The organism is Mumia quercus (assembly GCF_025506335.1).
GTDB classification, from domain to species: Bacteria; Actinomycetota; Actinomycetes; order Propionibacteriales; family Nocardioidaceae; genus Mumia; species Mumia quercus.
Genome location: NZ_JANZYO010000006.1, coordinates 40349 through 152617, shown reverse-complemented (window position 1 = coordinate 152617; position 112269 = coordinate 40349). Strand labels below are relative to the sequence as shown.

The window sequence follows — 112269 nt, the reverse complement described above, 5'->3', positions numbered from 1 at the left end:
CTCTCGGGATCGCGCTCGAGCGGATCCCCCCATCCACCGCCGCCGGTGGTCCGGATGCGGATCGTCTCTCCCGCGCGGACGGGCTCCGCGTCGGCGAGCGCGTCCACCACTCGCTCGTGGGGGCCGCCGGCGTCGATGACGACCTCGAACGGCCGACCGGCGAGTCCGCCGTTGACCCCCCAGCACGCGAGGATCGACCGGTCGGCGATCGACATGAAGTGCGCGTCGGCGAGCATCCGGAGCCGCTTCTCGTAGCCAAGCCCGCCACGGAACTTGCCCGGACCGCCCGAGTCCGTCGCCAGCGACAGCGACTCGACCACGAACGGGAAGCGTGACTCGGTGAACTCGGTCGGCAGGTTGCGCGAGTCCGGGACGACGTGGATCGTGTCCTCGCCGTCGGCGTAGTAGCGGCCGCCGGACCCGCCGCCGAGCACCTCTCGCATGAGGTACGGGCGCCCGGCGAGGTCCGTGCCGTACACGCCGGTGTAACGGATCGTCTCCTGGTCGGCCGGCATCTTGCCGTCGACCGCCTTGGCCAGGACGCCGGCGAGGACGCCGAGCAGCCTCAGGATCACGAACGTACGGGCGTTGGTCGGCGCCGGGAACTCCGGCGTGAGCAGCGTGCCCTTCGGCGGGAAGCGCATCTCGATCAGCGGCACCACCCCTTCGTTGACGTCCAGCTCGGCCATCCGCTCCGGGGTGTCGGCGAGGTTGCGCAGGATCGGCGCGAGCCACTTCTTGAGGAAGACGCCGTCGGAGTAGTCGCCGCAGTGGTTGATCGGCCCCTTCGCCTGCGGGGAGGTCCCGGCGAAGTCGAGGATCACGCGCTCGCCCTCCGGGTCGTCCGCGGGGGTACGGGTCAGGGTGATGCGCTGCGTGTGCAGCCGCGGCTCGTCGACGCCGTCGTGCTCGGCGTAGTCCTCCCAGACCCACGTGCCCACCGGGATCTTGGCGAGGATCTCGCGCTTGTACGTCTGCGTGGTGCGGTCGATGATCGCGTCGAAGCAGGCCTCGACGACGTCCACGCCGTACCGGTCGAAGAGCTCGCCGAGCCGGCGCGCTCCCATCAGGCAGGCGGAGCACTCGGCGTCGAGGTCGGCGGCGAGCGACTCCGGCATGCGCGAGTTGCGGGTCATGATCGTGAGCGCCGCACGGTTGGGGACGCCGGCGTCCCACAGCTTGATCGGCGGGACGGCCAACCCTTCCTCGTACACGCTCGTCGCGTGGCTCGGCATCGACCCCGGAACCGCGCCGCCGATGTCGTCGTGGTGACCGAAGGCCTGGATGAACGCGACCACGCGCGGCTCGCCGTCGCCGTCGGGGCCAGCCCCGGCGAACACGGGGACGGTGACGCAGAGGTCGGGAAGGTGGCCGATCCCGCCCTCCGACTCGTAGACGTCGTTGTGGAAGAAGACGTCGCCGGGCCTCATCTCGTCGAGCGGGAAGTCCCGCGCCACGGGATGAACGAGCGCGGAGTACGAGCGGCCGGTCAGCTTGCGCAGCAGGCGGTCGTGGATGCCCGCGCGGAAGTCGTGCGCGTCGCGGATCATGGGCGAGCGCGAGGTCCGGGCGATCGCGGTCTCGACCTCGTGCTCGATCGAGGCCAGGCTGCCCTGGACGATCTCGACGACGACGGGGTCGGCGCTCGCTCCCGCGTCGTCGGTGAGCGTGCCGAACGGGAACTGGGTCGGCGCCTTGCGGGACTCGGTCACTGCGGGTTCCCCTTCGTGGAGGCGTCGTGCGCGGGGGCGTGGCCCTCGCGGGTGACGACGACGTTGTCGTAGGCGTCGATGCGGGCGACGAACCCGGGGTGGATCGGGATGGTCGAGCCGAACTCCTCGACGATGGCGGGGCCGGCGATCTCCTGCCCCGGCGCCAGGTCGGGCCGGTCGAAGACGGCCGTCTCCACGAAGCCCTCGCGCGGCGCGAAGCACACGGGCCGTGTCGTACGGGGCCGCGGCGGCGCGCCTGTCGGCTCCAGCGCGCGCTCGCGGATCATCGGCCGCTGGATCGGACCGATGCCGGACACCCGCAGGTTCACCCACTCGACCTGCTGGCTCGTGTCGCCGGCGAAGTCGTAGCCGTAGAGCGCACGGTGCTCGGCGTGGAACGTGTCGGCGACCCCCGCGAGGACGGCGTCGTCGAGCGGGCCGTCGGGCACCGGCACCCGTACCTCGAAGGCCTGGCCGAAGTAGCGCAGGTCGGCGGTACGGACGAAGCGCTGCTCGTCGGGTCCGAAGCCCTCGGCGTCGAGGGCCGAGGCGGCCTGCGCGGCGAGGCCGTTGTACAGGCCCTCGACCTCGGCTGCCTCGAGCTCGCTCGCCAGCCGGACGGCGGTCTGCACGTAGTCGTTCTTGACGTCGACCGTCAGCAGTCCGAACGCCGAGACGTTGCCGGGGTTCGGGGGGACCAGGACGGTCGGGATCGACAAGATGTCCATCAGGCGGCACAGCAGCAGCGAGCCCGACCCGCCGAACGTCGTCAGGGTGAAGTCGCGGACGTCGAGCCCGCGCTTGACGGTGATCTGGCGCAGCGCGTTGGCCTGGTTCCAGGCGGAGATCTCGAGGACGCCGTCGGCAGCCTCCTCGATGCTCAGGCCTAGCTTGCCGGCGAGGTCCTCCAAGCCCCTGCGGGAGGCGTCGACGTCGAGCGGGATCTCGCCGCCGAGCAGGTGCGGAGGGATCCGGCCGAGCACGACGTGGGCGTCGGTGATCGTCACCTCGGTGCCGCCCTTGGCGTAGCAGAGCGGCCCCGGGTCGGCTCCGGCGGACTGCGGGCCCACCTTGAGCGTGCCCTCGGGCGACAGCCAGGCGATCGAGCCGCCCCCGGCGCCGACGGTGACGACGTCGATCATCGGGATCTTGCTCGGGTAGACGCCGACGGTCCCCTCCGTCGTGAGCGTCGGCTCGCCGTCGACGACCACCGAGACGTCGGTCGAGGTGCCGCCACCGTCACACGTAAGGACCCGGTCGAACCCGGCCACGGACGCGACCAGCGCCGCGCCGAGTGCGCCCGCCGCGGGACCGGACAGCACCGTCGTGATCGGCTGGTGCACCACCTCGGCAGCTGAGAGCACCCCGCCGTTCGACTTCATGACGTAGAACGGCACACGCGTGGTCGCCCCCTCGTCCGCCCCGGTGAACGTCGCCAGCCGCTCGGCGATGCGGCGGACGTACGCCGACACCTTCGGCTTCACGGCGGCATCGACGAGGGTGGTCATGGAGCGCTCGTACTCGCGGTACTCGCGCAGCACCTCCGACGAGATCGAGACGACCGCGTCGGGGTGCTCCTCGGAGAGGATCCGCCTCATCTCCTCCTCGTGGGCCGGGTTGGCGTAGCTGTGGAGCAGGCAGACGCCCAGTGTGTCGATCCCCTGGGCCCGGAACCACCGGGCCACCTCGCGGGCCCCCTCCACGTCGAAGGGCGCGATCTCCTCGCCAGTCCAGGTCATGCGGCCCTCGACACCCTTGACCAGGTCGCGCGCGACGATGCGGTCGGGCTTCACCCAGAAGTACGAGTTGCCGTAGCCGTCCGGGACCGACTGGCGCGCGATCTCCAGCACCGCCTCGTACCCGGCGTTGGTGATGAAACCCAGACGGTCGACCTTGCCCTCGAGGAGCTGGTTGGTCGCGACGGTCGTGCCGTGCGAAACCGCCGAGATCGCCTCGCCGCTACCTGACGGGTAGCCGGCCAGCGAGAGCACCTTGTCGATCCCCGCGAGGAAACCCTCGGCGGGGTCCGCCGGCGTGGACGGCGTCTTCGTGGTCAGCATCTCGCCGGTCGCCTCGTCGAAGGCGACGACGTCGGTGAACGTGCCTCCGGTGTCGATCCCGATGCGGAAGTGCCCTGCTCGAGTCGGGCGTGGCGTCATGGTGCTCCTCGGCGGTGTGGGGGGCTGCCTCTCGATTCCAACGCACGGCGCCGACACTCCCCACGGCGAACGTCGCCGGACCGGTTCGACGAACCTTGGCACTACCTGACAGCCACCGCGACCGGCCCGCCATCATGGTCCGGTGCTCCGTACGATCCTCCCCGCCGTCGCCGCGCTCGCGGTGCTCCTCAGCGGCTGCGGCCTCGCCCCGCAGAACGCCCTTCCCGCCGCCGGCGCCGTCGCCGCTGACGCGTCGCAGAGCGACGACGCAGAGGCCCCCGTGTCGATGCCGCCGCTGCCGCCGGTGCGGCACGAACGCACCCTCCCGATGCTCATGCGCACCCCCGACAACGGCAGCGACCTGCGACGCGAGCGGGTCGTGGAGGTCACCGACGCCTACACGACGTACCAGGTGAGCTATCGCTCCGAGGAGTTCCGTGTCTCCGGCGTGCTCCAGGTGCCGCACGGGGCACGACGCTCACCCGCCGTGGTGGTCGCCCGGGGCTACCGGCACCCGGACGCGTACCGGACCGGCGGCTCGCTGGCGAGTGCGCGCGACTACCTCGCCCGTGCGGGGTACGTGGTGCTCGCTCCGGACTACCGCGGCCACGGACGCTCCGACACCGATCCGCACAACGACGCGGAGCTGCGGCTCGGCTACACCGTCGACGTCATCAACGCCGTGGTCGCGCTGCGCCGCGCGGGCCTGCGCGCGGTGGACCGGGACCGCATCGGTCTCGTCGGGCGCTCGCTGGGTGGCGGCGTCGCGTACAACGTGCTGGCCACGCGTCCCGGCCTCGTCTCCGCTGCCGTCCTGCTCTCGCCGATGAGCGCGGACGCCGTGGACAACGTGGAGATCCTCACCCGGCCGGACGAAGGGCGCGGTCCCCGCTTGGCCGCGGTCGCCCAGACGTACGGCACGCCCGCCCCGGACGCCCCGACCTGGCAGGACCTGTCGGCCTCGTCCTTCTTCGACCGGGTGACGGAGCCGGTCCTGATCCACCACGGCACCGCTGACACCACGTGTCCGCCGGAGTGGACGCTCCGCGCCGCGGCGGGGATGCGGGAGGCCGGGGTCGACGTGACTGTGCGCTGGTACGAGGGCGCGGGTCATGGCGTGGACGGCGAGCAGGGCGACGCGATGATGCGCGAGACGGTGAGGTTCCTGGGCGCGCGGCTGTGAGCACCGACCTTGTACTTGAATCTGGATTCATGTAGCGTCGCGTGACGCCGGTCACATCCTGTGAGGAGTCACCGTGAGCAACCTCGCCGACGCCGTGTTCGCCCACGCATTCTCCGAGCCCGACCGCGTCGCCGTCCGCGCGTCCGGGTACGACCTCACGTTCGGCGCGCTGCGTGACGCCGCGGCCGCCCTCGCCGCGCGGGCGCGGCGGGCGGGCCTCGCACCGGGCGCCCGGGTCCTCCTCGTCGCTCCGAACGTCCCCGAGCTCGTCGCGGCTTCCTACGGTCTCGCCGCGGCGGGCGCCACGCTGCTCACCGTGCACCCCCGAGCGACGGCGTCCGAGACACGGCACGCCGTCGACGACGCCGACGTCCGCCTCGTCGTCGCCTGGCACGAGTGCGCCGACGTCGCCGAGAGGATCGCCCTCACCAGCGACCTGCCGTTCTGGCGCCTCGGCCCGCTCGAGACCTGGGACGTCCGGGAGCGCGTCTTCGCCCCCGTCGACCTACCTGACGAGGCGACGGCGTTGATCGTGCCACCGTCCGGCACCGACGGCCGTCCGACCTCCGCCAGGCTCTCCCTCGCCTCCGTCGCCGCGACCGCCGACGCGGCCGCACATGCTTGGGGGTTCGACGAGGACGACCGCGCGGGCACCGCGCTGCCACTGTCGGACGTGTTCGGCCAGCTGGTCATGCACGTGGCGATCTCAGCCGGCACCGCGTTCTCCCTCCTCCACCCCTTCGACCCGCAGGGACTCGTCGCGAGGGTCCGCGACGACCAGCTGAGCATCGTCTCCGCCCTCCCGAGCACGTGGTGCGCGGTGCTGCGCGGCGACACGCCTGCCACCCGGAACGACTTCGCCGACGTCCGCCTCGCCAGCACCGGAGGGGCCGCGGTCCCCGTCGAGGTGGCCTGGGCGTTCGAGAAGCGGTTCAGCGTACGCCTCCACGCGGACCACGGGTCGCCCCAGACGTTCGGCCCGGCGGCGGTCTCCGCATGACCGTGCCCACGACGGCGCGCGGCGCGCGCACCCGTACTGCCCTCGTCGCGGCTGCCCGCACGGTCTTCGAGCGCGACGGCTTCACCGACTCCCGCATCGTCGACATCACCCGAGAGGCGGGCTGCGCGACCGGCTCGTTCTACACGTGGTTCGCGAGCAAGGCCGAGATCCTGTCGGCGGTCCTGTACGAGGCTCAGCGCGAGGTGATCGTCCCGCGCCTGGACCCCGACGCCGCCGACCCGTTCAAGGAGCTGGCCGAGGGACACCGCCAGTACTTCGAAAACTACCGGCGCAACGCCTCGCTCATGCTCGTCCTCGAGGAGGTCGCTGCCGTCGACCCGGCCTTCCGCAAGGTCAGGCGACGCCGCGGCGAGGCCCTCGCGCGCAAGACGGCGGCCGTAATCGCGCAGATGCAGGCGCGGGGCCTCGCGGACCCGTCCCTCGACCCGTACCCGACCGCACGCGCGCTGGACGGGATGGTCTCGCACCTCGCCTACTACGCCTTCGTGCTCGGCGACGACCTCGACCTGGACACGCTCACCGCGACGACCGACCAGATCTGGCGCAACGCCTTGGGCAGCGGCGCGCCGGCCTCACCCTGACTGCCGTGCGGCGCGATCCCCCCGACCGCGCCGCACGGCTCTCCCCGTCCGCGCGAGGGTCGGGGACCGGCGCCGAAGGCGTCGGCGGCGAGCTGAGCGAAGTGCCGAACGCCCGGGAGCGACAGCCCCCAGCCGGTCATCGCCCAGCCAAGGTGAAGGTGCTCGAGGGCGCGGGCGAACGCGAAGACCCCTTGCGCGCGCACGCCGTCCGCCTCGTAGGTGATCCTCCAGAGCACGTCGGGATGCTCGGAGGCAGGGCGCAGGGTGAGGGCAACAGGGCTGCGCTCCCGCAGCCACCGAGCGAGCCCGGTGCACATCGCGCAGTCAGCGGCAACGTACAGCGTCGCCTCGCGGCCGGCGTACGGGCGCAAGCGGGGCACCCAGGCCGGGACACTCGCCTGGTACGCGCGCCACCGGACACCGAACGCCGCCTCCAGCTGCCTGCCCTCGTGCCAGGCAGCCAACCCGGCGGAATACGCGACCGTCGCCAGCGCGCCGACAAGCAGCACCGGCTCTGCGCACACGGCGGCGAGGACGACGAAGAGCAGGGTCATCGACACCTGCATCGGGTTGCGCACGTAGGCGTACGGCCCTGAGGTGACCAGCCGCGTCGGCGGGTCGTACGGGAGGGGCGTCCCCTTCCCGACCTGGGCGAGCTCGCGCATCGCGGCGACGGCGGGGAGCACCACAACGAGCGCCACCTGCAGCCCGGCGCCGACGACGAAGCCCGGTCCCTGAGGGCTCGCCTCCAGCACGAGCAACGGGCCCCCGACGAACACCGCCCCCGCACACCACGCCTGGGCCCAGGCCCGCGCCACGACGTGGCGTCGGCCGAGCGACCAGGACGCGAGCGCGAGTGCCGGGACGAGCGCGACGAGCACGGCGACCGCCTCCCCGACGAGCCATCCCTCACCGAGCTGCACGACAGGGCGGCCCCACGGCATGAAGGCCAGGTCGCCCCACACCAGCGTCGCGCCGACCACCCACGGCGACAGTGCGGGAACGACCAGCGCAGGCACCGCTCCCCACAGCAGCGCCCACGCCAGCCACAGATCGACCGGCATCCCGCGCCAGACGGCGCCTTCGGCGTCGAACGTCCACCAGCCGACGTCGAGGGCGAGGAGATTGACCGGGATGAGCGCGACCGCTGCCCACGCGGTGGCGACGAGAACCGCCGCGAGGCGCCGGGCGTCGGGCTGCCGCCAGACTGCGAGCGCGACCGTGGCGAGGACAGGGACGCCGAGGCCGACGGCCCGGACGACCGACGGATCACCCATCCGCCTCCGCCTCCTCCGCGGCGTCAGCGAACGTCTCAGCCAGGTAGGCGGCGGCGAGCCCGACGGCCCGGTGCTGGACCGGCCCGAAGTACCACGACGGGTCGTACGTCCGGGCGTAGTCCAGACGCCAGGTCATCTGCGTTCCGGAGGGCACCGCTGACCAGGTGACGACCGCGCGGCGCAGGTCGAGCCAACGGGCAAGCGTCGAGTCGGCGGTCACCTCGAAGACGATGCGGCCGCCCTCCGGCGAGCGCGTCGACTCCGCGACGCGCAGCTCCATCGTCCGAGGGGTCGGTCTCGCCCTGAGGCCGAGACTGCGGCGAGGGGTGAAGGTGATCAGTCGCGTGTCTCCGGCGTCCACGCCGCGCCCGCGCGCGGACACCGGCTCCGGGAACGGCAGCGCACGCAGGAAGACCGCTTCGTACGGACCGAAGCGCGGCGGCGCGGCCAGCGCGGCTTCGACGCGAGAGGGGGCCGCAGCGACCACGACGCTCGCCCCCACCACGTCGTCGCGAGGCAGCAGCGTGAGGCCGCCGATCCCTTCGAGGGCGACGAGCGCGAGCAACGGGGCGACGACCAAGGCGCGGTGTGCGCTCCCGCGGGCCGACTGGACGACGAGCCCGATGAGGGTCGCGACGCCGTAGAACAGTGGCGCGGCCACGACCAGGCAGACGACGCCTTCGTCGAGGAGAGGGCCCGCGAGCGCGAGTCCGACGGTGGTGGTCGCGAGGGCGACGCCGACGGCGCTCTTCGGCCTCGCCGTCAAGATGACGCTCAGCGCGATCACGGCGGGGATCCCCACGTAGAACAACGACGTCTGCGCAAGTCCCGCGCTGCCGAGCGCCTCGGCGAGGAGCATCGCGACGAAGAGCGCCAGGACGATGCCGGCCAGGAGGAGTCGCGCGCGACCGCCGCGCGAGGGCGGACCGTCGCCCTCGTCCGGAGGATGCGGGTCTGGGAAGGGGTCCATCGGTGACCGCCTCTCGAGGAGCTCAACTTTAATCGAGTGGTTAAAGCATATGATGAAAGCCAGCATTGACGGAAGGGGTCGCATGGCGGGCAAGCGTCAGGACAGCGAGGACACGCGTCGACGGCTGCTCGACGCCGCTGACGTCGTCCTCCGCGAGAAGGGGTACGCCGGCACGTCCGCGCGCGTCCTCGCCGCGGAGGCCGGGGTCAACTCGGCGCTGGTCTTCTACCACTTCGGCGGCGTCGACCCGTTGCTCCTCGCCGCCCTCGACCGGGCGTCCGACGAGCGGATGGCGCGTCACCGCCAGACCGTGGAAGGGGCGCGCACGGTGGAGGAGCTCGTGGCGGCCGCGCAGGAGATCTACCGCTCGGACCTCGAGCGTGGCTCCCTTGCCCTGTTCAGCGAGCTCGTGGCCGCCGCCGTCACCAAACCGGAGCTGCGGACGGCGATCACCGAGCGCGCGGAGCCCTGGGTCGGCTTCGTCGAAGAGAGCTGGGAGCGGGTCGCCGGCGGCACCCCGCTCGGCCGACTGCTGCCCGCGCGGGAGGTCGCCAACGCGGCGATCACGTTCTACCTCGGCGTCAACCTCTTCTCGGTCATCGACGCCGACCAGTCCCGCACCGAGGGCGTGTTCGCGCTGGCCCGGCGGATCGCGCCCCGCGCGAAGCTGTTGACGATGCGCATGCCGACCCGCTCGCGCACGTCACGGAAGGCCTGAGCCGCTCGTCACCCGCGCGCCCGTACGGTCACAGCGCGGGTCGCGGACCTCCGACGCCGATCCCGGCCCCGGCCAGCTCCTCGTACGCGCGTGCGAGCGCGAGCAGCCGGTGCTCCGACCCCGCAGGGCCCACGAGCTGCAGGCCGACCGGGAGGCCGTCCTCGGTGAACCCGGCAGGGACGCTGACCGCGGGACAACCCGTGACGGTGATGAGGAACGCCGCGCGCATCCAGTCGAGGTACGTCTCCTGGGCGCGGCCGTTGATCGTCTGCGGGAACTCCTGGTCGGCCGGGAACGGCGGGACCTGGCTCACCGGCAGCGCGAGCACGTCGTAGCGCGTGAAGAACTCCCGCGCCTTCTCGGCAAGCACCGTCCGCTGGGCGTACGCGGCGGCCACGTCGTGCCCGCTCAACGGAGCACCCGCTCGGATGTTGTCCGCGAGCGACTCCTTGAAGTCGTCGGGACGGCTGCCGAGGAGGTCACCGAGCGTGTACTCCATCAGCCAGGCACGCAGCGTACGGAACGTCGCCTCCGCTTCCGGCAGCTCCGGCCACGCCTCCTCCACGCGCGCGCCGGCCGCTTCGAGCACGCCCGCCTGCGCCCGTACGACGTCGGCGACAGCGGCCTCGACCTCGAACGCGCCCCCGAGGTCGACCGACAACGCCACCCGCACCCCGGCGAGGGATGCCGGACGCACGTCACGGAACACCTCTCCGGCCGTGGAGTCCGCCGTCGGGACGCGCGGGTCGGGACCGGCGAGCACGCTGAGCAGCAGCGCGAGGTCGCCGACGTCGCGCGCGAGCGGTCCCTGCACCGAGACGGTCTCCCACAGGTTCCAGGTGGGCCACGTCGGGACCCTCCCCCACGTCGGCCGCAGCCCGACCACGTTGCAGAACGACGCCGGGTTGCGCAGCGATCCGCCCATGTCGGAGCCGTCGGCGAGCGGCACCATCCCGGCCGCCAGCGCAGCCGCCGAACCCCCGCTCGACCCGCCCGCGGAACGGGCCGTGTCGTACGGGTTCACCGTGGTCCCGAACACCGGGTTGAAGGTGTGCGACCCCGACGCGAACTCGGGCGTGTTCGACTTCGCGACGACCACCGCGCCCGCCGCGCGGACGCGCTCCACGACAAGCTCGTCGTAGGTCGCGACGTGGTCGGCGAGCACCGGCGAGCCGAACGTCGTCCGCCACCCCGCGACGTGATGGGTGTCCTTCACCGCGTACGGGAGGCCGTGGAGCGGGCCGAGCGGCTCGCCGGACGTCGTACGCTCGTCGGCCGCGGCCGCCTGCGCGTACGCCCGCTCCTCGTCGAGCGAGACGAGCGCGTTGACCGTGCCGTTCACCTCCCCGATGCGGGCCAGGTGCAGGGCGAGCAGCTCGCGTGCGGAGATCTCGCGCGCGGCGACGGCCTGCGCCATCGCCCGCGCGCTGCTGTAGACGTCGATCATCGCGACCGGCGGCCGAACAGCCCTCCGACGATCACGCCGGCCAGCACCAGGACACCGCCGACGACCGCACCCTTGAGGAAGTCGTCGGTTGATCCGGCCCGCCCGCCGGCCGGCCCGGGCGCTGCGGCCGTGAAGCGCTGGCCGACCGCCGGAGCGGACGCGGCCGTCGCGGGCTCCTCGGCGACGGCCGTCGACGGCGCGCCGTCCACGGCACCACGCGAGGCGATCGCCTCGTCGACCGCGCCGAAGAACTCGCCGGCCATCCGCTTGCTCACCGCCGTCAACATCCGCTGCCCGACGCCGCCGATCATGCCGCCCACCACCGCGTCCGCGTCGTAGGCGACCCCGGTCGTGCCGTCGCCGTTGTCGGAGAACCGGACGGCGACGTCGGCCGCGACCGTCCCGGGAGCACCCGCCCCCTCGGCACGCATCACGAGCGACTGGTGCGGGACAAGGTCGCTCAACGTGCACGTCCCCGCGTACGTCCCGCGGATCGACGCCACGCCGGCGCTCACGGTCATGGCGTACGCGTTGTCGCCGGTCGCCTCGAGCACCTCGCAGCCCGGGATCGTACGGACGAGCACCGACGGGTCGAGCAGCGCGGACCAGACCGCGTCCACTGGGGCGTTGAGCACTGCCTGTCCGGCAACCTTCATGAGTCTCCCTCCACAGCGGCGACTGCCGCCTCGTCAGAGCCTGCGCGCGTGCGCCGCAGGTCGTACAGCTCGCTCGGCGAGATCGGCATCCGCGTGATCGTGAGCCCCTCGGCGTCCTCGATCGCCGACGCGAACACCGCCGCGCTCGGGATCACGCCAGCCTCGCCCGCGCCCTTGATGCCGAGCGGGTTCAGCGGGGACGGCGTCTCGAGGTGGTCGACGTCGATCGTCTGCGGCACCTCGGTCACGTACGGCATGAGGAAGTCCATGAACGAGGCGTTCTGGAGCTGCCCGTGCTCGTCGTAGGCCATCCGCTCGTACAGCGCGCCACCCACGCCCTGCGCGACACCGCCGTGGATCTGACCCTCGACGATCATCGGGTTGATCAGGCGCCCGCAGTCATGGACGACGGCGTACTTGAGGATCGTGATCTCGGCGGTCTCGGGATCGGTCTCGACGATCACCGCGTGCATGCCGGAGGCGAACGTCGAGCGCGGCGGTGAGTAGAAGTCGCGACTCTCCAGCCCCGGCGAGGTGCCCTCGGGCACAGGGACCTTGTCGGGGTCGCCGACAGAGAACTGCGTGGCCGCCTTGCTCGCCTCGTCGAACGCGTACCGCAGCGGGTTGCTCAGCACCGCGAGCGTGCCGAGGGCGACCTGCGCCCCCGGGGCACCCTTCACCGAGATGACACCGTCGGCGATCTCCAGGTCGTCAACGTTCGCCTCGAGCGCCTCGGCAGCCAGCTCGAACGCCTTGCGCCGCACCGACCGAGCCGTCAGCGCCAGAGCCGAGCCGCTCATGACCGCCGCGCGCGAGGCGTACGTGCCGACGGCGTACGGCATGCGGCGCGTGTCACCGGTGACGACCTCGACGTCCTCGAAGCGCACCCCCAGCTCGTCGGCAACGATCTGCGCGAACGCCGTCTGGTGGCCCTGCCCCTGGGTCGTCAGCCCGGTGGACACTTTGACCTTGCCGGTGGTCTCGACTTGGATGTGGCCGCCCTCGTACGGGCCGACCCCCGTGCCCTCGACATAGCAGCCGATGCCGATGCCGACCCGTCGACCCTCAGCGCGCATCTGGTCGCGGAACGACGCGAACTCGTCCCACCCGACCAGCGCCTTGAGCTTGTCGAGCATCTGGGGGAAGTCGCCGGAGTCGTAGACCAGCGGCTTGCCGTCCTGGAAGATCAGCCCCTGGTCGTACGGGAACTCGTCGGGCTGGATGAAGTTGACCGCCCGCACCTCGGTGCGGTCCTTGCCGAGGTACGCGGCGATCGCGTCCATCGTGCGCTCCATCGCGAACACGCCCTGCGGGCGCCCGGCTCCGCGGTACGGCGTGACGATGACCGTGTTGGTGTAGAGGCTGTGGAACGTCGCCGAGTAGACCGGCGGCTTGTACGGGCCGAGCAGCTGCGTCGTGGTGATGATGGGGACGATCAGGCCGTACGGGATGTAGGCGCCGTGGTCGTGCCAGATCTCGACGTCGAGACCGAGGATGCGGCCCTCGTCGTCGAAGCCGACCTCGACGTGCTGCTGCTGGGCCCGCTCGTGGGCGGCGGAGACGAAGTGCTCGCGGCGGTCCTCGGTGAACTTCACGGGGCGGCCGAGTGCCATCGCCGCCATCGGGACGAGGACCTCCTCGGGCCAGGGGTGCACGACCTTGACGCCGAACCCTCCCCCGACGTCGGGGGTAATGACGTCGACGACGGAGAGGTCGAGGCCGAGCTTCGCGGCGATCGCCGCACGGACGCCGGTCGACGTCTGGGTGGACGACCACACCTCGAGGCGGCCGTTGTCGGTGTCCCACTTCGCGACCGTGCCGCGGCCCTCCATCGGCGTGCAGGCGCTCCGCTCGACGTCGAGGTCGAGTGCGAGGCGGTGCGGAGCGCGCCCGATCGCCGCCCTCGCGTCACCGGTGGCCTGCGTCGACGTCGCGGCGAGGTTGCCGGGGACGTCGTCGTGGACGAGGTGCTCGGCGGCGCGCGCCGCGTCGAGCCCGACGACCGGGGTCAGCACCTCGTACGCGACCCCGATCCGCCCGACCGCGTCCTCGGCGACGTAGCGGTCGGCGGCGACGACCATCGCGATCGCCTCACCGACGTAGTTCACCTCGTCCTTCGCCAGCGCGTACTGCGTGCGCCCGTGGGTGAGGTCCGGGTGCGGGATGAGCAGCGGCAGCGGCTCGGCCATCGCGCCGGTCAGGTCGTCGTAGGTGTAGACCGCGACGACGCCGTCCAGGTCGAGCACCGGGTCGACGTCGATGTCGAGGATCCGGGCGTGGGCGTGCGGCGAGCGCAGGACGGCGACGTGCAGCGCGTCCGGCGCGAGGTCGTCGAGGTAGCGGCCCCTGCCGCGCAGGAACCGCTCGTCCTCGACCCGGGCGACGCGTTCACCGAAGGACTTCGTCGTCATGCCTCACCGCCGCCGGCCTCAGCGGTCCCGCCCTCGCGCCCGATCTCGGCGGCGCGCAGCACGGACTTCACGATGTTCTGGTAGCCGGTGCACCGGCAGAGGTTGCCGGCCACCATCTCGCGCGCCTCCTCCTCCGTCGGGTCGGGGTTGTCGCGGAGGCCGGCCGTGATCGTAGTGAGGAACCCGGGCGTGCAGAAGCCGCACTGCAGCCCGTGGCACTCCTTGAACGCCTGCTGCACCGGCCCCAGCCGGTCACCGGACTCGGTGAGCCCCTCGACCGTGGTCAACGAGGCGCCCTGGACGGACACGGCGAGCAGCAGGCACGCGCGCATCGGACGTCCGTCGACGAGGACCGTGCACGCCCCGCACACGCCGTGCTCGCACCCCACGTGGGTGCCGGTCAGGCCGATGTCGTGCCGCAGCGCGTCGGAGAGCAGCCGCCGGGCCGGCACGTCGATCTCGTACGCCGCGCCGTTGACGGTGAAGCTCACGTGGTGCAGGGCGTCGGGCGCGAGGACCTCGGGCTGGCGGGTCATCGGGCTCCCTCCGGGTCGGGGGCGACGGCGCGGGCGTACGCATCGCGCACGACGCGGCGGGTCAGCACGCCCGCGAGGTGGCGCCGGTAGTCGGCTGTCGCGTGGATGTCGGTCTCGGGGTCAACGCCTGCGGTCGCGATCTCGACCGCCGCGTCGAGGTTGGCCTCGCTGGCCGTGCCGTCGGCGAACGCCTCGGAGAGGTCGAGGACCAGCGGCGTCAGCGAGACGGAGAGGTACGAGGCACGCACCGTCTCGATCGCGCCCTTCTCGCTCACGGAGACGAGGGCCGCGACGCCGCACAGCGCGTAGTCGCCGTGGCGGCGCGTCACCTCGTCGATCGCCGAGCCCGTACGCGCGCCGAGCGCCGGCACCTGGAGCTCGAGCGCGACCTCCTTCGTCGCGAGCGTCGACTCCAGCGGGCCGGCGAACAGGTCCGCCGCGTCGATGGTGCGGCGTCCGTCGACCGAGGCGACGAGCACCGTGCCGCCAAGGAGGGACACCACCGCGGGCATCTCGGCCGCCGCGTCGGCGTGGACGACGGAACCGAGGGTCGTCCCGCGGTTGCGGATCGTCGGGTGCGCCACCAGGCGCAGCGCCTGGCGCAGCAGGGGCTGCGCCCGCCACGCGTCGACGTCGGCCTCGACGTCGGCGTGGCGGGCCAGCGCCCCGATGCGGACACCGTCCTTGTCGGTCCGGACGTAGGCCAACTCGGGGAGCCCGTTGATGTCGACGAGCGTGCTCGGCTGCGCGAGACGCATCGACAGCAGGGGGACCAGGCTCTGGCCGCCGGCCAGCACCTTCGCGTGCGGGTCGGCCGCGAGCACGGCCAACGCCTCGTCGAGGGTGGACGGTCGGACGTAGGAGAACGGTGCCGGCTTCACAGCTGCCTCGTCACCTCCTCGGCACCCTCGTCGGAGGTGTGCTGACGGGGACGTTTCCAGGCGACCATGTGGTAGTAGACGATCGCGAGGATCGTGCCGAGCGCGATGCCGCCGAGCTGGAAGTCGTCGGTGAAGACGAGGGTCACGTTGCCGACACCGATGATGATCCCGGCCGCGAGCCCGACGATGTTGACCGGATCGCCGAAGTCGACGTGGTTCTCGACCCAGATCTTGGCGCCGACCAGGCCGATCATGCCGTACAGGACGACCGTGATGCCGCCGAGCACGCCACCGGGGATCGCGTTGACGATCGCGCCGAACTTCGGGCAGAGGCCCAGGATGATCGCGACCAGCGCGGCGAAGTAGTACGCCGCGGTCGAGTAGATGCGCGTCGCCGACATCACACCGATGTTCTCGGCGTATGTCGTGGTGGGCGACCCGCCGAACGCGCTCGCGAACGCGGTGGCGAGACCGTCCGCGCCGATCGCGCGGCCCATGTACGGGTCGAGGTCGTCGCCCGTCATCTCCGCGACGGCCTTCACGTGGCCGGTGTTCTCGGCGATGAGCGCGATCACACCCGGGAGCACGAGGAGGATGAACGTGAGGCTGAAGCTCGGCGCGTGGACGGCCGAGACTCCGTCGGCCAGCGTGCTGTTGGGGAAGCCGATCCAGTCGGCGTCACCGACCGCGTCCCAGTTGACGCGCCAGTGCGCGACCTCCTCGCCGGCAGCGGGCTGGAAGGAGGTGATCTGACCGAAGAGCCGGTCGGCGAGCCACGAGACCAGGTAGCCGAAGATCAGCGCGAGGAAGACGGCGATGCGTCCCCAGAAGCCGGGGAGGAGGACGGCCGCGCCGATCATGAACGTCGCCGTGAGGAGAGCGATCCACTGGTCCTGCGGCCAGTAGGTGCCGGCGACGACCGGCGCCAGGTTGAAGCCGATCAGCATGACGACGGCACCGGTCACGGCGGGCGGGAGCAGCTTGTGCAGGAACTTGGTCCCGGCGAAGTGCACCGCCACGCCCACCGCCGCGAGCACGAGGCCGGCGACGAGGATCGCCCCGGTGACGTCGGAGGAGTCACCGCCCTGCGAACGGATCGCGGCCACGGCGGCGACGAACGAGGCGCTCGTCCCCAGATAGCTCGGCACCATGTTGTTGGTGATGAGCAGGAACATGATGGTGCAGATGCCCGAGAACATGATGGCGAGGTTGGGATCGAGTCCCATCACCACGGGGAACACGAAGGTCGCGCCGAACATCGCCACCACGTGCTGCGCGCCGAGCCCGGCCGTACGGCCCCAGCTCAGCCGCTGACGCGGTCCGACCGCTTGACCGGGAGGTGGTGTCTTGCCTCCGTACACCACGTCCCACTTGAACAACGACATGCCGTCTCCTCAGAGTGTGCGAGCGGGCCGCCGGGGGATCTCGGTCAGCGCACCCAGTCCAATGGGCTGACCCTAGTAGTGACGTGAGACACGCGGCATGGTGCGAAAGTGCCAACTGAACCGGCAGGCTGCTGTCACCCCTTGCTCTGCGTGTTCATGTGCCGGAAACAGCACGGCTAGCCTTCGACGATGCCTGCCTTCAGCATCACCCCGGTCGGGACGGTCCACAACGACCGGACCGACGTCCAGGACACCGACAACTGGGGCGCGGTCCGCAGCACGATCACGCTCGACGAACGGTTCGGCGAGACGAGTCTGGTCGGCCTGGAGTGGTTCTCCCACGTGGAGGTCCTGTTCCTCTTCGACCAGCTCCCCGAGGCCGAGGACTACCGCGAGCCGCGGCCGTACCGTGGTCTCTCCGCGCTTCCACCCGTCGGCATCTTCGCGGGCCGCGGCCCGCGCCGGCCGAACCGCATCGGCGTGACCTGCTGCGCGATCGAGTCGGTCGGTGCCCGCGAGCTGACCGTGGTCGGACTCGACGCCGTGTCCGGCACGCCAGTGGTCGACCTCAAGCCGGTCCTGCGCGAGTTCCTCCCGACCGGCGTGGAGCAGCCCGCGTGGGTCGGCCCGATGATGGCGGACTACTTCAAGCCGTGAGCCTCACTCGCGCATGTGCAGGATCTGCAGCGCGACGGCCACGTCCAGACGCACCTGCGGATCGGTGCTGAACGGGCCGAGCAGGCTCTCGAGCTTGGTCACGCGGTAGCGCATCGTGTTGTAGTGGAAGTGCTGCGTGCGCGCGGCCTCCGCCACGTTGAGGTTGACGTCGAGCAGCACCTGCAGCGTCGCCCGGAGGTCGGCCGCCGTCGCCGTGTCCTCGGCGAGCGTGCCGAGGACCTCCGACGCGAACGCGTCCAGCTCGGCCGGGTCCTCGACCTGCGAGAGGAGCCGGCGGACGCCGAGACGGTCGAAGTACGTCGTCGACCCCGTCCCCTTCATCCGCCGCCCGACCTCGACGGCCTTGCGCGCACGGGTGTACGCGTCCGGCAGCGCCTCCACGCCGGCGACGACCCGGCTGATCCCCGCCGAGAAGGGGCGTCGCCCACCGCCGGAGTCCCCTCGTACGGCGGCCAGCGCCTCCTCGACGACCTCGGAGACGTCCGACCCGTCCGGTGACACCGGGAGCAGCGCGACCACCTGCGACGAGAAGTCGGCGACCGCGATGCTGCGCCCCCGCCGCTCGACCACCTGCCGCCACGCCGCCGCGAACCGGTCCTGGTAGCCGCGGCGCGTCCGGCTCGAGACGGGCGCCTCCCCCGGCTCGGGCGGGTCGAGCTGCGCGACGACGACCACGAGCGGACGGTCGAGGTCCCAGCCCAGCCCCTCGGCGTGCTCGAGGACGTACTGCGGGCTCTCCGCACGGTCGGTCAGCACGTCGCGGAGGAAGTCGCCGCGGTACTTCCCCTCGACGGCGACGACCGCCTGCATGCGCGTGATGAGGAGCGCCGCGACCGTCGCCGCCCGCTCCAGGGCGTAGACGTCGGTGGGCAGCAGCGCCCGCTTCTCGCTCACGACGACCAGACGTGCGAGGTCGGTGCCGGAGGCGGCCACGCTGAGCACCCGGATCTCGCCGGCCTCGAACGGCCGGACCCCGCGCAGCCGCTCCACGCGAACGCGCCCGGAGACGTCGAGGAACTCGCTGATCTCGAGGGTCGCGCGTGTCTCGTCGCTCAGCGCACCGGCCCACTCGCGGCCGTCGGTGGAGGTCACGAGCACGCCGAGGTCGAGGACCTTGGAGACCTCCGCGGCGATCTGCTCGAGGTCGCCTCCCTCGAGGACGATCATGGTCAGGGCGGAGTGCAGCGCGTCGATCTGCGCGAGCACGTTCGACTGGAACGCGTTCAGCGCGGCGTACGCGTCCTTGAGGACGTCGTCGAACGCGACCTTCTCCGGGATCTGCACGATGGGGAAGCCCAGGCTGTCGGCGAGCCCCAGCACGTCCTCCGGCACCTCGTCGACGTAGCGGCCGAGCTTGATCGCGAAGCCCGCCAGGGACCGGTCGTACAGGCCCTGGACGAGCGCCACCATCCGCGGCACGTCGAGCCGGCGGGCGGTGTCGAGCAGCGGGAAGCCGGTCGTCACGAGCAGCTCGTGCGGCTTGACCCACCCTAGGACGTCGGGGACCTCCATGACATTCAGGCCGGTCACCGGGCGCTGCATCCCTTGGGCTCCGGCGAGGGTCTGCGCACCGGCGAGAGCGTCGATCTGCACGACGTCGGCGAGCGGAAGGCCGTACGTCGTGTCTGTCAGGTTGTGAGAGCGATTCGGCTGATCGTTGGCAAGTCTCGCCATCGGCTCACCGTAGCGAACGCTCCTACGCTGACGCCATGGTTGCGCCGATCCGTCCCCGGTCCGCGACCGCGGGACACCGTTCGTCGAGCGGTTCCGCGGCGCACCCGGCGGCTGCGACCCCCCGCGTCGCGGCCGCTCTGCGCGGCCCGAGACGCCCGGCGACGATCGTCGCCCGCAGCCCGTACGCGGTCTACGTGCGCGACGGGGAGGACGTCCTCGCGGTCCTCGCCCGCGACGCCGTCGTCGTCCCCTGCGGTCTCACAACCACGTGGGAGCACGTCGGCGACGTCCGCGAGGTCGTGCTCGGCGGTGGACGCTGCTCGGTGGACGGGCGCGAGGTGCGGGTGGGCAGGCTGGTCGACGCGACCGTACGCGAGGTCGGCGCCGCGCGCACCGCGCCCGAGGTCGACACCCTCCTCGACGAGGTCGGGCGCGACCTCCCCGGGCTTCCCGACGGGACCTACCCGGCCCTGCGCGAGGACGACCCCGCCGCTGCCACCGCCCTCCTCGGACGAGGCCCCGGCCTGACGCCGCTCGGCGACGACGTCCTCGCCGGCTGGCTCGTCGGCCGGTACGCCCGCGGCCACCGCGGCGGGCGCGTCGCCTCCGCGGCGGTGGCCCACGCACCTGCCCGTACGACCGCGGTGTCCGCCGCGCTGCTCGCGCACGCCGTACGGGGTGAAGCGATCGCGGAACTGCGCGACTTCGTCGCCGACCCTGCCGACTCCGCTGCCCTCGCCGCCCTGCGCGCCGTCGGGCACACCTCCGGTACCGGCCTCGCACTCGGCGTCGCCCTCTCCCTCCCCCACCCGTCCCCGTTGTGCAAGCAACCTGACGCAATCCACCTGCCGAAAAGGTCGTCTTCGTTTCACAGCGCGGACGCCCGACGACGAGGAGACCGATGACCGACCACGTACGAATCCGGTCCGGCGCGTACGCCGACTCCGTGACGCTGCTCCAGGTGAGCAAGCGGGTCGCCGGGACCCCCGGCGTCGCGGAGGCCCAGGTCGCGATGGCCACCGCGCTGAACCTGGAGACGCTCGCCGCGATGGGGTTCGACGTGCCCGCCGAGACCGGTCCGAACGACATGGTCGTGGCTCTCCGTCTGGCCGACGCCACGCTCGAGGACGCGCTCGCCGCTGTCGAGGAGGCGCTCGCCGAGGCAGGACGCCCGCCTGTACGGGACGGCGCCGCGACCACGGCTCCCCCACGGACGACGGCCGCGGCGCTGCGCGAGGCCCCCGGCGACGCGGTGGTCCTCGTCTCGGTCCCCGGCGCGTCCGCGTTCCCCGAGGCGATGGACGCGGTCGAGGCAGGCCACGACGTGATGATCTTCAGCGACAACGTCCCGCTTGAGGCCGAGCTGGCCCTGAAGCGCGCGGCCGCCGGACGCGACGTCCTGGTCATGGGACCCGACTGCGGCACGGCACTCGTCGGCGGTGTCGGTCTCGGCTTCGCGAACACCGTCCGTCCGGGACCCGTCGGCGTCGTCGCCGCGTCCGGGACCGGGACGCAGCAGGTCGTCTGCCTCCTCGACCAGGCAGGTGTGGGCGTCAGCGCCGCGCTCGGTGTCGGCGGCCGGGACCTCTCTGAGGCCGTCGGCGGTCTGGCGACCCGAACCGCCCTCGCGCGGCTCGACGCCGACCCTGCGACCAGCCGCGTCGTCCTCGTCTCGAAGCCCCCGGCACCGGAGGTCGCCGAGGCGATCGCCTCGTACGCGCAGTCCCTCGACGTGCCCGTCGAGCTCGCGCTGCTGGCGCCAGGCACCGATCTCACAAGCCGTACGGAGGCCGTCCTCGAGACGCTCGGCGTCGAGGTGCCGCGCTGGCGGCGCTGGGGCGAGCCCGAGAACGCGAGCGGGCCGGGGTTCCTCCGCGGCCTGTTCGTCGGCGGCACCCTCTGCGACGAGGCCATGCTCCTCGCCGCCGACGTCCTCGGGCCGGTGCACAGCAACATCCCGCTCGCGCCGGACCTCGCCCTCGACACCGGCGTCATCACGTCCGGCACCCCGGTCGCCCACCACATGATGATCGACTTCGGGGACGACGCGCTCACGGTGGGACGCGCCCACCCGATGATCGACCCCACACTGCGACGTGCCGCGCTCAGCCGCGCCGCGCAGGACCCCACGACCGCGGTCGTCCTGCTCGACGTCGTCCTCGGGAACGGCGCCGAGCCGGACCCTGCCGCGACGCTCGCACCGGCTGTTGCCGAGGCGCGCGCGCAGGCCGCCGAGTCCGGCCGTGCCCTCCCCGTCGTCGTCAGCCTGATCGGGACGGACGCCGATCCCCAGGGGCTCGACGCCCAGGCCGAGGCGCTCGCCGCCGCCGGGGCGTACGTCTTCACGTCCAACGCCGAGGCGACCCGTCACGCGCTCGACGTCGTGACCGCCGCCGGCAGCCCGCTCGTGTCGGCCGCCGCCGACGCCTCTGTCACCGCCTCAGGAGAACGCCGATGACCGCACCGACCATCGTGACCACCGGGACGGACCTGCTGGCCGACGCCGTCGCCGACCAGGCGGTGGACGTGCAGCGCGTCGACTGGCAGCCCCCGATGCCGGGCACGATCGACGACCTCGCCACCGTGATCGCCGACCCGTTGCGCGCCGAGGCCAACGCGAAGGCGGTCGAGGCCTACCTCGGCGTCACTGCCCAGCTCGTCGACGTCCTCCCGGCCGGGGAGGCGCTCGGCCTGGGCACCGGCGACTTCCTCCACGCGGGCCCTCCGATCTCCTGGGAGCGCGCCTCGGGTCCGATGCGCGGCGCGCTCATGGGCGCCGCCGCGTTCGAGGGGATCGTCGCCGACGCGGAGGACGCGCCGGCGTTCTTCGAGTCGGGAACCGGCTTCACGCTGAGTCCCGCGCACCACCACCATGCCGTCGGCCCGATGGCCGGCGTGGTCTCGCCGTCGATGTGGGTGTTCGTGATCGAGGACGCCGCCACGGGAGCGCGGACGTACTGCTCGCTCAACGAGGGCCTGGGCAAGGTGCTGCGCTACGGCGCGTACTCGCCGGAGGTCCTCGACCGGCTTCGTTGGATGTCGGAGGTGCTCGGCCCCGTGCTGCAGCGCGCGGTGCGGGCGGCCGGACCGGTCGACGTCACGGCGATGCTCGCGCAGATGCTCCAGATGGGCGACGAGGCCCACAACCGCAACCGCGCGGGCACCCTCATGCTGCTGCGCGACCTCGTCCCGGCGATGATCCGCTCGGAGTCGCGTGCCGGCGACGTCGCCGACGCCGCCGCGTTCGTCGGCGGCAACGACCACTTCTTCCTGAACCTCGCCATGCCGGCCTGCAAGCTCGCCCTCGACGCCGCGCGCGACATCGAGGGGTCGACGATGGTCGTCGCGATGGCGCGCAACGGCACCGACTTCGGTATCCAGGTCTCCGGCACAGGCGACCAGTGGTTCACCGGGCCCGCGCAGGTCGCCGACGGTCTGTACCTCGGGTCGTACGGTCCGGAGGATGCCAACCCTGACATCGGCGACTCCGCGATCACCGAGACCGCCGGCATCGGCGGGTTCGCGATGGCGACCGCTCCCGCGATCGTCCGGCTCGTCGGAGGGACGGTGCCAGACGCCCTCGCGACGACGCGTCGCATGGGCGAGATCACGCTGACGCAGAACCCCCGCTGGACGCTCCCGGTGATGGAGTTCGCCGGCACGCCGACCGGCATCGACGTCACGCGGGTCTGCCGTACGGGGATCCTGCCGCAGATCAACACGGGCATGGCGGGACGGGTCGCGGGCACCGGCCAGGTCGGCGCCGGTCTGGTGACGCCCCCGGCCGAGATCTTCCCCGCGGCCCTCGCCGCCCTCGCCGAACGCGCCCGCCCGAGGGTCACCGGCTGAGCGCCGCGGGTCGGGTGTTCCCCCGCGGCGGTGACCTAAACTCTCGACCTTCGGGCGAGGCGTCCTTAGCATCGCGACATGGGGAGCTTTCGTACGCCGCGACCCGACGCGCTGCTCATCGGCGCGCCGAAGGCGGGGACGAGTGCGCTGCACGCTGCGCTCGCACACCACCCGCGGGTCTTCTCGAGTCAGCCCAAGGAGCCGAAGTACTACATGTGCTCCGACGCCCCGCCCCCTGCCTACCGGGGCCCGGGGGACGCCCACAGCCAGCAGGAGTGGATCTGGCGCCGCGAGGACTACGAGGCGCTGTTCGCCGGCGCGCCCGGTGACCAGGTCCGCATCGAGAGCACGCCGTTCTACCTCTACCTGCGCAACGCCCGCCGCCGGATCGCCGAGGAGCTGCCGGAGGCACGGGTGATCGCGGTGCTGCGCGACCCCGTCGACCGCGCGTACTCCAACTGGATGCACCTGCGCTCCGACGGACTCGAGCCCGTCGAGGACTTCGTCGAGGCGTTCGGCAGGGAGAGCGAGCGGATCGCCGCGGGGTGGGCGCCGTTCTGGCACTACCGGCGGCTCGGCCTGTACGGCGCCCAGCTCGACGACCTCTACCGGCACGTCGACGGCGACCGCGTCCTCGTCCTGCGCTACCGCGAGCTGGTCTCCGACCCCGCCCAGACGCTCGACCGCGTCTGCGAGTTCCTCGGGCTGGAGCCGGGAATCGTGACCTCGATCCCGCGCGACAACTCACGCCCGTACGTCGCGCCCGGCGCGCTCACCCGGGTCGCGTCGAAGGCCGTCCGGCTCGGGGCCCGCGCCGGCTCCCACCTCCCTCCGCAGGTCTGGCGCCGCCTCAGCAAGCCGCTGATCGCGTCGATGCACGGGCGCGGCGAGCCCACCCGCCCGAAGCTGGACCGGGCGGCGCGCTCCACACTCGTCCAGACCTACGTCGACGACATCGAGCTCCTGGAGAAGGTCACCGGACAGTCCTTCGCGGACTGGCGTACGGACGAGGGTCTCGGCGCCTTCAGCGAGCGCGCGGCCGACACAACGGGCCGGTCCGCCGGCTAGGACGTCAGCCGCTGCGCCGTACGGCTGCGGTCCGGCTCGCTGATCTCGGCCCACACCACGTCGAGCGACAACCCGAGCACCTCCGCGATCGCCGCAACGGTCGAGAACGCCGGCGTGGCGACGCGGCCGGACTCGATCTTGCGGAGCGTCTCGGGCGACACCCGCGCATCGAGCGCCGTCTCCAGCAACGCGCGCGACCCCCGTGCCCGGCGCAGGAGGGCGCCGAGACGCTTCCCGCGCTCGACCTCGGCGGGAGTGAGCGGCAACCGGACCATGAGGTGATCCTAGTACCGGGTTAGCATGCCCGGGATAGTTATTGGCCACGGAGAGGCACCCCATGATCGAGATCCTGCAGCCCACCGACCTGCCACGCGCACGGGCGGCAGGGGCGTTGGTCGCCGACATCCTGCAGGCCATGAGGAGTCGGAGCGGGGTGGGCGTCAACCTCCTCGACATCGACCGCTGGACCAAGGAGATGATCACGGCGGCGGGCGGCACGTCCTGCTACGTGGACTACGCGCCGTCCTTCGGCCGCGGCCCGTTCGGCCACTACATCTGCACCTCGGTCAACGACGCCGTCCTCCACGGCCGCCCCCACGACTACGTCCTCGCGGACGGCGACCTGCTCAGCCTCGACCTGGCCGTCTCGCTCGACGGCCTCGTGGCCGACTCCGCGATCAGCTTCGTGGTCGGCGAGAAGACGCCGCCGGGCAGCGCCGAGATGATCGCGGCGACCGAGCGGGCCCTGAGCGCCGGCATCGCCGCCGTACGTCCGGGGGCGCGGATCGGCGACCTCTCCCACGCCATCGGGTCGGTCCTCACCGAGGCCGGATACCCCATCAACACCGACTTCGGCGGGCACGGCGTCGGGTCGACGATGCACCAGGACCCGCATGTCCCGAACACGGGACGACCCGGTCGCGGCTACCGCCTTCGGCCCGGGCTGCTGCTCGCGCTGGAGCCGTGGGTGATGGCCGACACCGCCGATCTCGTGACCGCCGACGACGGCTGGACCCTGCGCAGCGCGACAGGATGCCTCACCGCGCACAGCGAGCACACGGTCGCCGTCACCGAGGACGGCGTCGAGATCCTCACCCTGCCGCGCGAGGCGAGGGGCTGAGCGCAGGCCCGGTCAGTCGACCGGCGCCAACGACGTCATGAGGTCGTGGGCGCCATCGGGGCGTGCCGCCTCGAAGTAGAACCGGACCGTGCCGTCGGGCAACGGCACCACGGACACGTACCGCAGTGCCCCGTCCGAGGCGGTCGAGTGGGCGACCGGCGCGTCGCCCACTGGGGCGAGCTCGCCGTCCGCGCCGTACGCGCGCGCGAGGCCGGTCTGCTCGAACCAGTTCGACGCCGCGTCGGCCCGGCCGTCGTACAGCACCGTCAGCGGCTCGCGGTCGAGCACGGCTGTCACGCGAGCCCCGCGCGCGTCCCACGAGCCGGTGGTGGGGGCGAGCACGACGCCGCGGTCCTCCCACGAGAGTCCGTCGGCGCTCGTCATGTAGCGGGTGGTCATCCGGTCCTCGGCGCCGCCGACGTCGAGCGGGTGGCAGCACACCCACATGTGCCAGCCGTCACCGTCGCGCAGCACGACGGGGTCCTTGACCCCCACCGTGTCGTCTCCCGGGAGCACGACCGTACGCCGGCCGCGCGGGAGGTCACGTACGGAGGGGGCGTCCACCGCCTCGATCCACCAGTGCTTCGAGCCGGGAGTCGCGCAGCTCAGGTAGATCCGCCAGCCCGCCTCACCCAGGTGGACGAGCGCGGGCCGCTCGAAGGACTCGGCCCCGAACTCCTCGCGGTGGATCTCCGCGACCTCTTCGAACCGCAGGCCGTCCTCCGAGCGCGCCACGACGACACTGACGCCGCGGCCCGCGTCGAGCGGCCGGCGGACCCGGTAGGCGAGCCAGAACGCGCCGTCGGCGTAGAGGGCGGAGGGCGCTCCGGCCCAGTTGCCCGGGCCAGGGGCAGGCGCGGGCACCACGACGTCGGCGCCGTCGAAGCGGGGCAGGGTGGGTTCGGCAGTGATGCTCACCCTAAAAGTCTACTGACCCACTCCAGATCGGTCGCGGGTTTCGCTCACGCGCGCGGCGGCGCCGACAGGGCGAACCTCGGGTCAGCGGAGGAGGTCGACGCGGTCGCGGAGCAGCCGGGCCGCCTGGTCGGGCGCTGTCGTGTTAACCCCGAGGTCGTACCCGACCTTGCCTGTCCCGTGGTAGTCGCTGGAGCCGGTGATGACAAGGTCCAGGTCGCTCGCGATCGCGCGCAGGGCCGCGCGCGTGTCGGCATCGTGGTCATTGTGGTCGACCTCCAACCCGACGAGACCGACCTCGGCCAGCTCGCCGATCACCTCCGCGGTGAGCACCTTGCGGCTCTGCCGCGTCCAGGGGTGCGCGAGGACGGCGCGCCCGCCGGCGGCGACCACGAGCCGGATCATGTGCTCGAGGTCGGCGGCGTACCGGTCGACGTACGCGGGGCGGCCCGGCATCAGGAACCGCTCGAAGGCCTCGTCGCGGCTGGCGACGACACCGGCGACCACGAGAGCGTCTGCGACGTGCGGGCGACCGGTCGCGGCTGCCTCACCCGAGACGGCCAGCACGTCGGCCTCCGTGATCGCGATGCCGAGGTCGTTGAGCCTGGCCAGCGTCTTGGGGAGGCGGTCCTGACGCCCGCGCAGCACTCGCTCGAGCTCGGAGAGGAGCGCCGCGTCGGTCGGGTCGGGCTCGTACCCGAGGAGATGGACGCCCCGGTGGCCGTAGCGGCAGGAGATCTCCAGGCCCTTGACCAGCGTGATGCCGACCCGGTCGGCGGCGACCTGCGCCTCGTCCCACCCCGTCATCGCGTCGTGGTCGGTCAGCGCCACGACGTCGAGGCCTGCGCGCGCGGCGTTCTCGACCAGCTCGGTCGGACTGTCGGTGCCGTCGGACCGGCGCGAGTGGGTATGGAGGTCGATGAGCACGCCGCCAGGCTACCGGCGGCGGCGACTGCCAGCAGACACGCCGACGGTGGTGGTTCCGTGGTCACCGACCCCCGTCCGGTGACACAGACCCACCACCGTGGCGTGCGGATCTTGCCGAGGTCAGTGCATGACCACCGGCGCCTGCGTCGCGTCCTCGCCCTCACGCTCGATCCGCTTGCGCGGCAGGAAGAACGCGGGGATCAGCGTCAGGGCGATCAGGACCGTCGCCAGGACGAACGCGACACCGAAGGCGTCCGCGGCCTCGACGAAGCCTTGCCGGATCAGGTTCGCGGGGACCAGGTCGAGGATCGACGCATCGTTCCAGGACTCGATCGCCAGACCTGCGAGGGGGATGTCGGTCTCGTCGGTGACCGGGGCACCGGTCGCGTCGGCGAGCGTCGTCCCGCCCTTGAGCTGGTTCGTCAGAACCACCGAGAACACCGCGGTGCCGATGGACGCGGCCACCTGCTGGATGATGTTCATCAACGTCGAGCCGCGGGCGATCGTGTGGTCGGTCAGCGTCCCGAGCGCGGCCGTCATCGTCGGCATCATCGTCAAGCCCATGCCGAGGCCCATGACGAACAGCGCCGTCAGCAGGAACGGGTACGACGTGTCCGCCCCGACCTGCGTGAAGCCCGCCATCCCGAGAGCCGTCAGGGTGAGACCGCCGAGGACGACCTTGCCGGGCCCGATCCGGTCGGTCAGCGCACCGCCGATCGGCATCGTGAGCATCGCGCCGATGCCCTGCGGAGCCAGCAGCACGCCGGCCATGAGAGTCGTCTCTCCGCGCACCTGGAGGAAGTAGGCCGCGAAGAGGATGCTTGCACCGAAGAACGCGATCGCGAAGAACGCCATCGTGATCACGGCGACCGTGAGGGTGCGGTGCTTGAACAGGCGCAGGTCGACCAGCGGGTGCTCGGGCCGGAAGGCGTGGAACACGAAGGCCACGATGAGGACCGTGCCGACCGCTGCGGTCACGAGCACCTTCGTCGCCCAGATCGTCCCCTCCTCCGGGATCGACGAGACGCCGTAGAGGAACAGCGCGAGACCAGGCGACAGCAGGATCATGCCGGTCCAGTCGAAGGACTCCGAAGGCTCCGGGGAGTCCTTGGGAAGCACGCGCCACGCGTAGACGAGCGCGGCGATGCCGATCGGCAGGTTGATGAGGAAGATCCAGTGCCACGTGAAGCTCTCGATGAGCCAGCCACCGAGGATCGGGCCGGCGATCGGGCCTAGCAGCATCGGGATGCCGAGGACGGCCATGACGCGGCCAATCCGGTGCGGACCGGCGGCGCGGGTCATGATCGTCATGCCCAGCGGCATCAGCATGCCGCCGCCGAGGCCCTGGATCACACGGAAGACGACGAGCTCAGTGATGCCGCCGGCGACGCTGCACAGCACCGAGCCGGCAGTGAACAGCGCGAGAGCGGTCATGTAGAGACGCTTGGTGCCGAAGCGGTCGGCAGCCCACCCTGTCAGTGGGATGACGGTCGCCAGGGCGAGCGTGTAGGCGGTCATCGTCCACGCGACCTCGGCGTACGAGGCGTTGAACTCGTTTTGGAATGTCGGGAGCGCGACGCTCACGACCGTGATGTCGAGGATCGACATGATGGCGCCGAGCACGACGACGCCGGCGACCTTCAGGACAGCGGCGTCCAGCTTGTCGTTGTCGCCTGTCGGCGTGCTCTGGGGACCAGAAGCGCCGGACGGCGTCTGGGTGTCTTGACTCATGAAGAAGTGTCCTTACCCGGGGGTGTGGGTTGGCGTTCGGCGAGGGCGGCTCGTAGCGCGCGATCAAGAAGGTTACGTGTCGGTTGCGACATATCGCGAACGATTTCTTGGAGGGCCGCCCGCTTGGTCTTCAGCTGGCGTCCGACGAGGTCTCGACCCTCGTCGGTGAGCGTGACGACGCGGGCGCGACGGTCCTTGACGCACTCCTGCCGACGGATCAGACCGAGCCCGACCAGCTGGTCGACGGCCCGTCCGGCGGCGGCCACCGAGATCTCGAGCGCCCGGGCGACGTCGGTGATCTGGGTGTCCTCCGGCCTGCCGGCCACGGCGAGCAGCGTGCGCGCCTGCGTGGCGGACAGGTCGGCCGCGCGGAACGCGTCGATCCCCTCCTCCTCGCAGCACGCGGCCACCTGGAGGAAGAACTCCTCCAGGTGGCCGGCGAGAGCTTCGGGTGTCGTCACCCGAAAATGCTAACCCAAACGCAAATGTTTCAGGAAAGCGATTATTGCGTGACGTACATCACTCGGCGTCGGGCCCCGGCCAGTTCTTGTCGGGCTGCGGGACGGGACGGCCGGGCTGCTCGCCACCGCGGTCCTCGAGGTAGTTGTTCTTCGGGACCATGACCTTGCGACGGAAGATGCAGACGACCTTGCCGTCCTGGTTGTAGCCGATCGTCTCGACGTAGACGACGCCTCGGTCGTCCTTGCTCTTGCTCTCCCACTTGTCGAGCACGGTCGTCTCGCCGTAGATGGTGTCGCCGTGGAACGTGGGGGCGACGTGGCGCAGCGACTCGATCTCGAGGTTGGCGATCGCCTTGCCGGAGATGTCCGGGACGCTCATCCCGAGAAGCAGCGAGTAGATGTAGTTGCCGACGACGACGTTCTTGCCGAACTGGGTGGTCTTCTCGGCGTAATTGACGTCCATGTGGAGCGGGTGGTGGTTCATCGTGAGCAGGCTGAACAGGTGGTCGTCGTACTCGGTGACCGTCTTCCCGGGCCAGTGCTTGTAGGTCGCGCCGACCTCGAACTCCTCGTAGCTGCGGCCGAACTGCATGGGGACTCCTCACGTCGATGAAACCGGCGGTGCGCCTGTCATCATGGCCGATCCGGCACGCGAACCTACTGGCGGGTCACTTCCGGCCGGGCCAGCAGCGTCGCCGCCATCGGCAGCAGCAGCACGGTGAACGCACCCCCGGCCACCAGGACGGAGGCGGTCTCCGCGGACATCTCCCCGGCGTCGACGGCGACCGAGGTGACGGCCACGATCAACGGCAGACCGGTCGAGGCCCAGAGCGCGACACGCAACGAGTCGCGCCCGTCGAAGCTGCGCGTCCCGTCCGGTTCGCGCTGGCGCAGCGTCGCGACCAGGACCGGACCGCCTCGTACGACCAGGATCGCGAGCACGAAGACCACCAACGTCACCGGTGCGTCGGCGATCGCCCTGGGGTTGATCGCCGTCCCGGAGGTCACGAAGAACACGGGGATCAGGAAGCCGAACGCGAGTCCGTCCAGCTTGGTCTCAAGGCGCTCGTCACCGCCGGGGAGCACGCGCCTCAGGATGAACCCCGCCGCGAACGCGCCCAGGATGGTGTCGAGGGAGAACACGATCGCGATCGCGCTCAGCGCGACGAGCAGGAGCACGGTGAACCGGACGGTCGTCTGGGCCGTCGTCTCGGCCCCGGCACGGACCAGGCCGGGCACGATCCGCGTGTGCGGCATCAGCCTCACCGGCACCGCGGCGACGGCGATCGCGGCACCGGCGAAGAGCGCCAGCGCGCCGAGCGAGCGCTCGGGGCTGTTGACCCCGAGCAGGATCGCCATCGCCAGGACCGGTCCCAGCTCGCCGAAGGTCCCGTGGTTGACCACGGTCCGACCGAACGGCGTCCCCATCAGGTGGAGGTCCTTGAGGATGGGCAACAGCGTCCCGAGGGCGGTCGACGTGAGCGCGATCGCGACCGCGATCTCGGCGTGACGGTCATCGGTGGTGGCGAGCGCCCCCACCGTGACGAAGGCCAGGCCGAGGCAGACCAGCCACGTGACCAGCGCGCGACGGCCGCCCCTCCCCCGAAGCTCCGCGACCTCGATCTCGTACCCGGCCAGGAGGAAGAGCATGCCGAGCCCGAGGTCGTGCAGCAGGTCGATCGGCGCGTCGACCCGCGCGAGCTCCAGCCCGTACGGACCCACCAGCATGCCGCCGGCCAGCAGCAGGACCACCTCCGGCACGAGCCTGCGTGGCACCGTGGCCGCGACCACCGGGGCACACGCCGCCACCAGCATGATCCAGAACAACGACTCCACGCGTCCCCCTCGCGCTCATGCGTTCCACCGCTCGATCACCGGGTCGACCCCGTGCTCGTAACCGAGCACCGACAGCGTCGCGGTGTCGAGCGCGAGCCGCGACCCGAACGCGACCGGCTCACCGAGGAACCGTGCGGCCAGCGCACGCAGCGCGTGCCCGTGACCGAACACCAGCACACGCCCGTCCGTCTCCCGCACGCGGGCGACGACGCGGTCGAGCCGCGCCGCGACCTCCTCCGCCGACTCACCGTCCGCCGCGACCGCGCCGTGCGTCCAGACCGACCAGCCCGGGACGAGCTCACGGATCTCGGGGGTCGTCAGGCCCTCGTACGTCCCGTAGTCCCACTCCTGCAGATCGGGGACCACCTCGGCGTCGGCGAAGCCCGCCAGCTCGGCCGTACGCCGCGCGCGCAGGCGAGGGCTCGTGAGGACCAGCGCGAACGCGGTGCCGGCCAACCGGTCCGCGAGGGCGCGAGCGCGCTCCTCCCCGTCAGGCAGCAGCGGCAGGTCGGTTCGGCTGGTGTGTCGGCCGTTGCGCGCCCACTCGGTGGGGCCGTGGCGCACCATCCAGAGCTGCGCGGTCATCGCCCTACCCTCACGCGGTCCACGTCACAGGGAGGCCGTGGGCCGGGGCCGTCCCGATCACCGTCGCCTCGCCGAAGGGCCAGGTCGTCAGCGTCACCGGGTAGCCGCCGTCGTACGCGTCGGCGGGTTCGAGGCGGACGTGCGCGAGCACCCGGTCGACCCCGGCGGTCGCGCCGAGCGCGTCGAGCCTCTCGAGCACACGTCGCTGCTCGTCGTCGTCGAGGTACGGCCACATGACCGAGTGCCAGACGACCGTGGCCGTGCCGTCGACCAGCGTGAGGTCGTCGAGAGCGTCCCCGGCGCTGCGTCGCTCGAGCCGCGCCGGGACCTCCCGCGCGATCGCGCTCGCCGCGCGCAGGCGCGCGAGACGCTCCGGCTGGTCCGGCCAGCAGTACGCCTCGAGGAGCCGCCGGTCCTCGTCCCGCGTGACGTCCAAGGGCGCGAGGTCGTAACCGAGGCGCTCGACGACCTCGAGCGGGGCGTCCACCGGCGGCGAGAGCCCCTCCCAGGCACCGGGCAGCGAGACTCCCGAGTCCGCCGGCCCCCACCACCCTGACGGCGACCCGAAGCGGAAGTGGTCGAAGCGCAGGTTCAGGCCGGCGCTCGCGCCGATCTCCACCAGCCGGACGGGCAGCGCGAACCGGTCGGCGACCCGCAGCACCCCGCCCGCGAGCGCGGCCGAGCGGCCGATCTCGTTGGTCTGCGGCGCCTGCGCGAGGGCCGCGCGCAGCGCGTCACGGTGCACGGCGAGCGCCTCCAGGACGTGCGGCCATGCGGCTTCGCGGTCCCAGGCGCCGCCGACGCTCGGGTACGACGCGGCCAGCGCGGGCGTCTTCCCGTCCAGCACGAGCCGGTGCAGGCCGCCCACCAGCCGCAGCACGAACAGCGTGGGCCGGTCGGCATCGTCCTCGGCGAGCCCTCCGAGCAGATCTCGCGTCGGCCCACCTCCCTCGAGGTCGTCGGCCAGCGCCCTGATCAGCTCGGCGTACATCGGTGAGCCGAGCTTCTCGCACGACCTTGCCTGGACCCGGAGCTCCTCGACCGCCTGCGCGGTAGAGCCGCTCACGCCTCGGGCGGCTGCGTGGCCGGCGGCTGCTGCGCCGGCGGCTGCTGCGGTGCCTGCGACTGCGGCGGCGCGGACTGCTGCTGGTGGGCACCCGCGAGCAGGCGCTGCCCGTCCGCGAGGAGCTTGTGCTCCACGAGCAGCTCGTAGCGCGAGGCCACCACCTGCGTCACCGAGGTGAAGTCGCGACGCCCGCCCGTGAAGGCGTACCCGATCAGCCCCCACACCACGCCGAAGACGAGGCCGAAGAGGATCGCCGACAGCACGATCGGGAACCACTGGCCGGGCTCGGCAAAGATCCCCACGATGAGTCCGAGGAGGAGACCGAACCACGCACCCGTGGCAGCGCCGTACCCCGCCGCCTTGCCCCACGTCATCCGTCCCGTCACGCGCTCGACCTGCTTCAGGTCGGTGCCGACGATCATGATGTTCTCGACCGGGAACTTCTGGTCGGACAGGTAGTCCACGGCCCGCTGCGCCTCGGAGTACTGGTCGAAGTACGCGAGGTGCTGCGGATACTCCAGCGTGAACCCCTGCCTGCCCTGCTGCTGCGCCATGCCCATCCTCCTGGTCGACTGCAGATCACCCTAGTGACTCGCGGCGCTCCTCGCCGTGCACGACGCGCACCCCTGGGGCGCCGAACGGAGCGTCACCCTCAGGGTGCGATGCTCCCCGCACGCAGACAGACTGGCAGCGGGTGCGCCACCGGGCGCGCCGCAGTGCTGGTCGGGCAAGGAGGATTCGATGCCGGACGAGACGGTGCTCGTCATCAACGCAGGCTCGTCGTCGCTGAAGTACGAGCTGCGTGACGCGACGTCGGGCGTACGTCTCGGGCGGGGCATCGTCTCCCGCATCGGGCACGACGGCACCTCGCTGCGCTACCAGGTCACCGGCCAGGAGCCGGCGGAGCGGCCACTGCCCGGCGCCACGTACGCCGAGGCGATCGCCGCGATGTTCCGCCGCTTCGACGAAGCCGGCGCTCGGCTCGACGGGCTCGTCGGGGCGGGGCACCGCGTGGTCCACGGCGGGACGGAGTTCAGTGCTCCGGTCGTCGTCGACGACGAGGTCCTGGAGCGCATCGACGCCCTCTCGTCCCTGGCCCCGCTGCACAACCCCATCGCCGTCGAGTGCATCCGGCTGATGAAGGAACGTGACCCCGACCTCCCGCAGGTGGCCGTCTTCGACACCGCCTTCCACGCCACGCTGCCCTGGGAGGCCTACACGTTCGCGATCCCGCAGGACGTCGCCGAGGAGCACCGACTGCGCCGCTACGGCTTCCACGGCACCTCCGTCGAGTACGTGACCGAGCGGACCGCCGCGCTGCTCGGCATCCCCGAGGCCGACGTCAACCTCGTCGTCTGCCACCTCGGCAACGGCGCCTCGATCACCGCCGTGGAGGGCGGCCGCAGCGTCGACACGTCGATGGGCTTCACTCCCCTCTCCGGGCTCGTCATGGGCACGCGCGCCGGTGACTTCGATGCGTCCGCGGTGCTGTACCTCCAGGACGACGCCGGCATGTCCACCACGGAGGTCGCTCAGCTGCTCGAGCGCCGCAGCGGGCTGCTCGGGCTGACCGGCGAGTCCGACATGGCCGCCATCAGGGCACGAGCCGCCGACGGTGACGAGGACGCTTCCGCCGCGATCCGCCTCGCCACGTACCGCATCCGCCAGTACATCGGCGCGTACCTCGCGACCGTCCCTGGTGTCCACGCCCTCGTCTTCACCGCCGGGATCGGCGAGAACGACCCCGAGCTGCGCGCCCAGGTGTGCGACCCGCTCGGCCACCTCGGGATCGAGCTCGACCCGACCCGCAACACCTCCTCCGTCCCCGCCGAGGGCCTCGTCATCGGAGGGGGGCCGATCCGCGTCGCGGTCGTCCCCACCGACGAGGAGGCCGAGATCGCCCAGCACACCGTCGCTCTTGTCCGTACGGGCTCACCCGCCCGTACGGCACCGCCCACGGACCACCCCGAAGCAAGGGAGCACGCATGACCGAGTCGACCATCGACGTGACCGCGCTCGCGAACCCGTCCGACCAGGAGGTCGCGACTCTCGACGCGTGGTGGCGGGCGAACAACTACCTCACGGTGGCGCAGATCTACCTCAAGAGCAACGTGCTCCTGGAGCGCCGGCTGACCGCCGACGACATCAAGCCGCGCCTCCTCGGGCACTGGGGCACGAGCCCCGGCCAGTCCTTCGTCTACGCCCACATGAACCGGCTGATCCGCGCGACCGGGCAGTCCGCGATCTACCTCTCCGGGCCCGGTCACGGCGGACCGGCGGTGGTCGCGGCCACCTATCTGGAGGGCACCTACTCCGAGGTGTATCCGCAGGTCTCCCTCGACACCGAAGGGCTCACGCGCCTCTGCCGGCAGTTCTCGACGCCCGGCGGCATCCCGAGCCACGTCTCCGTGACGACGCCCGGCTCGATCCACGAGGGCGGCGAGCTCGGCTACGTCCTCATCCACGCCTTCGGCGCGGTCTTCGACAACCCCGACCTCCTGGCCGTGGCAGTCGTCGGCGACGGCGAGGCCGAGACCGGCCCGCTCGAAGGGTCCTGGAAGGGGATCTCCTTCCTCAACCCCGAGCGCGACGGCGCCGTCCTGCCGATCCTGCACCTCAACGACGGCAAGATCGCCAGCCCGACGGTGCTGGGACGCAAGCCGCCCGAGGAGGTGCGCGAGCTCTTCACCGGCCACGGCTACGACGTCCTTGAGATCGAGGGCGACGACCTCCCCGGCATGCACCACCGCTTCGCCGCGGTGCTCGCCGAGGCGTACGGCAAGATCCGGGCGATCCAGGACGCCGCCCGCGGCGGGACCTGGGACGGGGAGATGCCGCGCTGGCCGATGATCGTCATGCGAACCCCGAAGGGGTGGACCGGGCCTCACGAGATCGACGGCGTCACCGTCGAGGGCACCTGGCGTGCGCACCAGGTCCCGCTGTCCGGTGTGCGGACCAACCCCGAGCACCTGGCGATCCTCGAGTCCTGGATGAAGTCGTACCGGCCCGACGAGCTCTTCCCGGACGGCCGACCGAGCGCCGAGGTGCAGGCGAACAACCCCGACGGCGACCTGCGGATGAGCGCCAACCCGGCCGCGAACGGTGGGGTGCTCACCCAGGACCTCGCCCTGCGACCGTTCACCGACTACGCGATCGAGGTTCTGAACCCGGCGGCGGAACGCTTCGAGAACACCCGCGTGCTCGGCGCGATGATGGCCGACATCTATCGCGACAACCCGCACAACTTCCGGTTGTACTGCCCCGACGAGACCAACTCGAACCGGCTCGGCGCCGTCTTCGAGGTGAGCGACCGTGCGTTCATGGAGCGGGTCACGCCCGACGACGTCAAGCTCTCGCGGGACGGCCGCGTGATGGAGGTCCTCAGCGAGCACAACTGCCAGGGCTGGCTCGAGGGCTACAACCTGACGGGGCGGCACGGCCTCTTCGCGACGTACGAGTCGTTCGGCATGGTCAGCGCGTCGATGACCGTCCAGCACGCGAAGTGGCTGGAGGAGGCGGCCCACCTGCCGTGGCGCGCCAAGATCCCGAGCCTCAACATCCTGCTCACCTCCACGACGTGGCGCAACGACCACAACGGGTTCTCCCACCAGGGCCCCGGGCTCATCAACGTCGTGCTCAACATGCGCGGCATCGTGTCGCGGGTCTATCTGCCGCCGGACGCGAACTGCCTGCTCTCGGTCGCCGACCACTGCTTCCGCTCACGTTCGTACGTGAACCTGATCGCGATCGACAAGCAGCCGCACCTGCAGTACCTCTCGATCGACGACGCGGCCGCGCACTGCGAGAAGGGCGCGGGCATCTGGGAGTGGGCGGGCAACGACGACGGCTCGAAGAAGCCCGACATCGTGATGGCGTGCGCGGGTGACGTGCCGACCGCGGAGACGGTCGCCGCCGCGCAGCTGCTGAAGCAGTGGGTCCCGGACCTGACCGTACGGGTCGTCAACGTCGTCGACCTGATGACGCTGCCGCGGCAGAAGGACCACCCGCACGGGATGTCCGAGTCGGAGTTCGCCGGGCTGTTCACCGAGGACGTCGACGTGCTGTTCGCCTTCCACGGCTACCACGGCGCGATCCACAAGCTGGTGCACGGGCGCCCGGACGCCGACCGCTTCCACGTTCGCGGGTTCATCGAGCAGGGCACGACGACGACGCCGTTCGACATGACGGTGCTCAACGGCATGTCGCGCTACCAGCTCGTGGAGGACGTGCTCAACAACTCCAAGCACACGCCCGAGAACGCCCAAGAGCTGCGCGAGCACTGCACGCAGATGCTCGAGAAGCACCACGCGTACGTCCGCGAGCATCTGGAGGACATGCCCGAGGTGAGGGACTGGGTGCTCAACCCGGCGACCTGAGCGGCCGGCGGTTGTTGACGCGGCTGTAACACAGCGCAACTAGCCTCCCGGCATGGACAGCCAGGCACGGGAGAACGTCCAGGCTTTCGTCGCCGCCTGCGAGCACCGGAAGATCCCGCTCGAGGACGTGTACACGCGGGTGCAGACGACGCAGGGGCGGCTGCTGACCTACACGACCTCGCGCAAACCGGTGACCGCAGGCTGGATCCTGCCGGTCGCGGTCCCCGTCGAGGACGCGACGCACGCGGTCGTCCTCCCCGTCGGGCTCGTGTACGGCGCGACCACCGCGCGGCGCAAGCTCGGCCGCGCCGAGCGGGGCAGCGGCGTCTCGGCCGAGGCGTGGGTGATGCTCGACGTGTGGTGGCGGCCCGCGTCGACGCACGACCACGGGCTGACGGAGGCGATGTACGCGTTCGTCACGGGGTGGGACCGCTCCCACCTGCGTTGAGCGGTGCTCACACCCGCCGGTGGATGAGGAGGGGCAGGACGGCCGTGGCCCCCGCACCGCGCAGCGCGCCGCCGACAACGGTGATCGGCCACTGCGACGCCGTGGCGTCGACGACGAGCAGCACCGTACGGCCCGCCACCGCCGCTGCGGTCTCCGGCGGCACCGGCACCGCGTCACGCCACAGCGTCGCCTCGTCGGCCGAGGTCAGGTCACGCAGGTCGCCGCGGAGCGCGGAGGGGGCGACCGGGACCGTCGACCGGCCGAGCCGCCCGACCTGGGCGAGGTGGTCCGCGACGCTCGCCGTGAGGACGGGGAAGCCGGCGGCCGCCAGGTCGACCGCCACCTCGGGCCGCGCCCGCCAGTCTTCCTTCCACCGCGCCAGCACGCCGACGCACGCGTCACGCAGCTCCTCCGGCGCCGGCGCGTCGGACGAGAACACCGAGTGGACGACCTCGCGCCACTCAGGCGCGTCCGCGTGGATCACGGCGCGCCCCGGCTCGACGAGACGGTCGGGGCCGATCCGACCGCGGGAGCCGAAGGCACCGCCCGGCCACATCTTGCGCGGCTCGAGGACGTTGTCACGCCGGCGCAGCACCGCCGCCACCGCGCGTACGGTGTCGGGCTGCGGCGCCGCGGCGAGCCCGTCCGGAAGCGTGCCCCGACAGACCGAGCACCGCCCGCAGGGCGCGGCCTCGGGGTCGTCGAGCGACTCCTGCAAAAGCTGCATCAGGCACCGCTCGCCTCGCGTGTAGGCGCGCATGATGTCGGCCTCGCGACGGCGAACTGCGACCACGCCCTCGTAGTGCTCGGCGTCGTACGACCACTCCCGCCCGGTGCGAACCCACCCCCGCTCGACGCGCTCGGTGACCTCGTCGACCGCCAGCTGCTTGAGCATGAGCTCCACGCGCCCCCGTCGCAGGCCCGTCTCGGCCTCGAGACCGACGACCGTGGCCGGAGCGTCCGGCGTCGCGTCGGCCATCGCCGAGAGAAGGCGCTCGACCTGGTCGGCGACGGGGATCGTCGCGGTGGCGAAGTAGTCCCAGACCCCGTCGTCCGCGCTCGACGGAAGCAGCACAGCGTGGGCGTGGTCGAGGGCACGGCCGGCACGTCCGACCTGCTGGTAGTACGAGACCGGCGACGGTGGCGCGCCGACGTGGACGACGAAGCCGAGGTCGGGCTTGTCGTACCCCATGCCGAGCGCGGACGTCGCCACCAGCGCCTTGACCTCGTTGCGGCGGAGCGCGTCCTCGAGGCGCTCGCGCTCGGCCGCCTCGAGCTGCCCCGTGTAGGCGGCGACCGGCGCTGCGGACCCGTGCACGGCGCGGATCGCGGAGGCGAGCCGGTCGGCGTCGGCGACGGTGAGGACGTAGACGATGCCGGAGCCCGGGAGCGTCGGCAGGTGGTCCACCACCCACGCGTACCGCTGGAGCGGTGACAGCCGGTCGACGACGGACAGCTCCAGGCTGGAGCGTGCGAGCGGCCCTCGGAGCACGAGCGTCTCGTCACCGAGCTGCGCCGCGACGTCGGCCGTGACGCGGGCGTTGGCGGTCGCCGTGGTCGCGAGGACGGGGGTGTCGGGGTTGAGCCGCTGGAGGACGTCGGAGACGCGGCGGTAGTCGGGGCGGAAGTCGTGACCCCAGTCCGACACCGCGTGCGCCTCGTCGACGACGAGCAGGCCGATGCGCCCCGCGAGGGCGTCGAGCACCCGTCGGCCGAACCCCGGGTTGGCCAGGCGCTCGGGCGAGACGAGGAGGACGTCCACCTCGCCGGCGCGCAGGGCCTCCTCGATGCGGGACCACTCCTCGATGTTGGAGGAGTTGAGCGTCTCCGCCCGGAGCCCGGCGCGGGCGGCGGCCGCGACCTGGTCGCGCATCAGGGAGAGCAGCGGCGAGACCACCAGCGTCGTCCCTGCGCCCTCGGCACGCCGGATCGCCGTGGCGACCCAGTAGACCGCGGACTTGCCCCAGCCCGTCGCCTGCACCACCAGCACCCGCGCACGCGGCTCCGACAGGGCAGCGACGGCGCTGAGCTGGTCGTCACGCAGCTGGGCGCCGGGGCCCGCGAGGGCACCGATCACCCGCTCGGCGACAGCGGCGCGCGACGGGCTCAGGCTGGACGGTGCGGTGGTGGAGGGCATGACGTCCACCGTACGCAGCCGCGCCGACGCCCGTCGTACGCCCTCCGCAGCCCCCGCCGCTCGCCGAGGTTTGCCACGCCAGCGCGGCAAACCTCGGTTGGCGCGGCAAGCACGCCCCGCCAACCACGACTTCCCACGCTGGCGTGGCAAACCGCGGAGGCGGGGCGGCAGGTCAGCGCAGCTTGTAGTCCTTGAGCAGGCTGCGGCCGATGATCATCTTCTGGATGTCGGACGTGCCCTCGCCGATCAGCATGAACGCCGCCTCGCGGTAGAGGCGCTCGATCTCGTACTCCTTGGAGTAGCCGTAGCCGCCGTGGATGCGGAACGACGCCTCGACGACCTCGTTGCAGTACTCCGAGGCGACCATCTTGGCCATGCCGGCCTCGACGTCGTTGCGCTCGCCGGCGTCCTTCTTGCGCGCGGCACGGACGACCATCGCGTGGGCGGTCTCGACCTTCGTGCCCATCTCGGCGAGGCGGAACAAGATCGCCTGGTGCTGCGCGATCGGCTTGCCGAACGTCTCGCGCTGCTGCGCGTACGCGATGGCGAGCTCGAAGGCACGGTTGGCGATGCCGACGGCACGGGCTCCGACGTTGACGCGGCCGACCTCGACCCCGTCCATCATCTGGTAGAAGCCCTTGCCGGGGACGCCGCCGAGGATCTGGTCGGCCGAGATCTGGTGCTTGTCCAGGATCATCTCGGTCGTGTCGATGCCCTTGTAGCCCATCTTGTCGATCTTGCCCGGGATGGTGACGCCCGGAGCCGTCTCGCCGAAGCCTGGCTCCTTCTCGACCAGGAACGTCGTCATGTTCCGGTAGACGGAGTCCGCGCCCTCGTCGGTCTTGGTCAGCACCGCGACGAGGTTCGACGAGCCGCCGTTGGTCAGCCACATCTTCTGGCCGGTGATCGAGTACGACCCGTCGTCCTGCTTGGTCGCCTTCGTCGAGACGGCCGAGACGTCCGAGCCCAGCGACGGCTCCGACATCGAGAACGCGCCGCGGACCTCGCCGGTGGCCATCCGCGGGAGGTACTTCTGCTTCTGCTCCTCCGTGCCGTGCTGCATCAGCATGTACGCCACGATGAAGTGCGTGTTGATGACGCCCGACACGCTCATCCAGCCGCGGGCGATCTCCTCGACCACCAGCGCGTACGTGAGCAGCGACTCGCCCAGGCCCCCGTACTCCTCGGGGATCGTGAGCCCGAACAGGCCGAGCTCCTTGAGGCCGTCGACGATGGCCTGCGGGTACTCGTCCTTGTGCTCCAGCTCGGTGGCGACCGGGATGATCTCCTTGTCCACGAACTCGCGGACGGTCTTGAGGATCTCCTCCTGGACGTCGGTCAGTCCGTCAGTGGTGACCAGGCGGCCCATGATCTTCTCTCTATCTCTCGTACGACGGGGTGGGTGCGGGCCGACCTCACTCGGTCGGCGGCTCCCACCGCGTGGTGCGCTGCATGCCGGCAGCGCGTCCCTTGGCCGAGATCACGAGCGCCATCTTGCGCGACGCCTCGTCGATCATCTCGTCACCGAGCATCGCCGAGCCCTTCTTGCCACCGGCCTCGGAGGTGAACCAGTCGTACGCGTCGAGGATGTTCTCGGCGTGGTCGTAGTCCTCCTGGCGGGGGCTGAAGACCTCGTTGGCGACGTCGACCTGGCCGGGGTGCAGGACCCACTTGCCGTCGAACCCGAGCGCGGCCGACCGCGACGCCACGCGGCGGTAGCCCTCGGTGTCGCGGATCTGGAGGTACGGGCCGTCGATCGCCTGCTTGTCGTACGCACGCGCGGCCATGAGGATGCTCATCAGGATGTGGTGGTACGCGTCGCCGACGTCGTACCCCTGCGGCTGCTCGCCCACGACGAGCGACTTCATGTTGATGCTGGCCATGAAGTCGGCGGGGCCGAAGATGATCGTCTCGACGCGCGGCGACGCGGCGGCGATCGCGTTGACGTTCGTCAGGCCGAGCGCGTTCTCGATCTGCGCCTCGATGCCGATGCGGCCGACCTCGTACCCCATCGTCTTCTCGATCTGGGTGAGGAGGACGTCGAGCGCGACGACCTGCTCGGGGGTCTGGACCTTCGGCAGCATGATGCAGTCGAGGTTGGCGCCGGCGCCCTCGACGACCTCGATGACGTCGCGGTAGGTCCACTGCGTCGTCCAGTCGTTCACGCGGACCACGCGCACCTTGTCGCCCCAGCCGCCTTCGTTGAGCGCGGAGACGATGTTCTTGCGGGCGTCGGGCTTGGCCAGCGGGGCCACCGCGTCCTCGATGTCGAGGAAGACCTGGTCGGCGGGGAGACCCTTCGCCTTCTCCAGGAAGCGCGGGTTCGAGCCGGGGACGGCGAGGCAGGAACGGCGCGAGCGGAGCGCCTTGTTCTCTGGGGACACAGCGGCAGACACGGGTCACCTCGATACAGCGGGGACGGGATCAGGGCTGACTGTACCTACGGAGCTTGTTAACGCCTAGTAACAAGAGGAGCAGTGTGACCTGCTTCTCACGGCTCCCCCGCCCCGGTCAGTCGGAGTCGACGACCTCCGTACGACGCGGTGGCCGACGGAGGACCACGACGGCCAGTCCGGCGAGGATCAGCGCCAGCCCTGCGTACACCCCGACCCCCGGCGCCTGCCCGAGGAGCGCCGCCGCGAGCACCGCGGCGCCCGGCACCTCGAGCAGGAGCAGCAGCGAGACCAGCATCGGGCTCATCACCGCGAGCAGGTGGTTGATCACCGAGTGGCCGAGCAGCTGCGCGGTCACGGTGACCGCGACGATCCCCGCCCACGCCGTGGCGCCGAAGCCGAGCAGCGGCACTCCCCCGGCGACGCAGGCGACGAGCAGGAGGAGGGCGCAGACGCCGTAGCAGAGCACGGTGTACGAGGTGGTCGTCAGCGTCTCCCGAGCCCGCGCCCCGGCCACGGTGTAGACCGCCGCGCTGAGCCCGCCCACGACCGCGAGGAGGTCGCCCACCAGCGCCTCGCGCGAGAGCGTGAGGTCGATCCCCGTGATCACGAGCACGCCGCAGAAGGCCAGCAGCAGTCCGAGGCCGACACCGAGCGGGATGCGCGCTCCGCGCAACCGTCCGATCAGCGCGACCCACACCCCACCTGCATCGACACCAGCGCGGTCGCCGCCGCCACCGAGGTGAGCTTCAGCGCGCTGACCCAGGTGGCGAAGTGGACGGCGAGCGCGGCTCCCGCGACCAGGCAGGTATGGACGTCGGCGCGGGTCAGCGTCCGCAGCTCGCGCCGGTGCCGGGTCGCGGCCACCGGCAGCAGCACCACCTCCGCGAGGGCGTTGCGCCAGAACGCGATCGCGAGCGCCGGCGCCTGGGTTCCTGCCATCAGCGGGCCGGACAGCGAGACACCGAGCACGGCCACGGCGGCGAGGAGCACGTTCACGTCGGCAGTATGCGCCCCTATGCTGGCGGCTATGGACCCCGCCGAGCCGGTCGACGCAGAGTTCGAAGCCCTGTTCCGCAGGGCCTTCGTCGCGGAGGTCGCCAAGAAGTCGGGCCTGATGTGGGTCGTCTACGACGGCGCCTGGCACCCGGTCTGGCACGTCTGGCTCGACGACGCCGTCTGCGTGGTGGCCGGCGGCGACGAGCAGCCGCTCCCCGGGATCAGGGACCAGCGGGAGGTCCTCCTCGACCTGCGGGCGAAGTCGACCCGCGCGCAGGTCGCGCAGGTCCGCGCGACGGTCGAGGTCATCGAGCCGACCCATCCCGACTGGGGCGACGTCACCGCGCTGCTGGCCGCCGAGCGCCTCAACCTCTTCGAGCCCGACGAAGCGGTGGCGCGGTGGGCCCGCGAGTGCGTCGTCGTCCACCTCCGCCCCACCGACCTGCTCGCGTCGCCCGGTCACCTCGGCGACGACGACCAGCGCGAGCAGCCTCTGGAGTCGCCCGCCCGTACGGTCGAGGGCCGGCCGTTCTCCCTCCACCGGCAGCGGCGCGCACCCCGTCTGTCGCCACGCCGCGAGGCCTGAGCACGTGTCCGGCGACGCCCGAGATAGTTGAAGGCATTACCACAACAAGGGCGCGGAGGACCTGGACCTTTCATCGGATACGTTGCTGTCGCATCGTTCGTCCTGCTCAGGAAGGCACCTCCTCGTGAAGACCCTCATCAAGCGCGCCTCGGCCGCCGTGGCCGGTGGCGCGCTCGCGTTCTCGGGGCTCGCAGTCGTCTCGGCTGCACCCGCGGCTGCCGCCTCGTCCCCGATCGACGTCACGTCGCTGCGTGTCGGCTCCTCCAGCGGCGTGGCCATGAACTACGGCACCAAGTACATGCAGGTCGGCACCTACATGCGCCAGGTGGGTGACCTCGGGGAGTACGGCAGGGTCACCGTCTACGCCGACGTCTACCGTGGCGGGACGCGCCTGCTCGCCAACCAGCAGATCGGCTACGTCAGCAGCGGCTACCAGTCGACCAGCGGTGGCTTCACCTTCTACAACCAGTGGGGCCGGGGCACCTTCCGCGTCGCCAACGTCCGGATCAAGTGGTACGACGGCAGCACCGACCGCTGGTTCACCGACACCACCGTCGGCGGCGGCAACTTCACGATCAAGTCCGACCTGAGGGCCTCGGGCAGCATCCGCTACTGGTCCAACTCGACCCGCAAGGTCGCCAAGATCAACCTCAAGCGCTTCAAGACCAACGGCAAGTGGGGCCCCTACAAGACCAAGGTCGTCCTGCAGCGCAAGGCCGGCGGCAAGTGGAAGAAGGTCAAGACCCTCAAGCTGAACCGCAAGGGCAAGGTGTCCTACTCGTTCCGCTCGTCGAAGCGCTACAAGTACCGCTTCGTCGTCAAGGGCACGAGCACGACGGTCGCCGGGAAGTTCACCACCCGCGGCAAGAGCTGATCACGCTCACCCACGCACCGTCCGACGCCCCGTTACCGCACCGCGGTGACGGGGCGTCGCACGTCCCCGGCTTCGCGCTCGCACAGGGCTAGGCTGACCCCGTGACCTCGACGAGCCGCATCTTCCTCGCCAGGCTGGCGGGGCACGCCGTCTTCGACCCCGCCGGCGACCAGGTCGGCAAGATGCGCGACGTCGTCGTCACGCAGCGCAGCGCCGGCCGCCTCCCCCGGGTGCTGGGTCTGGTGATCGAGGTGCTCGGCCGACGACGCGTGTTCCTGCCGATGACCCGCGTGACGTCCCTCGAGGGCGGCCAGATCATCACCACGGGCCTGTTGAACCTGCGGCGGTTCGAGCAGCGCCAGACCGAGACGCTCGTCTTCGGCGAGCTCTTCGACCGCACCGTGCGGGTGCCGTCGCAGGACCTCGAGGGCGGCGTCGTCTACGACGTGGCGATGGAGCAGGACCGCAGCCGCGACTGGTACCTCACCGACGTCGCCGTCCGCGAGCGCTCCAAGAGGTTCGGTCGTCGCGGCCACGGCGTCGTGGTGGCGTGGAACGACGTCGCCGACCTCGCCGCCGAGCAGCCCTCCCAGGGTGCGACCCACCTGCTCGCCACGATGGACACGATGCGGCCGGCCGACCTCGCCAACGCGCTGCGCGAGCTGCCGGTCCTGCGTCGCACGCAGATCGCCGCCGAGCTGGACGACGAGCGGCTCGCCGACGTCCTTGAGGAGATGCCCGAGGTCGCCCAGGTCGAGATCCTCGGGCGCCTCGACCCCGAGCGTGCCGCCGACGTCCTTGAGGAGATGTCGCCCGACGACGCCGCCGACGTGATCGCCGAGCTCCCCCTCGCGACCGCCGAGGAGCTGCTGGCGCTCATGGAGCCGCAGGAGGCCGACGACGTCCGGCGACTGATGGTGTACGAGGAGGGCACGGCGGGCGGTCTGATGACCTCCGACGCCGTCATCCTTCCCCCCGACGCGACCCTCGCCGAGTGCCTGGCCCGCATCCGTGAGCCGGAGCTGTCTCCTTCCCTGGCCGCTCTCGTCTACGTCGCGCGCCCGCCGCTCGAGACGCCGACCGGCAGGTTCCTCGGCGTGGTCCACTTCCAGCACCTGCTGCGCGAGCCGCCGTCTTCGCTGGTGGGGTCGATCGCCGTCAACGACATCGACTGGCCCCGTCCGGACACGTCCCTTCACGAGGTCGCGCGCCTCCTCGCCACGTACAACCTCGTCGCGTGCCCCGTCGTCGACGAGTCCCAGCACCTGGTCGGCGCGATCACCGTCGACGACGTGCTGGACGAGCTGCTGCCCGAGGGCTGGCGCGACTACGAGCCCGAGGTGGCACGATGAGCGAACGCGACGACCGGCGCGTCCGGCTCGACCAGCCGCGCGACACCGGGCGGACCTGGCGCCGCGAGGGCCGCCGACGGATGGACCCCGAGTCGTTCGGCAAGTTCGCCGAGGGCTTCGCCCGCTTCATGGGCACGGCGACCTTCATCGCGTGGATGACCGTCTTCGTCGCGGCGTGGATCTTGTGGAACACCCTCGCGCCGGTCTCGCTGCGCTTCGACGAGTTCCCCTTCATCTTCCTGACGCTGATGCTGTCGCTCCAGGCCTCGTACGCGGCGCCGCTCATCCTCCTCGCGCAGAACCGCCAGGAGGCCCGCGACAGGGTCACCCAGGAGCAGGACCGCGAGCAGAACGCGCGCGCCCACGCAGACATGCAGTTCCTCGCCCGCGAGGTCGCGAGCCTGCGCCTGGCGCTCGGCGAGGTCGCGACGCGGGACTTCCTGCGCTCCGAGCTCCGTGGGGTCGTCAGCGACATCGAGGAGCGCGTCACGGCGACCGGCACAGAGCCCACCGAGGGCCAGGCCGACCCGACACCGAGGTGACTTCCCCCACGCACGTAGCATCGATGTCATGGCCGTAGACACCGAGGTGCTCCCGGACAGCGTCACGCAGGCACTGTCCACCGTCAACGATCCTGAGATCCGCCGGCCGATCACCGAGATCGGCATGGTCGACGGGGTCGACATCGACGGCGGCAAGGTCACCGTGCACCTGCTGCTCACCGTCGCGGGCTGTCCGCTCAAGGACACGCTCACGCGCGACGTCACCAACGCCGTGATGAAGGTCGCCGGCGTGACCGACGTCGTCGTCGACATGGGCGTGATGAACGACGACCAGCGCAAGAACCTCCAGGAGGTGCTGCGCGGCGGGCAGACCCAGCGTGAGATCCCGTTCGCCAAGCCGGGCACGCTCACCAAGGTGTACGCGATCGCCTCGGGCAAGGGCGGCGTCGGCAAGTCCTCGGTGACCGTCAACCTCGCGGCCGCGATGACCGCCCAGGGCCTCAAGGTCGGCATCGTGGACGCCGACATCTACGGTCACTCGATCCCGGACATGCTCGGAGTGGGCGACGCCCGCCCGACGCAGGTCGAGGACATGATCATGCCGGTCCCCGTCCGTGGCATGCAGGTGATGAGCATCGGCATGCTCAAGCCGCGCAAGGACCAGGTCGTGGCCTGGCGCGGACCGATGCTGGACCGCGCTCTCGTCCAGATGCTCTCCGACGTCTACTGGGGCGACCTCGACGCGCTGCTGCTCGATCTCCCGCCGGGCACCGGCGACATGGCGATCAGCCTCGGCCAGCACCTCCCCAACGCAGAGGTGGTCGTGGTGACGACGCCGCAGGACGCGGCCGCCCAGGTCGCCGAGCGCGCCGGCACGATGGCCTCGATGATGCACCAGCGCGTCGTCGGCGTCGTCGAGAACATGTCCTGGCTGGAGCTCCCGAACGGCGAGCGCATGGAGGTCTTCGGGTCGGGCGGCGGGCAGACCGTCGCGACGACGCTGAGCCAGCGGCTCGGGTACGACGTGCCGCTCCTCGGGCAGGTCCCGCTCGACGAGCAGATGCGGGTCGGAGGCGACACGGGTGTGCCGATCGTCGACGAGGCGCCGCAGAGCCCGGCCGGCAGGGCGCTGACGCAGATCGCCTCGACGCTGTCGGGCCGCAGCCGCGGCCTGGCGGGCATGCAGCTCGGGCTCTCCCCGACCGGTCGCTGACCCGCTCCCCTCTCGACGGCTAGGCTGCGCGCATGTTCAGCGACATCGGCGTGGCGGAGCTCCTCGTGATCGCCATCGTCGCGATCGTGGTGTTCGGCCCGGAGCGCCTCCCGGAGTTCGCCCGGCAGCTCGGGCGCCTCGTCCGCACCGTCCGGCAGATGGCCGACAACGCAAAGGCCGATCTGCAGCGCGAGATGGGCGACGACTTCACGACGCTGCGCGACGAGCTCAAGGGGCTCGACCCGCGCGAGATGGTCAAGGGTGCCGTCGACGACGAGCCGATCGCTGCTCCGGAGCCCAAGCCCGCTCAGAAGCGCCTCGAGCCCGGCGAGCCTCCGCCGTTCGACGTCGACGCGACCTGATCAGCGGCTCGGGTCCGGGCCCGGGGTGACCCACGACGTCAGCCTCGCGAGCCCGGTCCGGACCCGGTCGAGCACGCCGTCCCGACGGGGCTGCTGCGGAAGGTCGTCGAGGGCGTCGCGGAGTCGGTCGGTCGACCCGTCGGTGACGACCGTGAAGACGATCCCGTGGGAGTCCCAGGTGGCGACCGACGGGTTCCCCGAGCGGACCCACACCGGGGTGCCGCCCACGTCGGTGCGCTCGAAGCCCGTGACCGCCTCGTCGTCGAGCGCGCCGTTCTGCTCGTAGACGGTGAGGGTCGAGACCCCGTCGGTGTAGGTGAGGGCGATCGCCTTGTCGCCGGCGAGGTCCACCCATCGGGCCGAGACCCGCTCGAGACCCGCGCCGAGCTGGTCGTGGCAGGGCCAGCCCACCGAGGCGAGCTCGTGCATGGTGGCGGCGTCGATCCTGTCGGCCAGGAAGGCACCGAGCGAAGTCCCGGCGACGTCGGTCTCGGCGGAGTCCGAACGGCCCGACGCCGAGGAGTCTGCGGACGCCGACGGGTCGTCGGCGGCGAGGGCTGCCGGCACGACCGACGCGGCTGCGTCGCGCGAGACCGGCCGGATGACGCGGAGCATCTCGTCGTGCGCCGACTGCGCGTACCGCACGACGCGCTGCACGCGACCGGCGACGTCGTCGAGGACGTACGAAGCCACCCGACGCCCGCCTGCGGCGACGACCACCTCCGAGCGCCCAGGGACCTGCGAGGGCACGAGGGAGAGGTCGTAGTGGTGCGCGAGGAGGCGCACGCTGACGGCCGAGCCGACGGCACGCTCGAGGCGGGCCACGGCCTCGGCGGAGTCCGTCCGAGCGGGGGCGATGGCCCTTCCGGGAGCGACGGCCAGCGACACCTCCGTGGCGGGGTCCGTCGCGGAGCGGACGGTCTGCTGGACGGGGTCGGCCTCGCCGCGGAACTGGGCGACGAACTGGTCGAGCGGCGGCCGGACGGTGTCGACGGGCGCATGGGGAGCGCCGACGACGTACGCGAGACCGACGAGGACCGCGGACGCCCCGGAGGCGGCGATCGAGGCCCGGAGGACGGCGTGGTCGAGGAGGAGGTGGAAGCGGGAGGGAGGAGCGGCGGCCGCCAGCCGCGCCGGGTCGGAGAGGGCGGACAGCAGGCTGGTCGACGGCGTCGGCGCCGCGGCCCCGAGGCCGGTCATCCGGCGCTTGAGCAGGCGCTGGGCGAGCACCGCCTCGCGGCAGGTCGCGCACACCGCCAGGTGGTCCTGGGCACGACGCGCCTCCTCGGCGGGCAGCTGCCCGTCGACGTAGGCCGCGACGCGATCACCCAGGTGTGCCATCAGCGCGGCGCCACCACGGGGTCGAGGGGGCCGGCGAAACGCGTACGGGAGCCGGAGGGGGCACGGTGCTCGAGCGCACCGCGCAGCTGCTTGCGGCCGCGGTGGATGCGGGAGCGGACGGTCCCCAGCTTGACGCCGAGGACGTCGGCGATCTCCTCGTACGACAGGCCCTCGATGTCGCAGAGCACCACGGCGACCCGGAACTCGTCGGGCAGCGCCGCCAGCGCGGCCTCGACGTCGGCGTCGAGCATGGCGTCGTTCCACGCACGCTCCGGCGACGGGTCTGCGGCGGTCAGGCGCTCCTCGGCACCCTCGCTGAACCGGTCGAAGCGGAACTTCGACTTCCGGCGGACGCGGTCGAGGAAGAGGTTGGTCGTGATGCGGTGGATCCACCCCTCGAACGACCCGGGCTTGAACGAGTCGAGCGAACGGAAGACGCGGATGAAGACCTCCTGCGTCAGGTCCTCCGCGTCGTGCTGGTTGCCCGTGAGGCGGTAGGCGAGCCGGAAGACACGCGCTGAGTGCTGCTCCACGATCTCTTCCCAGGTGCCGACGCCGCCGTCGGCGGGGGCCTGGACCTCGTCGAGCTGCGTGGTCGTGCTCATGGTGTGACGACCTCCTGTGTTGGTCGGACTCTGATCGTCTCCCAACAATCTGAGACAACGATGAGACGGCGCTGGTGGTTCCCTATGACGGGGTAGGGGCGCCAGGGCTTCCGAGGTGACGCATCTCACCCTCAGGGCCGTCCCGACGCCACGCCCGCCCGCACGGCGACGGTGCCCGGTCTGGCCGCTCCCATGCCCTAGGCTGTGGCGCAGTGCCGGGTGTCCCGGCCGTCCGAGAGGAGTCCGTCATCGCCACCGCGATCACCACGCAGAGCTGGCTGTACGCCGAGGAGTTCGTCATCGAGGACGAGCACCTGCTCAATGCGCGCGCGCGTGCGGACGAGGTCGGCGTCGCCCCGATCGGCCCGGGTGGGGGCGCCGCGCTGCGTCTGCTTGCCGCCGTCTCCGGCGCCAGCGCCGTCGTCGAGGTCGGGACCGGGACGGGCGTGTCCGGGCTGTGGCTGCTGCGCGGGATGCGGCCCGACGGCGTCCTGACCTCGGTCGACCGCGAGGCCGAGCACCAGCGTCTCGCCCGTGCGACGCTGACCGAGGCCGGCATCGCCCCCAACCGTTTCCGTCTCATCTCCGGATCTGCCGTCGAGGTGCTCCCTCGCCTCGCCGACGGCGGGTACGACCTCGTCTTCATCGACGCCGACAAGCGCGACTACCCGCTGTTCGTCGAGGAGGCCGTCCGCCTGCTGCGTCCAGGCGGTGTGCTGGCCTTCGACAACGCGCTCTGGCACGACCGCGTCGCCGACCCCGCCCGGCGCGACGAGGACACGGTCGCCGTGCGCGAGCTCGGCAAGGCCCTGCTCGACGACGAGCGGTTCCTCCCGGCGCTGCTCCCGGTCGGCGACGGCCTGCTGGTCGCCCAGCTGCGCGCCGCCTGATCGGCGTCACTGCCGCAGCTCGGCGTCCTCGCTGAGCCGCTCGGCCAGCTCGGCACGCGACCCGATCCCGAGCTTGATGTAGACGTGCCGCAGGTGGTACTCGACCGTCTTCGGGCTCAGGAAGAGTGCGGCAGCCGCCTCCCTGGTCGTACGACCGTCGCCGAGCAGGCGCGCGACCTGCAGCTCTTGGGGGGTCAGCGGCTGCTCGGCCCCCACCGCCCGGCGTTGGGCGCGCTCCCCCGTGGCGGCGAGCTCGGTCGACGCCTGCTCGGCCCAGGGCACGGCGGTGAGACGGTCGAACGTGTCCAGCGCCTCCCGGAGGACGCTGCGTGCCTCGGTCCGACGCCGCGCGCGCCGCAGGTAGGCCCCGTACGCCAGCTGGGTCCGCGCCCGCTCGTACGCGTCGGGGCTCAGCGCGTGCTGCGCCAGCGCCGCCTCGTACCGCTCCTCCGGGTCGATCCCCACCAGGGCGACGGCCCGGTGGGCGCGGGCCTTCGACCAGGGCTGGCCCTTGGCGGCGGCGCGCTGCTCGAAGATCGTCGCCTCGGTGTGGGCGGCGCCGACGTCGCCGACCCGCAGGAGGCACTCCACGAGCTCCGGCGCCGGTGAGAGGTCGGGGTCGTCGATGCCGAGGTGCCGGACCAGCGCCTGCTGGGCGCGGTAGTGGCCGACGGCGTCCTCGTACCGGCCGAGGCCCGCAGCGAGGTCTCCCCACGCGAACGTCAACCACGTGCGCCCGAAGTTCAGCCGGCTGCGCACGCACTGGCGCTCGGCCTCCTCGGCCACCCGCCGCATGTCCTCCTCGCGGCCGCGGCGTGCGAGGAGCCAGGCCAGGCCCGCCTGGGAGATCGCCTCGTCCGTCCGCTGTCCGGACTCCCGCGCGAGCGCGATGGCCTCGCGGTACGCGGCCTCCGCCGACGTCCACCGATCGGTCGCGGCGTCGTCGCGCGCCGCGTGGAAGAGGAGGAACGGCAGCGTCCCCGCGGCCGCCTGCTCGCGGGCGTCGGAGACGACCCTCTCCATCAGCACGCGGGTCTCGCCGGACTCGCGCAACCACATCGGACCGAGGAGCACCCACGCCCGCCACCGCGGGTCGTCGACGAGGTCGCCGGCGCCCGAGGCCGACACGGCGCGCCTGATCCGCTCCGCACCGGCGTCGCCCTCGCCGATGATGACCCGGCCGATCCCCGCGGCCAGCTCGCCGAGGATGCGGCTGCGCGTGTGCTCGGTGCGGTTTTGGTACGCGTCGAGCCGCTCCAGCACCGTACGGACGGCGGCGGCGTCGCCGAGGTAGACGCAGGCGTACACGGCCTCGGCGAGCAGCAGCACCGCCAGGTCCGGGTCGTCGGCCGAGATCGGCTGCGACGCCTCGAGCAGGAGGTCGCGTGCCTCGACGAGCGAGCCGCAGCGTGCGCTCACGACGCCGCGCAGGGCGAGGGCGCGGCGTCGTGCCTGCTCCTCCGGGGCTGCGGCGACCGCGTCGCCGAGCATCTCCAAGGCCCGGTCGGCGAGTCCGCCGAGCCACGCGTGCTCGCCTGCGAGGGTCAGCCGCCGGGCACGCTGCGCCGGGTCGGCGCTGGCGTGCGCGGCGCGCTCACCCCAGCCCGAGGCGACCGCGTACGCGCGTCGGCGCGCGGCCGAGGTGGTGGCGTCGTCGAGGATCGCGGCGGCCTCGGGATCGGGGCCGATCGTGGCCGCAGACACGTGCAGCGCCCTGCGGTCGAGGTCGCGCGCCGGGAGGGCGTCGGCCAGCAGGCGGTGGAGCCGGCGACGCAGGCCGGGCGCGGTGGCCTGGACCAGCGACGCCCGCATCAGCGGGTGGAGGAAGCGGACGCGGTCGGCCTCGACCTCCACGAGCTCGGCCTCCTCCGCCTCGACCAGCCGCGCGAGATCGGTGCCGGCGGCGGTGCAGGCGGCCGCGACGGTCGCCAGGTCGAGGTCGCCGGCGAGCGCGGCGACCGTGAGCGCGGTGCGCGCAGGCGGGCTCAGCATCTCCAGGCGCCCGGTGAACGCCTGCTCGATCAGCCGAGGCACGGGCACCGTGCCGAGGTCGCGCGTCAGGAGGTCGGGGCGGCGGGCCATCTCGAGCGCGGCGAGCGGATTGCCTCCGCTCATCGCGTGCAGCCTGTCGACCTGGGGCGTGGAGAGCCCGCGGGACGCGACCAGCTCGCGGCACTCGTCGTGCGACAGCCCTGCGAGGTCGAGCCGGTCGAGGTCGGCGACGAGCTCGTCCACCCCCTCGCTCGGGCGCGCGGCGAGGACGACCGCGACCGAGTCGGTGAGCAGGCGCCGCGCGGCGAAGAGGATGGCGTCGATCGACGGCCGGTCGAGGTGGTGGAGATCGTCCACGAGCAGCAGGAGCGGCTCCTCCTCGGCCGCACGGCTCACCAGACCGAGGGTGGCCGCCGAGACCGCGAACCGCTCCCCCGGCCCGGCGGTCGCCTCGCCGGCGGGCCTCGCCCCCAGCGCGAGCGCCTGCGACAGCGCCTCGGCCTGCACCTCGGGGAGCGCGTCGAGGTGGCCGAGCACCGGCCGGAGCAGCTGAGCGAGGCCGGCGAAGGGCAGGTCGCGCTCCGGCTCCGCACCGGCGGCCGACAGCACACGCAGCCCCTGGGCGGTCGTACGCGCCTGGTCGAGGAGCGTGGACTTGCCGATCCCCGCCTCGCCGACGACGACGAGGACGCCGCTGGACCCGCGCCGCGCGCCCTCCAGCAGCTCCGCGACCACGGCAGACTCCTGCGCTCGTCCCACGAGCATCCTCCGAGGCTAGTCATCGGCAGGGCTGCGTCGGGGTGGTTTGGAGACCAGGGGGGTCACCTGATGCGACGGCCTGCCGCCCGTTCCTAGCGTGAAGCGCACCGAACAGCTCACCGAGGAGGGTGACATGACTGCACAGATCGACACCGAGCCGATCGACGAAGGCGTCTTGATGTCGTTCGTCTTCCGGGCCGTCGACGAGGTCGGGGCGACGCTCAACGCCGCCCTGGTCGTACTCGGCGACAAGCTCGGCTACTACCGCGCGCTGGCCGACGGCGGCGCGCTCACGCCGTCAGAGCTCGCCACGCGTACGGGCACCGCCGAGCCGTACGCCCGGGAGTGGCTCAACGCGCAGGCCGCCGGACAGTTCGTCCGGTACGAGCCCGACACAGGCCGTTACGTGCTCCCAGCCGAGCACGCCGTCGCGCTGACCGACGAGGAGAGCCCGGCGTTCCTGCCGGGCCTGTTCCAGATCGCGCTCGGCACGGTCGCCGACTCGTCGCACGTCGTGGAGGCCGCGCGTGACGCGGCCGGCATCGGCTGGCACGAGCACAGCACCGACGTCCACCTCGGGTGCGAGCGGTTCTTCCGCCCGAGCTACCTCGCGCACCTGGTCGACGACTGGCTGCCGGCCGCCGGTGCCGCGGACAAGCTGCGCGAGGGTGCGGCGGTCGCCGACATCGGCTGCGGCCACGGCGCCTCGACCATTCTCATGGCCGAGGCCTTCCCGCGCTCCCTGTTCGTCGGGTCGGACTACCACGCGGCGTCGATCGACGTCGCGCGCGAGCGTGCCAAGGAGGCCGGCGTGGCCGACCGGGTCCGGTTCGAGGTGGCGTCCGCCCAGACGCTCGACACGGGCAGGTACGACGTGGTGACGACCTTCGACGCGCTGCACGACATGGGCGACCCGGTCGGCGCCGCGCGGCACGTGCACCAGGTGCTGGCCGACGACGGCGTCTGGATGATCGTCGAGCCGATGGCAGGTGACCGCGTCGAGGACAACCTCAACCCGGTGGGACGGGCGTACTACGGGTTCTCGACCCTGCTGTGCACGCCCGCCTCGCTCTCGCAGGAGGTCGGCCTGGCCCTGGGGACCCAGGCGGGTCCGGCCAAGATCCGCGAGATCACCACGGCGGCAGGGTTCTCCCAGTTCGCCTCGGTGGCCGAGACGCCCTTCCACAGGGTGCTCGCCGTACGGAAGTGATCCACGGCCGGCACGGGTGCCGGCAGACAACGGGGGGCCGTCGCACCCGTCTGCAGAGGCAGACTGGGTGCGACGGCTGCGAAGGAGAGGCGAGGATGCGTGCCAGACAGCCCGACGACCGCGGCACGGTCGTACGCGAAGGGGTCGCGATCGCGTACGAGGTGTTCGGGGACGCGCCGCGCACGATCCTCTTGATGCCGACCTGGTCGATCATCCCCTCGCTGACCTGGAAGGCACTGGTCCCCTCGTTGGCGCGGCACTTCCGCGTCGTCACCTTCGACGGCCGCGGCAGCGGCGGCTCGGACCGCCCCGTCGGTTCGGCGGCCTACGACGACGAGGAGTACGTCGCCGACGCGCGCGCCGTCCTGGCGCGGGTGCGCCGCGGCCGCGAGCCCGACCCCGTGCTCGTGGTCGGCCTCTCGTGCGGCGTGGCCTGGTCGCTCGCGCTCGCGCTCGAGGCGCCCGAAGAGGTGGCCGGCGTGGTGGCGATCAGTCCCGCGCTGGGGCTCGTGCCGGGGATCGCCGCGCGCGAGAGGCATGCCTTCCTGGACGAGCCGACGGACGCAGTCGAGGAGCCCACAGGGTGGCGCACCTTCAACCGGCACCACTGGCTGCACGGCGACTACGACGCGTTCCTCCGGTTCTTCTTCGCACAGATGGTGAGCGAGCCGCACTCGACCAAGCAGATCGAGGACTGCGTCGCGTGGGGCCACGAGATCGGGCCGGAGCGGCTCGTCGACACCGAGCTCGCCCGCACGGTCTGCCGCAGCCCCGGGTTCGCCCGGCGCGTGGTGCAGACCGACGTCCCGGTGCTCGTGATCCACGGCGACGACGACCGCGTGCGACCGTACGCCGAGGGTGTCGCGCTCGCCGAGGCCACGGGCGGGTCGCTGCTCACGATCGCCGGCGGCGGTCACGCGCCGCACGCCCGGGAGCCCGTGGTGGTGGGCCGCGCGATCCGCGAGTTCGCGGGGCGGCTGTGGCCCGAGACCGCCGAGCGCCGTACGTGGACGCGAGGGCGTCGGCGCCCCCGCCGAGCCTTGTACCTGACCTCGCCGATCGGCCTCGGCCACGTCCGTCGCGACCTCGCGATCGCCGACGCGCTGCGCAAGCACCACCCCGACCTGCAGATCGACTGGCTGACGCAGGAGCCCGCGACCGCGGTGCTCGCCCGCGCCGGCGAGCACGTGCACCCGGCCTCGGCGTTCCTCGCGAGCGAGTGCGCGCACGTCGAGGACGAGGCCGCCGAGCACGACCTCCACGCGTTCCAGGCGATCCGGCGCATGGACGAGATCCTCGTCGCCAACTTCGGCGTGTTCGACGACCTCGTCCGCGAGGAGCCGTACGACCTCGTCATCGGTGACGAGGCGTGGGACGTCGACCACTACCTGCACGAGAACCCCGAGCTGAAGAGGTTCGCGTTCGCGTGGCTCACCGACTTCGTCGGCTGGATCCCGATGGCCGACGGCGGGCCGGAGGAGGCGGCGCTCACCGCCGACTACAACGCCGAGATGCTCGAGCAGCGGGCGCGCTTCGGGCGGGTGCGCGACCGGTCGGTGTTCGTCGGCAACCCGGCCGACGTGGTGGACGAGCCGTTCGGGCCCGGCCTGCCGAGGATCCGGGAGTGGACCGAGGAGAACTTCGCATTCTCGGGCTACGTCACCGGGTTCGACCCGCTCGGGGAGGCCGACCGGGTCGCCGTACGAAGGTCGCTCGGGCTCGGGCCCGACGACCTCCTGTGCGTCGTCACCGTCGGCGGGTCCGGCGTCGGTGAGGCGCTCCTGCACCGGCTGCTCGACGCGGTGCCGCTGATCCGGCGCGCAGAGCCCCGGATGACGTTCCTCGTCGTCACCGGCCCACGGATCGACCCGCGCACGCTGCCGCGGCGTCGGGGCGTGCGTCTGCGGGGGTTCGTGCCCGACCTGCACCGGACGCTCGGTGCGGCCGACGTCGCCCTCGTCCAGGGCGGGCTGACGACGTGCATGGAGCTGACGGCCCAGCGCGTCCCGTTCGTCTACGTCCCGCTGCGCCACCACTTCGAGCAGAACGTCCACGTGCCGCACCGGCTCGCGCAGTACGGAGCCGGGCACCGGCTCACGTACGAGGAGGCTCGTGACCCTGACGCGCTCGCGAGCGCCCTGCTCGCCGTGACCGGCCGGACGCCCGACACGAGACCCGTCGAGACCGACGGCGCCGACCGCGCAGCGGCGCTGCTCGCCGACCTGCTCTGACCTGGCTGTGACCGGTACGGGTCCTCGCCGCAGCTCGCGCGGCGAGGACCCGTACGGTCAGCAGCAGACGATCATCCGAAGGAGGCGCTGGGCGCGAAGCCCGCGGCACCTTCCGCGATCGCCACGATCTCGCACTCCTCGATGAGCTCCGGGCCGCGGCCGATGATCTGCGAACCGGGAGCCGTCTCCGCGGTGGCGGTGAACGACTCCTGGAACGCGGCCCGCTCGGCATCGTCGGCAAAGACGTACACGCCCTCGAACCAGGCGCCTTCACGTGCGCGCCAGGTCTTGAACGCGAGGCCGTCCTTGCCCGCGAATCGCTCGTACGAGGTGTCCCGGACGTACTCCTTCAACCGGTCGAGCGTGCCGACGGGGGCGTCACGCAGCGACCAGCGGACGGTCAGGCCGGGGTGCGAGGCCACTCAGACAGCCTTCAGGGCGTCACCGAGGTCGGAGGCCTCATCGTTGGTGAGCTCGACGACGAGGCGCCCACCACCCTCGAGCGGGACCCGCATCACGATGCAGCGTCCCTCCTTGGTGACCTCCAGCGGGCCGTCCCCGGTCCGAGGCTTCATGGCCGCCATGCGTTCCCCTCTCCTTCGTGCGCAGCGCCGACGCGTGCACCTTGAGTGGCCCTATTATCGCGCACGCCCGCGTCATCAGTGAATGCGGCAGACTGACGCCATGACTGAACCCGGCACTTCCGTCACGTACGACCTCTCCGACGCGGTCGCGACGATCACCCTCTCGCGCCCCGAATCGCTCAACAGCTTCGACACCGTCACCAAGGTCGCCTTCCGCGACGCCCTGCAGGAGGCGGCCGCCGACGACGCCGTCCGGTGCGTCGTGGTGACCGGATCGGGCCGCGCGTTCAGTGCGGGCCAGGACCTCAAGGAGCACATCGAGGCGTTGCGAAGCGAGGAGTCGTCGCTGGGCAGCACCGTCGAGGAGCACTTCAACCCGATGGTGCTGGCGATCACGCAGATGCCGAAGCCGGTGATCGCCGCGGTCAACGGCATCGCCGCCGGCGCAGGGGCGTCGCTCGCGTTCGCGGCCGACTTCCGCATCCTCGCCTCCTCGGCAGGGTTCAACCTCGCGTTCGCCGGGATCGCCCTCTCCGCCGACACGGGTGCCTCCTGGACGCTCCAGCGGCTCGTCGGTCTGCCCAAGGCGACCGAGCTGCTGATGCTCCCGCGCACCGTCGGCGCCGAGGAGGCCGCCCAGCTCGGCCTGGCCACGAAGGTCGTCCCCGACGACGAGCTGGCCGCGACGGTGCGTGAGCTCGCGACCCGGCTGGCGTCGGGTCCGACCATCGCGTACGCCTCGCTGAAGCGCGCCCTCGCGTTCTCCGCCACCCACTCGCTGCCGGAGTCGCTCACCAACGAGGGGCGGCTGATGTCGCTGACCGGGGCGACCGCCGACCACCGGGCGGCCGTGGAGGCGTTCGTCGCCAAGGAGAAGCCGACCTTCGTCGGCAAGTGACTCCTCGCGCCGGGGACCTCAGACGCGTCGGCCGCCGAGGGCCTTGAGGAGGCCGTGCGGTGCGGTCCGCGTCAGATAGGCCCGCGACGGGCGGCGGCCGAGCTCGACCGTGACCAGCTGTCCGTCGAGACGGTGGTTGAACCACTGCGAGAGGGTGCCGTGGCATCCGGAGCCGCACGAGAAGGAGCGCTTCGGCAGCTTCAAGTGCCTGGCCAGGCGGCGGGCGAGCGGGCGGTTGCCGGTGCCGCTCGTGTCGATCCCGTACAGCGGCTGGTGGAACGAGACGACCTGGTCGGGGGCGACGCGACGCAGAAAGCGCATCATCGCCTTCGTCTCCGGCTCGGAGGCGGCGCGCGGCCCGGACCAGGTCGTCCCCCGCTTCGAGCGTTTCCACTTGCGCGGGAAGTTCCGGTTGAGGTCGACGCCGCGGGCGTTGCGGCGGGCCTTGCGAGCGACCCCGTCCGGGTTGGCGTTCGGCACGATCCAGAGGTCGAGCCCCTCGATCGGCCGGCCGTCGCGCAGCGTCCGCAGGATGACCTGGGGCTTGCGCTCATCCCCGTGCATCGCCGCGATGACCACCGCCGAGCGGCGCGCGCCGGGGTCGCCGAGGCGGTAGGCCACCAGGTCACGGCCCCGGCGCGACTGCCCGAAGACCACGCGCTCGACCACCGCCGGCCGTGCATCGGCACGCGCCGACGTCTCGGCCGCCCCGGAGGGAGCCGCGACCGCCGGGCCGACGAGGACGGCGGCAGGGAGCGTGGCGAAGGCGACACCGAGCCGGAGGACGCGCGAAGGGACTGACATGCGCCCGATCTTCGCTCAGGCAGCGCCTGTCTGCACGTGGCAGCCGGCCAGGTGGTCGTCGACCATGCCGGTCGCCTGCATCAAGGCGTACGCCGTGGTCGGCCCGACGAACACGAACCCGTGGCGCTTGAGAGCGGCGGCCAGCGCCTTCGACTCCGGGGTGACGGCAGGCACCTCGGCGGACGTCGCCGGACGGGGACGCGCCGGGGGCGCGAACGACCACACGAGCTCGGCGAACCGCCCGTCGAGGGCGCGCACGGCGGCGGCGTTCGCGATCGTCGCCTCGACCTTCGTGCGGTTGCGGATGATGCCGGCGTCGCTGAGCAGCTCGGCGACCCGCGCCCCGTCGTACGCGGCGACGACCTCGGGGTCGAACCCCGCGAAGACCTCGCGGAAGCGCGGCCGCTTGCGCAAGACGATCGCCCACGACAGCCCCGACTGGAACGCCTCGAGGGTCAGCCGCTCGAACAGCCCGCGCTCGTCGCGGACAGGCCGCCCCCACTCCGCGTCGTGGTAGGTCCGCATCTCGTCCGACGACTCGGCCCAGGGGCAGCGCGCGAGACCGTCGGCGCCGACCACCGCCTCACTCACCGGCGCTCTCCTCGTCCGAGACCTCGGCGGCCTTCTCGCGGGCCTCGGCGTCGGCCTCCAGGCGTGCGAGCAGGGCGTCGACCTCGTCGCGGGCGTACCCCCGCCACGCCACGGTGAACCGGACGGCACGCAGGTCCTGGGCCGTCAGCTCACCATCGGCCGGCACCAGCACGTCGCGCCGCGTCGACACCGGTGGCGCGAGCGCCCCGACCCGCCCGGCCACCACGGTGACGGCGGCACCGACGACGAGCGCACCCACGACGACTCCGATCCAGATCACGCCTACGATCGTGCCATGGAGCTCCGACTGCGCGACCGCGTGTTCGCGCCCGGGGCGCACGCGGTCATGGCGATCGTGAACCGTACCCCCGACTCCTTCTACGACCGAGGCCGCACCTACGCGTTCGACGACGCGCTCGCCTACCTCGACGCCGTCGTCGCCGACGGGGCCGACATCGTCGACGTGGGCGGGGTGAAGGCCGGGTACGGCGAGGCGGTCGATGCCGCCGAGGAGCTGCGCCGCACGGCGGACTTCGTCGAGGCCGCCCGCGCCCGCTACCCCGAGCTCGTGCTCAGCGTGGACACCTGGCGCAGCGAGGTCGCCGACGTGCTGTGCGCGCGGGGCGCCGACCTGGTGAACGACACGTGGGCCGGCCACGACCCCGAGCTGGTCGACGTCGCGGCGCAGCACGGAGCCGGCATCGTCTGCAGCCACACCGGCGGCCTCAGCCCGCGGACGGACCCCTTCCGGCCCGCCTACGACGACGTGGTCGCGGACGTGGTCGCGCGCACCACCGCCCTGGCAGAGCGCGCGGTGGAGGCAGGCGTCGCGCCGGAGGGCGTCCTGCTCGACCCCACGCACGACTTCGGCAAGAACACCCGCCACTCGCTGCTCCTCACCCGCCGGATCGGGGAGCTCGTCGCGACGGGCTGGCCGGTGATGGTGGCGCTGTCGCGCAAGGACTTCGTCGGCGAGACGCTCGACGTCGACCGCGACGACCGGTTGCCCGGCACCCTCGCCGCCACCGCCTGGTCAGCGGCCGCGGGCGTGCGGGTGTTCCGGACGCACGACGTGACGGCGACGCGCCAGTGCCTCGACATGGTCGCGTCGATCACCGGGACGCGTCAGCCGGCCGTGTCCCGGAGAGGCCTGGCGTAGGCCGACACCTCGCCGATGAACACCTCGTAGACCTCGCGCGCCTTGACGCTGTCGCGGTCGACGAGCCACGTCAGCACCACGCCGTCGTTGATGACCACCAGCATGCGGGCGAGCACGTCGAGCGGCACCGTCCACTCGATCTCGCACACCTCGGCGACCCGCTCGAGGACGCGCTGCGCCGTCTCCTGGTAGGTCGCGTACTGCCACCGGGCCAGGTCGTTGAAGCCCGCGTGACGCAGCGCGTGCGCCGCGACCTCGAACGTGAGCAGGTGGCCGTCGGGGTCGCCCTCGACCGAGCTCCACAGCTGGGTGAAGCTCTTCTCGAGCAACGAGCTGACGTCGTGGTCGCCGGAGACCGCCACGTCGGTCACCGTGTCGATGTACTGGTCGGCCATCCGCGAGATCATCGCCCGCAGCAGTTCCTCCATCGAGGAGAACACGTAGTGGACGATCCCGGGCGTCGCTCCGGCCTCGGCGGCGACCGTACGGGTGCTCACGGCGCCGACCCCGTCGCGCTTGGCGACCACGAGCGCAGCCTCGATGAGCTGTTCACGTCGCTGTTGCGAGGAGACGCGCACGTGTTCTCCGTCCGTTCGGCTGTCCCGGCAATTCTGCCGTACGGCAGGCTCGCCGGGGGCACGGCGCGCCCGGCGTGCCCGTCGGCGCAGGCGCCGTCAGGCCCCGTGGAACTGCGCGACAACCTCGTCGACGTCGTCGGTGACGATCAACCGGTCGACGTCCTGGGCGACGATCGCCTGCTCCTCGAGCACGGAGTCGTGGAGCCAGTCGAGCAGCCCGTTCCAGTACGACGACCCGAAGAGGACCACGGGGAACTCCGTGACCTTGCGGGTCTGAGCCAGCGTCAACGCCTCGAACAGCTCGTCGAGGGTCCCGTAGCCGCCGGGGAAGACCACGAACCCCTGGGCGTACTTCACGAACATCGTCTTGCGGGCGAAGAAGTAGCGGAAGTTGACCCCGAGGTCGACCCACCGGTTCATCCTCTCCTCGAACGGCAGCTCGATGCCGAGGCCGACGGAGACGCCGCCGCCCTCGCAAGCCCCGCGGTTCGCCGCCTCCATGATCCCCGGCCCGCCACCGGTGATCACGCCGATCCCGGCCTCGGCGAAGCGGTGCCCGACCTCACGAGCCGCCTCGTACCAGCGCGTCCCTGGTCCCATGCGCGCCGACCCGAACACGCTCACCGCGGGACCGAGCTCCGAAAGCGCGCCGAAGCCCTCGACGAACTCGGCCTGGATCCGCATCACCCGCCACGGGTCCGTGTGGACCCAGTCGCCGGGGCCGCGGGAGTCGAGAAGTCGTTGGTCGGTGGTGGTCGGCGGGATCTGTCCTCGCCGCAGGACCACCGGACCCCGGATCCGCTCGTCCTCCTCGGCCTCGCCCACCGGCGGAGCCCCACCCGGCCAGTCGTTGCTCATCCCTGTCCTCCTTCGCCGCCCAACCATGCCTGGAGACGCTGCTCGACGTCGCGCAGCTGCGCCACCGGGACCCGCTCGTCCTGCTTGTGGGCCAGCAAGGGGTCGCCGGGCCCGAAGTTCACCGCCGGGACGCCCAGCGACGTGAACTGGGCGACGTCGGTCCAGCCGAACTTGGGGTTGACCTTGCCGCCCATCGCCTCCACGAAGGCGGCTGCCGCGGGCCGGTCGAGCCCGGGCATCGCGCCTGGGGCGCTGTCGGTCACCACCACCTCGTACCCCTCGAAGAGGCCGCGGAGGTACGCCAACGCCTCCTCCTCCGTACGGTCCGGCGCGAAGCGGTAGTTCACGCTCAGGCGGGCCTCGTCGGGCACCACGTTCGAGGCGACACCGCCGCTGACGCCGACCGCGTTGACGCCCTCGCGGTAGGTGAGACCGTCGATGACCGGCGTACGGGCCTGGTGCTCGGCGAGCCGCTGCAGGAGGGGCGCGAGGCGGTGGACGGCGTTGTCGCCCATCCACGAGCGTGCGGCGTGAGCGCGCTCGCCGCGCGTGACGACGTCGACGCGCAAGGACCCCTGGCACCCCGCCTCGATCACCGCGTTCGAGGGCTCCATGAGGATCGCGAAGTCGCCGGCGAGCAGCTCGGGACGCTCTCTGGCCAGTCGCCCGAGCCCGTTGGCCGAGGCCTCGATCTCCTCGGCCTCGTAGAACACGTACGTCACGTCGCGCACGGGAGCCGGGACGTGTGCGGCGGCACGGAGGGCGACGGCGACGCCGCCCTTCATGTCGCACGAGCCCAGTCCCCACAGGTCGTCCCCGTCGAGCCGCGAGGGGAGGTTGTCGTTCGCCGGCACGGTGTCGAGGTGCCCCGCGATCACCACCCGGCTGTCGCGGCCGAGTTGCGTACGGGCGACGAGCGTGTGACCGTCACGGACGACCTCGAGGTGCGGCAGCGCGCGCAGCGTCGCCTCGACGGCGTCGGCGACCGCCTTCTCCTGCCGGCTCTCGGACGGGATGTCGACGAGGGCGGCGGTGAGGGCGACGACGTCCGCGTCGAGGTCGAGCGAGCTCATGACGCCCATCCCATCACGCCTGCGGACGCGCGAGAGCGTCGGCCACCACCGTGAGGTCGGCGACGAGGGCGTCGAAGTCGGTCTCCCGCTCGCGCGAGCGGAGCACCGCTGACGGGTGGACCGTCGCCAGCGCCCACCGCGGGACGGGAGAGCGGCTGCTGACGACGCCCGGCCAGTCCTGCGGCCAGTCCTCCAGCCGTCCACGCCGCTCGGTCAGGCGGAAGTCCATGCCGAGCACGGCGTGCGCCGCCGTCGCCCCGAGCAGCACGACCCCCTCAGGGCGGGTGACCTTCAGCTCCGCGACGAGCCACGGCCGGCACGCGACGACGTGGCCCGCCGAGGGCGTCTTGTGGATGCGGCGCTTGCCACGGGCGTCGCGCTCGAACCGGAAGTGCTTGACCGCGTTGGTGAGGTATGCCGTCTCCGTGGAGACACCGGCGGCGTCGAGCGCCTGGTGGAGGAGCCGTCCCGCCGGGCCCACGAACGGCTCGCCCTCCCGGTCCTCGACGTCGCCGGGCTGCTCCCCCACGAGCACCAGACGGGCTCGCGCCGGGCCGTCGCCCATCACGACCTGGGTCGCGTCGCGGTAGAGGTCGCACCCCTCGCATCCTCGTGCCGCCGCGTGCAGGCTGCGCCGCGACGGGCGGGACGGCACGTACGCGCCCGCCCCGGGATACGAAGGGCGCGGCGTCACGTCTGCTCCGCGAACACGCAGAACTCGTTGCCCTCCGGATCGGCCATCACGGTCCACGCCACCACGTCGTCGGGCTCACGGAGCACCCGCGCTCCTCGCCGTACGAGGTCCTCGACCGCACCCGGTCCGCCGGTGACGTCCCAGTGGATGCGGTTCTTGACCGTCTTGGGCTCCGGCACGTCGGCGAACACCAGTGCCTCGAAGGGCGCGCCAGGCGGGACGACCCAGCTGAACCCGCGACCCTCGTCGTGGACCTCGACGCCGAGGACGTCCGCCCACCACTGGGTGATCGTCTCGTGGTCGGCCGCGTCCACGGCGACCTCGTACAGCCGGTACGGCTCGGGGTGGGCCGCCCACCAGTCGTCGTCGCGCTCGAAGATGCACAGCTCGCCGCCGCCCTCCGCGTCGCCCATCACCGTCCACGGGGTGTCCCACCCCGGCAGCCGGACGGCCCCCATCGCCTCGTACTCGGCGACCGAGCGGCCGTGCACGTCGAAGTGGACGCGCTGCTTGACCGTCCTCGGCTCGGGGACGGCGTTGATCCACACCCGGTGCTCGGGGGTCGGACCGCGCAGCACCGCGTCACCGTCAGGCAGCTCCTCGGCACGGAGCCCGAGCGCCGCTGCCCAGAAGGCGGTCGCCACCGGCACGTCGTTCACGTCGATGCACAGGTCTTTGAACCGGACGTCAGCCATCTCCGCACCCTAGGCCACGGGAGGCCCTGGGACCGCTCGATAACCTGGGCCGCATGACCTCCTCCCCGCAGCCCGCCTGGGCGTACGGCATCGCCACGCTCACCGAGGACGGCACGGTCCTCGACGTCTGGTACCCCAACCCCGCGCTCGGCGCCTTCGACGGCACCGCCGAGCCGAGCGGCCTGACCGCCCTCGAGGGTGAGGACGAGGTCCGCCGGGTCCGTCGTACGGTCGTCCGCACCGAGATCGGCGACCTCGCGACGCCGCCCGTCGACGCGTACGACGTCTACCTGCGGCTGCACCTGCTGTCGCACCGCCTCGTCCGCCCTCACGGCGCGAACCTCGACGGCCAGTTCGGCCTGCTCGCCAACGTCGTGTGGACGTCGATCGGTCCGTGCGCCGTCGAGGGCTTCGAGGAGACGCGGCTGCGGGCGCGCGCGGCGGGTCTCAACGTGGCCGTCACGAGCGTCGACAAGTTCCCTCGGATGACCGACTACGTGCTGCCGTCGGGCGTGCGCATCGGGGACGCCGACCGCGTCCGCCTCGGAGCGCACCTCGCCGAGGGCACGACTGTGATGCACGAGGGTTTCGTCAACTTCAACGCGGGCACGCTCGGGCACGCGATGATCGAGGGCCGCATCAGCGCCGGGGTCGTCGTGGGTGACGGCACCGACGTCGGCGGGGGCGCCTCGATCATGGGCACGCTCTCCGGTGGGGGCAAGCAGGTGATCAGCCTCGGCGAGAACTGCCTGCTCGGCGCCAACGCCGGCATCGGCATCTCGCTCGGCGACGACTGCGTCGTGGCGGCCGGCTGCTACGTCACCGCGGGGTCCAAGGTGACGCTGCCCGACGGCTCGGTGGTGAAGGCAGCCGAGCTCTCCGGGCACGACAACCTCCTCTTCCTCACCAACTCCGAGACGGGCCGACTCGAGGCGCGCCCGCGCCACGGCAGCGGCATCACGCTCAACGCCGCGCTCCACGCGAACTGAGCGCCGTGGACGCCACCTCACAGCGCTCCGGGCGCGGCGGGGTCGTCCTCCTGGTGCTCGTGCTCCTGGTCGGGCTCGTGGCGGCGGGGATCGTCGTGCTCGCACGCAGCGGTTTCGTCCCGCAGCTGCGTGGTGAGGAGTGCACGGTCGAGGTCGACGGCACGTACGCCACGCTCGACCTCGAGCAGGCCGAGCACGCGTCGCTGATGGCCGCGATCGCAAAGCGTCGCGGACTGCCCGCCAGGGCGGTGACGATCGCGGTCGCGACCGCCTACCAAGAGTCGAAGATGCGCAACATCGACTACGGCGACCGCGACTCCCTCGGGCTCTTCCAGCAGCGACCCTCGCAGGGCTGGGGCACGCCGGAGCAGATCATGGAGCCGCGCTACGCGATCAACCGCTTCTACGACGGCCTCGAGAAGATCGACGGCTACCGCACGATGTCGATCACCGAGGCGGCCCAGGCGGTGCAGCGCTCCGGCTTCCCGGAGGCGTACGCCGACCACGAGGCGTACGGGCGCGCGATCGCGTCGGCGCTCACCGGCAACTCCCCCGGCGCGTTCAGCTGCGTCGTCGACCCCGCGGACGAGACTCCGGCGGCGCTGGGCGAGAACGGGCTGACCGCCGCGGCCGAGGCCGTACGCGTCGACGTCCGGCGCGCGTTCGGACGGCTGCCCACCGGCGGGTACGCCCCGGAGGGCGTGAGCACGGGGCACTCGGCAGGCTCGAAGCACTACGAGGGACGGGCGGTCGACATCTTCTTCCGCCCGGTGAACGCCGAGTCGAAGAAGCAGGGCTGGGCGCTCGCGCAGTACCTGGTCGCCAACGCCAAGCGGCTCGGTGTGGCGACCGTCATCTACGACGCGAAGATCTGGACGGCGCGGCGCGCACCGCAGGGCTGGCGGGACTACTCCCCGCCGGCGCGCGGCGGCGACCGGGCGGTCCTCGAGCACCGCGACCACGTCCACGTCGACGTGTCGTGAGCCGGACGTCATACGAATCGTGGGCGCAGACCCTCGATTCGTATGACGTCCGGGCTGAGGCGTCAGGCGACCGGCTGCTGGGTGAGGACCTTGAAGCTGTACGCGGTCGCGATCAGCGTGATCGGGACCGTGACGAGCAGGCCGATGCCGCACAGGCAGGCGCCCACGATGTTGATGCCGATGAGCGCGAGCGCGAGCAGGAACACCGGGCCGAGGTTGTTGCCGACCAGGCGGAAGCTGGCCTGCAGGGCCTCGAACGGGCTCATCCCCCGGTCGAGCACGAACCACAGGGTGTACCAGGCGAAGAACGTGAAGATGATGCCCGGCAGGACGCACAGCAAAATGCCGACGAACGTGAGCACACCGAGAAGCAGCAGCGTCAGGATGACGGTGCCAGCCCGGTCGCCCCACTTGAAGAAGTCGCCGAACGACGGCTTGTTGCCCGTCGTCTCCTGCAGACCGCCACGGGTCTGCGCGGCCTGCATGAGCCACGACAGGATCGTGCTCGCGATGCCGACGATCACGCCGAGGATGCTCAGGCCGGTCGCCAGGGTGTACCCGTTGTCGTCCCAGGCGTCCGAGCTCGAGTAGTCGAACCCGTTGCCGATGCCGCTCAGCACGGCCTGGATCAGGACGAAGACGAGGGTGACCAGCACCCACACGCCCCAGTTCGCGCGGAACTTGTCCCAGCCGTACGAGATCGCCTGGCCGACGTTCAGCTGCTGGGGCGTCGCGCCGTAGCCGCCTCCACCGGGAGGCGGACCATAACCACCCCCACCGGGAGGTGGACCATAACCACCCCCACCGGGAGGCGGACCATAACCACCCCCACCGGGAGGTGGACCGTACCCGCCCCCACCGGGAGGCGGGCCGTAGCCACCCCCACCGGGAGGCGGGCCGTAGCCACCCTCCCCAGGCGGGCCCTGCGAAGGCGGGGTGGGCGGGTCGTACGGGGGCGGACCGCTCGGCGGCTCGTTGCCAGGTGTCTGATCACCTGGAGGCTGCTGCTGGTCGCTCATGGGGCCGTCTCCTCTGTATCTGTCTGGGAGCGCGTGAAGGCGCTCGACACTTCGGAGGCTAGCCACTCAGAGGTCCCCCCGCTCGCTTTGTGCCAGCGGTCGTCGTTGGCGAGTCGCGCGGGTCGCGGTCAGGGGGTCGTCAGCGCCACGCCGCCAGGCGGTCGACGGCAGCAGCGACCCGCTCGTCGGTGGCAGTGAAGCCGATGCGGACGTGCTCCGATCCCGCTGCCCCGTAGAAGTCGCCGGGGGCCACCAGCACGCCGATCTCGGCCAGCGCGGACACCGTCTGGCGAGCCGGCTCGCCCCGCGTCGCCCAGAGGTAGAGCGACGCCTCGGAGTGGTCGATGCGGAACCCGGCACGCTCGAGCGCGTCACGCAGCTGCGCGCGGCGCCTGGCGTACACCGCGTGCTGCGCGTCGGCGTGCGCGTCGTCGTCGAGCGCGGCACGCATGGCGTCCTGGACGGGCTGGGGGACGATGAGCCCGAGGTTCTTGCGGACCTCGAGCAGCTCCTGCACGATCGCGGGGTCGCCGGCGACGAACGCCGCGCGGTAGCCGGCGAGGTTGGAGCGCTTCGACAGCGAGTGGACGGCGAGGATGCCCTCGTGGGAGCCGTCGCTGACGTCAGGGTGGAGGACGGAGAGCGGCTCGCTCTCCCAGGCGCACTCGAGATAGCACTCGTCGGAGACCAGCAGCACCCCGCGCTCGCGGGCCCACTGGACGGTCTTGCGCAGGTGGTCCACGCCGAGCACGCGCCCCGAGGGGTTGGACGGCGAGTTGATCCACATCAGCGCCGGCGACTGCGGGCCGAGCGCCACCGTCGAGTCGGAGACCACCACGTCGCAGCCGGCGAGGCGGGCACCGACCTCGTACGTCGGGTACGCCAGCTCAGGGAAGACGACGGTGTCTCCAGGGCCCAGACCGAGGTGCAGGGCCATCGAGCCGATGAGCTCCTTCGACCCGATCGCCGGGAGGACTCCGTCGAGCCCGAGCCCGTCGACCCCGTGACGACGGGCGAGCCAGTCCACGGCGGCCTGGCGCAGTGCCGGGGTGCCGACGGTCTGCGGGTAGCCAGGCGCGTTCGAGGCCGAGGCGAGGGCCTCTCGGGCGACGGCCGGCGTGTCGTCGACGGGCGTGCCGATGGACAGGTCGACGATGCCGTCCGGGTGCGAGGCCGCACGTGCCTTCGCCTCCGCCAGCGAGTCCCAGGGGAAGTCCGGGAGCCGCCGCGACACCGAGCGCGCCGCCAACCGCTCGGCAGCGCTCACCGGAGCCAGCGGGCTCGGGTCCGGCATCAGTCCTGGTTCTGCGGGGGCAGAGCAGCGATCATCGGGTGGTCCTTGTCGATCGGACCCATCTTCGCTGCACCGCCGGGCGAGCCCAGGTCGTCGAAGAAGTCGACGTTGGCGGTGTAGTAGTCCTTCCACTCCTCCGGGGTGTCGTCCTCGTAGAAGATGGCTTCGACGGGGCACACCGGCTCACAGGCGCCGCAGTCGACGCACTCGTCGGGGTGGATGTAGAGCATTCGCTTGCCTTCGTAGATGCAATCCACCGGGCACTCGTCGACGCAGGCACGGTCCTTCAAGTCCACGCACGGCTGAGCGATGACATACGTCACGAGGGGTCCACTCCTTCGATCGACCTTTTCAGAACTAGTATCACCCTCTCGCTGGAGGGCTTCGTCGTGAGGTCCACCTAACAGACGAAACACCGTTCCAATTTCAGGCAGGAGCCCTCTCTTGAGCCGTTTCGACGACCTCGTCGGCAAGCGCGTCGTCATCCGGTCGACCGTTCCCGGAGAGCGCGGGCCGAGCGGCGGGCCCGCGCTCACCGACGTCATCGGCCGGCTGCTCGCGCACGACGGCACGACGTTGCGGCTCGAACGACGCGACGGCTCCGAGGTCGAGGTCGCGGTGTCCACCGTCGTCGCCGCCAAGGCGGTCCCCGAAGGCCGCGCACGCGTCCGTACGCGCCCGGCGCTCGACTACTCCCCTGAGGAGCTCGCGCGGATCTGCACCCGTGGCTGGCCGCCTCGGACCCTCGAGATGCTCGGCGAGTGGACCTTGCGCGCCTCCGGCGGCTTCACCGGGCGTGCGAACTCGGCAGGGGTGCACGGCGACCCAGGGACGGACTTCCCCGAAGCGCTGGCGCGCATCGAGGCCTTCTACGCCGCTCACGGGCTTGCACCGAAGGCGCAGGTCATCGACGACACCGTCTGGGCAGGACGGTTCGCCGAGGCGGGCTGGCGCGGGATCGGCGGCACCCACGACCACGCCGTCGTGCAGGTGGCCGACCTCGACGTGGTCCTCACGGCTCCGCGCGCGCCGGAGTCGCCGGCCGAGGTGCGCCTCGCCCCCACGCTGAGCGACACCTGGCTCACGGCCGCCGAGCGCGACGCGAGCGGGTACGACGCCGACGACGTCCGCCACGTGCTCGCGTCGCCGCGGCTCGTGGTCTTCGCGTCGGTCGAGGGCGACCAGGGCATCGAGGCCGTGGCGCGGATGGTCGTCACCGGCGAGTGGGCGGGGCTCTCCAGCGTCCACACCAGCACGTACGCACGCCGGCGCGGCCACGCCGGTCGCCTGCTGGAAGCGTGCGCGACGTGGGCCCGCGACGAGGGCGCCGACAAGGTCTACCTGCAGACGATGCGGCACAACGCCCCCGCGCTCGCGCTCTACGCGAGGTACGGATTCGTCACGCACCACTCGTACCGGTACGTGACGCCGACGGGCTGACTCAGTCGCCCTTGCCGTCCTTCGGCGCCGGCTGGCACTTGACGTTGTCGGCGGCGTTGTAGCGGGCCGTGATCGTCTCGCGCTTGACCACCTTGCCGTCCTTCTTGAAGGTCCGGTAGACGTCGACGTCGAACCCGGCGACACCGGCCTGCGGCACGCACTTGTCGGAGGCGTCGTAGCGCGTCGCGGGCGAGCGGGCGTTGCGCCGCGAGGACAACCCGGCGCTGATGTCCCACTTCTTCGTGCCCCACATCACGACGTTCATCGAGCCCTGACGACCCGGCGTGCTGCGGTTGACCCACGCCTGGATCAAGATGCCGTGGTCGGTGGTGTTCTTGAACTTCAGGTCGACGCTCGGCCACGCGACGGTCGCCTCGCGCCCCACCGGGTAGCGGCTGATGTAGAAGCTGTGCGGCTTGTGGGTCACGTCCTCCAGACCGGCGAAGAACCCCGCGTTGTAGAGCGTGGTCGCGACCTGGGAGACACCGCCGCCGAGATCCTCCCGGAACACGCCGTTGCTGATCATCGTGCCCGTCGTGAACCCGTTGGCCACCGTCCGCTCGCCGACCGTCTCGTTGAAGCTGAAGGTCTCTCCCGGCTCCAGGATCGTGCCGTTGACCAGCTGCGCGGCGCGACCCTGGTTGACGTTGCGGTACTCGGCGTACGGGAAGTTGGTCGTGAAGGAGCTGACCTTCTCGACGATCCCGAGCTTCTGGACGTCCTTCGTGGTGACGTCCGGCTCCTTCTTCTTCGGCTCGACCTCGAGCGTGCGCTCGTCCCCGGACTTCGTCAGGACCGGGACGATCTTGGTGGCCACCTCGGAGGGCACCACCCCGACGCCCGACTTCCCCGGGACGACCACGGGCTTGCCGCTGCGGATCACGACCGTCGCGTCCTTGGCCGGCGTGCCGATCTCCTTGGTCGCCTCGGACAGGGGCTCCGCGAGCTTCTTGGGATCCACCACCGGCGCGAGCTCCCCGTCCTCGACCTGCACCGACAGCGCGGGTGCGAAGTCCTCGGGCTCCAGATCGGCGGTCTTGTCACCGGCGACGATCGTCACGGGAGCCGAGATCGCCGGCTCGGCGATCTCGGAGACCGCGGCCGCGATCTCGTCGCTGCTGACCGAGGGCTCGACCGGGTCGACCGGGAGCTTCAGGTCCGTGTGCTTCAGCGGGTAGGAGTCGCGTACGAGGGCCGCGGTGGCCTCCTGGTCGACGGCGCGGCCGGCCTTCGGCTCCGACACCTCGGGCTTGGCGTCCGGGAAGTCGATGCGCCCCTCGGCGACCTCGCGGTCGGTGTCGTCGGCGATCGACGCGACGGCCGACGACAGCGTGCTCTCGTCGACGTCCAGCGCGACCGGGTAGGCCTCCTCCCCGAGGAGGATGTCGAGCATCGTGAACGGGTTCCAGACGGACGTGTCGGCCCCGGTCTGCGCGATGGAGGCGTCGACGTCGACCGCCACCCCCGCCTCCTCGGGCGTCAGCTCGAAGGTCTTCTTGCCCCGGACGATGCGCACCGGCTCCTTCGCGGGCGCGGCGAGCTCCTTGGTGAGCGTGTCGCGCGCATCGTCGATCGAGGACATGCCGACGTCGATGCCGCCGATGGTCGTCCCCGCCGGAAGCTTGTCCGAGGTCGCGAAGTGGAGAGCGAGGTAGACGCCGGAGACGAGCAGGACGACGACGCCGAGCACGAGGAGCGCGATGCGGTTGCCTCGCGCGTTGCGCTGCTCGGCGAACATCGGGCCCTGCTCGGAGAGCGTGGGGGTCGGAGCCATGGGTTCCTCAGAAGGTCAGGGGTTTTGCGTGGCCTGCTCAGTGCTGCTGCTGGACCGGGGACGGGCCTGAGTTCTTCTCGCTCTCAGGAGAGCGCACGAGCGCACCGTAGTGCGAACGGTAGTAGAGCAGCGGCTCCCCGAGGCGGGACTCTTCAAAACCCGTGCCGCCCGACGGTGAGGTGTTCGCGTCGGCGCGCACGGACGCGTCGACCACCTCCCCGACGACGATCGTGTGGTCACCGCCGTCGTAGGTCTGCCAGGTGCGGCACTCCAGCCAGGCGATCGCCCGCTCGAGCAGCGCCGCTCCCGTCCTCGCGCCACGTCGGTGAGGCACGCGGTCGAGCTGGTCCTCCAGCGGCCGTCCGCGTCGGGCGAGCCACGACGCGTCGTCCTGACCGTCCTCTGAGAGCACCGAGACGCCCCAGGTGCCGGAGGCGAGGACCGCGTCGTGGAAGCGGTTGCGCCGGTCGACGACGACCAGCACGAGCGGCGGGTCGAGCGAGACCGAGCAGAAGGCGCTCGCCGTCATCGCGTGGTCGACCCCGTCGACGACGGTCGTCGCCACGGTCACGCCGCTGGCGAACCGTCCGAGCACGTCTCGGAAGGCGCGCGACGTGGCGGGGTCGAGCGGCTGCGCAGAACTCACGAGCCCAGGGTACGGGGACGACCCGCGGGATCGGGGACGGTGTGACGCGCGCCGCTCACCGAGACGACCACACCGATGCCGAGCACCACGATGGCCCCCAGAAGGTACGCGTAACCGAGCGCGTCGGCCGCCACGAGGTAGTCGCCCTCGGCACGCCGCGACATGGTGAGCACGAGCACCGCGCCATACCCGGCAGCGAGGGCGACCGCAGCAGCCCGCCCGCCGAGGATGCCGGCGGCGCGGGTCGCTGCGTACGTCGCCGCGAGGGCGAGGAGCAGACCCCACGGCACGCGGAGGTCGACGTGCCGGTAGACGGCGAGACCGGCGACGGCCAGGACGGCGCCGAGCAGGGCCGCACCGACGTAGCCGAGCGGCCTCGCGCGCTCACGTCCCCGCGAAGAGGTCACGCTCGAGCCCGTCCTCATCAGGAACCGGGGTGCCCTTGGCGATCCGGTAGAACTCCGTGCCCCACACGTACGAGCCGAGGTTGTTCGACAGCGCGAAGAAGGGGCTGTCGACCTGGATCTGGGTCGGGTACGCCCGCATCGCCTCGAGCTTGGCCTCGGCGAACTCGTCGGCCTTCACGACCGCGGCGATCATCGAGTCCGGGACAGCCATGAAGGAGAGGTCGCCGTCGGGGTCCATGCCCTCGAACGTGGTGTGGTCGCCGGCCGCCCTCAGGCGCCGCAGCCCTTCGCGCAGCCACGACTCCGACTGCGCCGTCCAGTACACCTTCGCGACGTCCCAGGCCTCGCCCAGGTCGGTGCGGTACGACGGCACGGCGGCGAGCGCCACCGCGTACGTCGCGACCCGGTGCGCCTGCACGTGGTCGGGATGCCCGTAGTTACCGAAGTCGTCGTAGGTGAGGAGCACCTGCGGGCGCACCTCGCGGATGACGGCGACGAGGTGGTCGGCGGCCTCGCGGAGGTCGGCGAGCCAGAACGCGTTCGGCGGCACGTCCGGTGCGACGGTGGCGGCGCCCGTCTCCGACCAGACCATGCCGGAGTCGCGGTAGGTGCCCTGCCCGCCGAGCCAGCGGGCGTCGGTGATCCCGAGCGCCTTCATCGCGTCGTCGCGCTCGGTGATGCGGTGCTCGCCGAGCCGGTCCTCGCGGTCGGAGGCCAGGTGGGCCAGCTCCGGGACCAGGACCTCACCCTCCTCGCCGAGCGTGCAGGTCACGAGGGTGACGTGGGCGCCCTCGGCGGCGTACTTCGCCATCGTCGCGCCGGTCGCGATCGTCTCGTCGTCGGGGTGCGCGTGCACGAGGAGCAGGCGGCGGTCCGCCAGGTTGTCAGGCATGCCGACCAGCCTACCGAGGCGCCCGCAGGGTCTCGCCTTGTTTCTCGTCGCCTAGAGTCAGCCCACCTGCACGTGTCCCGCGTCACAATCGAGGGGCGGCACGTCACGAGAGCGTTGAAGGAGACCACCATGGCCGACCACCGCGTCGACGTCCTCATCGTCGGGGCCGGGCTGTCCGGGATCGGGACGGCCTACCGGATCCAGGAGCGCCTCCCGCACCTGTCGTACGCGGTCGTGGAGGCGCGCGAGGCGATCGGCGGCACGTGGGACCTGTTCCGCTACCCCGGCGTCCGCTCGGACTCCGACATCTTCACGCTGGCGTTCCCGTTCCGGCCGTGGCGCGGCCCCGACTCGATCGTCGAGGGCGGCGACATCCGCGACTACCTCGAGGACACCGCCCGCGAGACGGGGATCCTCGATCGCACCCGCTTCTCCACGAAGGTCGTCTCCGCGGACTGGTCGTCGCAGGACGCCCGATGGACCGTCCGCGTCGTGACGGGCCCCGACGCGCGAGAGGAGACGTACGAGGCGCGGTGGGTGTCCTTCTGCAGCGGCTACTACGACTACGAGCGCCCGTACGACCCCGCGTTCGCCGGCGTCGAGGACTTCCAGGGCGCCCTCGTCCACCCGCAGTTCTGGCCGGGCGACCTCGACTGCACGGGCAAGAGGGTCGTCGTCATCGGCAGCGGCGCGACCGCCATCACGCTGGTGCCGGCCCTGGCACGCGACGCCGCGCACGTCACGATGCTCCAGCGCACCCCGTCGTACGTCCTCGCCCAGCCCAAGACCGACGTGGTCGGCAACGCGATCCGCAAGGCCCTCCCGCCGCGTGCGGGCCACCTCACCGTCCGCGCGAAGAACACCGCACTGCAGTGGGGGCTCTACCAGGCGTGCCGTCGCCTCCCGACCCAGATGGCGTCGTTGCTGCGCAAGGGTGCGGTCGCCGCCGTCGGCTCGGAGGCGGTCGTCGACGAGCACTTCGCGCCCCCGTACGCGCCGTGGGACCAGCGCCTGTGCATCTCGCCGGGCGGCGACCTCTTCCAGGCGGTGCGCGACGGCTCGGCGTCGGTGGTGACCGCGCACATCGACCGGTTCGTGGAGAACGGTGTCCGGCTGACCGACGGCCGCATCCTCGAGGCTGACGTCGTCGTCACCGCCACCGGCCTGTCGCTCCAGCTGCTCGGCGGCGCGACCGTCAGCGTGGACGGCGCCGCGGTGGACCCGGCGCAGACCTACGCGTACCGCGCGACGATGCTCAGCGGCGTCCCGAACCTCTCCTTCTGCATCGGCTACGTCAACCTCTCGTGGACGATGCGCTCGGACATGACCGCCCGCCTCCTGTGCCGGATCCTCGACCGACTCGACCGTTCGGGCGCCGACACCGTGACCCCGGTGATGGACGGCAGCCCCGAGTCGCGCCCGCTCTTCGACATGGACTCGGGATACATCCGGCGCGGCGAGCACCTGCAGCCGCGCGCGGTCGCCTCGTACCCGTGGGCGATGAAGCAGAACGTCGTGGTCGACGCGTGGAGCACGAACCGCGCGAACCTCGACGACGGCCTGCGGTGGACCTCGTCGCGCGCCCGCCGGGCGAGCGGCGCGCAGACGGGAGCGACGGCATGAAGGCGGTCACCTGCCACGAGGGCCGGCTCGCGCTCGAGGACGTGCCCGACCCGGTCCCCGGGCGTGGACAGGTCCTCATCGAGGTCACCCGCTGCGGGATCTGCGGCTCCGACCTGCACGCCCGTACGCACAGCGACCTGACGGCCGACGGCGCCGCCGAGATCGGCTACGACGCGTTCATGCGGTCGTCGCAGTCGGTGGTGATGGGTCACGAGTTCGTCGGACGCGTCCTGGCGTACGGGCCGGGGTGCCGCAAGGCGTGGCCGGTGGGCACGCGCGTGGTCTCGCTCCCGGTGCTGGAGCAGGAGGACGGGGTGCACCTGACCGGGCTCTCCGTCCGCGCGCCCGGCGGGTACGCCGAGCGGATGCTCGTCACCGAGGCGATGACCCTGCGTGTCCCCGACGGCGTCAGCGACGACCACGCAGCGACCACGGAGCCGCTGGCCGTGGCCCACCATGCGGTGCGGCGCGCGCAGATCGGCAAGAAGGAGGTCGCGCTCGTCATCGGGTGCGGCCCGATCGGGCTCGCCGTCATCCTCATGCTCAAGGCGGCCGGCGTCCGTACCGTCGTCGCCAGCGACCTCGCCCCCGGCCGGCGCGCCCTCGCCCGCGCCTGCGGCGCCGACATCGTCGTCGACCCCCGTACGCAGTCTCCGTGGACGGCGTACGGCGAGCGGCGGGGGCACCTGCGGACGGCACCGAGCCTGATGGAGCTCGGCCTCTCGACGCTCAAGACGTTGCGGCGCGTCCCGGGGCTGCCGTGGTGGCGGGTGATGCGCGCCGCAGAGAAGGTCGGGGCGACACCTCGCGGCCCGGTCGTCTTCGAGTGCGTCGGGACGCCCGGGATGATCGAGGACGTCGTCTCGCACGCACCGCTTCTGTCGCGGGTCGTGGTCGTCGGCGTGTGCATGGAGGCCGACACCTTCCGGCCGTCGATGGCGATCAACAAGGAGATCGACCTGCGGTTCGTGTTCGCCTACGGGCCGGACGAGTTCTACGAGACGCTGCAGATGATCGCCGACGGCACCGTCGACCCCTCGCCGCTGCTGACCGGCACCGTCGGGCTCGCCGGCGTCCCGTCCGCCTTCGACGCGCTGGGTGACCCCGACCGTCACGCGAAGATCCTGATCGACCCGACGAGCGACGCCTCCGCCCCCTGAGGAGGCTCCGCCTCGATACGCTCGGGGGCATGACCTCCCCCGCATCGGAGTCCGTGTCCTTCCCGCGCCTGTCAGCACGGTCGCTGCGCTTCACGCTCGGCGTCCCCCGCAACCTGACGGTGAGCCCGGACGGGTCCCGCGTCTTCTTCGTGCGGACCCCGGACGGGCAGACGCGGACCGGGTCGCTCTGGGCGTACGACGCCGAGAGCGGCGAGGAGTCGTGCCTCGTCGACGCCGCAGCGCTGCTCGGTGGCGGTGACGAGCAGCTCTCTCCCGAGGAGCGGGCCCGGCGCGAGCGCAGCCGCGAGTCTGCCGCCGGCATCGTCGCGTACGCGATGGACGACGCCTGCGAGATCGCGACGTTCGCGCTGTCGGGCAAGGTCTGGGTCTGCCGCACCCGGTCGGCCGGCGCCACCGCGCTGCCGACCGCGGGCTCGGCGGTCGACCCGCGCGTGGACCCGACGGGGCGCCGCGTCGCGTACGCCACCGACGGCGCCCTGCGCGTGATCGGTGTCGACGGGACGCTCGACTACCCGATCGCCGAGCCCGACGGCGACCACGTCGTGTGGGGTCTCGCCGAGTTCGTGGCGGCCGAGGAGATGGACCGCCACCGCGGCTACTGGTGGGCGCCCGACGGCCAGTCGCTGCTCGTGGAGCGCTACGACGAGTCGCCGGTCGCGACCTGGTACGTCGCCGACCCGGCGGATCCGGCGAAGGCGCCGGTCGAGCACCGCTACCCCGCTGCCGGCACCGCGGACGCGCTCGTCTCGCTGTGGCACGTGCGCCTCGACGGCACCCGCACGGAGGTCGTGTGGGACCGCGAGCGCTTCCCGTACCTCACCCGCGTCTCGTGGACCGTCCACGGCGACCCGCTGATCCAGGTCATGTCGCGCGACCAGAAGGACGCGGCCGTCCTCGTCGTCGAGCTGGAGAGCGGTGAGACGACGCTGGTGCGCGGCCAGAGCGACGACGTGTGGTTCGACGTCATGCCCGGGGTCCCCGCGTACGCGCCGGGCGGGCGCCTCGTCACCCTCGAGGACCACCACGACACCAAGACGTTGTTCGTCGACGGCGAGCCGGTCTCGCCCGCCGGCGTCCAGATCCGCTCGGTCGTCTCGCTCGGCGCGGAGGGAGCGATCGTGACCGCGTCGGAGGACCCGACGCAGATCCATCTCTACGCCGTCGGGTACGACGGCGACACGGTCGCGCTCTCGGAGGGCCCGGGCGTGTGGAGCGGCATCGAGCGCGGCGGCACCGCCGTGCGCGTCCGCGCCGGCATGGAGTCGCCCTTCCCGACGATCACCGTGATGCGCCGTGGGCAGACGGTCGGCAACGTCGCCACGCACGGGCTGCACCCCGGGCTCCACCCGGAGGTGCGGTTCCTGGAGGCCGGCGAGGAGGGCATCCGTACGGCGGTCGTGTTCCCCCGTGGCCACGAGCACGGCAACGTGGCGGGACTCCCGATCCTCATGAACCCGTACGGCGGCCCGCACGCGCAGCGCGTCCTCCACTCCGCCAAGGCGTACCTCGAGGCGCAGTGGATCGCCGACCAGGGCTTCTGCGTCGTCATCGCCGACGGGCGTGGCACGCCCGGACGCGGTCGCGCGTGGGACCGCGCGATCCGCGACGACTTCGGCGTCACGCTCGAGGACCAGGTGACCGCGCTCGAGGCGGTCGCGGACAAGTACGGGAAGGACGTCGACCCGTCACGCGTCGGGATCATGGGCTGGTCGTACGGCGGCTACCTGTCGGCGATGGCGGTCATGCGCCGACCCGACGTGTTCCACGCCGCGGTCGCGGGCGCGCCGGTCACCGAGATGCGCCTCTACGACACCTTCTACACCGAGCGCTACCTCGGGCACCCCGACGAGCAGCCCGAGGTCTACGACGCGAACTCCCTGCTGGTCGGCATCGACCCCGACGTCGAGCTGCCGCCGCTGATGATCGTCCACGGCATGGTGGACGACAACGTCGTCGTCGCGCACTCGCTGCAGCTGTCGTCGGCGCTGCTGGCCGCCGGCAAGCCGCACAGCGTGCTGCCGCTGACCGGGGTCACGCACATGACGCCGCAGGAGGTCGTCGCCGAGAACCTCGCCAAGCTGCAGGTGGACTTCCTGCGCCGCGCCCTGCGCGCCTGACGCCGGGTCACCGGGGGCGCTTGAGGCGCTTCGGTCCCGTCGGCAGCGGCGCGGGCGGTACAGGAGGGGCTGCCTCGGCCTCGACCATCCAGGCGAGCTCGACCTCCGCGACGAGCTCGGCCAGCCGCTGCGCCGCCGCCGCGCCCTCCACCCGTACGAGCCAGGCGCGGTCCTCGCTGTCGTCCTCCCCCGCGAACCCCTCGCGCCGGACGACCGCCGCGTAGCCGTCGGCAGCCAGCGCCGCGACGACGTCGTCGGCGTCGTCCCCCTCGTCGAAGTGCGCCTCGGCGCCCTCGCCGTCGCTCTCGCGCAGGACGGCGGCGACCTCGGGCAGGAACGGCCGGTCTGCGTCCAGCCACGCGACGTCGTCGAGCTCGTCCGGAGCCAGCCACCGCACCCGGTCGTGCTCGGTCGGCGCGGGCTCGCCTGCGACGAGCGCGGCGGTGTGCACCCGCAGGACCATCGTGGGGCTCAGCTCGACCTCGCCGTCGAGACGGCGACCGACGACGACCTCGCAGCCGAGCTCCTCGGCGATCTCTCTGCGGACTGCGTCGGGTTCGCTCTCGCCTGCCTCGACCTTGCCGCCGGGGAGCTCCCAGCCTCCGGCGAGCGCGGGCGGCGCCGTCCTCCTCGCCGCGAGCACCCTGCCGTCACGGACGATCGCCACGCCGACGACGACGGTCGGCGCGGGCACGGGGGCATCACCTCGGGGATCCACAACCGGCGAGGTTAGCGCGTACCGTGCAGAGATGGACGCATCCGAGCTCTCCGACAGCCCGCTGAGCGAGGCCGAGATCACTGACGCGCTGGAGGCCCTTCCCGCGTGGCTGCGGGACGGGGACACGATCGTCAGGTCGGTCCGCGCACCGTCCTACCTCGACGGCATCGGGCTGGTGGACGCGGTCGCCGCGCTCGCCGAGGAGTCGGACCACCACCCCGACATCACCATCCGGTGGCGCGACGTCACCTTCAGCCTCACGACGCACTCCGCAGGCGGTCTCACGGCGCGCGACTTCGCCCTCGCAGCCGCGATCGACGCGCTCGCCGACGCCGCCGGCGACCGCTGACCGGCAGCCGCTCGCCCCCGGCCGACATGGCAGGCTTGGCCCGTGACCCACGACCTCCACAGCCATCTGGGGATCGGCGAGGACCGAGGCCGGCGGGGACTCGCGACCGTGCTCGCCGGCGTCGTCGGCGCCCTCGCCCTCGTCCTCGGTGTCGCGGCGTGGGTCCTGTGGCCGGACGCGGACGACGTCGCGAAGGCACCGAACCCGTACGGGACGCAAGGCGTCTCCCTCGTCTCCGGCACCGTCACCGACGTCCGTGCCGTCGACTGCGGCGGAGGGTCGGTCGGACCTGACGGGCTGCCCGCCGTCCAGGGCGACTGCGGCGAGCTCCTCGTCCGTACCGCCGACGACGAGTCCGCGACGGTGATCGTGCAGCCGGCCGTCTTCCGTACCGGTGTCGAGGTCGGCGACAGCGTCGAGCTGGTCCGGGTCGAGCCGGAGGGGGCGGCTGAGCCCACCTTCGAGTTCCTCGACTTCGACCGCGGCGTGCCGCTGGTCTGGCTCGGGCTGGCCTGCGCGGTCGTCATCGTGGCGGTCGCCCGGTGGCGCGGGCTCCTCGCGATCGGCGGCGTGGTGGCGACGATCGGCGCGATCGTGGTGTTCGTCCTGCCGGCCCTGCTCGCCGGCGAGAATCCGCTCGCCGTCGCGGTCGTCGGGTCGAGCACGATCATGCTGTTCGTCCTCTACCTCGTCCACGGGGTGTCGATCCGGACGACCGCGGCACTGTTCGGGACGCTGATCGGCATCGCGCTGACGGCCGTCCTCGGGTGGTTCACGACCGGCTGGACGCACCTCACCGGCATCTCGTCGGAGGACGACCAGATCCTCATGGCGGTCGCCGGGCAGATCAGCCTGTCCGGCGTCGTGACCGCGTCGATGGTGATCGCGGGTCTCGGCGTCCTCAACGACGTGACGGTCACGCAGGCGAGCGCCGTGTGGGAGCTGCGCGCGGCGCAACCGGAGGCGAGCCGTCGGAGCACGTTCCTGTCGGCGATGCGGATCGGGCGTGACCACATCGCCTCCAGCGTCTACACGCTCGTGTTCGCCTACGCCGGCACGGCGATGACGGTGCTGCTGCTCGTGGCCGCGTACGACCGCTCGCTGCTCGAGATCGCGGGGACGGAGCAGGTCGGCGCCGAGATCGCGCGCACGCTGGTCGGCCTGATCGGGTTGGTGCTCGCGGTGCCGGCGACGACCGCGATCGCCGCGGCGCTCGCGCCGGCGCCGTCCGATCCCGCCCACGACCCCGCGGACGTCATACGAGACGAGGGTCCCGACCCCCGTTCCGTATGACGTCAGGGGGTCGGCGCGGCGGAGAGGGCGACCACCTCGTACGACGCGTCGAGCGCGACCAGGTGCGCCGGCCCACCGACCTCGAGGGCGCCACCCGGCAGCCCCACCGCGGCGGCCGGCGCGGTCGACGCCGCCCGCGCGACCGCCGCGACGTCCATGCGCAGCTCGCCGAGGGCCCGCCTGACGGCCGCGTCCATCGTCAGCGTGCTGCCGGCGATCGCTCCGGTGTCGGCCAGACGTGCGGTGCCGTCCGCGACGTCGACGGTGAGCCCGCCGAGCTCGTACGTGCCGTCGCTCGCGTCCGCGGCGGCCATCGCGTCGGTGATGAGGACACCCCGAGAGCCCGCGTCGGTGAGCAGGCGGCGCGCCCACGCGTCGTGGAGGTGGACCCCGTCGAGGATCACCTCGAGGCGGACGCCGGGAGCCTCCAGCGCCGCCACGATCGGGCCGGGGGCGCGGTGGTGGATCGGGAGCATGGCGTTCGAGGCGTGCGTGAGCACCGTCGCCCCCCTCGCGAAGGCCTCCGCGGCGAGCGCGTAGTCGGCGTCGGTGTGCCCGACAGCGGCGACGACGCCGGCCGCGACGAGCTGCTCCACCGCCTTCAGCCCTCCGCGCAGCTCGGGGGCGATCGTCACCATGCGGACCAGGCCTCCGCCGGCCTCGACGAGTGTCGCCACCGCCTCCTCGGTCGGGAGCGTGAGCGCGTCGGGATCATGGGCGCCGCGGTGGTCGGGCGAGAGGAACGGCCCCTCGAGGTGGATCCCTCGGACGGGCCCGAGCTCGCCGGACCAGATCGCCGCGGCCAGCCCGCGTACCTGCTCGGCGAGGACGTCGACGGGTGCCGACACCAGGCTCGCGAGCATCGCGGTCGTCCCCCGGCGCGCGTGCGTGCGTGCGGCAGTCCGCGCCGCGTCGAGGCCGCCGTCGAAGGAGGCGCCGCCGCCCCCGTGGCAGTGGATGTCGACGAACCCTGGCATCACCAGCGGGTACGCGCCTTCGACGGGGCCGTCGTGGTGGCCGACGGCGGTCACCACACCGTCGCGGTGCTCGACCCACGCGTGCGCGACGACTCCGTCGGGCAGCACCAGGAGGTCGGCGTCGACGTGCTCGGGCAGCGGTCTCGGGTGTCCCACGGGGTCAGCCTAGAGGCGACGGCGCCGTCGCTCGCCACACGTGCGAGGCTCGGGACATGGCCAAGCAGCGCGCGCACGACACCAGCACACACCCCGTACCCGGCGCCGAGCCTCGCTCCGCCCGTCTTACCGGCCGCATCGTCGGACCGCTCGTCGTGTCCGCCGTCGTGCTGCTGTTCGCCCTCCCGGTGGCGTGGCTCCTCGCGTACTTCATGAACGACGAGGTCCACACCGCCGACCACGCCGTGTTCCTCTCCGTCCCGACGGTCGAGCTGCTCGTGGCCGGTCTCGTCAGCGGGCTCGTCATCGGCCGCTCCTCCGGCCTCGGGTACGCCCGTACGGTCCCGGGCGCGCTCGCGCTCGTCTTCGTCCCCGCGCTCGTGCTGGCCGTCGTGTACGCGGTGCTGAGCCTGACGCCGGTCTTCGACGACGCGATCGGCCACACGGTGAGCGGAGGTGTCTGGGCCGTGGTCGCGGGTGTGGCGGCCCTCGGGGCGTTCCTGCTCACCGTGCTGGGCATCCGGCTCCTGCAGCCCGAACGCTGAGCGGGCCTAGTATCGAGAGCATGAGCGTCATCAAGATCAACGCGATCACGGTCCCCGCCGACTCCGGCGACGAGCTCGCCCACCGCTTCGCCGCCCGCGCGGGCGCGGTGGACGGCGTGGACGGCTTCGAGGGGTTCGAGCTGCTGAAGCCGGTCGACGACCGGACGACCTGGCTCGTCATCACGCGCTGGCGCGACGAGGCTGCCTTCGAGGCGTGGCAGAGCTCGCCCGAGTTCGCCCACGGCCATCGCGGCACCGGAACGGGCGAGGGCGGCGGGCACGGCGGGCACGGCGGCGGGCAGCGGCCGGTCGCGATGTCGGCCGAGCTGTGGTCGTACGAGGTCGCCGGCGGCACCACGTCCTGACGGAAGACCGATCAGGCCCAGGCGGCCATCTGCTGGAGGATCTCCGGCCCGCGGCGGTCGACGACCGCGCCGCCCATCCGCACGCCGATCACCAGCACCACCACTCCGGACGCGATGCCGAGCACGAGCGTGAGCGCGCTCGCCCACAGCGCACCCGTCAGGAGCGACACGGTGAACGCGACGAGCGTCGGGGCTGCGAGCAGGCCGACGGCCAGGACACCGATGGTCTGCCCGACGAGGATCGCCGTCGTCGAGCCCTGCGGCTGCGCGAACAGGCCCTCCCCCGGTTTCTGGACCGGGTAGAGGTAGCGCGCCGACAGCAGCGACGAGGCGCCGAGCGACACCATCAGCACGCCGAGCGACGCGCCGACCACCGCGACCAGCTGCTCCCAGTCGCCCGACGCCCACACCCCACCGACCCCGAGCAGGAGGATCGTCGGGACCGCGAGGATCGACACCGCCAGGACGCGACCCCACCGGTCGGCAGCGCCCTGGACGCCGGACGACACGTGCAGCCAGAAGGCCGTGTTGTCGTACGCCAGGTCGGCCGAGATCGCGAAGCCCAGCACGTACGCGACGATGGGGCCCATCAGCAGGAGGCTGGTGTTGCCCTCGAGCCCGCCGAACACGATGAACGGGACAGGGATGAACGGCAGGAACGCCACCGAGCCGGCATAGCGGGGGTCACGCTGCCAGTACGTGAGGCAGCGCGCCGCGACGGCGCCCGCGCGGGTCGCAGGCAGGCGCTCGAACCACCCGTAGCCCTGGCCGCGCGCGACGGGGCCGCGTGAGGGGGGCCGGACGAGCGAGCGGGTCAGCGCGGCGTCCCACACGACGAGCAGGAGCCCGACCGTCGCGACGCTCACGAGCAGGTGCGCGCCCGCGAGCGCCCACGCCCCCTCGGCGACGTCACCGCTCAGCGACCATGGAGCACCGAGCGGCGTCCAGGCCAGGACGTCCGCAGTCCGCGGCAGCCACGACGACGGGTCGTCGAGCCGGTCGACCACCTGGCTGGCCATCGGCGCCAGCATGATCACCGGCACGATCACGACGACGGCCGCCACCTCACGGAAGCGCCGCCACTCCATCAGCGGCGCGATGAGCGCGGCCAGCGCCCGCGACCCGACCGCGCACACCGCGACGCCCAGCACGGCGCCCACGAGAGCGGCGACGAGCGCGAGCGGGGTGTCCCACCAGGCGAGCGCGGTGGAGAGCGCGGACAGCAGGGTCGCCGCTCCCGCCACCCCGACCATGCCCGCGAGCGCGAGGCCCACGACCAGCGCACGACGCGGGATCGGGAAGAGCTGGAAGCGACGTGGGTCGAGCGTGGAGTCGAGACCGAAGCTGAGCAGCGGCAGAAGCCACCACCCGAGGACGACGACCGACCCGCCGACGACGAGGACGTCGCGTGCCTCGTCCGCGTCGAGGAACGAGAGCGCGATCATGCAGACGGCGACGAGACCGACGACGAACAACGCGTACAGCGCGGCGAGGGCGAAGCCGACGGTCTGCCAGACGGAACGGCGGAAGCCGTTGACGACGAGCGTCAGCTTCATCCTCAGGAGGACTGCAACCACGACAACCCTCCCGTGGCCTGCGGTCCGCCCACGAGCTGGACGAAGCGATCCTCCAGCGACTCGCCTTCGCGCACCTCGTCGACCGTCCCCGAGGCGAGGAGGAGACCCCGCGCGATGACGGCGACGTGCGAGCACATCCGCTGCACGAGGTCCATGACGTGCGAGGACACGACGACCGTGCCGCCGGTCTGCACGAAGCCGGTGAGCAGCTCACGGATGCCCGCGGCCGAGATCGGGTCGACGGACTCGAAGGGCTCGTCGAGGACGATGACGCGCGGCGCGTGCACCAGCGCGGAGGCGAGCGCGACCTTCTTGGTCATGCCGGCCGAGTAGTCGACGACCAGGGTGTCGGCGGCCTCGGTGAGCCCGAGGGCGGCGAGCAGGTCGGCCGTACGGGCGCGCACGGTGTCGCGGTCGAGCCCGCGCAGCTCGCCGGCGTACGCGATCAGCTGGGCGCCGGTCAGCCGGTCGAACAGCCGGAGGCCGTCCGGCAGCACCCCGAGCAGCTGCTTCGCCTCGTACGGGCGGCGCCACACGTCGACCCCGTGGATCGACACCTCTCCCCGGTCGGGTCGCAGCAGACCGGTCGCCATCGACAGCGTGGTGGTCTTGCCGGCACCGTTGGGCCCGACGATCCCGTAGAACGAGCCGACGGGGATGTCGAGGCTCAGGCCGCCGACGGCGAGCTTCTCGCCGAAGGACTTGCACAAGTTGCGGATCGAGACCGCGGCGGCGGGGTCGGGGTGGGCGCGGGGGACGTCCGGGGTGGGCAAGCGATCACTCCTCGTGCGAGTCGGAGTGCCTACGTTAGGTGGCTTCAGTGTCAGGTCGGCACACAGGTCCGCGCAGTAGCCTCGACCCGTGACGCCCGTCGTGCTGGACCTCCCGTTCACCGGCCGGTGGCTGGTGCAGAACAGTCCGGCGCGGCGCGTCCCGAGCCACGGAACGACGCTGATGGGCACCGCGTACGCGATCGACTTCGTCGGGGTCGACGACCACGGTCGTACGGCGCCGGTGCGCGACTGGCGGACGTTCCTCGCGACGGAGCCGCCCGGGCGCTTCTTCGCGTACGGCCGCCCGGTCCACGCGCCGTGCGACGGGACGGTCGTGGCCGTCCACGACGGTGAGCCCGACCACGAGGCGCGGCGCTCGCAGCTCGCCCTCGTTCCGTACGCGCTCGGGCAGGCGTCGCGGGTTCGCCTCGGGCCGGCGGCCATCGCCGGGAACCACGTGACGCTCGCGTACGAGGGGTTCTTCGTGACGCTCGTCCACCTGCGGCGCGGGTCGCTGCGTGTCGCGGTCGGCGACCGCATACGCACCGGTGAGCAGCTCGGTGAGTGCGGCAACTCCGGCAACTCGACGCAGCCGCACGTGCACGTGCAGGTCACCGACGGCGCCGACGTCGCGACGGCGCAGGGCGTGCCTCTCGCGTTCCGCGACTACCGCGAGTGGCCGCGCGGGGGTGCCGGGTCGACCGACCACGCCGAAGGCGTGCCGGCCGAGGGCGCGGTCGTCAGTCCGCTGCCACGCTGACGCGGCTCAGCAGGAAGGGCGTGCCGGCGCGCCGCAGCCCCGGGGCGTCCACGAACGTCATCCCGACGATCGTGCCGTGGGGGGCCTCGCGCAGCTCGTCGCGGACCCACCGCCACGGACGAGGGGCGTCGACGGCGTAGCGCACCACCAGCGCGGGGAGGCCGTCAGCGAGCGACGCGTCGACGTCGGCCGTCATCGGCAGCACCTCGCGCAGCCCGGCGTCGCCGTCCCTGACGAGGTTGACGCCGTGAGCCGTGCCGTCCTGCGTGACGAACCGCTTGCCGTACCAGCGCGGCAGGCCGACCAGACCCAGTCCTCGTGGGGCGATCGTGCGCAGCGGCGCGACGAACGAGGCCTCGAGGTCGCCGACCACCTCCGCGGGCGCGAGCGGACGGTAGCCGGACCAGGAGCGTCGGAGGCTACGGACGGTCGGGCTCATGCGGTCTCCTGAGGGACGGGCGGCTGCGCCGGCACGGCGTCGATCGCCGTACGGGCGCGGGCGGGGTCGGGCGGGTCAGGGAACAGGCTCGCGAAGCGCTCGGCCATGGCCGTGATCGTCAGCGACGGGTTCACGCCGAGGTTCGCCGGGATGACGCTCGCGTCGGCGACGTACAGGCCGGGGTGCCCGTGGACCTCGTGGCGCGCGTCGACCACCCCGGAGCTCGGGTCGGACCCCATCACCGCTCCGCCGAGGATGTGCGCGGTGATCGACAGCCCGCCGACCGACTCGCCGAGCAGGTTGAGAGGGCGGCCTCCGGACGCCTCGGCGTACGCGCGGGTCGCCGCGTTCGCGACCGGCAGGTAGCTCGGCGGGCGTACGCCGTCGGCGACCCGCGAGCGCAGCACCCGGCGCCACGGGCGGACCGGCGAGCGCCGCCACTCCAGTGCGAGCGCGTTGTCGCTGTGCTGCATCGTGGTCAGCACGGTGAGGCGCTGCAGGAAGCCCTTAGCGGTCACGAGGCGGGCGTGTGCGACCGGTCGCCGAGCGATGCCGCCCAGCACCCGCAGCGCACGGCGTCCCGGCCGGTCGTCGTCGACCATCGGCCCGAGCTGGAAGCGCATGTGCCAGCCGCCGACGTACCGGTTCTGCGTGATGTGGGTGTGCGCGTCGGGGTGGAAGTCGGAGCTGATCGTCGGACCGCGAGAGAGGTCCTCGCCGGGCTCCGCCACGACGGCGGTGAGCGCCTCGCTGTTGGTGCGGACGTGGCGGCCCAGGGTCGGCGAGAGGCGGGGCAACGTGCCGAGGTCGCGGCAGCGGAACAGCAGGTCGAGGGTGCCGAGCACACCGGCGGCGAGCACCACACGGCGCGCCCGGAGCACCTGTGTCTCGCCCCTGCGCCAGGGGTGGCGGGTGCGCACCTCGTACCCACCGCCGGGCAACGGCGTCAGCAGGTCCACCTGCTGCTCGGCGCGGACCTCGGCACCGTAGCGCTCGGCGAGGTGGAGGTAGTTGCGGGTGAGCTGGTTCTTCGCACCGTACGGGCAGCCCAGGAGGCACTCGCCGCACAGCCGGCACCCCGTACGTTCGGGCCCCTCGCCGCCGAAGAACGGATCGGGCTCGGTGACGCCCTCGCGACCGAAGTGGATGGCCAGCGGCACCGGCCCGTACGAAGCCTCCGCACCGAGCGCCCGCGCCGCGGACCGCAGGTGGTCGTCCATGGCTCCGCGGTGCGTCGTCACGACGCGACCGAGCATGCGGGACGCACGCTCCAGGTGGGGCGCCAGCTCTGCTCGCCAGTCGACGCCCAGCGCGCGCAGCGAGGGGGCGCGGTAGAACTCCTCCCCCGGCTCGAGGAGCACTCCCGCCCACACGATCGAGCCACCGCCGACACCGCTGCCGCCGATGATGCCGACGTGCCTGAAGATGCGCTGCCAGAAGAAGCCGCGCATGCCGGCGCCCGGCTGCCAGAGGTAGGCCCGGGGGTCGCGGCGGGCGCGCGCGAGGTCCTCGTCGCTGAGCCGCCGGCCCTTCTCCAGCACGACGACGCGGTGCCCGGCTTCGGTCAGGCGCAGCGCACTGACGGCCCCGCCGAACCCGCTCCCTACGACGACGACGTCGGCGTCCCACTGCTCAGCCACCCACGCATGCTAGTGGCCGGTTCAGGACTCGGTGGCCGACTTCGCCCGAAGCACCACACTTGCCATCGCCATCGCCGCCGGCCAGGCGACCATGGTCAGGCAGAAGGCGATCGGCCACGCGATCAGGAACTGCACAGGCCAGTCCTTCAGCCACTCCAGCGTCGGGCCCGCGTGGAGCAGGCTCATGAGGCCGGACATCGAGGCTGCCATCATCAGGGTCATGAAGACCTGCGAGAGCAGGATGAAGCGCTTGTTCACGAAGATTCCTCGTCCGCGACGACGACCACTGGTCCCCAGCGTCGCCACCGCTCGTTGGGGTGGGACGCCACGGGTTCGCATCGCGACTTCATCTCGGCGCGTCGCGCCGAGGGCTGGAATAACCACACCAGCCTGAATCTTTTTGGCCCGCCGACCCTATCGGTCCACCCGCACCGGGGTCGTGAGCACCCTGCCCTCGGCGACGACGCGGACGTCGCCGGTGATCTCGAAGCAACCGGTCAGCGGCAGGTCCTCGCTGGACCTGCCGACCATGACGTCGATCCGCCCCGGCTCCACGATGCGCTGGCCATCACGGCCCGTGAAGGAGGTGCGGTCCACGTGCACGGCGAACGTGACCGTCGCCGAGGACCCCGCGTCGAGACGTACCTTGACGTAGCCGACGAGCTGCTTGAGGGGCCGCGTCACCTGCGCGAGCGGATCGCCGAGGTACAGCTGCACCACCTCCGCACCCGCCCGCTCGCCGACGTTGGTCACCGTCGCCGTCACCTCGAGCGTCCCGTCGGGCGCTACGGTCTCGCTGCTGAGGCGCAGGTCGCTGAGGTCGAACGCGGTGTAGCCGATCCCGTGCCCGAACGGGAACAGCGGCCGAGGGTCGAGGTTGGAGATGCCCTCGGAGTACCACGCGAGCGGCGTCGCGAGGTACGTCCCGGGCTGGCCGCCGTGGTGAGCGGGGACCGCGACCGGGAGCCTGCCCTCGGGGTTGAGCCGCCCGGTCAGGACCCCGGCGAGGGCGCCACCACCTTCCTCGCCAGGCATGAACGCCTGCACGACGGCGGCGCACCGGTCGACGAACGCCCCCAGCGCGTACGGGCGCCCGGACACGACGACGAGCACGGTCGGGGTGCCCGTGGCGAGGACGCGTTCGACGAGCTCCTCCTGGATGCCGGGGAGCCGGAGGTCGACGGCGTCGCAGCCCTCCCCCGACGTCCCCAGACCGAACAGGCCGGCCAGGTCACCGACGGCGACCACGGCGACGTCGCTGGCGGCGGCTGCCTCCACGGCCGCCTCCAGGTCGTGGCGGTCCTCGCCGGTGACCGGGACACCGAGGTGGTGGACGACCTCGCCCGCTACCTCGTCACTCAGGGCGTCGAGCAGCGTGGGCACCTCGATACCGAGGTCCTCCACGTCGGAGTAGCGGGCCAGGACATGGTTCGGGAAGGCGTAGCACCCCATGAACGTGTTGGGGTTGTCCGCGCACGGACCGACCAGCGCGACCCGCGTCTCGCGAGCGAGCGGCAGGACGCCGTCGTTCTGGAGGAGCACGACGCTCTGCTCGGCGACCCGTCGCGCGATGTCGCGGTTGCGCGGGCTGTCGAGGTCGGTGGAGTCCCCGAGCGACGCCGGGTCGTAGTCCGGGTCGAGCATGCCGAGCTCGATCTTCTGGCGCAGCACCCGCCGCGCTGCGCGGTCCACGTACGCCTCGTCGAGCGTTCCGTCGGCGACCGCGGCGGCCAGGCCCGCGTACGCCGTCGTGCTGGGCAGCTCGACGTCGAGCCCGGACCCGAGCGCCATGACCCCGGCGGCGCGGGCGTCCTCCGCGACACGGTGGGTGAGCGCGAGGAACGGCACCGCCCCGTAGTCGGACACGACGGTCCCGGTGAATCCCCACCGGTCACGCAGCACGTCCGTGAGCAGGGCGGCGGTGGCGAGGACCGGGACGCCATCGAGGTCGGCGTAGGAGTTCATCACCGAGCGGGCATGGCCCTCGCGGATCGCCATCTCGAACGGTGGCAGGAACACGTCCTCGAGCTCGCGCCGACCGATCGAGACCGGCGCGTGGTTGCGACCGGCCTTCGAGGCCGAGTAGCCGGCGAAGTGCTTGAGCGTCGCGACGACCCCGGCACTCTCGAGCCCGCGGACGTACGCGGCGCCCAGGCTCCCGACCAGGTACGGGTCCTCCCCGAGCGACTCCTCGACACGGCCCCACCGGTAGTCGCGGACGACGTCGAGCACCGGGGAGAGCCCTTGGTCGATCCCGACCGCCCGCATGTCGCTCCCGATGGCGGCCGCCATCTCCTCGACGAGGCCGGGGTCGAACGTCGCGCCCCACGCGATCGCCGCCGGGTAGACGGTCGCCCCGTACGTGGTGAACCCGGTCAGGCACTCCTCGTGCGCGATCGCGGGGATCGCGAACCGCGAACGCTCGACGATCTGGCGTTGGTAGTCGCGGAGCCGCTTCACGCCTTCGTCGACCGACACCGGCTCGGTGCCGAAGCAGCGGGTGAGATGCCCCAGCCCGTGACGGATGGACTCCTCCCACGTCAGTCCCTCGGTCATCGCGCTCTCCATCGGTGCCACGTCGCCGGCGACCTGCGAGACCGTCGCGGGCTGCGGCCAGAAGCTGGCGAGCTGCCCGACCTTCTCCTCGAGGGTCATCGCAGCGAGGAGCGCCTCGACGCGGTCGGCGACGGACGCGTTCGGATCGTTCCAGAGGTTCATCGAGGTCCTTACTTGGAGAAGCCCGCCGTCAGTCCCGAGACGAGGAACCGACGTCCGATGGCGTAGGCGACGAGGAGCGGGAGCACGGAGAGCACCACGGCCGCGAGGATCGCGGGCACGTTGACGGTGAACGCTCCCTGGAACGTCCAGAGCGAGAGCGGCAGCACCCGCTTGTCGGCGCTCTGGGTGAGGATCAGCGGGAAGAGGAACGCGTTCCACACGTTGAGCGCGTCGTAGATGGCGACGGTGATGATCGCCGGCAGCGTCATCGGTGCCACGAGCCGCCACAGCAGGCTCCACTCCGAGGCGCCGTCGAGCCGCATCGACTCGAACAGCTCGCGCGGGATGTCGCGGACGAAGTTGACGAGGATCAGCACCGAGATCGGGATCGCGAACGCGATCGACGGCAGGATCAGCGCCCACAACGTGTCGTACAGGCCGAGGCGGACGATCAGGTAGTAGACGGGCACGATCGTCGCCTGGATCGGGATGGCGATCCCCAGGAGGAGCACGTCGAACGTGCGCCGCGACGTCGCGGACCGGTTGTGCACGATCACGTACGCCGCCATCAGCGACAGCACCACGGTCACCGCGACCGTCACGACGGTGACGACGAGCGAGTTGACGAGGTACGTCATGAACCCCGCGTCGAGGACCTCGCGGTACGCGGCGAGCGTCGGGTCCGTGGGGACCGAGAACGGGTTGGACGTGAAGTAGTCCTCGCGCGGTCGGATGCTGGTGACGACGATGTAGTAGACCGGCACGAGCGTGACCACGAGCCAGAACGTCCCGAGGAGTCCCCCGAGCACGTTGGGACGACGGGTGCGCGTACGCCTCACAGGCCCTCCATCTGGCTGTCCATGCGGGAGCTGCCGCCGAGCCGGTTGAGCAGCGCCGAGATCGCCAGGCCGACGACGACGAGGATCACGCCGACGACGGCGGCGCCACCCATGTCGTACGAGCGGAAGCCGCGCAGGTACATGTCGAGCGGCAGGACGCGGGTCGCGTTGCCCGGCCCGCCGTTCGTCATGACGAAGATGAGGTCGAAGTACGTCAGCGAGCCGACGATCATCAGCGTCGACGACGTGATGATCGTGTTCTTCAGCTGCGGCAGCGTGATGTGGAAGAACGTGGCGACCCGCCCCGCGCCGTCGAGCGTCGCGGCCTCGTACATCTCGCGCGGGATCTGGCGGGCGGCGCCCTGGTAGAGGAGCGAGTGGAACGGGATGAAGCACCAGGCGATGACGAAGACCAGCGTCGGCAGGCTGAGCGAGGGGTTGCCGAGCCAGTCCTTGCTGAGCCATCCGACGCCGGTCGCGGGACCGATACCGAAGTTGGGGTCCAGGAGCGCCTTGTAGACGATGCCGACCGCTGCCGCCGAGAACAGCAGCGGGACGAAGTACAGCACCGCGTACACGGCGCGGTAGCGCTGGCGCCCCGCCATGAACACGCCCAGCAGGAGGCTGGTGGGGCACTGGACCAGCCAGGAGGCGACCGTGAGGATCACGGACAGCCTGATGGCGTGCTGCGTGACCGGGTCCGAGAGCACCCTCGTCCAGTTCGACGCACCGGTCCACCCGGGGGTTCCCAGACCGTCCCACGTCGTGAACGAGAGGAGGACGACCCCTACCAGAGGCACGATCGCGAAGAACGCGAAGAACGCCATGGCCGGCAGGCTCATCCAGAGGGGTGGGCCGAGGCGTCGTGGGTGCTTCTCGACGGGAGAGGCGACCCTCTGGCGGGGCTCTCGGACCCGGTCAGCAACGCTCATGACGCGTCGTTCATCGCTTTCGCGAACTGCTCGGGCGTCTTCTGGCCGAGGAAGAGCTGGCTGAGGTTCGTCAGCAGCGCCTGTGCCTGGCTCGCCGGCAGCGCCTGGTCCCAGGACAGCTGGAAGTTGGGCGCGTTCTTCACCATGTCGTACGCGAACGTGAGGAACGGCGCCTGCTCGGACTGGGCGATCTTCTCCTCGGCGCCCACGGTGACGGGCACCGTGCCACCGTCGATCAGGCTGTCGACGTACGCGTCGTCGTACATCGCCGTGTTGAGGTAGTCGAAGGCGATGTCCTGCTGCTCCTTGGACGCCTTCGCGGAGATCGACCAGAAGTTCGCCGGGTTGCCGACGATGTTGGCCGGGTCACCCTTGCCGCCCTCGACCGAGGGGAACGTCGCGAAGCCGAGGTCGCCGCTGTCGGCGAACGCGGGGGCGTCGATGAGGAAGTTCGCGTACGTCCACGCGCCCTGCAGCAACATCCCGGACTTGCCGGTGTGCAGGAGCGCAGCGTCGGCGTTGGCGTCGGCGACGACCGAGCCGAACTTGTCGCCGAACGCACCGGCGTCGACGAGCTGGGTGATCATGTCGAGGGCCTTGAGCATCTCGGGGCTCGACCATGCGTCCGGCTCGCCCTTGAGGACGGCGTTGAACGTCTCGGGCCCGCCGACGCGGTCGGCGAGGTACTGGATCCACATGAGCTCGGGCCACTGGCTCTGGCCGGCCAGCGCGATCGGCGTGTCGACGCCGGCACGCTTGAGCTTGCCGACTGCGTCGAGGAGCTCGTCGAAGGTGGCGGGCGCGGTGTCGACGCCGGCGTCGGCCAGGACCTTCTTGTTGGTGAAGAGGACGACCGGCTGGGCGTTGTTGTTGGGGACCGCGTAGAGCTTCCCGTCGACCTTGCCGCTCTCGAGCACCGACGGGACCAGGCGCTCCTGGAGGTCCTTGGTGCGGTCGGTGAGGTCGACGACGTCGCCGTTCTCGACGTAGTCGGCGAGCGAGCCGCCGGCCCAGTTGAAGATGAGGGTGGGAGCGCTGCCGGAGCCGACGGCGGTCCGGATCTTCTCCTTGTACGCGTCGTTGGCGAAGAACTCGGTGGTGATCTTCTGGTCGGAGTTGTCCTTGTTCCACGTCTCGAACGAGCTCCGGAACGTCGCCTCCGGGCCGCCGGTCAGGACCCAGGCGGTCGCGTCCTTCCCGCCGCCGCCTGGCTCGGTGCCTCCGCACGCGCTCAGGGCGAGCGCGGCCGCAGTCACCGCCGCGCCGAGTGCGGCAAGCCTCGTGTTGCCTCTCATGGTCGCTTCCTCTCGGTTCCGAAACGTTTCGGACAGTTTCGGTTTCTCTGACCATAGACTGATGTGATGTAGGACACAAGAGACAGCTAGGGTTGTGATTCCGGCTGGGACTGGCGGCGCGGCACAGCAATCCGATGGACGAAACGTTTCGGGTCCAGTACGGTGTAGGCATGACAGAGACGTCCGTGACCTTGGCAGCGGTGGCAGAACGCGCCGGGGTCTCGAAGTCCACCGCGTCGAAGGCGTTCAACGACCGCGCGGACGTCGCTGCGGAGACGCGGGCCCGGGTCGCCGCCGCGGCCGAGGAGCTCGGCTACGTCCCTGCCGTACGCCCGCAGGCGCCGGGCACCACGCAGGTGTGGGTGGTGTTCGACCGGCTCGCGAACGCGTACTCGGCGACGGTGCTCGACGGGCTTCTCGCCGAGGCGCAGGAGCGCGACGCGATCGTCATCGTCAACGAGTTCGGCAACGTCGAGGACAACCGCTTCGCTCCCGGGTCGCCGGCCTGGATCGGGCAGGCGCAGGCGCGTGGCGCGCAGGCGTTCATCCTCGTCACGAACCCGCTGTCCGACGAGCACGTCGCGGCCTGCCGCCGACGGGCGACGCCGCTCATCGTCGTCGACCCGGTCGCGGCAGCGCCGGAGGGCGTGATGAGCGTCGGCGCCACCAACTGGCTGGGAGGCGTGCAGGCCACCGAGCACCTCTTGTCGCTCGGACACAGGCGGCTCGCCTTCGTCGGCGCCCAGCCCGCGTCGACACCGGCGAACGAGCGGCTGGCCGGGTTCCGCAACGCCCTCGAGACAGCCGGGCTCGATGCGAACGCCGCCGTCGTCACGCCGGGCACGTTCGACTACGACGACGGGCTCGCCTGCACCGAGCTGCTGCGTACGCGTGAACGTCCGACCGCGATCTTCGCAGCGAGCGACGCCGTGGCCCTCGGCGTGCTCGAGGCCGCGCGCCAGGTCGGCCTACGCGTCCCCGAGGACCTGTCGGTGGTCGGGTTCGACGACACCTTCGCCGCGCAGGCCGCCTCCCCCCAGCTGACGACCGTGCGCCAGCCGCTGACCCAGATGGGCCGGATGGCTATGCAGGCTGCGGTCGAGGGCGCCCGCGACGGCGCCCGCCTCTCCCCGCCGGTACAGCTCGCGACCACCCTCGTCGTACGAGGCTCGACCGCGCCGCCACCGGGCTGACCTGGGCTGCCGCGTCTCGAGCTCACAGCCGAGGGTCGACGGGCTCCGACTCCATCGCAAGGGCGCCGAAGACGCACTGGTGGATCCGCCAGACCGGATCGCCCGCCGCGGCTCGACGGACGGCCTCCAGCCCCAGGGCGTACTCCCGCAGTGCCATCGAGCGCTTGTGGCCCAGATTTCGTTGCTTGAGGCGGGCCAACGTCGACGGCTCGGTGTAGTCGGCGCCGTAGATGATCCGGAGGTACTCCCGTCCTCGAACCTTCAACCCGGGTTGGACGAGGCCTTTGGGTCCCCGCACCAGGTTGGCCAATGGTTTGACGACCATGCCCTCTCCGCCACCGGCGGTCAGCTCCTCCCACCATGCCACCGCGGAAGCACGAGCAGCGTCATCGCCTGTGTCGACGACCGTTCGTCGGGTGGGGCGAAACAGCTCAGGATCGGCGCCGACCAGCCGGTCAGCGACGTCGAGGTGCCACTGGTGGTCGCGGGTCTCGAACGTCGTCCTGTCGGTGGCGAGCAGCTGGAACGGCGCGACCTGCACGCCGAGGCTGTTGTCGATCGGCTGGACGTAGTTTCGGTAGGAGGCGACGAAACGCTGGGCGTTGGTCGACCGCGTCCGGGTCCGGTCGAGCAGGGCGCTGACGTCAGCGCCTCGCGCGGCCGCCGTCTCGAGGACCTCGATCGTGGCCGGCAAGGCGCTCGTCGCGGCGGCTCCGACCCTGGCGTACTGGTCGCGGACCATCACCTCCGCCTTCGCCGTCCACGGCAAGATCTCGGCGTCCAGCAACAACCACGTCGCGTCGAGCTCGGCCCACAGACCGGCAGCGGTCGCTGCGGTGGCGATGCGCGACAGCACCGCCTCCTGCTCGGGCGGGTCGAAGAACGCGCGTCCGGTGCGAGAGTGGACCAGCCCGGTGCCGTCAGCGTGCACGCGCACCACGGCGCGAGAGCCCATGTGCTTCTCCTGGCAGACCACGCGGTCGACGGAGTGGTTGGCGTAGTAGCTGAACGCCTCGTCCGGGTGCTCGAGCAGCCCCTCTCGCGACGAGCTGTCGACCGGCGACATCGTCGGTGGCAGGTAGAGCAGGTCGGCGGGCGCGACGGCGAACCTGCTCATCACCTCGAGGGCGCCGGCGGCGTACTCCTCGCGCAACGACACCCGACCCATGTGCTCGGTCTCGATGACCCTGTGCCCGAGGACGTCGTCGAGCCTCAGCACCTCCGGGTCACGCTCGGGCGGCGCCAACGGCCGGACCGGCTCGTAGTAGGTCTCGCGGGCCGGCACCGAGACGACCTCCCGCTCGGGGTAGCGCAGAGCGGTCAGGTTGCCACCGAACACGCAACCGGTGTCGAGGCACATCGTGTTGTTGACCCACTCGGCCGCAGGAACCGGCGTATGTCCGTACACGACCGTGGCCGCTCCGCGATACTCCTCCGCCCACGGGTACCGGACGGGAAGCCCGAACTCGTCGGTCTCGCCGCTGGTGTCTCCGTAGAGCGCGAACGCGCGAACGCGGCCCGATGCCCGACCGTGGTACTTCTCCTTCAGCCCCGCGTGGGCGACGACAAGACTGCCGCCGTCCAAGACGTAGTGAGCGACGAGGCTGTCGCAGAACTCCCGTGCCCGGATGACGAACTCCTCGTCCTCGCGAGCCAGCTGGTCGAGCGTCTCCTGCAAGCCGTGGGTTGCCTTGACGTCCTTGCGGCCGAGCGCGCGCACCAGCTTGGCCTCGTGGTTGCCCGCGACGCACAGAGCGTTCGCGCTCGCGACCATCCCCATCACCAGACGAAGCACGCCGGGCGAGTCCGGTCCGCGGTCGACCAGGTCGCCCACGAAGACGACTTTCCTTCCGTCGGGGTGCGCAGCGTCGACGGCCCTGCCCTCCTCGTCGAAGGCGACGACGTAACCCAGCTCGTCGAGCAGGAGCAGCAGCTCTCCGCTGCACCCGTGGACGTCACCGATCAGGTCGAACGGGCCGCGCTCGTCACGGCGGTCGTTGAACAGTCGGGTGCGCACCACAGACGCCTCCGCGACCGCCTCCTCGGAGTCCAGCACGTGGATCGTGCGGAATCCCTCCCGCCTGAGTCCGCGCATCGAGCGGCGGAGCTGGTCGTGCTGCCGCTTGATGACGCGAGCACCGAAATCGCGGTCCGGCCGAGAGGCGTTGCGCTCCACGGCGAGCCCGGGCGGCAGGTCGAGAACGATCGCCACAGGGAGCACATCGTGCTCCTTGGCCACCTCGAGCAGCGAGCGGCGAGCCTTGGACTGCACGTTCGTGGCGTCGACGACTGTCAACCGTCCCCTCGCCAGGCGTTTGCCGACGATGTACTCCAGCAGGTCGAAGGCATCGCGGCTCGCGTCTTGGTCGTTCGCGTCGTCCGAGACCATCGCCCGGCAGTCGTCGCTCGAGACCACCTCGGTGCGTCCGAAGTGCGTCGCGGCGAAGGTCGACTTGCCCGATCCGCTCGTTCCCACCAGGAGGACCAGCGACAGCTCGGGGATGGTCAGCTGGCTCATGAGACCTCTCCCGAGCTCGCGTGGTGGCTGAACACGGCCATCTGCGTCGGGGACCCGACCTCGGGGTCGACGTCTCCGACGGGTCGGAGCTGCAGGTCGTAGCCGTGAGACTCCGCGACCGCTGTCGCCCAGCTCGCGAGCTCGTCGCGCGTCCACTCGAACCGATGGTCAGGGTGCCGCAGCCCTCCGTCGTACAACGTCGGATAGCGGACGTTGTACTCGGTGTTAGGGGTCGTGACCACGACGTGACGTGGCCGCATCGAACCGAAGACGTTTCCTACGACCGCCGGCAGCCGCGTCGGGTCGATGTGCTCGACCACTTCCATCAAGATCGCGAGATCGATCCCTGCCAGTCGGTCGTCCTCGTACTGCAACGACGAGAGCATCAAGGACAACCGCTCGGACTGCCGCTCGGTCATCCGGTCGACGTGCAACCGCGTGGCCGCCCTCGCCAGCGCGCTGTCGGAGACGTCGGTGCCGATCACGCGCACCACCCCCTGCAGCTCGAGCAGCGACGCCAGCAGCGCACCGGGCCCGCAGCCCAGGTCGGCTACGGTCGACGGGCGAAGCTGACGTGCGATGTCCAGCACCGCGTCGTGCCGCTGGCGGACGAGCGGACGTGCGCCTGCGGCCTCCTGGTCCTCCAGCGCCTCCTCGACCGGCCGGTCGTCCAGCTCGATCAGGCGAAGGGTCGCAGCATCTTTCAACCTGCGCTGATGAGCGAGGTAGCGGTGCGTCACCAGGTCCCTGTCAGGGTGCTTCTCCAGCCAACCCGACCCCGCCCGCACCAGCTTGTCGACCTCGTCGTCACCGACCCAGTAGTGCTTGCCGTCGTCGAGCACCGGCAGCAGCACGTACAGGTGGTTCAGCGCATCGGCCAGGCGGACCGAGCCTGCGAGCGTCAGCGACACCAAAGGGGCGTCGCCCCACTCCGGCACCGTCGGGTCCAGAGGGAGGGGAGCTGCCGTCACGTCCCACCCCATCGGGGCGAACAACCGTCGTACGAGGTCGGGAGCGCCGGGCACCACAGGCAGAGTGATCGTCAGATCGAGCGCTGACTCGGTCAGCTGCTCGTGACCGTTGCCGTGGCCGTTGAGAGCCGACCGGAACACCTTGGCCATCGCCACCGCCAGCAACGACGACGCCACGTACGGGCGGTCGTTGATGTACTGGCCCAACGTGAACCCGTCCCGAGCGCCGGACCTCCCTCGGACCAGCGCCACGGGATCGACCTCGAGCACCATCGCCGCCGTGCAGCGGTCGCTGCTCACCTCGGGATAGAAGACGTGTGCCGTGCCTCCGTAGACAGCGAACGACTGGACCCGGTCGGGATGCTTGTGCAGCAGGTAACCGAGATCCGCAGGTGTCTCGAGAACCGCCGAACGACCGGCCGAGATTGTCAGCAGCACCGGCACAGTCTGCACCACGGGGACCGCCGCTCGCGCCCGATTTCCTCAGGCCGAACCTCGCCGGCGGAGCAGTGCGGCGGCGACCAGGACGACCGCGGTCGCCAGGAGGACGACGAAGGAATGATCGTACGATCGATCCCTCGTCCCCACCGGACGAGGACGCACGCCGCGGCGACCACGAACAGCGTGACGAGGAGCGGTCCCGAGAAGACCGTGGCGACGAGCACGACCGAGACCGCGAGCGTCACGAGGTTGAACGCGGTGCCGAGCCATCCGCCGTCCTGGAGGAACATCGAGGCCGCCAGCCGCCCGCAGGACCATCCAGCCGCTGAGAAAGACGACTCAGTAGACGAGACCCATCTCGGCGAGAATCTCACGCGCCAACGGGGCCCGCGGAGCTGCCGAGATCCGATGCGGACAAAGCGTGCGGTCCGGCAGGATCGGCCCCATGACCGGACAGCTGCGCGCCTGGGCCGTCACCCGCCCTGCCGACGTCATCGACGTGTTCGTCTACGTGGTGGTGCTCAACCTCGCCATCGAGTACCTCCCGGAGGTGATCAGCGAGACGTTCACCCTCTCGCTGCTGACCGCTGTCCTGCTGAAGGTCACCCTCGAGCTCGTGCTCCTGCTCAAGGGCGCCGTGATGGCGCGGCTGCGGGGGGCGAACACACGACTGGCGAAGACGACCTCCGCCCTCATGCTCTGGGTGGTCGCCGCGGGGAGCAAGCTCGTCGTGCTCTGGCTGATCGACGTCGCCTTCGGCGGCGCGGTCAGCCTCGGCGGCTTCCTCCCCGTGACGCTCCTCGTCGTGGCGCTGCTGGCGTCGCGGGCGGCCGTCAGACGTCTCCTGTACGGCGCGAGCGCCTCACGCTTATGCCACCTCAGACGTTGAAGCGGAACGACCACGCGGGGTTTCGACTGCTGTTGGTCATCGGCGGCAGAAGCCGGAAAACACGGTTTGACCTGCGGAAACGCGTTGGCGGAACCGTTGGACGTCGTTGGCGATCGTCGGTCTCGGCAGGACTTCTTGCGGACTGTTTGCGGACCGCTGGACGGGAAGGCTAGTCCGAGCCCCGACCTAGACCTTCGATCTTCGCGCACCTTGCGTAAAGATCGCGGATGCTCTGCCAGACAACTGCTCGGGGCGCGTCGATCTTGAGTGCGCGGATGTAGTCGTCGAGACGGTGCGGGCGATCTCGGAGGTAGGTGACTGCGTTGTTGAGGCTCTCGCCGACCGTCTTGCCGTACGCATCGACTGCCTTGCGCGCGCCAGCCTTCAGGGCGACCCTGTCGGGTTTCATCATGGCCAGGTCGATGAGGTCGCGGCTGAACGTCGACGTGTCTGCGCAGCGGTCGTCATTGGCAAGCAGCTTGGTTGCGACCTGGTCGGTTCGCGTCAGGATCCGTAACCCGCAGATCTCATCGTCCGGGGAGGGTGTGTCGAGGTCGATGCGTCCTTCGTGGATGATCTCGAACTTGATCGCCATCCCCGCAACGAGCACCGAGGTCCTGATGCCGTAACCGTCAACAGAGGGTGTTCGACCTAACTCCAGTTCGCGTGTGGCCAGGACGTCGAGCCCGCGGTCCCTGACCATCTGGCGCAGCGCTCGGTAGGACTGCGGGTCGGAGACCAGGAAGTCGATGTCGACCGATTCGCGGAACTCACCGTTGGCGAGGACGATCGCGGTGCCGCCTCCGAACCAGCAGTTGTGCTCGGCCAGGAGCGGTCCGTCGAGGATCGACAGCACCTCGGCCACCTGCTGGTGGTGCAGCCGCCTAAACAAGGAGCCGCCCGTTGCTGTAGGTGTCCGCCAGGTGCTGGATGAACGCCTTCTCGTGATCGGTGAGGGCTTCCTGGTTGAGGTGTCGCCAACCGCGTTCGTAGAGGTTGAGCGCCTCCGTCTCGGTGATGGTGGTGCCGGCGTCGGTCTGCCATGCCAGCGTGCGGAGGCCGGGGTAGTCGCCGACCGTGATCGTCGCCGGTTCTGCTGCTGGGGCGTCGAGGATCGGGATGACGAGGTGAAGTCCGAGTGTGGCGGCAACGTTGACGTAGGCGCCGATCGTGACCGAGGGGTTGCCGGCCTCGATCCTGTGCAGGGTGACACGCGAAACGCCAGCAGCTTCGGCACAGGCGACTACCGTGACACCGAGGGCCTTTCGGCGTTCACGCAGCCGGGCGCCCAGGCGTTCGAGGTCCGCCTGTTGCTCGGGACTCGTGTACGGGCTAGGGGCTGGCATGTTTCTCATTTTAGTCATTCAGGACCTTGAGTCAATAATGAGAAACATTTTGAAGGATCTCTCGGTCAAACGGCTAGACCGCGTGAAGCCAGCCGTGCGTCCAGTTCGTCCAAGAGACACTCTCTGGGCTCGAGCGCGCTAACCCCAGAAGATCGGGTCACCGCTGCTGTCGATGTATTCCAGGAGCGCCTGGACGCTCTTCGTCGGGCGCTTGCGCTTGTACTCGTGGAACTTCAGGTTTCGGTCGCGCCAGTAGATCGCCCATTGGCCTGTCGACTTCGTGTACCTAAGCCGCGCGATCGGGAACCGGGTGTGCTCACCGACACCGTCCCACGGCGGCCGCACCTCGACGATGTCGACGTGTCGGTCGGAGACGTCGGCCTCGACCTTGACCTGGTCCCACAGGTGCTCGGGCACGCGCTCGCGCGCCCAGAGGCGGATGCGGTGCAGATCAGTCTCGGGAAGCGCCATCGCACCCTTCCAGTCAGTTCGGGGACAAGCACCGGCAACCACGGAGCGGATCGGAGAGAGTCGGTGCACTCCGACCCGCGTCGTCGATCCGCCTGCCGACGCCGAGACACGACGATAACCTCAGTAGCACCATGAACCTCGGGGACGACGCCAACCGCCTTGCCGCGGAGGCGCGAGCCCGCGTCTTGATCGACCGACAGCTCACCAACGCAGGCTGGTCGGTGCAGGACAGCAGGTCGCTCAACCTGTTCGCGGCCCAGGGCGTCGCGCGAAGCGAGGCGACGATGGCGGCCGGGCACGGTCGAGCCGACTACCTGCTCTACGTCGACCAGAGGGTCGTCGGGGTGATCGAGGCCAAGCCGGAGGGCACTCCCCTGTCGGGTGTCGAGTGGCAGTCAGCGATGTACGCCGACGGTCTCCCGGCCGACGTCAGGCTCGCAGCACTGACTAAGGACGGCCGGCTCCCCTTCGTCTTCGAGGCCAGCGGCACCGAGACCCACTTCACCAACGGCTTCGATCCCGACCCGCGGGCCCGGCGGATCTTCAACTTCCCCAAGGCGGCGACACTCGCGAAGACCCTGCGCAGCAAGGACGAGGAACACCCGACCTGGCGGGGCAAGGTCACCGCGATGCCTCCGCTGGACACCACTCCGCTACGGCCGGCGCAGATCGAGGCGATCAACGGCGTCGAGCAGAGCCTGCGCGAGCAGCGCTACGACCGGAGCCTGGTGCAGATGGCGACGGGCGCCGGCAAGACCTACGCGGCCGTGACGCTGTCATACCGGCTGCTGAAGTTCGGCGGGTTCGACCGGATCTTGTTCCTCGTCGACCGCAACAACCTGGCCAAGCAGACGATGGCGGAGTTCGAGAACTACCGCACCCCTGACGACGGCCGCCGCTTCACCGAGCTCTACAACGTGAACCGGCTCAACCGCGGCCCTATGCCGGAGTCGACGGCCCTCGCGATCTCCACTATCCAGCGCGTCTTCAAGGCGCTGCGCAACGAGGAGGTCGGTGAGAGCGACGACCCCGAGCTGGACGGCTGGGTGCCAGACACCCCGGTCACCGTCGGCTACAACTCCGACATCCCACCGGAGACGTTCGACCTCATCGTTGTCGACGAGGCCCATCGTTCGATCTACGGCCAGTGGCGCGGCGTCCTGGAGTACTTCGACGCCCACGTCGTCGGCCTCACCGCCACCCCCGGCAAGCAGACCTTCGGGTTCTTCAAGCAGAATCTGGTCTCGGAGTACACCTACCCGCAGTCGGTGGCCGACAACGTCAACGTCGACTTCGACATCTACCGGATCAAGACCCAGATCAGCGACCAGGGCTCGACGATCGAGGCCGGGACGGTCGTCCCCAAGGTCGACCGACGAACCCGCGCCCAGCGCTACGAGGCCCTCGACGAGGACCTCGAGTACACCAGCGGCCAGCTCGACCGCGCAGTGACCGCGACCGACCAGATCCGCACCGTGCTGGAGACCTTCCGGGACAAGCTCTTCACCGAGATCTTCCCGGGCCGGTCAACCGTGCCGAAAACCCTCATCTTCGCCAAGGACGACGCCCACGCCGAAGAGATCGTCACCCAAGTACGTGAGGTGTTCGGCAAGGGCAACGACTTCGCCGCAAAGATCACCTACACCGCCCGCAACGCCGACCAGCAGCTCGCTGCCTTCCGCACCAGCCCGGCGCTCCGGATCGCGGTCACCGTCGACAGGGGCTGATGCACGGCTAGGTGACATCTGATCTGTGGTGCCGAGAGGTGCCGCTGGAAGGATGTACACCGTGCCGAAGCCGTACCCCAAGGAGTTCCGCGACGACGTTGTTCGGGTCGCGAGGAACCGTGAGCCGGGCGTCCATCTCAAGCAGATCGCTGCCGACTTCGGCATCAGTGAGTCCTGTCTGGCGAACTGGATGAAGTCCGCCGACGTCGAGGACGGCGTCAAGCCCGGTGCGACCGCGGCGGAGAATGCCGAGAACCGTGAGTTGCGCAAGCGCGTGCGTCTGCTCGAGCAGGAGAACGAGGTCCTGCGCCGGGCCGCTGCCTATCTGTCGCAGGCCAACCTGCCGGGAAAATGATGTACCCGCTCGTCCGAGAGCTGGCTGACGACGGGATCCCCGTCGCGGTGACGTGCCGGGTGCTGAAGATCGCCCGCCAGCCCTACTACCGCTGGCTCGAGTGTCCGGTGACGGAGTCCGAGCTGGTCGAGGCCTACCGCGCCAACGCGCTGTTCGACGCGCATCGCGAGGACCCCGAGTTCGGGTACCGGCTCCTGGCCGACGAGGCCGCCTTCGAGCACGGTCAACAGATGGCGGACCGTACTGCGTGGCGGATCTGTCGCGACAACGAGTGGTGGTGCGTGTTCGGCAAGCCCAGACGCGGTGCGGGCAAGCGCCCCGGGCCGGCGGTGCACGACGACCTCGTCGAACGGGTATTCCGGGCCGATCGCCCGAACCGGTTGTGGCTGACCGACATCTCAGAGCACTGGACCCGGGAAGGCAAGCTCTACATCTGCGCGGTCAAGGACGTGTACTCCAACCGGATCGTGGGCTACTCCATCGACTCACGAATGAAGTCCCGGCTGGCGGTCGCCGCGGTCAACAACGCCGTCGCGATGCGCCGCGCGGCCGGTGATGACGTGGCCGGATGCGTGGTCCACAGCGACAGAGGATCGCAATTCGTCTCCAGGAAACTGCGCCGTGCCCTGGCCGCCCACGATCTGGTCGGATCGATGGGTCGAGTCGCCTCAGCCGGGGACAACGCAGCGATGGAAAGCTTCTTCAGCCTGCTGCAACGCAACGTGCTCGACCGGCAGCCCTGGGCCACCCGCGAGGACCTCCGGATCGCGATGGTGACCTGGATCGAACGGACCTACCACCGCCGCCGACGGCAAGCCCGGCTGGGCCGACTGACGCCCGTTGAGTTCGAGACCATCATGACCACGCCAGCCACTCAGGCTGCCTAACCAAACCTGTCACCTACGCGTGCATCAGCCCCGGCCCGTTGATGGCAAGTTCATGTGCCTGAACGCAGGCGACCTGGAGGTGCCGTACATCGCGCCAGCGAGGGGCATCAGTCCAAGAGACAGTGCGCTCGTCCTAATCCTCAATGGAGTGCGCGTTCCGCACCGCCAGCGAGCCAAAGTGGCTGTAGTCCGACAGTTGCCGATACACGAGCTCCAGTTGCCCAGCGTCTTCCCTGACGGCATGAAACATTGCTTGAAAACTCTTCTTCGCTGGTCGATTGTCACCAGGACCACTCAGCAGGTAATCGACGTAGGTAGGGTTCCTAAGCACATAGAGACCGATCGTCACCGCTTCGACCCATGCGCGGATCAGCGGTAAGACCGCGTGCGGGTTGTCGCGGGCGATCTCGCGGACGACAGCCTCGTGTAGCCCACGCATCCGCGAGACGAACGATCCGAACAGCATGAATCCGGTCGTGAGCGCGGTCTGGCCGACCATGTGCTTCTTGGCCACGGCGGTATAGCCCTCGGGGCACCCGTGCGCCGCACGAGCTATCGCCTGCGCCCGATCATCCGTGCCCGACAGGTCGAGGAGGATGTGTTCCGACTCCGACGACATGCGCACAGCGTCCCACGGCCAGGCACCTGACCGGCCGGTCGGATCTGCCGGAATGCGGCGACCGAGTCCGGCTCCGGCTCCGGCAATCGTCAGAAGCAGGGGGCTCCCGTTCGGACCCGTGATTCTCCGTGCGTCATGCCGGCAAAGGGGCACGTCGCAGAGCGTGCCAGCTGGTGGCACCCAGTCCGGCGAGTGCCCACCGAAAGGGCCCGATCGAGCCCATCCTGCTGAAATTTTTGCGGACTCTGTGCGGACTGATAGGGCCTACACCCCCTCTGACCTGCGCAAACGCGTCGATTCAGACGTTGAAGCGGAACTCCACGACGTCGCCGTCGGCCATCACGTAGTCCTTGCCCTCCATGCGGACCTTGCCCGCCGCCTTCGCCGCGCTCATCGAGCCCGCGGCGACGAGGTCGTCGAACGAGACGATCTCGGCCTTGATGAAGCCACGCTGGAAGTCGGTGTGGATCACGCCGGCGGCCTCGGGCGCGGTCGCGCCCTTCTTGATCGTCCAGGCGCGGGCCTCCTTCGGCCCGGCGGTGAGGTACGTCTGCAGCCCGAGGGTCTCGAACCCGACCCGCGCGAGCACGTCGAGGCCCGGCTCGTCGATGCCCATCTCGGCGAGCATCTCGCGCGCCTCGTCGTCGTCGCCGAGCTCGACCAGCTCGGCCTCGAACTTCGCGTCGAGGAACACGGCCTCGGCGGGCGCCACGATGTCGCGCATGCGCTGCTTGAGCTCCTCGTCGGCAAGCTCGTCGGCGTCACAGTTGAAGACGAACAGCTGCGGCTTGGCCGAGAGGAGGTGCAGGTCGCGCAGCGGCGCCGGGTCGAGTCCGGCGGCGAACACGCCCGTACCGGCCTCGAGGTGGGTCCGCGCCTCCTTGACGGCCTCGACGACCGGTACGAGCTCCTTGTCCTTCTTCGCGTCCTTCTCCAGGCGCGGCAGCGCGTTCTCGATCGTCTGGAGGTCGGCGAGGATCAGCTCGGTGCGGATCGTCTCGATGTCGTCGCTGGGCGAGACCTTGCCGTCGACGTGGGTGACGTCGGGGTCGCGGAAGACGCGCGTGACCTGGCAGATCGCGTCCGACTCGCGGATGTGGCTGAGGAACTTGTTGCCCAGGCCCTCACCCTCCGACGCGCCGCGGACGATGCCGGCGATGTCGACGAACTGCACGGTCGCGGGGATGATCTTCTCCGAGCCGAAGATCTTCGCCAGCTCGCCGAGCCGCGGGTCGGGGACGCCGACCACACCGACGTTGGGCTCGATCGTCGCGAACGGGTAGTTCGCCGCGAGGACGTCGTTCTTGGTCAGGGCGTTGAAGAGGGTCGACTTGCCCGCGTTGGGGAGTCCGACGATGCCGATGCTGAGTGCCACGAGGAACTAGCGTACGGGGCGCTTCCGCCCGGCTCCCGTCCAGTGGTCGCGGGTGGTCCGGAAGAGGTGGCTGTCACCGTCGTACCAGGGGTCGTCGCGGATCCCCAGGTCCTCGAGACCGAGACGCGTGGCGACCGCCGCGGAGCCGTGGTTGTCCGGGTACATCCCGCACCACACCTCGCCGAGCAGCGGCCGCGCCGGCGTCGAGCCGTCGAAGTGCGCGTACGCCGCGTCGAGCAGTGCCTTCGCGCCCTCCGTCGCGTAGCCGCGGCCGGTCGCGTCCGGGTGGAGATGCCAGCCGACCTGCAGGTCGAGCGGGTCGCTGTTGGGGCACGGCGTGATCATCACCGTGCCCGCGACGGCACCGGTGTCGCGCACCTCGACGGCGAGCCCGACGCACCGGAGGTCGGTCTCCGGCAGCGCGTTGAGTTCGTCGATCCAGGTCCGTGCCTCCTCCAGCGACGCCATCGGCGTGAACGGCGGGTCGCCGAGCCAACGGATCACGTCGAGCCGACCGTGGATGTCGAGCACGCGGGCGGCGTCGTCGTACGCGTACGGGCGCAGGACGAGCCGCTCGGTCTCGATCGGCAGCGGCAGCGTGGTGCGTGTCGACAAGTCGCTCACCCCTCGTTCGTACCACCTGCCGCCGACGCTTCGCCGACGAGGGCGTCGCCGAGCTCGGAGCGCAGGTAGAGCACCGACCGTCCGTGCCGGGCGCTGGTCAGCAGGCCGGCGTCGCGCATGGCCCGCAGGTGCTGGTTGACCGCGGGCGGGGTGACGCCGAGGCGTCCGGCCAGCTCGGTCGACGACGCCGGCGCTGCGAGCGCCACCAGCAGCCCGGCCCGGGTGGCGCCCAGGAGGTCGGCGAGGACCTTCGGCGACCGCCTCGGCTCGGCCTCCCACAGCGTTGCGGCACCGCGCGCGCCGTACATGATCATCGGCGGCTCGTCCTCGGCGATCGGCACGCTCGCACCACGGCGGGTGAACAGCGTCGGCACCAGGGTCAGTCCTCGGCCCCGCGTCTGGCGACGGCTCCGCAGCGGGGTGTTGAGCCGGATCCGTACGACGTCGCCCTCCATCGAGATGCGTTCGCCGAGGCCGCCGAACATCGCCGCGACGCCTTCGTTCGCCATCACCTGGCCGCGGTGGACGATGTCGGCCTGGAGCACCGTCCGCATGCGGGGCCACCAGGGGGCGAAGCAGGTCTCCCAGTACGCCGTCAGCGCGCGCAGCATCCGCGCGCGGACCTCGTCGGCGGGTCCGCGCAGCGCGGGCGGCATCCGTGCGGGGTGGAGGGCGCGCAGGTCGTCGCGCATGCGGCCGTCCGGGACCTTCGCCACGAGCCGGAGCTCGTCCTCGATCCGGGTCAGCGGGCCGGCAGGGCGGGGCGTGAGGAAGTCCGGCGTCGACAGGTCGTCGTTGCTCAGCGCACGGAGCATGGCCACGTCCAGGCGGGTGCGCGCATCCTGCGTCTCGCGCAGCCACGGCAGGTGCACGGGATAGCGCCCCGGCTCGCGGAAGGTCCGCAGCGACAGCGTCAGCTCGTTGATCGGGGACAGCGCGAACCGGACCTCGGCAAGGTCCCACCCGCTCAGCTCGTACTCGATCAGGCCGCGCATCATAAAGCCATACGCTATATCTGTTTGGTTTCGTCGGGCAATCAGCGAGAACTGTCCTCGTGATCGAGACCTTCCTCCCCCACGACCGCGTCGCGCGTTCGCTGACGCTCAGCACGATGGCCTTCGCCCTGTCCAGCGGCGTCTTCTACACGGTCAGCGCGCTGTACTTCACGCGCGTGATCGGCCTGGACGCGACGACGGTCGGGCTCGGTCTGGGGATCGCCGGCGGCGTCGGCGTGCTCGCGTCGTACGGAGCGGGCTGGCTCTCCGACCGCGTCGGCGCGCACCGCGTCCAGCCGTGGGCCGTCGGCGTGAACGGGCTGGCCATGCTCGCCTACACGCTCGCGGGGAACGCCCTCGTGTTCACGCTGGTCGCCTGCGTCGCGGTCGCGATGCGCTCGGCGACCGGGACGTCGAAGCAGGCCATGCTCGCCCGCTGGTACACCGGCCCCGAGCGGGTCGCCGTCCGTGCCCGGATGCGGGTGGTGACCAACGTGTTCATCGGGCTGGGGACGGTCGTCGCCGCGGCCGCGCTGCTCGTCGACACCGCCGCGGCGTACCAGGCCGCGATGCTCTCGGTCGGTGTCCTGCTGCTGGTCGCGACGGTCCCCCTCGTACGGCTCCCGCGCGCGGTGCCCGCGCTCGCCGACGCGATGGTCGAGACGCCGGTCGAGGAGGTGTCGCAGCGCGACGCACCGGTCGAGCGTGGCCCGTCGCCGTGGCACGACCGTACGTACGTCGCGAGCGTGGTCTGCAACGGCGTGGTCGCGCTGCACTTCGGCCTGCAGACGGTGGGCGTCCCGCTCTGGATCGCCACGACCGAGGCGCCGACGGCGATGGTGTCGGTGCTGCTGGTGCTCAACACCGTCGTCGTCGCGGGGCTGCAGGTCCGTGCGTCGCGGGGCACGCACGACGTACGCCGGGCGGGCGTCGCCGTACGGCGCGGGTCGTGGCTGCTGGCCGGGGCCTGCGTGGCGTACGCGCTGGCCGGGTACGGCGATGTCGTCACCGCGTGCCTTCTCCTCGTCCTGGCCGCGGTCGTGCACGCTCTCGGCGAGATCCTCGGCGAGGCGGGCGGCTGGGGCATGGCGTTCGAGCTTGCCGACCCCCGTCGCGCAGGGGCGTACCAGGGCCTCACCCAGACCGGGTACGCCGTCGCAGCGATGCTGTCGCCCGTGCTCGTCACGGCGACCGCGATCCAGCACGGCACGGTCGGGTGGGTCGTGCTCGGCGCGTTGTTCGCCACGGCCGGGACAGCGGCGGCGTGGGTGGCGCGACGGGCCGCCGCGCGGCGTACGGGCGCCTCCGACGAACTGTCAGTGAGCGCTGGCACCCTGACCGCATGATCTTGCTCCTCGTCGCGCTGCTCGCCCTGGCCGCCGGACTCGCCTGCGGAGTCCTCCTCGGCAGCGGCCTGCTGCGCCGTCGCGAGGCGACCGCCACCGACCACGCCCAGCTCTCGGCGCACGTCGCCGAGCGCGCGGTGGGTCCGGTCAAGGAGAGCCTCGACCGGTTCGACAGCCGGCTGCGCGAGATCGAGGAGGGGCGCGTGTCGTGGCAGAGCCAGCTGCGCGAGCAGGTCGAGCAGGTCCGGACGACGAGCGAGTCGCTGCGTCGCGAGACGGCCTCGCTCGCCACGGCGCTGCGCAAGCCGCAGGTGCGCGGGCGCTGGGGCGAGATGCACCTGCAGCGAGCGGCCGAGCTCGCGGGCATGGTCGACCGCGTCGACTTCGACCTGCAGGCGACCGTGCGCGACGGAGGCGCCGCACTGCGTCCCGACATGGTGGTGCACCTCGCCGGTGACAAGCAGGTCGTCGTCGATTCCAAGGTCCCCCTGGACGCGTTCCTCGACGCGACCGAGGCCGAGGACGAAGAGGAGTCCGCCGCGCACCTGCGGCGGCACGCGCGCCAGCTTCGGACGCACGTCGACGGCCTCTCCGCCAAGGCGTACTGGCGCCAGTTCACCACCACGCCGGAGTTCGTGGTGCTGTTCGTGCCGGGTGAGGCCTTCCTGTCGGCGGCGCTCGAGGTCGACCCGTCCGTGCTCGAGGACGCCGCCGCGAAGCGCGTCGTGCTCGCGACGCCGACGACCCTGATCGCGCTGCTCCGGACGGTTGGCTACGCGTGGACGCAGGCCCAGCTCGCCGACCAGGCGCGGGAGGTCCACACGCTGGCGCGCGAGCTGTATGAGCGCCTCGGCACGCTCAGCAAGCACTTCGGCAAGGTCGGCCGCAGCCTGGACGCCGCCGTCGGCGCGTACAACGGGGCGGTCGGGTCGCTCGAGACGCGTGTGCTCGTCACCGCCCGCCGCATGTCCGAGCTGCACGCGCCGGACGCCGATCTCGCCGCACCCCCGCCGGTCGAGACCCGCGCCCGGACGCTCCAGGCGCCCGAGCTGGTCTCCGATCCCCTCGTCGACGCCCTGGTGTCGGACGAGATCGCCCGCGCCGACGGGCCCGGCGATCCACACTCGGCGCGCCGTACGGGGTGATCGGGCTGCACGGCCCTAGCGTGGAGCCGTGCAGGAGTGGGCCAGGCTCTCACGCGGGCCGCGCCGGCCGAAGCCACGCCACCGCAAGGCGTGGACGGCCCGTGCCGCCCAGTACGACTTGACCGCGCGAGGGATCGCTCTCGTCGCGGTCGTCCTGGCGTCCTCCACGGCATGGCTCGAGATCGCCGCCACCGGCCGGCTCGGGTGGTTCTTCGACACGATGTTCGTCCTCGTGTCGACCACGAACGCGCTCGCAGCCTCCCGCGAAGCCCTGTACGCGCCGATGGTCGTGCCTCCGCTCACCCTCCTGGCCGTGCTGCTCGTCGTCGCCGCGGTCGAGCCGTCTGCGATCGACGAGCCCGGGACCCCGCCGGACGCGTCGGTGGTCCAGATGGTCGTCGTCGCGCTCGCGCACCACGCGATCGCGCTCGTCGTCGCCTTCGGTCTCACGCTCAGCGCCGTGATGTGGCGCAGGAGCGCGCCACGGCGGGGGGGGGGGGGGGGGGGGGGGGGGGGGGGGGGGGGGGGGGGGGGGGCGCGCCCCGCCCCCCCCCCCCCCCCGCGCGCGGCCCCC

General features: G+C 71.5%; 109 protein-coding genes (1 of these 109 running past the window's edge). 42 read left to right on the top strand and 67 right to left on the bottom strand.

Features of this window, described 5'->3' with window-relative positions; genetic code table 11:
* Both NYZ95_RS15340 and NYZ95_RS15335 read right to left on the bottom strand, forming a co-directional pair.
* Positions 1 to 1712, bottom strand: partial view of a hydantoinase B/oxoprolinase family protein gene (locus NYZ95_RS15340; protein WP_262852196.1) — the 5' portion only. It extends 232 nt beyond the left edge of the window; only the first 1712 of its 1944 coding nucleotides appear in the window; the start codon lies at positions 1710 to 1712; its stop codon lies off the left edge, out of view.
* Entirely contained in the window at positions 1709 to 3871 is a 2163-nt protein-coding gene (locus NYZ95_RS15335) for a hydantoinase/oxoprolinase family protein (protein WP_262852195.1), read from the bottom strand. The genes NYZ95_RS15340 and NYZ95_RS15335 overlap by 4 nt, the downstream gene beginning before the upstream one ends.
* A 142-nt stretch (positions 3872 to 4013) precedes the next feature.
* On the opposite strand from NYZ95_RS15335, the gene NYZ95_RS15330 reads away from it, so the two are divergent.
* The 3 genes from NYZ95_RS15330 to NYZ95_RS15320 all read left to right on the top strand — a co-directional run bounded on the left by NYZ95_RS15330 (position 4014) and on the right by NYZ95_RS15320 (position 6656).
* Positions 4014 to 5054 carry an alpha/beta hydrolase family protein gene (locus NYZ95_RS15330; protein ID WP_262852194.1) on the top strand — a complete coding sequence of 347 codons (1041 nt, stop codon included), beginning with the start codon at positions 4014 to 4016 and terminating at the stop codon, positions 5052 to 5054.
* Positions 5055 to 5127: 73 nt separating this feature from the next.
* Positions 5128 to 6054, top strand: coding sequence for an AMP-binding protein (locus NYZ95_RS15325; protein ID WP_262852193.1), 927 nt, complete (start codon positions 5128 to 5130; stop codon positions 6052 to 6054).
* Positions 6051 to 6656, top strand: coding sequence for a TetR/AcrR family transcriptional regulator (locus tag NYZ95_RS15320; protein ID WP_262852192.1), 606 nt, complete (start codon positions 6051 to 6053; stop codon positions 6654 to 6656). The genes NYZ95_RS15325 and NYZ95_RS15320 overlap by 4 nt, the downstream gene beginning before the upstream one ends.
* Here NYZ95_RS15320 and NYZ95_RS15315 read toward each other — a convergent pair.
* Entirely contained in the window at positions 6551 to 7933 is a 1383-nt protein-coding gene (locus tag NYZ95_RS15315) for a methyltransferase (RefSeq protein ID WP_262852191.1), read from the bottom strand. The genes NYZ95_RS15320 and NYZ95_RS15315 overlap by 106 nt on opposite strands.
* On the bottom strand, positions 7926 to 8903 hold the full coding sequence (locus NYZ95_RS15310) for a hypothetical protein (RefSeq protein ID WP_262852190.1): 978 nt from the start codon (positions 8901 to 8903) through the stop codon (positions 7926 to 7928). Before NYZ95_RS15310 ends, NYZ95_RS15315 begins: the two co-directional genes overlap by 8 nt.
* Before the next feature lie 82 nt (positions 8904 to 8985).
* Between NYZ95_RS15310 and NYZ95_RS15305 the strand changes: the two genes are divergently transcribed.
* The gene (locus tag NYZ95_RS15305; RefSeq protein WP_262852189.1) at positions 8986 to 9621 is read left to right on the top strand and encodes a TetR/AcrR family transcriptional regulator; all 636 of its coding nucleotides are present in this window, start codon (positions 8986 to 8988) and stop codon (positions 9619 to 9621) included.
* 28 nt (positions 9622 to 9649) lie between these two features.
* Here NYZ95_RS15305 and NYZ95_RS15300 read toward each other — a convergent pair whose 3' ends face one another.
* From NYZ95_RS15300 to NYZ95_RS15275, 6 genes are read right to left on the bottom strand one after another with little or no spacing between them, the layout of a single operon-like run.
* Positions 9650 to 11068, bottom strand: a complete 1419-nt coding sequence (locus NYZ95_RS15300; protein WP_262852188.1) for an amidase — start codon at positions 11066 to 11068, stop codon at positions 9650 to 9652.
* The gene (locus NYZ95_RS15295) at positions 11065 to 11724 is read right to left on the bottom strand and encodes an SRPBCC family protein (protein WP_262852187.1); all 660 of its coding nucleotides are present in this window, start codon (positions 11722 to 11724) and stop codon (positions 11065 to 11067) included. Before NYZ95_RS15295 ends, NYZ95_RS15300 begins: the two co-directional genes overlap by 4 nt.
* A complete protein-coding gene (gene cutA / locus NYZ95_RS15290) occupies positions 11721 to 14135 on the bottom strand; it encodes an aerobic carbon-monoxide dehydrogenase large subunit (protein ID WP_262852186.1) in 2415 nt (804 codons plus the stop codon). The genes NYZ95_RS15295 and cutA overlap by 4 nt, the downstream gene beginning before the upstream one ends.
* A complete protein-coding gene (locus NYZ95_RS15285; RefSeq protein WP_262852185.1) occupies positions 14132 to 14671 on the bottom strand; it encodes a (2Fe-2S)-binding protein in 540 nt (179 codons plus the stop codon). The genes cutA and NYZ95_RS15285 overlap by 4 nt, the downstream gene beginning before the upstream one ends.
* On the bottom strand, positions 14668 to 15552 hold the full coding sequence (locus NYZ95_RS15280; protein WP_262852184.1) for an FAD binding domain-containing protein: 885 nt from the start codon (positions 15550 to 15552) through the stop codon (positions 14668 to 14670). Before NYZ95_RS15280 ends, NYZ95_RS15285 begins: the two co-directional genes overlap by 4 nt.
* Positions 15549 to 16937, bottom strand: coding sequence for a uracil-xanthine permease family protein (locus NYZ95_RS15275; RefSeq protein WP_262852183.1), 1389 nt, complete (start codon positions 16935 to 16937; stop codon positions 15549 to 15551). Before NYZ95_RS15275 ends, NYZ95_RS15280 begins: the two co-directional genes overlap by 4 nt.
* A gap of 189 nt (positions 16938 to 17126) precedes the next feature.
* On the opposite strand from NYZ95_RS15275, the gene NYZ95_RS15270 reads away from it, so the two are divergent.
* Entirely contained in the window at positions 17127 to 17594 is a 468-nt protein-coding gene (locus tag NYZ95_RS15270) for an SAM-dependent methyltransferase (RefSeq protein ID WP_262852182.1), read from the top strand.
* Positions 17595 to 17597: 3 nt separating this feature from the next.
* On the opposite strand, the gene NYZ95_RS15265 is transcribed toward NYZ95_RS15270, so the two are convergent.
* Positions 17598 to 19289 carry a PucR family transcriptional regulator gene (locus NYZ95_RS15265; RefSeq protein WP_262852181.1) on the bottom strand — a complete coding sequence of 564 codons (1692 nt, stop codon included), beginning with the start codon at positions 19287 to 19289 and terminating at the stop codon, positions 17598 to 17600.
* 35 nt (positions 19290 to 19324) lie between these two features.
* Between NYZ95_RS15265 and NYZ95_RS15260 the strand changes: the two genes are divergently transcribed.
* The 4 genes from NYZ95_RS15260 (at position 19325) to NYZ95_RS15245 (ending at position 24206) form a co-directional block, all read left to right on the top strand.
* Positions 19325 to 20194 (top strand): oxamate carbamoyltransferase subunit AllH family protein, encoded by an 870-nt coding sequence (locus tag NYZ95_RS15260; protein ID WP_262852180.1) that lies wholly within the window; start codon positions 19325 to 19327, stop codon positions 20192 to 20194.
* On the top strand, positions 20191 to 21747 hold the full coding sequence (locus NYZ95_RS15255; protein WP_262852179.1) for an AllF/FdrA family protein: 1557 nt from the start codon (positions 20191 to 20193) through the stop codon (positions 21745 to 21747). The genes NYZ95_RS15260 and NYZ95_RS15255 overlap by 4 nt, the downstream gene beginning before the upstream one ends.
* On the top strand, positions 21744 to 23138 hold the full coding sequence (locus NYZ95_RS15250; protein ID WP_262852178.1) for a YlbE family protein: 1395 nt from the start codon (positions 21744 to 21746) through the stop codon (positions 23136 to 23138). Before NYZ95_RS15255 ends, NYZ95_RS15250 begins: the two co-directional genes overlap by 4 nt.
* 78 nt (positions 23139 to 23216) lie before the next feature.
* Positions 23217 to 24206 carry a sulfotransferase family protein gene (locus tag NYZ95_RS15245; protein ID WP_262852177.1) on the top strand — a complete coding sequence of 330 codons (990 nt, stop codon included), beginning with the start codon at positions 23217 to 23219 and terminating at the stop codon, positions 24204 to 24206.
* Here NYZ95_RS15245 and NYZ95_RS15240 read toward each other — a convergent pair.
* A complete protein-coding gene (locus NYZ95_RS15240) occupies positions 24203 to 24481 on the bottom strand; it encodes a helix-turn-helix domain-containing protein (RefSeq protein WP_262852176.1) in 279 nt (92 codons plus the stop codon). The genes NYZ95_RS15245 and NYZ95_RS15240 overlap by 4 nt on opposite strands.
* A 62-nt stretch (positions 24482 to 24543) precedes the next feature.
* Between NYZ95_RS15240 and map the strand changes: the two genes are divergently transcribed.
* Positions 24544 to 25326, top strand: coding sequence for a type I methionyl aminopeptidase (gene map, locus NYZ95_RS15235; RefSeq protein ID WP_262852175.1), 783 nt, complete (start codon positions 24544 to 24546; stop codon positions 25324 to 25326).
* Between the two features lie 12 nt (positions 25327 to 25338).
* On the opposite strand, the gene NYZ95_RS15230 is transcribed toward map, so the two are convergent.
* The 9 genes from NYZ95_RS15230 to NYZ95_RS15190 all read right to left on the bottom strand — a co-directional run bounded on the left by NYZ95_RS15230 (position 25339) and on the right by NYZ95_RS15190 (position 33401).
* Positions 25339 to 26244 carry a glycoside hydrolase family protein gene (locus NYZ95_RS15230; RefSeq protein WP_262852174.1) on the bottom strand — a complete coding sequence of 302 codons (906 nt, stop codon included), beginning with the start codon at positions 26242 to 26244 and terminating at the stop codon, positions 25339 to 25341.
* Positions 26245 to 26325: 81 nt separating this feature from the next.
* A complete protein-coding gene (locus tag NYZ95_RS15225) occupies positions 26326 to 27168 on the bottom strand; it encodes a PHP domain-containing protein (RefSeq protein ID WP_262852173.1) in 843 nt (280 codons plus the stop codon).
* 120 nt (positions 27169 to 27288) lie between these two features.
* A complete protein-coding gene (locus tag NYZ95_RS15220) occupies positions 27289 to 28899 on the bottom strand; it encodes a DHA2 family efflux MFS transporter permease subunit (RefSeq protein ID WP_262852172.1) in 1611 nt (536 codons plus the stop codon).
* Positions 28896 to 29360 (bottom strand): MarR family winged helix-turn-helix transcriptional regulator, encoded by a 465-nt coding sequence (locus NYZ95_RS15215; RefSeq protein WP_262852171.1) that lies wholly within the window; start codon positions 29358 to 29360, stop codon positions 28896 to 28898. The genes NYZ95_RS15220 and NYZ95_RS15215 overlap by 4 nt, the downstream gene beginning before the upstream one ends.
* Before the next feature lie 58 nt (positions 29361 to 29418).
* Complete coding sequence (locus tag NYZ95_RS15210; RefSeq protein WP_262852170.1) at positions 29419 to 29952, bottom strand: MaoC family dehydratase; 534 nt, start codon at positions 29950 to 29952, stop codon at positions 29419 to 29421.
* 65 nt (positions 29953 to 30017) lie between these two features.
* Positions 30018 to 31196: a cation:proton antiporter gene (locus NYZ95_RS15205; protein WP_262852169.1), complete on the bottom strand. Its 1179-nt coding sequence runs from the start codon at positions 31194 to 31196 to the stop codon at positions 30018 to 30020.
* A gap of 15 nt (positions 31197 to 31211) precedes the next feature.
* Positions 31212 to 31781 (bottom strand): histidine phosphatase family protein, encoded by a 570-nt coding sequence (locus tag NYZ95_RS15200; RefSeq protein WP_262852168.1) that lies wholly within the window; start codon positions 31779 to 31781, stop codon positions 31212 to 31214.
* A gap of 10 nt (positions 31782 to 31791) precedes the next feature.
* A complete protein-coding gene (locus NYZ95_RS15195) occupies positions 31792 to 32847 on the bottom strand; it encodes a DUF2332 domain-containing protein (RefSeq protein WP_262852167.1) in 1056 nt (351 codons plus the stop codon).
* Positions 32844 to 33401 (bottom strand): YflT domain-containing protein, encoded by a 558-nt coding sequence (locus tag NYZ95_RS15190; protein WP_262852166.1) that lies wholly within the window; start codon positions 33399 to 33401, stop codon positions 32844 to 32846. Before NYZ95_RS15190 ends, NYZ95_RS15195 begins: the two co-directional genes overlap by 4 nt.
* A 187-nt stretch (positions 33402 to 33588) precedes the next feature.
* Here NYZ95_RS15190 and NYZ95_RS15185 point away from each other — a divergent pair, with 187 nt between their 5' ends.
* From NYZ95_RS15185 to NYZ95_RS15175, 3 genes are read left to right on the top strand one after another with little or no spacing between them, the layout of a single operon-like run.
* On the top strand, positions 33589 to 34836 hold the full coding sequence (locus NYZ95_RS15185; protein WP_262852165.1) for an acetate/propionate family kinase: 1248 nt from the start codon (positions 33589 to 33591) through the stop codon (positions 34834 to 34836).
* Positions 34833 to 37223 carry a phosphoketolase family protein gene (locus NYZ95_RS15180; protein WP_262852164.1) on the top strand — a complete coding sequence of 797 codons (2391 nt, stop codon included), beginning with the start codon at positions 34833 to 34835 and terminating at the stop codon, positions 37221 to 37223. The genes NYZ95_RS15185 and NYZ95_RS15180 overlap by 4 nt, the downstream gene beginning before the upstream one ends.
* A 52-nt stretch (positions 37224 to 37275) precedes the next feature.
* Positions 37276 to 37671 carry a hypothetical protein gene (locus tag NYZ95_RS15175; RefSeq protein ID WP_262852163.1) on the top strand — a complete coding sequence of 132 codons (396 nt, stop codon included), beginning with the start codon at positions 37276 to 37278 and terminating at the stop codon, positions 37669 to 37671.
* Between the two features lie 7 nt (positions 37672 to 37678).
* On the opposite strand, the gene NYZ95_RS15170 is transcribed toward NYZ95_RS15175, so the two are convergent.
* The 5 genes from NYZ95_RS15170 to NYZ95_RS15150 form a co-directional block, all read right to left on the bottom strand.
* Positions 37679 to 39808 carry a RecQ family ATP-dependent DNA helicase gene (locus tag NYZ95_RS15170; protein ID WP_262852162.1) on the bottom strand — a complete coding sequence of 710 codons (2130 nt, stop codon included), beginning with the start codon at positions 39806 to 39808 and terminating at the stop codon, positions 37679 to 37681.
* Between the two features lie 172 nt (positions 39809 to 39980).
* On the bottom strand, positions 39981 to 41177 hold the full coding sequence (locus tag NYZ95_RS15165) for an acyl-CoA dehydrogenase family protein (RefSeq protein WP_262852161.1): 1197 nt from the start codon (positions 41175 to 41177) through the stop codon (positions 39981 to 39983).
* 46 nt (positions 41178 to 41223) lie between these two features.
* The gene (locus tag NYZ95_RS15160) at positions 41224 to 42204 is read right to left on the bottom strand and encodes an HpcH/HpaI aldolase/citrate lyase family protein (RefSeq protein WP_262852160.1); all 981 of its coding nucleotides are present in this window, start codon (positions 42202 to 42204) and stop codon (positions 41224 to 41226) included.
* A 115-nt stretch (positions 42205 to 42319) separates the two neighbouring features.
* Positions 42320 to 42901, bottom strand: a complete 582-nt coding sequence (locus tag NYZ95_RS15155; protein ID WP_262852159.1) for an EamA family transporter — start codon at positions 42899 to 42901, stop codon at positions 42320 to 42322.
* The gene (locus NYZ95_RS15150) at positions 42886 to 43200 is read right to left on the bottom strand and encodes an EamA family transporter (RefSeq protein ID WP_262852158.1); all 315 of its coding nucleotides are present in this window, start codon (positions 43198 to 43200) and stop codon (positions 42886 to 42888) included. Before NYZ95_RS15150 ends, NYZ95_RS15155 begins: the two co-directional genes overlap by 16 nt.
* A 31-nt stretch (positions 43201 to 43231) precedes the next feature.
* Here NYZ95_RS15150 and NYZ95_RS15145 point away from each other — a divergent pair, with 31 nt between their 5' ends.
* From NYZ95_RS15145 to NYZ95_RS15120, 6 genes are all read left to right on the top strand, one after another.
* On the top strand, positions 43232 to 43786 hold the full coding sequence (locus NYZ95_RS15145; RefSeq protein ID WP_262852157.1) for a hypothetical protein: 555 nt from the start codon (positions 43232 to 43234) through the stop codon (positions 43784 to 43786).
* 124 nt (positions 43787 to 43910) lie between these two features.
* Positions 43911 to 44660, top strand: a complete 750-nt coding sequence (locus NYZ95_RS15140; protein ID WP_262852156.1) for a hypothetical protein — start codon at positions 43911 to 43913, stop codon at positions 44658 to 44660.
* 101 nt (positions 44661 to 44761) lie between these two features.
* On the top strand, positions 44762 to 46012 hold the full coding sequence (locus NYZ95_RS15135; RefSeq protein WP_262852155.1) for a magnesium transporter MgtE N-terminal domain-containing protein: 1251 nt from the start codon (positions 44762 to 44764) through the stop codon (positions 46010 to 46012).
* Complete coding sequence (locus tag NYZ95_RS15130; RefSeq protein ID WP_262852154.1) at positions 46009 to 46554, top strand: DUF1003 domain-containing protein; 546 nt, start codon at positions 46009 to 46011, stop codon at positions 46552 to 46554. The genes NYZ95_RS15135 and NYZ95_RS15130 overlap by 4 nt, the downstream gene beginning before the upstream one ends.
* 28 nt (positions 46555 to 46582) lie before the next feature.
* The gene (locus NYZ95_RS15125) at positions 46583 to 47728 is read left to right on the top strand and encodes an Mrp/NBP35 family ATP-binding protein (RefSeq protein WP_262852153.1); all 1146 of its coding nucleotides are present in this window, start codon (positions 46583 to 46585) and stop codon (positions 47726 to 47728) included.
* Between the two features lie 32 nt (positions 47729 to 47760).
* Complete coding sequence (locus tag NYZ95_RS15120; protein WP_262852152.1) at positions 47761 to 48090, top strand: sec-independent translocase; 330 nt, start codon at positions 47761 to 47763, stop codon at positions 48088 to 48090.
* Here the strand turns inward: NYZ95_RS15120 and NYZ95_RS15115 are convergent, their stop codons facing one another.
* Both NYZ95_RS15115 and sigE read right to left on the bottom strand, forming a co-directional pair.
* A complete protein-coding gene (locus NYZ95_RS15115; protein WP_262852151.1) occupies positions 48091 to 49431 on the bottom strand; it encodes an anti-sigma factor in 1341 nt (446 codons plus the stop codon).
* Positions 49431 to 50036 carry an RNA polymerase sigma factor SigE gene (gene sigE, locus NYZ95_RS15110; RefSeq protein ID WP_262852150.1) on the bottom strand — a complete coding sequence of 202 codons (606 nt, stop codon included), beginning with the start codon at positions 50034 to 50036 and terminating at the stop codon, positions 49431 to 49433. Before sigE ends, NYZ95_RS15115 begins: the two co-directional genes overlap by 1 nt.
* Before the next feature lie 212 nt (positions 50037 to 50248).
* On the opposite strand from sigE, the gene NYZ95_RS15105 reads away from it, so the two are divergent.
* On the top strand, positions 50249 to 50926 hold the full coding sequence (locus NYZ95_RS15105) for an O-methyltransferase (RefSeq protein WP_308212253.1): 678 nt from the start codon (positions 50249 to 50251) through the stop codon (positions 50924 to 50926).
* A gap of 6 nt (positions 50927 to 50932) precedes the next feature.
* Here the strand turns inward: NYZ95_RS15105 and NYZ95_RS15100 are convergent, their stop codons facing one another.
* Complete coding sequence (locus tag NYZ95_RS15100) at positions 50933 to 53683, bottom strand: AAA family ATPase (protein WP_262852149.1); 2751 nt, start codon at positions 53681 to 53683, stop codon at positions 50933 to 50935.
* 127 nt (positions 53684 to 53810) lie between these two features.
* Here NYZ95_RS15100 and NYZ95_RS15095 point away from each other — a divergent pair, with 127 nt between their 5' ends.
* Together NYZ95_RS15095 and NYZ95_RS15090 are read left to right on the top strand one after the other, a co-directional pair.
* Positions 53811 to 54887, top strand: a complete 1077-nt coding sequence (locus NYZ95_RS15095) for a class I SAM-dependent methyltransferase (RefSeq protein WP_262852148.1) — start codon at positions 53811 to 53813, stop codon at positions 54885 to 54887.
* A 95-nt stretch (positions 54888 to 54982) separates the two neighbouring features.
* A complete protein-coding gene (locus NYZ95_RS15090; RefSeq protein ID WP_262852147.1) occupies positions 54983 to 57118 on the top strand; it encodes an alpha/beta hydrolase in 2136 nt (711 codons plus the stop codon).
* A gap of 71 nt (positions 57119 to 57189) precedes the next feature.
* Here NYZ95_RS15090 and NYZ95_RS15085 read toward each other — a convergent pair whose 3' ends face one another.
* Together NYZ95_RS15085 and NYZ95_RS15080 are read right to left on the bottom strand one after the other, a co-directional pair.
* Complete coding sequence (locus NYZ95_RS15085) at positions 57190 to 57540, bottom strand: hypothetical protein (protein ID WP_262852146.1); 351 nt, start codon at positions 57538 to 57540, stop codon at positions 57190 to 57192.
* The gene (locus NYZ95_RS15080; RefSeq protein ID WP_149769619.1) at positions 57541 to 57702 is read right to left on the bottom strand and encodes a DUF3117 domain-containing protein; all 162 of its coding nucleotides are present in this window, start codon (positions 57700 to 57702) and stop codon (positions 57541 to 57543) included.
* 100 nt (positions 57703 to 57802) lie between these two features.
* Here NYZ95_RS15080 and NYZ95_RS15075 point away from each other — a divergent pair, with 100 nt between their 5' ends.
* On the top strand, positions 57803 to 58600 hold the full coding sequence (locus NYZ95_RS15075) for an enoyl-CoA hydratase-related protein (protein ID WP_262852145.1): 798 nt from the start codon (positions 57803 to 57805) through the stop codon (positions 58598 to 58600).
* 18 nt (positions 58601 to 58618) lie between these two features.
* On the opposite strand, the gene NYZ95_RS15070 is transcribed toward NYZ95_RS15075, so the two are convergent.
* From NYZ95_RS15070 to NYZ95_RS20490, 3 genes are read right to left on the bottom strand one after another with little or no spacing between them, the layout of a single operon-like run.
* The gene (locus tag NYZ95_RS15070) at positions 58619 to 59404 is read right to left on the bottom strand and encodes a M14 family zinc carboxypeptidase (RefSeq protein WP_262852144.1); all 786 of its coding nucleotides are present in this window, start codon (positions 59402 to 59404) and stop codon (positions 58619 to 58621) included.
* 15 nt (positions 59405 to 59419) lie between these two features.
* Positions 59420 to 59995, bottom strand: coding sequence for a DNA-3-methyladenine glycosylase I (locus tag NYZ95_RS15065; RefSeq protein ID WP_262852143.1), 576 nt, complete (start codon positions 59993 to 59995; stop codon positions 59420 to 59422).
* Positions 59988 to 60275 (bottom strand): DivIVA domain-containing protein, encoded by a 288-nt coding sequence (locus NYZ95_RS20490; protein ID WP_262852142.1) that lies wholly within the window; start codon positions 60273 to 60275, stop codon positions 59988 to 59990. The genes NYZ95_RS15065 and NYZ95_RS20490 overlap by 8 nt, the downstream gene beginning before the upstream one ends.
* A 15-nt stretch (positions 60276 to 60290) precedes the next feature.
* Here NYZ95_RS20490 and folP point away from each other — a divergent pair, with 15 nt between their 5' ends.
* Positions 60291 to 61154 carry a dihydropteroate synthase gene (folP, locus tag NYZ95_RS15055; protein WP_262852141.1) on the top strand — a complete coding sequence of 288 codons (864 nt, stop codon included), beginning with the start codon at positions 60291 to 60293 and terminating at the stop codon, positions 61152 to 61154.
* Here folP and NYZ95_RS15050 read toward each other — a convergent pair.
* The 5 genes from NYZ95_RS15050 to NYZ95_RS15030 form a co-directional block, all read right to left on the bottom strand.
* On the bottom strand, positions 61121 to 61732 hold the full coding sequence (locus NYZ95_RS15050; protein WP_262852140.1) for a TetR/AcrR family transcriptional regulator: 612 nt from the start codon (positions 61730 to 61732) through the stop codon (positions 61121 to 61123). The two genes, folP and NYZ95_RS15050, sit on opposite strands and share 34 nt — an antisense overlap.
* A gap of 96 nt (positions 61733 to 61828) precedes the next feature.
* Positions 61829 to 62590, bottom strand: coding sequence for an LOG family protein (locus tag NYZ95_RS15045; protein WP_262852139.1), 762 nt, complete (start codon positions 62588 to 62590; stop codon positions 61829 to 61831).
* Positions 62587 to 63663 carry a succinyl-diaminopimelate desuccinylase gene (gene dapE, locus NYZ95_RS15040; RefSeq protein ID WP_262852138.1) on the bottom strand — a complete coding sequence of 359 codons (1077 nt, stop codon included), beginning with the start codon at positions 63661 to 63663 and terminating at the stop codon, positions 62587 to 62589. Before dapE ends, NYZ95_RS15045 begins: the two co-directional genes overlap by 4 nt.
* A 13-nt stretch (positions 63664 to 63676) precedes the next feature.
* The gene (locus NYZ95_RS15035) at positions 63677 to 64357 is read right to left on the bottom strand and encodes a UdgX family uracil-DNA binding protein (RefSeq protein WP_262852137.1); all 681 of its coding nucleotides are present in this window, start codon (positions 64355 to 64357) and stop codon (positions 63677 to 63679) included.
* The gene (locus tag NYZ95_RS15030) at positions 64354 to 65052 is read right to left on the bottom strand and encodes a VOC family protein (RefSeq protein WP_262852136.1); all 699 of its coding nucleotides are present in this window, start codon (positions 65050 to 65052) and stop codon (positions 64354 to 64356) included. Before NYZ95_RS15030 ends, NYZ95_RS15035 begins: the two co-directional genes overlap by 4 nt.
* A 53-nt stretch (positions 65053 to 65105) precedes the next feature.
* Here NYZ95_RS15030 and dapD point away from each other — a divergent pair, with 53 nt between their 5' ends.
* The gene (gene dapD / locus NYZ95_RS15025) at positions 65106 to 66041 is read left to right on the top strand and encodes a 2,3,4,5-tetrahydropyridine-2,6-dicarboxylate N-succinyltransferase (protein WP_262852135.1); all 936 of its coding nucleotides are present in this window, start codon (positions 65106 to 65108) and stop codon (positions 66039 to 66041) included.
* Between the two features lie 5 nt (positions 66042 to 66046).
* Positions 66047 to 67024, top strand: a complete 978-nt coding sequence (locus NYZ95_RS20485) for a VldE C-terminal domain-containing protein (RefSeq protein WP_308212252.1) — start codon at positions 66047 to 66049, stop codon at positions 67022 to 67024.
* Positions 67025 to 67086: 62 nt separating this feature from the next.
* On the opposite strand, the gene NYZ95_RS15015 is transcribed toward NYZ95_RS20485, so the two are convergent.
* The 3 genes from NYZ95_RS15015 to fdxA form a co-directional block, all read right to left on the bottom strand.
* On the bottom strand, positions 67087 to 67686 hold the full coding sequence (locus tag NYZ95_RS15015) for a DUF2189 domain-containing protein (RefSeq protein WP_262852134.1): 600 nt from the start codon (positions 67684 to 67686) through the stop codon (positions 67087 to 67089).
* A gap of 496 nt (positions 67687 to 68182) precedes the next feature.
* Positions 68183 to 69337 carry a succinyldiaminopimelate transaminase gene (gene dapC, locus NYZ95_RS15010; protein WP_262852133.1) on the bottom strand — a complete coding sequence of 385 codons (1155 nt, stop codon included), beginning with the start codon at positions 69335 to 69337 and terminating at the stop codon, positions 68183 to 68185.
* Positions 69337 to 69660, bottom strand: coding sequence for a ferredoxin (gene fdxA, locus NYZ95_RS15005; protein WP_139086403.1), 324 nt, complete (start codon positions 69658 to 69660; stop codon positions 69337 to 69339). Before fdxA ends, dapC begins: the two co-directional genes overlap by 1 nt.
* A gap of 121 nt (positions 69661 to 69781) precedes the next feature.
* Between fdxA and NYZ95_RS15000 the strand changes: the two genes are divergently transcribed.
* A complete protein-coding gene (locus tag NYZ95_RS15000; protein ID WP_262852132.1) occupies positions 69782 to 70777 on the top strand; it encodes a GNAT family N-acetyltransferase in 996 nt (331 codons plus the stop codon).
* A 1-nt stretch (position 70778) separates the two neighbouring features.
* Here the strand turns inward: NYZ95_RS15000 and NYZ95_RS14995 are convergent, their stop codons facing one another.
* From NYZ95_RS14995 to mshB, 4 genes are read right to left on the bottom strand one after another with little or no spacing between them, the layout of a single operon-like run.
* Entirely contained in the window at positions 70779 to 72551 is a 1773-nt protein-coding gene (locus NYZ95_RS14995) for a VanW family protein (protein ID WP_262852131.1), read from the bottom strand.
* Positions 72552 to 72588: 37 nt separating this feature from the next.
* Positions 72589 to 73197, bottom strand: a complete 609-nt coding sequence (locus NYZ95_RS14990) for a flavin reductase family protein (protein WP_262852130.1) — start codon at positions 73195 to 73197, stop codon at positions 72589 to 72591.
* Complete coding sequence (locus tag NYZ95_RS14985) at positions 73194 to 73604, bottom strand: DUF6113 family protein (RefSeq protein ID WP_262852129.1); 411 nt, start codon at positions 73602 to 73604, stop codon at positions 73194 to 73196. Before NYZ95_RS14985 ends, NYZ95_RS14990 begins: the two co-directional genes overlap by 4 nt.
* A complete protein-coding gene (mshB, locus tag NYZ95_RS14980; protein ID WP_262852128.1) occupies positions 73582 to 74496 on the bottom strand; it encodes an N-acetyl-1-D-myo-inositol-2-amino-2-deoxy-alpha-D-glucopyranoside deacetylase in 915 nt (304 codons plus the stop codon). The genes NYZ95_RS14985 and mshB overlap by 23 nt, the downstream gene beginning before the upstream one ends.
* Positions 74497 to 74625: 129 nt before the next feature.
* On the opposite strand from mshB, the gene NYZ95_RS14975 reads away from it, so the two are divergent.
* The 3 genes from NYZ95_RS14975 to NYZ95_RS14965 are packed head-to-tail and all read left to right on the top strand — an operon-like array spanning position 74626 to position 79417.
* A complete protein-coding gene (locus NYZ95_RS14975) occupies positions 74626 to 76119 on the top strand; it encodes a flavin-containing monooxygenase (protein WP_262852127.1) in 1494 nt (497 codons plus the stop codon).
* Positions 76116 to 77279, top strand: coding sequence for a zinc-binding dehydrogenase (locus tag NYZ95_RS14970; protein ID WP_262852126.1), 1164 nt, complete (start codon positions 76116 to 76118; stop codon positions 77277 to 77279). The genes NYZ95_RS14975 and NYZ95_RS14970 overlap by 4 nt, the downstream gene beginning before the upstream one ends.
* 29 nt (positions 77280 to 77308) lie before the next feature.
* Positions 77309 to 79417, top strand: a complete 2109-nt coding sequence (locus tag NYZ95_RS14965) for a S9 family peptidase (RefSeq protein WP_262852125.1) — start codon at positions 77309 to 77311, stop codon at positions 79415 to 79417.
* A 7-nt stretch (positions 79418 to 79424) separates the two neighbouring features.
* On the opposite strand, the gene NYZ95_RS14960 is transcribed toward NYZ95_RS14965, so the two are convergent.
* On the bottom strand, positions 79425 to 80111 hold the full coding sequence (locus NYZ95_RS14960; protein WP_262852124.1) for a (deoxy)nucleoside triphosphate pyrophosphohydrolase: 687 nt from the start codon (positions 80109 to 80111) through the stop codon (positions 79425 to 79427).
* A gap of 55 nt (positions 80112 to 80166) precedes the next feature.
* Between NYZ95_RS14960 and NYZ95_RS14955 the strand changes: the two genes are divergently transcribed.
* Positions 80167 to 80484, top strand: coding sequence for a 4a-hydroxytetrahydrobiopterin dehydratase (locus NYZ95_RS14955; protein WP_262852123.1), 318 nt, complete (start codon positions 80167 to 80169; stop codon positions 80482 to 80484).
* Between the two features lie 42 nt (positions 80485 to 80526).
* Positions 80527 to 81777 carry a YibE/F family protein gene (locus NYZ95_RS20480; RefSeq protein WP_262852122.1) on the top strand — a complete coding sequence of 417 codons (1251 nt, stop codon included), beginning with the start codon at positions 80527 to 80529 and terminating at the stop codon, positions 81775 to 81777.
* A 2-nt stretch (positions 81778 to 81779) separates the two neighbouring features.
* Here NYZ95_RS20480 and NYZ95_RS14945 read toward each other — a convergent pair whose 3' ends face one another.
* Positions 81780 to 82910, bottom strand: coding sequence for an N-acetylglucosamine-6-phosphate deacetylase (locus NYZ95_RS14945; protein ID WP_262852121.1), 1131 nt, complete (start codon positions 82908 to 82910; stop codon positions 81780 to 81782).
* A gap of 56 nt (positions 82911 to 82966) precedes the next feature.
* On the opposite strand from NYZ95_RS14945, the gene NYZ95_RS14940 reads away from it, so the two are divergent.
* Both NYZ95_RS14940 and NYZ95_RS14935 read left to right on the top strand, forming a co-directional pair.
* Complete coding sequence (locus tag NYZ95_RS14940; protein ID WP_262852120.1) at positions 82967 to 83455, top strand: hypothetical protein; 489 nt, start codon at positions 82967 to 82969, stop codon at positions 83453 to 83455.
* 20 nt (positions 83456 to 83475) lie between these two features.
* The gene (locus NYZ95_RS14935; RefSeq protein ID WP_262852119.1) at positions 83476 to 83820 is read left to right on the top strand and encodes an antibiotic biosynthesis monooxygenase family protein; all 345 of its coding nucleotides are present in this window, start codon (positions 83476 to 83478) and stop codon (positions 83818 to 83820) included.
* A gap of 11 nt (positions 83821 to 83831) precedes the next feature.
* Here NYZ95_RS14935 and NYZ95_RS14930 read toward each other — a convergent pair whose 3' ends face one another.
* Together NYZ95_RS14930 and NYZ95_RS14925 are read right to left on the bottom strand one after the other, a co-directional pair.
* The gene (locus NYZ95_RS14930; RefSeq protein ID WP_262852118.1) at positions 83832 to 85397 is read right to left on the bottom strand and encodes a hypothetical protein; all 1566 of its coding nucleotides are present in this window, start codon (positions 85395 to 85397) and stop codon (positions 83832 to 83834) included.
* Positions 85379 to 86170: an ABC transporter ATP-binding protein gene (locus tag NYZ95_RS14925; protein WP_262852117.1), complete on the bottom strand. Its 792-nt coding sequence runs from the start codon at positions 86168 to 86170 to the stop codon at positions 85379 to 85381. The genes NYZ95_RS14930 and NYZ95_RS14925 overlap by 19 nt, the downstream gene beginning before the upstream one ends.
* A gap of 88 nt (positions 86171 to 86258) precedes the next feature.
* Between NYZ95_RS14925 and NYZ95_RS14920 the strand changes: the two genes are divergently transcribed.
* Positions 86259 to 86930: a M23 family metallopeptidase gene (locus NYZ95_RS14920; RefSeq protein ID WP_262852116.1), complete on the top strand. Its 672-nt coding sequence runs from the start codon at positions 86259 to 86261 to the stop codon at positions 86928 to 86930.
* Here the strand turns inward: NYZ95_RS14920 and NYZ95_RS14915 are convergent.
* From NYZ95_RS14915 to NYZ95_RS14885, 7 genes are all read right to left on the bottom strand, one after another.
* Complete coding sequence (locus NYZ95_RS14915) at positions 86911 to 87369, bottom strand: hypothetical protein (RefSeq protein WP_262852115.1); 459 nt, start codon at positions 87367 to 87369, stop codon at positions 86911 to 86913. The two genes, NYZ95_RS14920 and NYZ95_RS14915, sit on opposite strands and share 20 nt — an antisense overlap.
* Positions 87366 to 89009, bottom strand: a complete 1644-nt coding sequence (locus NYZ95_RS20475) for an FAD-dependent oxidoreductase (RefSeq protein WP_262852114.1) — start codon at positions 89007 to 89009, stop codon at positions 87366 to 87368. The genes NYZ95_RS14915 and NYZ95_RS20475 overlap by 4 nt, the downstream gene beginning before the upstream one ends.
* Before the next feature lie 21 nt (positions 89010 to 89030).
* Positions 89031 to 89267: a DUF2798 domain-containing protein gene (locus tag NYZ95_RS14905; RefSeq protein WP_262852113.1), complete on the bottom strand. Its 237-nt coding sequence runs from the start codon at positions 89265 to 89267 to the stop codon at positions 89031 to 89033.
* A gap of 156 nt (positions 89268 to 89423) precedes the next feature.
* Positions 89424 to 91727 carry a beta-glucosidase family protein gene (locus NYZ95_RS14900; RefSeq protein WP_262852112.1) on the bottom strand — a complete coding sequence of 768 codons (2304 nt, stop codon included), beginning with the start codon at positions 91725 to 91727 and terminating at the stop codon, positions 89424 to 89426.
* 8 nt (positions 91728 to 91735) lie between these two features.
* Positions 91736 to 92566 carry a carbohydrate ABC transporter permease gene (locus NYZ95_RS14895; protein ID WP_262852111.1) on the bottom strand — a complete coding sequence of 277 codons (831 nt, stop codon included), beginning with the start codon at positions 92564 to 92566 and terminating at the stop codon, positions 91736 to 91738.
* Positions 92563 to 93498 carry a carbohydrate ABC transporter permease gene (locus tag NYZ95_RS14890; RefSeq protein WP_262852110.1) on the bottom strand — a complete coding sequence of 312 codons (936 nt, stop codon included), beginning with the start codon at positions 93496 to 93498 and terminating at the stop codon, positions 92563 to 92565. The genes NYZ95_RS14895 and NYZ95_RS14890 overlap by 4 nt, the downstream gene beginning before the upstream one ends.
* Complete coding sequence (locus NYZ95_RS14885; protein ID WP_262852109.1) at positions 93495 to 94793, bottom strand: extracellular solute-binding protein; 1299 nt, start codon at positions 94791 to 94793, stop codon at positions 93495 to 93497. The genes NYZ95_RS14890 and NYZ95_RS14885 overlap by 4 nt, the downstream gene beginning before the upstream one ends.
* Before the next feature lie 170 nt (positions 94794 to 94963).
* Here NYZ95_RS14885 and NYZ95_RS14880 point away from each other — a divergent pair, with 170 nt between their 5' ends.
* The gene (locus NYZ95_RS14880; protein ID WP_262852108.1) at positions 94964 to 95986 is read left to right on the top strand and encodes a LacI family DNA-binding transcriptional regulator; all 1023 of its coding nucleotides are present in this window, start codon (positions 94964 to 94966) and stop codon (positions 95984 to 95986) included.
* 22 nt (positions 95987 to 96008) lie between these two features.
* Here the strand turns inward: NYZ95_RS14880 and NYZ95_RS14875 are convergent, their stop codons facing one another.
* From NYZ95_RS14875 to NYZ95_RS14865, 3 genes are read right to left on the bottom strand one after another with little or no spacing between them, the layout of a single operon-like run.
* Entirely contained in the window at positions 96009 to 98504 is a 2496-nt protein-coding gene (locus NYZ95_RS14875) for a polynucleotide kinase-phosphatase (protein ID WP_262852107.1), read from the bottom strand.
* The gene (locus NYZ95_RS14870; RefSeq protein ID WP_262852106.1) at positions 98501 to 99913 is read right to left on the bottom strand and encodes a 3' terminal RNA ribose 2'-O-methyltransferase Hen1; all 1413 of its coding nucleotides are present in this window, start codon (positions 99911 to 99913) and stop codon (positions 98501 to 98503) included. The genes NYZ95_RS14875 and NYZ95_RS14870 overlap by 4 nt, the downstream gene beginning before the upstream one ends.
* Positions 99904 to 100206 (bottom strand): hypothetical protein, encoded by a 303-nt coding sequence (locus NYZ95_RS14865; RefSeq protein ID WP_262852105.1) that lies wholly within the window; start codon positions 100204 to 100206, stop codon positions 99904 to 99906. The genes NYZ95_RS14870 and NYZ95_RS14865 overlap by 10 nt, the downstream gene beginning before the upstream one ends.
* A gap of 155 nt (positions 100207 to 100361) precedes the next feature.
* On the opposite strand from NYZ95_RS14865, the gene NYZ95_RS14860 reads away from it, so the two are divergent.
* Entirely contained in the window at positions 100362 to 100805 is a 444-nt protein-coding gene (locus tag NYZ95_RS14860; RefSeq protein ID WP_262852104.1) for a hypothetical protein, read from the top strand.
* 169 nt (positions 100806 to 100974) lie between these two features.
* Here NYZ95_RS14860 and NYZ95_RS14855 read toward each other — a convergent pair whose 3' ends face one another.
* The 3 genes from NYZ95_RS14855 to NYZ95_RS14845 form a co-directional block, all read right to left on the bottom strand.
* Complete coding sequence (locus NYZ95_RS14855) at positions 100975 to 101670, bottom strand: nucleotidyl transferase AbiEii/AbiGii toxin family protein (protein WP_262852103.1); 696 nt, start codon at positions 101668 to 101670, stop codon at positions 100975 to 100977.
* Between the two features lie 19 nt (positions 101671 to 101689).
* A complete protein-coding gene (locus NYZ95_RS14850) occupies positions 101690 to 102151 on the bottom strand; it encodes a helix-turn-helix domain-containing protein (RefSeq protein ID WP_262852102.1) in 462 nt (153 codons plus the stop codon).
* Between the two features lie 138 nt (positions 102152 to 102289).
* Positions 102290 to 102622 carry a DUF3024 domain-containing protein gene (locus tag NYZ95_RS14845; protein ID WP_262852101.1) on the bottom strand — a complete coding sequence of 111 codons (333 nt, stop codon included), beginning with the start codon at positions 102620 to 102622 and terminating at the stop codon, positions 102290 to 102292.
* 131 nt (positions 102623 to 102753) lie between these two features.
* On the opposite strand from NYZ95_RS14845, the gene NYZ95_RS14840 reads away from it, so the two are divergent.
* Both NYZ95_RS14840 and NYZ95_RS14835 read left to right on the top strand, forming a co-directional pair.
* Positions 102754 to 104349 (top strand): DEAD/DEAH box helicase family protein, encoded by a 1596-nt coding sequence (locus NYZ95_RS14840; RefSeq protein WP_262852100.1) that lies wholly within the window; start codon positions 102754 to 102756, stop codon positions 104347 to 104349.
* Positions 104350 to 104410: 61 nt separating this feature from the next.
* A protein-coding gene (locus tag NYZ95_RS14835) for an IS3 family transposase (RefSeq protein ID WP_262852439.1) occupies positions 104411 to 105591 on the top strand; the annotation gives its coding sequence in 2 pieces (ribosomal slippage) (positions 104411 to 104695 and positions 104698 to 105591; 1179 coding nt in all).
* A gap of 133 nt (positions 105592 to 105724) precedes the next feature.
* Here the strand turns inward: NYZ95_RS14835 and NYZ95_RS14830 are convergent.
* From NYZ95_RS14830 to NYZ95_RS14815, 4 genes are all read right to left on the bottom strand, one after another.
* Positions 105725 to 106210 (bottom strand): hypothetical protein, encoded by a 486-nt coding sequence (locus NYZ95_RS14830; protein WP_262852099.1) that lies wholly within the window; start codon positions 106208 to 106210, stop codon positions 105725 to 105727.
* Between the two features lie 298 nt (positions 106211 to 106508).
* Positions 106509 to 107585, bottom strand: coding sequence for a redox-regulated ATPase YchF (ychF, locus tag NYZ95_RS14825; protein ID WP_262852098.1), 1077 nt, complete (start codon positions 107583 to 107585; stop codon positions 106509 to 106511).
* Between the two features lie 6 nt (positions 107586 to 107591).
* Entirely contained in the window at positions 107592 to 108209 is a 618-nt protein-coding gene (locus NYZ95_RS14820) for a GNAT family N-acetyltransferase (RefSeq protein ID WP_262852097.1), read from the bottom strand.
* On the bottom strand, positions 108206 to 109204 hold the full coding sequence (locus NYZ95_RS14815) for an ArsR/SmtB family transcription factor (RefSeq protein ID WP_262852096.1): 999 nt from the start codon (positions 109202 to 109204) through the stop codon (positions 108206 to 108208). Before NYZ95_RS14815 ends, NYZ95_RS14820 begins: the two co-directional genes overlap by 4 nt.
* Before the next feature lie 59 nt (positions 109205 to 109263).
* Between NYZ95_RS14815 and NYZ95_RS14810 the strand changes: the two genes are divergently transcribed.
* The 3 genes from NYZ95_RS14810 to NYZ95_RS20585 all read left to right on the top strand — a co-directional run.
* A complete protein-coding gene (locus NYZ95_RS14810) occupies positions 109264 to 110550 on the top strand; it encodes an MFS transporter (protein ID WP_262852095.1) in 1287 nt (428 codons plus the stop codon).
* A complete protein-coding gene (locus NYZ95_RS14805) occupies positions 110547 to 111695 on the top strand; it encodes a DNA recombination protein RmuC (RefSeq protein ID WP_262852094.1) in 1149 nt (382 codons plus the stop codon). The genes NYZ95_RS14810 and NYZ95_RS14805 overlap by 4 nt, the downstream gene beginning before the upstream one ends.
* Positions 111696 to 111723: 28 nt before the next feature.
* A partial coding sequence (locus tag NYZ95_RS20585; RefSeq protein ID WP_372500503.1) for a DUF6542 domain-containing protein occupies positions 111724 to 112269 on the top strand: 546 nt, incomplete at its 3' end.

Excerpts from the sequence above, each read along its gene's own strand:
- NYZ95_RS15125 (WP_262852153.1), top strand. The coding sequence starts at position 46,583 with ATGGCCGTAGACACCGAGGTGCTCCCGGACAGCGTCACGCAGGCACTG.
- NYZ95_RS15185 (WP_262852165.1), top strand. The coding sequence starts at position 33,589 with ATGCCGGACGAGACGGTGCTCGTCATCAACGCAGGCTCGTCGTCGCTG.
- NYZ95_RS15210 (WP_262852170.1), bottom strand. The coding sequence starts at position 29,952 with ATGCAGTTCGGCCGCAGCTACGAGGAGTTCGAGGTCGGCGCGACCTAC.
- NYZ95_RS15095 (WP_262852148.1), top strand. The coding sequence starts at position 53,811 with ATGACTGCACAGATCGACACCGAGCCGATCGACGAAGGCGTCTTGATG.
- map (WP_262852175.1), top strand. The coding sequence starts at position 24,544 with ATGATCGAGATCCTGCAGCCCACCGACCTGCCACGCGCACGGGCGGCA.
- NYZ95_RS15255 (WP_262852179.1), top strand. The coding sequence starts at position 20,191 with ATGACCGACCACGTACGAATCCGGTCCGGCGCGTACGCCGACTCCGTG.
- NYZ95_RS15285 (WP_262852185.1), bottom strand. The coding sequence starts at position 14,671 with ATGACCCGCCAGCCCGAGGTCCTCGCGCCCGACGCCCTGCACCACGTG.
- NYZ95_RS15090 (WP_262852147.1), top strand. The coding sequence starts at position 54,983 with ATGCGTGCCAGACAGCCCGACGACCGCGGCACGGTCGTACGCGAAGGG.
- NYZ95_RS15300 (WP_262852188.1), bottom strand. The coding sequence starts at position 11,068 with ATGATCGACGTCTACAGCAGCGCGCGGGCGATGGCGCAGGCCGTCGCC.
- sigE (WP_262852150.1), bottom strand. The coding sequence starts at position 50,036 with ATGAGCACGACCACGCAGCTCGACGAGGTCCAGGCCCCCGCCGACGGC.
- NYZ95_RS15245 (WP_262852177.1), top strand. The coding sequence starts at position 23,217 with ATGGGGAGCTTTCGTACGCCGCGACCCGACGCGCTGCTCATCGGCGCG.
- NYZ95_RS15265 (WP_262852181.1), bottom strand. The coding sequence starts at position 19,289 with ATGGCGAGACTTGCCAACGATCAGCCGAATCGCTCTCACAACCTGACA.
- NYZ95_RS15115 (WP_262852151.1), bottom strand. The coding sequence starts at position 49,431 with ATGGCACACCTGGGTGATCGCGTCGCGGCCTACGTCGACGGGCAGCTG.
- NYZ95_RS14885 (WP_262852109.1), bottom strand. The coding sequence starts at position 94,793 with ATGAGAGGCAACACGAGGCTTGCCGCACTCGGCGCGGCGGTGACTGCG.
- dapC (WP_262852133.1), bottom strand. The coding sequence starts at position 69,337 with ATGCCGGACCCGAGCCCGCTGGCTCCGGTGAGCGCTGCCGAGCGGTTG.
- NYZ95_RS15200 (WP_262852168.1), bottom strand. The coding sequence starts at position 31,781 with ATGACCGCGCAGCTCTGGATGGTGCGCCACGGCCCCACCGAGTGGGCG.
- NYZ95_RS15240 (WP_262852176.1), bottom strand. The coding sequence starts at position 24,481 with ATGGTCCGGTTGCCGCTCACTCCCGCCGAGGTCGAGCGCGGGAAGCGT.
- cutA (WP_262852186.1), bottom strand. The coding sequence starts at position 14,135 with ATGACGACGAAGTCCTTCGGTGAACGCGTCGCCCGGGTCGAGGACGAG.
- NYZ95_RS15165 (WP_262852161.1), bottom strand. The coding sequence starts at position 41,177 with ATGGGCCGCCTGGTCACCACTGACGGACTGACCGACGTCCAGGAGGAG.
- NYZ95_RS14970 (WP_262852126.1), top strand. The coding sequence starts at position 76,116 with ATGAAGGCGGTCACCTGCCACGAGGGCCGGCTCGCGCTCGAGGACGTG.
- NYZ95_RS15030 (WP_262852136.1), bottom strand. The coding sequence starts at position 65,052 with ATGGCTGACGTCCGGTTCAAAGACCTGTGCATCGACGTGAACGACGTG.
- NYZ95_RS15070 (WP_262852144.1), bottom strand. The coding sequence starts at position 59,404 with ATGTCAGTCCCTTCGCGCGTCCTCCGGCTCGGTGTCGCCTTCGCCACG.
- NYZ95_RS14935 (WP_262852119.1), top strand. The coding sequence starts at position 83,476 with ATGAGCGTCATCAAGATCAACGCGATCACGGTCCCCGCCGACTCCGGC.
- NYZ95_RS14940 (WP_262852120.1), top strand. The coding sequence starts at position 82,967 with ATGGCCAAGCAGCGCGCGCACGACACCAGCACACACCCCGTACCCGGC.
- NYZ95_RS15120 (WP_262852152.1), top strand. The coding sequence starts at position 47,761 with ATGTTCAGCGACATCGGCGTGGCGGAGCTCCTCGTGATCGCCATCGTC.
- NYZ95_RS15080 (WP_149769619.1), bottom strand. The coding sequence starts at position 57,702 with ATGGCGGCCATGAAGCCTCGGACCGGGGACGGCCCGCTGGAGGTCACC.
- NYZ95_RS14890 (WP_262852110.1), bottom strand. The coding sequence starts at position 93,498 with ATGAGCGTTGCTGACCGGGTCCGAGAGCCCCGCCAGAGGGTCGCCTCT.
- NYZ95_RS15130 (WP_262852154.1), top strand. The coding sequence starts at position 46,009 with ATGAGCGAACGCGACGACCGGCGCGTCCGGCTCGACCAGCCGCGCGAC.
- NYZ95_RS15075 (WP_262852145.1), top strand. The coding sequence starts at position 57,803 with ATGACTGAACCCGGCACTTCCGTCACGTACGACCTCTCCGACGCGGTC.
- NYZ95_RS14900 (WP_262852112.1), bottom strand. The coding sequence starts at position 91,727 with ATGAACCTCTGGAACGATCCGAACGCGTCCGTCGCCGACCGCGTCGAG.
- NYZ95_RS14830 (WP_262852099.1), bottom strand. The coding sequence starts at position 106,210 with ATGTCGTCGGAGTCGGAACACATCCTCCTCGACCTGTCGGGCACGGAT.
- NYZ95_RS14995 (WP_262852131.1), bottom strand. The coding sequence starts at position 72,551 with ATGGCTCCGACCCCCACGCTCTCCGAGCAGGGCCCGATGTTCGCCGAG.
- NYZ95_RS15335 (WP_262852195.1), bottom strand. The coding sequence starts at position 3,871 with ATGACGCCACGCCCGACTCGAGCAGGGCACTTCCGCATCGGGATCGAC.
- NYZ95_RS14840 (WP_262852100.1), top strand. The coding sequence starts at position 102,754 with ATGAACCTCGGGGACGACGCCAACCGCCTTGCCGCGGAGGCGCGAGCC.
- mshB (WP_262852128.1), bottom strand. The coding sequence starts at position 74,496 with ATGCCTGACAACCTGGCGGACCGCCGCCTGCTCCTCGTGCACGCGCAC.
- NYZ95_RS15260 (WP_262852180.1), top strand. The coding sequence starts at position 19,325 with ATGGTTGCGCCGATCCGTCCCCGGTCCGCGACCGCGGGACACCGTTCG.
- NYZ95_RS14975 (WP_262852127.1), top strand. The coding sequence starts at position 74,626 with ATGGCCGACCACCGCGTCGACGTCCTCATCGTCGGGGCCGGGCTGTCC.
- NYZ95_RS15320 (WP_262852192.1), top strand. The coding sequence starts at position 6,051 with ATGACCGTGCCCACGACGGCGCGCGGCGCGCGCACCCGTACTGCCCTC.
- NYZ95_RS14955 (WP_262852123.1), top strand. The coding sequence starts at position 80,167 with ATGGACGCATCCGAGCTCTCCGACAGCCCGCTGAGCGAGGCCGAGATC.
- dapD (WP_262852135.1), top strand. The coding sequence starts at position 65,106 with ATGACCTCCTCCCCGCAGCCCGCCTGGGCGTACGGCATCGCCACGCTC.
- NYZ95_RS15275 (WP_262852183.1), bottom strand. The coding sequence starts at position 16,937 with ATGTCGTTGTTCAAGTGGGACGTGGTGTACGGAGGCAAGACACCACCT.
- NYZ95_RS15175 (WP_262852163.1), top strand. The coding sequence starts at position 37,276 with ATGGACAGCCAGGCACGGGAGAACGTCCAGGCTTTCGTCGCCGCCTGC.
- NYZ95_RS14850 (WP_262852102.1), bottom strand. The coding sequence starts at position 102,151 with ATGCCAGCCCCTAGCCCGTACACGAGTCCCGAGCAACAGGCGGACCTC.
- NYZ95_RS14915 (WP_262852115.1), bottom strand. The coding sequence starts at position 87,369 with ATGAGCCCGACCGTCCGTAGCCTCCGACGCTCCTGGTCCGGCTACCGT.
- NYZ95_RS15045 (WP_262852139.1), bottom strand. The coding sequence starts at position 62,590 with ATGAGCAACGACTGGCCGGGTGGGGCTCCGCCGGTGGGCGAGGCCGAG.
- NYZ95_RS14845 (WP_262852101.1), bottom strand. The coding sequence starts at position 102,622 with ATGGCGCTTCCCGAGACTGATCTGCACCGCATCCGCCTCTGGGCGCGC.
- NYZ95_RS15295 (WP_262852187.1), bottom strand. The coding sequence starts at position 11,724 with ATGAAGGTTGCCGGACAGGCAGTGCTCAACGCCCCAGTGGACGCGGTC.
- NYZ95_RS14815 (WP_262852096.1), bottom strand. The coding sequence starts at position 109,204 with ATGCGCGGCCTGATCGAGTACGAGCTGAGCGGGTGGGACCTTGCCGAG.
- NYZ95_RS15170 (WP_262852162.1), bottom strand. The coding sequence starts at position 39,808 with ATGCCCTCCACCACCGCACCGTCCAGCCTGAGCCCGTCGCGCGCCGCT.
- NYZ95_RS14875 (WP_262852107.1), bottom strand. The coding sequence starts at position 98,504 with ATGAGCCAGCTGACCATCCCCGAGCTGTCGCTGGTCCTCCTGGTGGGA.
- folP (WP_262852141.1), top strand. The coding sequence starts at position 60,291 with ATGGAGCTCCGACTGCGCGACCGCGTGTTCGCGCCCGGGGCGCACGCG.
- NYZ95_RS15145 (WP_262852157.1), top strand. The coding sequence starts at position 43,232 with ATGGACCCCGCCGAGCCGGTCGACGCAGAGTTCGAAGCCCTGTTCCGC.
- NYZ95_RS15305 (WP_262852189.1), top strand. The coding sequence starts at position 8,986 with ATGGCGGGCAAGCGTCAGGACAGCGAGGACACGCGTCGACGGCTGCTC.
- NYZ95_RS15315 (WP_262852191.1), bottom strand. The coding sequence starts at position 7,933 with ATGGGTGATCCGTCGGTCGTCCGGGCCGTCGGCCTCGGCGTCCCTGTC.
- NYZ95_RS15250 (WP_262852178.1), top strand. The coding sequence starts at position 21,744 with ATGACCGCACCGACCATCGTGACCACCGGGACGGACCTGCTGGCCGAC.
- NYZ95_RS15180 (WP_262852164.1), top strand. The coding sequence starts at position 34,833 with ATGACCGAGTCGACCATCGACGTGACCGCGCTCGCGAACCCGTCCGAC.
- NYZ95_RS14865 (WP_262852105.1), bottom strand. The coding sequence starts at position 100,206 with ATGTTCCTCCAGGACGGCGGATGGCTCGGCACCGCGTTCAACCTCGTG.
- NYZ95_RS14860 (WP_262852104.1), top strand. The coding sequence starts at position 100,362 with ATGACCGGACAGCTGCGCGCCTGGGCCGTCACCCGCCCTGCCGACGTC.
- NYZ95_RS15100 (WP_262852149.1), bottom strand. The coding sequence starts at position 53,683 with ATGCTCGTGGGACGAGCGCAGGAGTCTGCCGTGGTCGCGGAGCTGCTG.
- NYZ95_RS15310 (WP_262852190.1), bottom strand. The coding sequence starts at position 8,903 with ATGGACCCCTTCCCAGACCCGCATCCTCCGGACGAGGGCGACGGTCCG.
- NYZ95_RS15190 (WP_262852166.1), bottom strand. The coding sequence starts at position 33,401 with ATGGCGCAGCAGCAGGGCAGGCAGGGGTTCACGCTGGAGTATCCGCAG.
- NYZ95_RS15270 (WP_262852182.1), top strand. The coding sequence starts at position 17,127 with ATGCCTGCCTTCAGCATCACCCCGGTCGGGACGGTCCACAACGACCGG.
- dapE (WP_262852138.1), bottom strand. The coding sequence starts at position 63,663 with ATGAGCTCGCTCGACCTCGACGCGGACGTCGTCGCCCTCACCGCCGCC.
- NYZ95_RS14965 (WP_262852125.1), top strand. The coding sequence starts at position 77,309 with ATGACCTCCCCCGCATCGGAGTCCGTGTCCTTCCCGCGCCTGTCAGCA.
- NYZ95_RS14805 (WP_262852094.1), top strand. The coding sequence starts at position 110,547 with ATGATCTTGCTCCTCGTCGCGCTGCTCGCCCTGGCCGCCGGACTCGCC.
- NYZ95_RS14880 (WP_262852108.1), top strand. The coding sequence starts at position 94,964 with ATGACAGAGACGTCCGTGACCTTGGCAGCGGTGGCAGAACGCGCCGGG.
- NYZ95_RS15220 (WP_262852172.1), bottom strand. The coding sequence starts at position 28,899 with ATGAGTCAAGACACCCAGACGCCGTCCGGCGCTTCTGGTCCCCAGAGC.